Below are 107,775 nucleotides of genomic sequence, written 5' to 3'. Positions count from 1 at the left end.
CATGTCGGCCATCTCCACCGCCTGCTCGTGGTGGGGCTTCATCATCTGCGCGAACGTCACGTCCTGATCGTTGAAGTCCGCCGCCGCCGCGGCGGTAGAAGACGGGGACGCGGACGCGGAGGAGCTGCTGTGGTCCATTCCCTCCATGCCGCCCGTCCCGGAGGAGCTGTTCGAGCAGGCGGAGAGGGTGATCGCGGTCGCCAGAGCGAGGGTCGAGGCGAGAAAAGTGCGCTTCGTGGTCATGAGTCGTCGTGTCCATTCACTAGGTTGCAGAGATCGCCGGAATCGCGCCCTTCGGGCGCGGTGATGAGGTCGCAGCGGAGGCTGCGACGACGGGGCGAATCAGGTGCGACTGATCGACAAGACCGTCAACGACGGCAGATACACGTGGAACTTCGCGCGCGGCACCAGGCGCAGCAGGCGCGGACCGGCGTCGAGCACCCGAGCGAACATCGCCGGAACCCGGGCCAGGAGGATCAGGGACGCGAGGAAGAAGACGAGGACGCAGGTCGCGGCCATCAGAGCGCACCCCATCGCGCAACTGTCATCACACGGCACCATCGGTACGACCGCGCCGTGATCGGTGCCGGCCGCGAGTGCCGTTCCGCCGGTCGAGGCGGCCACCGTGTCGGCGTGCCCCGACTCCGCATGCGTGTGTCCCGCGGACAGGGAGGCGTCGGAGTGGCTGCCCATCATGGAGTGCATCGCGGACACTCCCAGCAGCAGCGCCGCCACCGTCAGGACCACGACAACCGCGCGCGTCAGCGGCGTGGACAGCCTGGAAGCGACGCTGTCGCTCATGATCCACACCCCCGAAACCGCACATCACACCTTCACGGGCATCCGAAAGGGACACCCGGGCATACCCCCCTAGAGTATTCAGAAAGCAGCCGGAGCTGCTGAGAACCCCCTCCGCACCCGCCCGCCGCACGCCGGCGGCGGTCGAGCTGCACCGGGCACCAGGGGGAGGAGGGCACCGTGACCGAGCAGACCACCGAGCACGACGGAACCGCCGGCACCCACGGCTGCATCTCCGACAAGGACCAGTACCTCCGCCGCCTGCGCCGCATCGAAGGACAGGCCCGCGGCCTCCAGAACAAGGTCGAGGACGAGCTCACCCCCTGAGCCGGCGTCTGGAATGAGCGGCCGACCGACGACTGAACGGACATCGCGCATCAATCCTCCAGGCGCACTCCGCGTCCGTGATGCTTCATCAAAGGGTTGCAGGGTCCCGGCAGTCGTGCCTTATGGGGATCTTTCAGCGGAACGATCAGGCGTTCGGTGCGGGTGCGAGTGTTGCGCTTCCGGAGACGACCATCCAGCGCCCGGCGATTCGCTGCCATGCGCGGACGTAGTGAAGCCGAGCCTCGATCCGCTTGCCGTGGTCGATCACAACGACGTCCACGACGGACCTGGTCCGGGCGCCGCCGGCGACGGCCAGCGTGCTGCGACTGATTTCAGCAATCGACTCGAACTTCGTCGTGCCCGACGAATGTGCTCCGAGATCGTCGTCCCGGCTGATGATCGAGCCTTCGGGTGTCGTGAAGATCAACTCGGGTGCGAGCAGTCGACCAAGCGCATCGACGTCGCTTGCGCGCATCGCGTCCAGCAATCGATCCTCGGCAGCATCGACGGTTTCGCGGGGGATGGACGGGGACGACATCCGTGAAGAGTATCTCTGCTCGTTGCGCGGCCTGCGTCCGTCTGGGGATCGTCCACCGAAACGGTGATCGTGCAGGGAGCCGCCGGGCGCCCGTGCCCCTCCGGCGTCGTCATCCGAGGAGGGCGTCCGCGGCGAGTTCAGCGAGCCGGTGGTCGCGTTCTGGCTCGTCGGCGGTGATGGTGATGACGGCGTCGCGTGCAGCGTCTACGACGACGTACTGTCCGCGCGCACCGTCGAGTCGCCAGCAGTCACGCGGTCCGTCCCAGCCCGCTGAGCCGTAGCGCGTGAATGGAGCGGGGCCGCCCGTGTCGATCCACGAACTGTGCATGCGGTCGATCCGTTGTGCACTGATCAACTGTCGGCCGTTCCACATCCCGCGGTCGCGGAGGAGCCGGCCGACGCGGGCCAACTCCTCCGTTCGTAGTTCGAGGCCGCTGCCGGCGATGATCCATCCGTGCGGGCAGCGGTGCCACTCGGGATCGTCGATGCCCAGCGGTGTGAACAGCCTGGGGATCAGCCAGTCCCGGACGTCGCCGACGATCGCGCCCAGCATCCGCATCGCGACGTACGTGCTGGCGTCGGAGTACTGGAAGACGAGGCCGGGCCCGCGGGAAGGCGTGCTGAGCACGGCGTGTGCGAGGTCGGCTTCCGGCCAGGGGTCGCCCTCGAACCACGGGAAGTCGATACCGCTGGTCATCGACAGCAGGTGCTCGATCGTCACTCCGTCGACGTCCGCGCCGAGGGAGGCGGCTGGTAGCAGCTGTCCGACCCGCGAGTCAGGGGTCAGCAGTCCCTCATCGAAGGCGAGTCCAGCGGCCAGGACCGACACGCCCTTGGAGACCGAGTAGATGTTCGTGCGGTCGTCGTTGCGCCAGCGGTGTTGTTTCTGCTGATCACCGACCCGTACGACGACGCCCAGGGCGCGGAGCCCCTCTGCGTCGACTCCGCCCACGAAGCGGCTCAGTGCGAGGTCGACGTCGATCATTTCGCCATTCTTTCGTGGCGGTGCTTTGACGGGGCTTCGTGTCGGGATGCTCCTCCAGTCAGTGGTGACGGTCAGCGGGTGGTGCGGACGCGGTCGAGGTCCGCGCGGACGGGCGCGGGCTCTGTCGGACCCGGTGGTGGTAGCCGAGAAGCTGGCCATCGCTGCGGACGCACGCGGACGCGGCCGCACCGCAGAGGACGCTGCTCGTCTCGTCGGGTGGAGCCGGGCAACGCTCTATCGCCATCAGGCGGAAGCCGCTCGACGGTCAATCGCTGCCGAGCAGTCCGCGCGCAAGTAGGGCTTGCCTGCCCATGCAGGGCTGGTCCAAGGCGGGTGATGGCGACTGCGGGCCACTGCAACTACCGTGGTGCACACGAGTCGCTACCAGGAGTTCCGGCGATTCTCTTTCCCCCGAAATGGTCACTGGACCGAACGGGAAGATGCAGTGGGAAGGCGCGCCTGCCGCCGATGATGAGGGCTGGAGACGCCGATGGGAAAGCTGTTCTACGACGGATCGACCGAAATCGACTTCGAGGATCGCGTGCTCGCGCACCTGCAGATCGTGATCACGGCGAAGCTGCGCCGCAACGAATCGTTCCTGCTCAGCTGGCGCGACGACCACAGCATGGGCGACGGCCGCAGCGCCATCTGGCTCCACCCCTCCCACGCCCTGCGCTACAAGTACTTCGGCGGGCGGATGCCCCGTATCAACCCGGCGTGGATCGGCGCGCTGACCGATCTCGCGAACTCCGCTGGCGGCCTCTACGTCACGGCCGAGCCCACGGACTCCGTCCGCCCGGCCTCCCACGGTGAGCATCTGTGAAGCGCATCGACCTGATCTACAACGGTGTCGCGCACACCGTGAGCAATCGCACTGTCGAGGAGTTTCGTGCGGAGGTCGACGCGGCTCTTGCTGCTTCGACCCCGCAGTGGCTCACCGTCAACTACGGGGAGGGTCGGGCGAACACGGCTCAGATCCTCATCACCCCGTACACGGCGCTCACGATCATCACCAACGACTACGACGCCCAGAACCACGACGAGGACGAGACCGTCTGACTCGCGTATCCCTGCGGCTCCGGTCGCTATCGACCACGGTTCAATCGCCGGAGTAACTCGTGACCGTGGGCTCGATGTCGGGCCAGGAGAAGTCAACGTCCCGATCGTCGATGATCCGGGGATCGGTGTCCGACGGCGCGACGGCCGGTGCGCGCAGAGCATCCAGACGCTGCCGAAGATCCTCACTCGTCGTGGCCAGCGAGGAATCCGCTGCGCTTCGCACGGCAAGGGGAACTCCTGCGCCGAGTGTCACGAGCACGTGGGCCTGCTCCGCCGGCGAGGCGTGATCCAGGAGCGTGACGGTGTCGACCCGCCCCTGCCGGGCGAGAGCGCTGGAGTAGTCCATGACGGCAGTGGCGGTCGCGTCCTCGATGAGGGCGGCGATACCGGCGTAGAAAAAGGTGTTCATCAGATCCTCTAGTCCGAGCACGAGAAGTGTTCCGACACCAGGGACCGGGATGCGGGGTAATAGACGCTACGTCGAGCCCGGCGGTGGAGCGAGGGGGTTGCGCTCCTTCGGTCACTGACGCGACCGAGCGGGCGCGACGGCTGACGAGGGGCCAGCCGGTATCGGCCGGGCCGGATAGAGGGTCAGAGGCTGGTCGTGGGGGTGACGATGCGGTGGGCGACGTCGTGCAGACGAGCGCTGTTCGCGTGGGCGTGAGCGCGGATGAGGGTGAAGGCGCGGTCGATGCTGATGCTGTTGCGCTCGGCGATGACGCCCTTGGCCTGCTCGATGAGCGCGCGCGAGTCGAGGGCGTGCCGCAGCTGGGCGGCGAGGTCGTTCTGCTGCTGAAGGTTCTCGCTGTGCACGAGCGCGAGGGCCGCGACGTCGGTGAACGCCTGCAGGAGGGCGATCTCTCCGTCGCTGAGGGACCCGCTGCTCTCGGAGAAGACATTCAGGGCGCCGAGCGTGCGGCTGCCCAGGCGCAGGGGAGTGGCATGCGCGGAGCGGAAGCCTTGTTCCAGGGCGACGCGGGTGAATGCCGGCCACTGCTCCGTGTCCGCGAGGTCCGGGAGATCGACGGGCTCGCCGGTGCGGAAGGACTCCAGGCACGGTCCCTCCCGAACGCCGAGCTGCTCCTCCTCGACGTCGGCCGCCCGCTCGCTCGTGGACGCGAGCACGTGCAGCGTCCCGTTCTCGTCGGCGAGGACGATGCCCGCGTCCCCGGCGGACGTGAACAGCGTCGCGGCCTGGACGAGGACGTCCATCGTGTCGATGACGTCGTGGTCGGGCTCGAGCGATCGCGCGAGAGCGACGAACACCTCAGCGAGACGCACCTCGCGGTCAGAACCGGCCATGCCAGGAACCTACGGTCCCCGGACCTCCCCGCGACGAAGAGGTCTTGGGTGGTTCCTCGAACACGAGCACGCCCCTAGGCTCCGCCCGTTGTGTGTGGACGGCACGGCACGCAGGGGCCGTCGCCGTGGCCGGGATTCTGGCGGCGCAACCGGTGGAGGGTGTCGCGCAGGCGCGATTTGACTGTGCCGAGGGGGAGCTGCAGTTCTTCCGCGATTTGGGTGTGGCTGTATCCGCGGACGTAGGCGAGGAAGAGGACGTCGTGATGGATGCGGGGGAGTTGCCGGATCGCCTCCGCGACCGGGGCATAGGAGAGGCGGATCTCGCTGTTCTCCGCCGGCTGGTCGTACGGCGACTCCTGGCTTCGCAGGGCGTACTCGTGATCACGTACGCGATCGGACTGCACCGAACGGATGCGATCGATCGCGCGCCGTTTCGCCATCTGCCGCAGCAGGTGGTGCGGAGCTCGAGCAGGGTCGAGGCGCCGCGCCTGACGCCACACCTCGAGGTAGACCTCCTGAGTCACCTCCTGTGCGAGAGAGCGATCGCGCAGGACAGAAACGACGACCGTGAGTACATCTCTGATGGTGAGGTCGTAGAACCGCGCAAAAGCGCGATGATCGCCGTCCGCGACGCGCGAGATGAGAGCGCAGAGCTCAGCGGCGTCGTCGTCGGTCACCGCTGACCCGACCGGCGAGTGAGCATTCGGTCATCGTGACAGAGCGACCTGCTCCGCTCTCCTCATGGCGAGTATGCGCGACACCCCCACTCAGGGGACGAATCAGGTCAGCACCCATGCTGAATGCCGGCCCGAGTAGCGATCGGCGGGCGGGCGGTGGTTCCTGTCAGTCGCGGACGAGGACAACGAGCGCGCCGCCAACGAAGGCGAGAGGACGCGCCCAGGGGGCAGCTGCCCCGCCTCACGCCGCCGTTCTTCGGGTCCGGCGTCCTCGGTGTCGCTGTTCGCTGCGCTCGTCAGCCGAAGGGATCTTGCTGCGCCGACTCGAGGTCCGTGGCATCCGCGAAGTCAAGAAAATCGAGCGGCGGAATGTCGGTCATTTCCTCGCTCCAGGACGGACGTGCCGGCTGCATGCGACGCCTTACGAGTTCGACGAGGTTCTTGGCGCAGTCATCGGGACGGAGTGCCTAGACGTGAGTGACGGCTTGAGGCGCCCGCCTAGACGTAGTCCAGCCCGTACAAGTCTTCGTACTCGTTCTCAGCGAAACCATCACGTGAAGTCGCGGGCAGCAGTGGGGCGTCGTCGTGCTGCTCGAGGACCACCGTGCTCGCTGGCGTGACCAGCACTTCGACCTGAGCGTCCAGAACCGTGCGCAGGGAGAGGAAGGCGGGTGCGGCGCGAACGGCGTCGAGAACAGCCTGTTTCGTCTGCTCCATCGTCGCCTCCGCAGCGAGGAGATAGGTCTTGTCCGCCATCGTGACTTGCAGCATGGTTCCCCGTTCATGCCGGGGCGTCGCAACGTGAGCCGGCACTACCACGTTACGGAGCGGGGTGTCGGCGGGCGACCTCGCTGACCCGTCGGCATCCGTCGAGTACGGCATGTGGAAAACTGCAGGCGTGGGACAGCTGATCGACGGACCCGGGACCGTCTACGAGATGGACGACCGCACACTCGCGCACGTGAAACTCGCCTTGACCGCGAAACTCCGTCGGCAGGAGAGCTTCCTGCTTTCCTGGCCGATCGGCGTCGAGCAGGGCTCCGGACGTGCCTCGCTGTGGATCGCGCCGTCGATTCCTCTGCAGTTCCGCTTCTCCGGCAGCCGGCCCCCCGTCATCAACAAGGCGTGGGTCGTCGCCATGCTCGAGACCTCCCACAACGATCGCGGGCTGGTCATTCTCACCGAGGCCGAACTCGACCGCGCGACCTCAAGCACCGGCGACTCCTCCGCCTAACGTCCTCGTCCATTCCGATCACTCGCAGGTCATCGGTCACTGTGAACGTCGCAGAAGCATGAGTCATCTGCTGCATCCAACGATCGTTGCAGGCCGCTAACACGCGCGGAGAATGACATTCAAGGCAGAATGAGTCCGAGGTGCCAAAGCGACGAGGCTACGTCCCAGTCAGGCAGTGTTTGGGATTCAACCTGCTCGATTGACGACAGGCCGCCAGCGGAAAGCCAGCGACCTGTCCCCGCCAGCGGGGTTCGGGCTGGCCCTACTGACCCTAGCCCTTTGCAGGTGTCCGGCAGGGGGGAGTGGTTATCGCAAAGGAACGCGGCAGTTTCAAAAGGTTGCCGAGTGGACGCCGAGAGGCGCGCCGGCGATCTGCGCGATCCTGGCGAGGGCGGTCGCCTCGTCCGTGAAGGCGCGGTAGTTGAGGACGAGGACTGAGAGGCCGCCGAGGGTCGCCGCGACGGCGAGGCCGCGGTCGACGTTCATCGGCGCGGGCGGGGTGGGCAGTCCGAACATCCGGAAGAGGGAGTCGCCGATGGGGAGCAGGAGCGCGTCGAGGGTCTGATCGTGGATGGTCGTGACCGCGGCGATGACGAGCGCCATGAACCCGGGACGCTCGAGCCCGATCGCGGCCAGCTCCTCGACGGCTCGGCGGTCCCTCTCGGGCCCTTCCTCCACAGAGTCGACGGCGGCGAGGGCCCGTTCACCCAGCGCGACGCACTGGCTGATAGCGCGGCTGATCAGGCGCTCCTTGGACTCGAAGCGGGCGAACATCGCGGCCTTCGAGTAGCCGGTCGCGGCCGCGAGGGTTTGCATCGAGGTGCCTTTGATCCCCTGGCTGGCGAGCAGGCCGGCGGCGACGTCGAGGATCTCGACGTCGATCTCGTTTTTCGTCATCCGGATGCGGCCCACCTCCCCACTTTACAGCTTTGACCGATTCGATCTACAGTTGACCGAATCGGTCACCTCGCTCCTTTGACGTGCTCGACGACTTGGAGGAACGACGACAGATGGCCGAAGCGACGAGAGCAGCACCGGATCACGGTCGAGGAGGGCTCGCGAAAGCGCTCTGGTCGGTGGTTCTTGTTCTCGCGCTCCTGCTGGGTGTGGCGGCTGCTGTGGTCGGCCTCGCGACGCTGGTCCCGGGGGTCGGGCTGCTGAGCATGACAGCGGCGCTGCTGGCGCCGACGATCGCCCCGGTGCTGGCGATGCTGGGCGTCATCGCCCTCGTCGTCGGGGTCCTCGCCTTCCGCCGAGGCCTTCGGCGCACCGGCGCCGCGGCGGCGGTTCTCGGTGGGATCGGCGCCGCAACCCACATCACCGCTGTCGTGGTCATGGTCGCCGCCGTCGCCTCCGCCGGAGGCACAGTGAACGTCGCGACGGCGACGTTCGGGCTCTCGGCGATGGGCGCAGCGACCCCCGACCGGACCGAGGCGTACACGACGTCGAGCTCGGGGGAGGACCTGGCCCTGTCCCTCTACGAACCCTCCGCCGATACCGGCGCGGCTCCGACGATCATGTTCGTGCACGGCGGCGGCTGGATCTCCGGGGAGCCCGACACGCTGAGCTCCGAGCTGCGCACCCTCGCCGATCACGGCTACCTCGTCGTGTCCGTCGAGTACGAACTCGCCACGGCGGAGAACGCGACGTGGCAGTCCGCGCCCTCGGAGGTCGCCTGCGCCGCTACGTGGATCCAGTCGAACGCGGCTGCTCTCGGCGCGGACCTCGACCGCCTTGCGTTCTGGGGCGAGAGCGCCGGCGGCAACCTCGTCATCAACGTCGCCAGCGCCGCAGCGCAGGGCACCGCGGTGTCCTCGTGCGGCGGCACCGTCCCGGTGCCGGCCGTGATCGTCGCCGACTTCCCCGCGGTGGACGTGACCAGCGTCTACGAGAACACCTTCGACGTCGCCGGGATCAGCACCCGCGACTTCGCGACCAGCTACACCGGCGGCACGCCCGAGGAGTTCCCGGAGCGGTACGCCGCGGTGAACGCCGCCACCTACCTCTCAGCCGCCGTCCCGCAGACCCTCGTGATGACCCCGATGCGCGATGACCTGATCGATCCGGCCGATCAGTTCGCCTGGGCGGACTCCGCCCGCGCCCTCGGAGTGGACGTGACGACCGTGCCGATCCCGCTCGCGAACCACGCCTACCCGCAGTTCGCGAAGAACTCCCTCGGCAGCCAGGGACACCTCAGCATCGCCGAGGCCTACCTCACCGACCGACTCCGCTAACCCCTCCCCGACACCCCCGATCAAAGGAGATCCCATGCCAGCAAAGCCGGCTCGCCGCGAGCCGTCCCTGAAATTCGTCGCGGTCGTCTGCGGCCTCGCCTCCTACCTCGACGCCGCCGGACTCGTGTCCACCGGCCTCGCGCTCGCGATCTTCCAGACCGAGCTCGGTATCACGGCCGACCAGTTCGGCATCCTCATCGCCGCGCTGACCCTGTTCGTCGGACTCGGTTCCGCGATCGGCGGCAGGCTCGGTGACCGATTCGGGCGCCGCCGCGTCTTCACCGTCACGATGGTCCTGATCATCGTCGGCGCCACGATGCTGACCTTCGGCGCATCTTTCCCGCTGCTCATCGCCGGGAACATCATCATGGGCACCGGGATCGGAGCGGACCTGCCCGTCTCGCTCGCGACCATCTCCGAAGCCGCTACCGAGCGCAACCGCGGCGGCGCGGTCGTCTTCTCGCACGTGCTCTGGACCGCGGGGATCCTCGTCACCCTCGCGATTTCCACGGCCGTCGGCAACCTCGGTCTCATCGCCGGGCAGATCCTCTTCGGCCAGATCGCCGTCATCGCCGTCATCGTGCTGGTCCTGCGCCTGCTGATCCCCGAGTCCACCCTCTGGCTGCAGACCCGCGGCATCAGCACGATCACCGCCGACCGCACCCGCGTCCGCGACCTCTTCCGCGGCTCCTACCTCGTCCCGTTCCTGGTCCTCGCCGTCTCCTACTCACTGCTCGCGATCGGCGCCGGCACCCTGGGCGGCTTCGGCGCCTTCATCGCCGTCAACCTCGCCGGCGTCGACGTCGCCCTGTTCTCGGCCGTGCTCCTGGGAATCTCTGTCCTCGCGATCGGCGCGACGCTCTGGTTCATGCGCGTCGTCGACACCCGCTGGCGAATGACCTACTTCGCCGTCGGCGCCGTGATGATGACCGCCGGCTACGCCCTCGTCGCGATCCTCGGCTTCAGCCTGCCCACCCTCATCGCCGGGACCCTGCTGAGCAACATCGGCATGTGCTTCGCCTTCGAGACGCTCCTGAAAGTCTGGATGCAGGAGTCCTTCCCCACCCAGCTGCGCAGCACCGCACAGGGCACGATCATGGCCATCGCCCGACTGATCCCCGTCCTCGTGCAGGTCGTGACCCCCTCCCTGCTCCTCGCGAACGGACAGCTCTTCTACGCCGGCCTCGCCGTGATCACCGCGCTCTCCGTCACCCTGCTCTGGTTCACCTTCCGCCACCGCAGCCGCAGCCGCAGCGAATTCTCCGTCGAGGAGCAGCTCCTGCACGCCGGCACCCGCGATGAGGCGGCCACCCGATGACCGCCGACCGCCAGACCGCGACCACCACCCACGGCACCCCCGAACCCGCCTTCCGGACCGAGGAGCGCAGCATCCCCGGCCCGCACGGTGACATCCCCGTGCGCCTGTACCTCCCCACGACGCCCCTCCCCGAGCCGATCGGACTCGTGTGGTGCCACGGCGGAGCGTTCGTCTACGGGGGCCTCGACACTGCCGAGAGCGACACCACAGCCGCCCGGCTCGCCGAAGCCGGCATCGCCGTCGTCGCCGTCGACTACCGCCTCGCCCCCGTCCCGCAATGGGCGCTCGACCTCGGCGCCGAGCCTGGGCGAGGTGAGTCGTACTTCCCCGTGGCCAGTCACGAAGTCGACACCGTCCTCGCCTGGGCCGACGACGCGCTGCGCCCCCTCAGCCCTCAGGGCTGGGCGCTGGGCGGCGCCAGCGCCGGCGGCGCACTCACCGCCGGAGCAGCCGTCCGCCTGCGCGACCAGGGCGCCACCGCACCCTCACGCCTCGTCCTCGTCTGCCCCCTCCTGCACCATTCCCTCCCCGAAGCCTCTCCCGAGCTCGCCACCCGACTCGAGCAGATGCCACCGACCGCGGGGATACCGCTCACCCCTGACGTGGTCGACCTCATCACCCTCAACTACGTCGGCAACGCGCCCGACGTCCTCCACGACCCCTACGCCTTCCCCGGCGGACACGACCTCACCGGACTCCCGCCGACGCTGATCATCGACTGCGACATCGACACCGTCCGCGCCTCCGGAGAAGCCTTCGCCACCGAACTCGCCTCGGCCGGCGTCGATGTGGAATCGGTCGTGGAGCCGGGGACCATTCACGGGCACCTCGACGATCCGTCACTGCCGAGCGCGCGACGCACAGCTGACCGGATCATCGCCTGGCTGAGTCGGTGAGCTCTGCGGTCGTCATCGGCCGGCGTAGGACCGTTCCGTAGAGGGACGGCTGATCGGAACGCTTCTCAGCCGGTGGTGTCGATGTCCTTGTTGCGGGGGAGGTCGAGCATTGGGTAGCGGGCGACGGTTGCGCGGATCTGCTTCTGTCGCGTGCCTGGGTCGCCCCACACGATGTCGAGCTGAGTTCCGAGGGTGGTGTGGCGGACGTCGAGGAGGGCGAGGGAGATCATCGAGTGGTAGCTGCTGCTGAAGATGCGGCCGCTGCTGGTCCCGACGAGCTCGCCGTCGAGGAGCACGTCGTCGGTGTGGACGACGCTGTTGTCTCCGGTCCAGATCGGGTTCGCTGCGAGGTCCATGAAGGGATGCTCGTGGCCCGACCGGAACTGGGAGGCGAAGACGTCGGTGACGTCGTCCGGGTTCCAGATGAGGGTGACGGGTGTGCGCTGCGCTGATGTGTTCTCGAGGGCGGCCCGGCCGGTGAAGTCGTGGTCGTAGGTGATGAGGTGACCCCAGCCGAGCTCGAGGGGAGTCGCGTACCGCTTGGACGGGTCGGTGCCGGCGCTGCCGGGAAGTGAGGAGAAGGCGGTGTTCGCGGTGACGCCCATCCAGTCGAGGAAGTCGGGGTCATCGGTCCAGGCCGGGAGGAAGTGGAGGAACGACTGGGCGAATCCGTTCTCGGTGTGGTTCATCCCGTAGGCGCGCAGCCCGAGCTTCACGATCCCGAGCGGGCGGCCGGCGTCGTGGAGCGCCTGGTAGACGGCTGGGGCATCCGAGGCGTCGCCGTGCACCTCGTAGGCGAGAGTGCCGGCGACGCCCAGCCGGTAGATCCGAACCTGCAGGAGGACGCCGGTTTCGGGGTGGGGGATGGTCGCGGGTCGGTGCCAGATGAAGGGCAGGTCGGAGAAGTCCTCGCCGGTCGCGGCTTCGATGACGTCGAGGGAGCGGGGTCCGCCGACTTGGTGGAGGAACACCTGTCCGGTGAGGTCGGTGCCGGTGACGTCGTAGCGGCCGGAGGCAATGAGGTAGTCGAGGTAGGGCGTGAGGAAGTAGCTGATGTACTCCTGCTCGCCCACTCGCAGAACGGTGCCGTCGGCCATGATCCGGCCGGCGGTGTTGCAGAGCACGGCCTGCTTGGACGCGCCGATCGAGAAGCGGGTGAAGTCGTTGATGCACGCGTCCCGGAGCAGGCGGAGAGCGTCAGGTCCGGTGAGGCGGTGGGGCATCGGCGGGTTCAGGCCTGCATGGAGGTAGGCGGTGCGCTTCCAGGACTCCTCCTCGGTGCGGAAGTCGCTGAACTCGTACGGGGTGAAGCTGCCCAGCGAGCTGCTGTAGAGAGCGACGGTCGGGTCGAAGGGGAGGTAGGGGCTGTGTTGCGGGGGGCCGGCGTTGGTCATCGGATGCTCCGGTGGTCCTCTCGAGAGGTGACCTGCGGGGTGTTCGTGCTGCTCGCCTGCGGAGTTGCTCGCGGAGCGAGACGTCCGGTTCGCCGAAGCGCCAGCTCCAGCGGGATGGTCACGAGCGGGGGAACAGCGGCGATCAGGGCGATGGCGGTAAGCCGCCAGGTCCATCGCAGGGTGATCGCGGTGATGATGGCGACGGCCGCGTAGACGAGGAACATGCCGCCGTGCAGGGCGCCGAAGATGCTGACTCCGACGTCGGTGGTCTTGGTGACGTACTTCAGGAGCATGCCCACGAGCAGGCCCGCCCAGGTGAACGCCTCCAGGATCGCGGCGATGATGAAGATGCGGCTGATCCAGGGGAGGCGAGCGGGGTCACTCATCGAAGGCATCCCGTCCGGTGTCGGAGTCGGCGAAGCGCGCGGCGAGCAGGTCCGCGAGGCGGCCGCGAACGACGGGGTCCAGAGGCCGGTCCGCCAGGGATTCGTACGCCCACAACCCGTCTGCGGCCAGGCGCGTGATGAAGCGCTCGAGCGTCCGCTCGTCGGCGTCCGCTGCGGGTGGCGCGGGAGTCCACCGCTCGAGAACCGCGTTCCAAGGGGCGGCGTGCTCGGCCGTCGTCGCGCCCTCGAGCATCATCAGCAGCTCCGCACGGGTCGAGCTCTGCGTCGCCGCACGGGCGTAACCCTGCAGCTTCTGCGTCTCGGTGGCCTCGTCGGCGCCGACGTCGATCGCGGCAGCCATGCTCGCCTCCCACTCGTCGGCGAGGCGCTGGTGCACGGCGAGGATCAGCGCCTCGCGGGAGGGGAAATGGTAGACGAGGCCGCCCTTGGTCAGGCCGGCTTCCGCGGCGACCGTGTCATAGGTGACGCTGCCGACACCGTCGCGCTGAACGACGCGCGCAGCGGCATCCAGGATCTGCGTGCGCTTGCTCTCTCTCATGCTGTTCCGCTCTCTCCGTGACGTGTCGGTCACACCCACACCTCAAACTATACCTTTTGTACGGTAAGGTTGTGAACGAAGCGCGCGCTTCCAGGAACCGAGGTGGGACATTGAATTCACGCAAGCGCTGGGCTGTTCTCGCCACCGTGGCGGCAGGGCTGCTGTTGATCAGCCTCGACAACTCGATCCTCTACACCGCGCTCCCGACGCTGGTGGACGAGCTCGGCGCGACCAGCTCCGAGAGTCTGTGGATCATCAACGCGTACCCGGTCGTCATGGCCGGTCTCCTGCTGGGGGCGGGGACGCTAGGGGATCGTGTCGGGCACCGTCGCATGTTCCTCATCGGTCTGGTCGTCTTCGGCGCCGCTTCGCTCGCCGCCGCGTTCTCTCCGACTCCGGAGTTCCTGATCGCCTCACGCGCCGTTCTCGCCGTCGGTGCGGCGGCGATGATGCCGGCGACGCTGGCCCTCATCCGGTTGACCTTCGAGGACGAGCGAGAGCGGAACATCGGCATCGGGGTGTGGGGCAGCATGGCCGTCGTGGGAAGTTCCCTCGGGCCGATTCTCAGTGGTCTGCTGCTCTCGCAGTTCTCCTGGGGGTCCGTGTTCCTGGTCAACGTGCCCGTCGTCATCGCAGCGTTCATCGCGACGGTCCTCCTCGCTCCGCACAACGACGCGGATCCGACGAAGAAGTGGGATCTGCTCTCCTCGGTGCTGGCGCTGGTCGCTCTGGTCGCTCTGGTCATCACCATCAAGGAGACCGCGAAAGTCGACAGCTCCGTGTGGGTGATCGTGGTCGCCCTGACCATCGCGATCGTCGGCGCGGTGCTGTTCGTGCGACGCCAGGCCGTCCTCCCGTATCCGCTCCTGGTGTTCAGCATCTTCCGCAACCCGGCGTTCCTCGCGGGCACGCTCGCCGCAGGGTTCGCGATGTTCACGGTCGCCGGCGTCCAGCTCGTCACCACGCAGCGATTCCAGCTCGTAGAGGGATTCACTCCACTCGAGGCGGGACTGATGGTCGCGGCGATCGCGGCAGGTTCCCTGCCGACCTCGATCCTCGGCGGCGCGTTCGTCCACCGCACCGGCCTGCTGCCCCTGGTCAGCGGTGGCCTCGGAACTGCGCTGCTCGGCGTCACTGTCGCGGTCGTCTCGTTCGATTCCGCGGTGCCGATCTTCGTCGCTGGACTCGTCCTGACGGGTCTGGGCCTGGGGGCGACGATGTCGGTCGCGTCTGCGGCGATCATCGGCAACGTGCCCGCGAGTCGCGCGGGAATGGCGTCCTCCATCGAGGAGGTCTCCTACGAGTTCGGCAACCTCACCGCCGTCGCCCTCCTGGGGAGCCTGGCGACCGCCGTCTTCACGACCACTCTGCAGCTGCCGAACGGGGCCGATGGGGCGGCCCGGGACAGCATCGACAGCGCTCTGACCGTCGCCGAGCAGAACCCCGCGATCAGGGACGCCCTCGTGCAGGCAGCGGGACAGGCGTACGACGGCGGCTACACCGCCGTCATGATCGTCGTCGCCGTGGTCCTCGCCCTCGGCGCCGTCACCACCGGGGTCCTGCTGCGCCGTCACGGCCCAGGGTCCGACGTCGTCACCGATCACCAGCAGGAGCCGACCCGCACCGGGAGCAGCTCCGAAACTCTGACCCCGTGACGAGCGTCCGGACGGCGACAGCCAGTCGAGAAAGACGGTGACGGAAATGGGTCTGCTCTCTCTCGGCGCGCTGCTGTTCTCGCTGGCAGGGCAGGTGGTGCTCGATCGGAAGTACTCCTTGACCTTCTGGCGCGACCCGACGAAAGCGACCTGGGTCATGGCCCTGGGAATAGCGTTCTTCCTCGTCTGGGATGTCGTCGGGATCGGACTCGGCATCTTCTTCCGCGGCACCACGACAGTGATGACCGGTGTCCTCCTCGCCCCCGAGCTCCCCCTGGAGGAACCCTTCTTCCTGGCACTGATGTGCTACGTCACCCTGAACGTCCTCGGCTGGATCTCGCGACGCGAACAAGCCGCCTCATGACGTATCTCGCGCTCAACACCGTGTTCTCCCTCCCCATCGTCGCCGCGCTCCTGCTCGCCTGCATCCACCGTCGACGAGCGCTCCCCTCCAGGCGAGCGCTCGCCATCGCCCTCGTCGTGCTCATCATGGACACCGCGGTGTTCGACAACGTGCTCATCGCCGCAGGAATCGTCGTCTACAACCCCGATCTGATCCTCGGGCTCCGACTCTGGCTGGCCCCCATCGAGGACTTCGCCTACTCCGTCGGAGCATGCCTGCTCCTGCCAGCGCTCTGGGCACTGATCCCGAGCCGCCGCGATCGGAACGACCACCCGACAGCCGCGCCACCTCCACTGGAGACAGGCAGGCGCGCGCCTTCCAACCTGACCACTTCACGAACGCTACGAAGGAGATCATCTTGACCACCTCGACAGTCCTCGTCACCGGAGTGACCGGCAAGACCGGCCGCCGCCTGGTGCCCCTGCTGCGCGCAGCAGGCCACACCGTCCGCGAAGGATCCAGACGCGCCGCGACCCCGTTCGACTGGGACGACACCGCGACCTGGCCGGCCGCACTCGCAGACATCGACGCGGTCTACGTCGTCCTCCCGGACCTGGGAAGCGCCTCCACCGTCGATCAGGTCCGCTCCTTCGCGCGAGCAGCCTCCGCGGCGGGCGTGAGAACCGCGGTCATGGTGTCCTTCCCCGAGACCGGCGGAATGGACACGGACGTCGTCGCGACCACGGAACAGCAGTTCACCGACGCGGGCCTCGCATTGACGGTCCTGCGTCTTCGCTGGTTCAACCAGAACTTCAGCGAGGACTTCCTCACCGACTCCGTTCGTCAGGGAGTCCTGCGACTACCGGCCGGATCCGGGAGGGAGGCGTTCGTCGACGCAGACGACATAGCCGAGGTCGCCCTGGCCGCACTCACCGAGACGACGCGGATCGGACGCTCCTACGACCTCACCGGTCCTCGAAGCCTGTCCTTCCACGACATCGCCGACGAGCTCTCCCGCGCGACAGGACGAAGCATCCGCTACGAACCCATCAGCACCGACACCTACATCGAAGAGCAGCAGGCGACGGGTGTGCCCGAGGAATTCGCGCAGATGCTCGCAGCTCTCTACAACCAGATCGGCACCGGAGCGCTCGATCACACGTCCGAGGACATCGATTCAGTGCTCGGCCGCCCCGCCCGCGACTTCCGCGACTACGCCGACGCCACCGCAACCACGGGAGTGTGGACCGAATAGACCAGTGTCGTTTCTTGATGGCGGTTCTTAGAGGTCGATCTTCTCGTTGCCCGCCTGCAGCGTCTCGCCGGTCACCTTGGACTTCACGAACGAGACGAGCGCGGACACCTTGCCGCCCGGGGTGTCCCAGTACTCGGCACTCTCCGCGGTGAACTTGACGAGGCCCACGTTCGGATCCGTCGGTCCGTCGGGGAACCATGCTTCCACTCGCGAATTCCAGAGGTCCTCGAGTTTCGCGTGGTCATCGACCACGGTCGCGGTACCCGCCAAGGACACCCAGGAGTCGTTCGAGCTGAAGGTCACCCCGACCCTGTTCATCGCTCGCAGATGCTCGACCGCTGAGGAGTCGAGGCCGATGATGAACCAGAGATCCCCATCGAACTCACTCTCCTGCACGGTCATGGGATGACCGACGATGTTCTGACCCGGGTCGATCGTCGACAGCATCGCGAACTGGAAGTCCTTCAACAGCTTCGCAAGAGTGTCAATTTCTTCGGTGCGACTCACCACAGTGTTCCTCTCATCTCGTCCCACATGCATCGAACTCATCAATGACCTCGACGGGACGAAAGCGACCCTACTCGCGAGGGCTCGCGGCTATTCACGGCGGACGACTCGGGAAAATGATGCACTTTCTCAGCAACGTGGTGCCCACTTCAAGAGCGGATGGCCGTCCGAGATCAATCGAGGTTCCTTTCGCCGTTCCGATGGTGAGTGGCAGCAATCGGGCACGCCTGGTGTGCGCTTCCTAAAGGCGCGGGTGCGCCGAGCGCTGCTACCGGCGGCGGTGCCGGGCGACCGCGTCGGTGTTCCCGCATCGCGCGGAGCAGTAGCGCTGCCGGCCCGCTCGGGACTCATCGATGAAGACCTGCTCGCAGTGCTCCCGCGCGCAGACGCCCATCCGCCGTCCGGCTGCCCAGGAGAGGAAGAAAGCCAGGCCGCCCGTCGTCACCGACCGCACTCGCGTCACCACGTCGCTGTCGTCGGGCACGAGGTGCAGGTGTGGCGGCATGCCGTCGTGGGTCGCGACGACGAGCGACCCCGCCACCGTCGCGAGCAGCTCGTTCACCTCGTCGCAGCGCTCCTGCACGTCGGGCGTGGTGAAGACGGCGCGCAGTCGCTGTGCCCACCCGCGCAGCTCCTCGCCCTCGAAGGACGTCAGTGCGGGCTCACGGACGCCGTGCTCGCGGAGCAGCGGCTCGATCGCGTCGTCAGAGCGGGCGTTCACGAGCGAGGCGGCCAGACGGGGGCCGACCTGGTGCCGGTGGTCGAAGGACATGCCGCGACTGTAATGGTTGAACGCCTCCGATGGCTTACGCGAGCATCGCATCATGCATGAGCACACCTGGATCCCTCTCTCCTCTCACGTCGTCAGCGACGGGTGGCTGACCTATCTGCTCTGCTCCTGCGGATCCCGCGCGATGGAACTCGCCCCGCACGCCCCTTCTCAGGTCGTCATTGCAACCAGAGGGCGCCCGTAACGACACCTAGATCCACGGGCGAGATCGCGCCCCCACTCAGGAGCTATGCGATTGACGCCGCAAACAGATTTCAGCGCGATGCCCTGCAACCCACCCGTCCCGTAAAGGGATCGTTCTGTGGGTCATTCTCGATGGAGGGGAACCTTCCTGGCGGTCCCGGACACTTCAGGTATGAGCATCCCCGCAAGCGACGCCGATGAGTGGCGCGCGGCCCGATCGGGAGACGGCGAAGCGTTCGCGCGCGTCTTCGACCGGCACCAGTCCCGGGTCTTCCGTCACAGCCTCGCGCTCGTGCCGAGCATCGATGACGCGCAGGACGTGGTGGGGATCACGTTCCTCGAGGCGTGGCGGAAGCGCGCGAGTGTGCGCTTCGTGAAGGGGTCGCTGCTGCCGTGGCTGCTGGTGACCGCGACGCACTCCTCGCGTAACGTCTCCCGGTCGGCTCGCCGGTACCGAGCCCTCCTCGAGCGGGTTCCCCGATCGGAAGGGCTCGCCAGCCCGGAGGAGCTGCTCGACGAGGGCCCCGCGGTGGCTGCGCTTCGGAACCTCGCGCCGCACCATCGCGACGTGATCACCCTTTGCGTGATTGAGGGCTTGAGCGAGACCGAGGCCGGGGAGGCGCTCGGCGTGCCTCAGGGGACTATCAAGTCGCGGCTGCACCGCGCGAAGAAGGCTCTCGCCGCTCGCCTGCGAGCACCCTCCCTCCCGACGAACACGACCAGCGCGATCAGCCCGACAGGAACGAGTGGACGACGATGACATCCCCCGGACAGGACCAGACCACGGCTCTCCGCAGCCTCCTCGTCGAGACGGTCGAGCAGAGCACCGCACCCAGGCCGGCTCGGGCGCGAGGCGCGCTGATCACCGGGCTCGTCGCCGTTCCTCTCGCCGCCGCCCTGGTTCTCGGGGTCGTCGTTCTCGATCCGGGGGCGGGCAGTGCGGAGGCATCCGAGGCGCTGCGGAGCGCGGCCGATGCGACCATCACCGTCGAGGATCCGATCGTCGGTGCCGGTCAGTACCTCAAGATCACGACGGAGGCCGCTTACCTCGCCTACGAGGTCGACGCCGATGGCGACTACACCGCCTACCTCTCCCCGAGCATCACCGAGGTGTTCATTCCCGCCGACGCCGGCACCGACTGGGTGCAGCGGGTCACTGCCGAGCCGGCCACCGCGTTCTACGGCGAGGCGTCGCGAGCGGCCGCCGAGCGCGATTGGGCTTCGACCGTGCAGAGTGGAGTGGTGCAGATCACGAAGGATCCCGAGGGAGACTTCGTGCACGCCGCCGAGCTCGGCGGCGAGGTCGCCGAGGAGTCGCTGCCGACCGATCCCGGGGAGGCGCTGGCTGCGCTGCGCCGCCTCCCGTGGGGCGATGGGACCGATGCGGGTGCACTGTCGGGCGCGGCGGAGCTTCTCCGGTCCGGCACGTTGACCGGTGCCGAGCGCTCTACGCTCTACCGTGCTCTGGCGATGATCCCGGGGATTCGCATCGCGGACGGGAGCGCCGTCCTCGACGGACGGACTGGCATCGCTTTCAGCCTCGACGCCGACGCGGACGTCCCCGAGATCGTCATCGACCCTGCGACAGGACTCTTCATTGGGGAGCGGACCCTCACCTCTTCCGATCAGGGCGCGATCCCGGCGGGGACCGAGCAGCAGTACACCGCCGTCACGACCCTCGTCGTCGACAGAGCACTCTGAGTCGCACGGCATCCGGATCCGCGCGTCGGCACGCGTCCCATATGGAGATCGCTGAACGGACGCGCATGCCCTGGGATCTGCTCTCAGAGCGCTCGGCTCTCTACGAGCGCTCTCGAGGGCTGTGGGGTGCTGGGGGGACCGGATCGGGTCTCCCACTTCCGCGGTGCGTCGTCGTTCTATGAACGTGTGGGGTCGCGAGGACGCCCATCGTTCGCAACGGCATCACGGGTGCCGAGAGCAAGGAGGAGACCCATGCGTGGAGTGGTCATGCACACCGCCGGCGATGTCCGAGTGGAGGAGCGGGAGGACCCGACGATCGTCCACCCGACCGATGCCATCGTGAAGCTCACCGCCACGTGCATCTGCGGGTCGGACCTGTGGCCCTACCGCGGTGTGGAACCGGCGGATCATCAGGCGATGGGTCACGAGTACGTCGGCATCGTCGAGGAGGTCGGTGCGGACGTGAAGACCGTGAAGCCGGGCGACTTCGTCGTCGGCTCGTTCGTCATCTCCGACAACACGTGCGAGATCTGCCAGGCAGGCTTCCAGTCCAAGTGCGTTCACGCCGAGTTCGTGGCGGCGACCATCGGCACGCAGGCCGAGAAAGCTCGGATCCCCTACGCCGACGGGACCCTCGTCGCCACCCCGGGCCAGCCGGACGCGGACCTCATCCCGTCGCTGCTGGCCGCTTCCGACGTCCTCGGAACCGGCTGGTACGCCGCGGTCGCGGCCGAGGCCGGACCCGGTAAGACGGTGGCCGTCGTCGGCGACGGAGCAGTGGGACTGATGGCGATCCTCGCCGCGAAGCAGCTCGGTGCAGAGCGCATCATCGCCATGTCGCGGCACAAGGACCGGCAGGAGCTCGCCCGGTTCTACGGAGCGACCGACATCGTCGAGGAGCGCGGCGACGAGGGAGTGGCACGGATCAAGGAGCTCACCGGCGGCCTCGGAGCCCACTCGGTCGTGGAAGCGGTCGGCACGCAGGAGTCCTTCATGCAGGCCGTCGGCGCCACTCGCGGAGGCGGCCACCTCGGCTTCGTCGGCGTGAACTACGGCGTGCAGCTCCCCGGCATCGACCTCTTCATGGCCGGCATCCACACCCAGGGCGGGCCGGCTCCTGTCCGCCGGTTCCTGCCGGACCTGATTCAGCTGATCTGGGATCGCGCGATCGACCCGGGCAAGGTCTTCGACCTCACCCTTCCGCTCGAGCAGGCGTCTGAGGGCTACAAGGCCATGGACGAGCGCCGCGCGACGAAGGTCCTCCTCACCCTCTAGCCGCCACCGTCCCGAGGCGCCGAGGTGCCCCCCTGCAGACCTCGGCGCCTCGGCGTCCTAGCTTGGAGCGATCATGAATCGGAAGAGCGACATCCGGGAGTTCCTCATCTCCCGCCGCGGCAACCTCACGCCGGCCGACGCCGGGATCCCGGTCCTCGGCGGTGAACGCCGCGTTCCTGGTCTGCGCCGCGAGGAAGTCGCGATGCTCGCGGGAATCAGCCCGGACTACTACACCCGGCTCGAGCGCGGCGGGCTGGAAGGCGCCTCGGACAGCATCCTGAACGCGATTGCGCGTGCCCTGCACCTCGACGACGTCGAACGAGAGCACCTGTTCGATCTCGCTCGGACAGCCCCACTCACCCTCGCGGCTCAGCACGGCGACGCCTCCTCGCCCCCCGCGGTTCGCGAGTCGGTCCAGCGCGTCCTCGACAACATGGCAGTGCCTGCCGTCGTCATCGACGCCGCCCAGTCGCTCATCGCGTCCAACCTCGCCGGCCGCGCCCTCTTCGCCCCGCACTTCGAAGCGGAGCACCCCAACCTGGCGCGCTTCATCTTCCTCGACTCCCGAGCACGAGACTTCTACGAGGACTGGTCCCTCGCCTGCAGCCTCACTGCCGCGATGCTCCGGTTCGAAGCAGGTCGAGATCCCCTGAACGCCGAACTGACAGCACTCATCGGAGAGCTAGCCACGCGAAGCCCGCAGTTCCGGATCGATTGGGCCGACCGCGACGTCCACGAGCACCGCACCGGACGGAAGATCTACCGGCATCCCGCTGTCGGTCACCTCGACCTCACCTACGACGTGTTCGAGATGCCTGGCGAGAACGGGCTGTCGATCACCACCTACACCGCAGACGACGGCTCCGACACCGCGGACAGACTCACCCTCCTCAGCAGCTGGGCGGCAACAGGCGCACTCGAATGAAACCCACCTCCGGCGAGAGCAGTCGCACTCCTGCTGACCCCTGTCCTCCGCCTCGGTACAGGTGCGGAGCAACCGCTCTTCACCTTCTCTTGGTGTCCACCGTGCGGTCGGTTTCCGCCGGTGTGGTGAAGAGGGAGCCGAGGAGCTGGAGTGCGTCGTGGTCGGGGGTGCCGGGCTCCGCGGTGAGGACGGTGAGCTGGATCCCGGGGTGTCCGACGAGGTCGAGGCCGTCGAAGTGGAGCGTCATCGTGCCGACGGCGGAGTGGTGGTAGCGCTTGGTGCCGGAGTCGTGCTGCCAGACGTCGTGCCGGGCCCAGAGGTGCCGGAAGTGGTCGCTGCGGGTGGAGAGCTCGCCGACGAGGTCGTGCAGCTCCTTGCTGTGCGGGTCGCGGCCGGCCTCGGTGCGCAGCTGGGCGACGTTCATCCGTGCGGCGCCGTCCCAGTCGGGGTAGAAGAGTCGGGAGGCGGGCTCGAGGAAGATGAAGCGGGCGAAGTTCGGCGGCTGCGTCGTCGCGGTGGTGATCAGGTCCGACATCAGGGCGCGGCCGAGGCGGTTCCCGGCGAGCAGATCGGTGCGGCCGTTCCCGATGAGGGCGGCGGCGGTACCGACGGAGTCGAGCATCCACTGGACGCTGGGCGAGGGGGTCCACGCGGGCGTCGGTCTCGCCCGGCTCCGGGTCGTCGGTGCGTCTCCGGCGCCGCGGGCGAGTCTGCCGAGGTGCTCGCGCTCGGCTGCGTCCATCCGCAGCGCGCGGGCGAGTCCGTCGAGGACCGCGTCGGAGGCGCCGCCGATCGCTCCCCGCTCGAGGCGCGCGTAGTACTCGACGCTGACGCCGGCCAGTGCGGCGGCCTCGCCTCGGCGCAGGCCCGGCACCCGCCGGTCCGTCCCGCGCGGGAGGCCGACTTGCTCGGGCTCGACGCGGGCGCGGCGCGACACCAGGAACTCGCGGATCTCGGATCGATCGACCATGCGGCAACAGTAGGTCGCCCCTCGGCCGCAGTGGGGCGCCCTGAGAGGGCGCGTCAGCGACGGGACTCCCGGGGGCCGGCACCGAGCGGTTCGCTGGGTCGTACCGCGGAGGCAGCACAGGTCGACCACCGCGGTCATCGGCTCGATTCGACCACGGAGGCACGGATGAGACCCGCCCTGAGCACGACCGACGACCGCCAGACCGACGGCGCCCCGATCCGCCGCACGACGGGCGCGCCGTCGCGTCGCCGCCCGGGAGTCCTCCTCGGTGCTCTCGCCCAGGCGGGGCTCGTCGCGCTGCTCGCTCCGGCTCTCGCCTTCGCCGTTCCGGTCCCGCTCACCACTGCCGAGGGGACCGCGATCACCGTCGAGGTCGACGACTCGCCCGCCGCGCGCTCGATCTCGGCCGGGCTCACCGCCTCTCTGGTGTTCGAGGACCGGATGGGCGCCGCGCTCGTCGCCGAGGACGTCGCCGCGGCGGGGGCCCTCGCCTCAGCGGAGCCGGTTGCCGACTACCGGGCGGGAGACGTCGTCTGGTCGCCGGACCGCCGCGAGCTCGTCGTCTTCACGCACGAGGGCGCGGGGGTGGGCGACGCCGCGCTCGTCCGGGTCGGCACGGTCCGGTCCGGACTCGCCGATCTGCTGGACTGCGTTCGCGACTGCGACGTCACGGTGTCAGCGGTCGAGTCCGAGTCCCGATAGGGGATCGTTCACCGGTACAAAGTGGCGAAGCGGTTCTCGGGTCAGCGATCGAGCTCGATAGTCGCGAGCTGGAACACGGCGCAGCGCGGGGCGGCCGCTGCGAAGTCGTCGGGGCCGGCGTTCTCGCCGGCTTCGAAGATGCGCGCGGCGACTTTGCGTCCCTGGCTGTGCTGGTGCCAGTAGGCGCGGAGGACGGGGCCGCGCTGCTCCTCGGGGAGCTCGGTGAAGGTCACGCTCTCGCGTCGTCGGCCGCGCTGGATCTCGCCCTCGCCTGCCGCGCGGACGTTCTTCACCCACTCCATCCGCTGCCCGGCGACGACGTAGCGGGCGCCCTCGAGGGTGACGATCGAGACGGGCGTGGAGCGGGGTTGCCCGCTGATGCGTCCGCGGACGGTGAGGATCCTCGGCGGTCCGGCCGGGACGCCGAGTCGGTTGAGGAGTTTCACCGCCGCGTTGCCGTACTTCAGCAGGGGCGGGAGGTCCGGTCGGTCGTTCATTCGGTGTCCTTCGGGCGGGAGTCGGTGTCGTGGGCCTGGACCGCGGTGCCGATCGCGTGGAGCACGCGCCGGGCGGTGTCGACGTCGGCCGGATCGAGTCCCGCGGCGGCGTTCCCCGCCCAGGGCGCGGCGCGGGCGGCGGCGGCGGCGAGCACGGCGTCACCCTCCGGCGTCAGGGTGACGAGCTGCGCCCGCCGGTGGTGCGGGTTGGGCTGGAAGGCGACGAAGCCGTCGCGTTCGAGGTCGTTCACGATCCGCTGGACGTTCTGCCGGGAGAGGTCCAGGTCGCGGGCGAGCCACGCGACCGGCCGCGGCGCACCCGCGGCGAGGGCCCCGAGGATCTGCCAACGCGCCGAGGTCAACCCGAGATCCGCAACGAGGCGGTCCCCGGACGCGGACAGCACGTTGCTGAGGTGGAAGACGCTGAGCACCAGATCCTGGAAGGGCGGGTCGTGCTCGGCGAGCTGCGGAGGGTGCATGCGACGAATATACGTCACCATGCTGTCAAAATGTCACACTAGTGACGGCAGGGGAGGCGACGCGCCCGTCCCGTACGGGGGTCGTTCACCGCGTCAGGTCGACGAGCGGGGTTCACCGCGTAGGGGTGTGGATCTCGGCGCTTCGTGGCGGTGTTTTCACGGGGCTTCGTGTCGTGATGCTTCTCCCGTCGGTGGTGATGGTCAGCGGGTGGCGCGGACGCGGTCGAGGTCCGCGCGGACGGGCGCGGGTTCCTGCTCGAGCGGCAGGTTCGCTTGGTCGAGCACTCCATCGACGGATCTGGCGGGGTCCGTGTCGAGGGCGGCGAACAGGGGGCTGAGGTCGTCCTGCTCGGGGCCGCGCTCGTCGAAGAGCTCGAAGGTGCGGCCCTCAGCGGCGGGATCGGTGAGGGTGGCGACGAGGACGCGGGCGAGTTGGTCGCGCGCGATCGCACCGTCGGCGGGGGAGCCGCTGCGGCGGGTGTCGCCCTGCAGCATCAGGATCCTGCGCTCGTTCGCGTCGTTGTAGTCGAACCAGCCGGGCCGGACGATCGTGTATCGGTTGCCGCTGGCGCGGACGAGGCGTTCTCCGCGGCGCTTCCACTCTGAGCTGGGGTGGCGAACGGTGACGCCGATGGTCGTCATCAGCGCGATGCGCACCGGGCGCCCGTTCAACGCCTGGAGGACATTGCGGACGGCGCCGTAGTTCACGGCCTCGGCGTGTGCGTTGTCGCCGTGGGTGAAGATCACCGCGTTGATCCCCTCGACCGCGTCGGTGAGGGTCGCCGCGTCGGTGAGGTCCCCGACGACGGTCTCCGCACGGGGATGCACGCCCCTGGCGCGGGACGGGGTGCGCACGAGCGCGCGGGTGCGGTGCCCGGCGGTGAGGGAGGCTGTGACGACGTGGCGGCCGACGCTGCCGGTGGCGCCGACGAGGAGGACGGTGAGGGTGGAGTCGGTCATGAGGGTGCCTTTCAGGCCAGGCCGGAGGCGGTGAGCCACTGGTCGACGTCGGTTCCGACGTCGGGGGCGCCTTCGGCGACGTCTTCACCGCGGACGGCGAGTCCGTCGCCGAGCTGCGCACCGGTGTCGAGGCCTCGGTAGAAGGAGTCGGTGGAGCCCAGGCCGCTGACGGCGTAGGTGACGAAGGGGAGCAGCGTCTTCCCCGTGAAGTCGACGCCCTCGGCGAAGGTCGCGAGGATCATCGGCGGCTGCACGTTCCAGATCGGGCTGCCCAGCAGCACCGTGTCGTAGCCGGCGAGGTCGGGGAGGGGGTTCGCGATCGCGGGGCGTGCGTTCGTGTCCTGCTCCTGCACGTTGCGCGCCACGGTGGGGTCGTAGCGGTCCGAGTACGGGTCGGCGGCGTCGATGCGGTAGACGTCGCAGTCGACGCGGTCGCTGATCAGGCCGGCGAGGACCTCGGTGTTGCCGACGTCGAGGGTGCGGCGGCCGCCGTTCCAGTAGTTCTCGCCCGGGCGGGAGAAGTAGGCGATCAGGATCCGGCTGCTGGGGGTGGGAGACACGGAGGTTCCTGTCGAGCTCGAAGGCGCCGGCGCGGCGGCGTCAGGCGTGGACGGGGAGGGAAGAGGTGCCGGGGTGGTGCAAGCGGCCAGCAGCCCGGCCGCGGCGGCGCTGATCGCGCCGGCCGCGGCGCTGCGCAGGAGCTGCCTGCGGGTGGGCTGGTGGACGGGCATGCCTACGCTTCGGCGCGGCCGGTGAGCCAGCGGACCATGTCGGGGTCGACGTGGGAGAAGAACAGCGACTCGCCCGCCTCGAGCTCGGCGATCTTCCCCATCTGCTCCTCGGTGAGCTCGAAGTCGAGGACGTCGAGGTTCTGCTGCATGCGCTCGGGCTTGACGGACTTGGACACGACCACGACGCCGCGCTGCACGAGCCAGCGGAGCACGACCTGAGCGACGGACTTGCCGTGCGCATCACCGATCTCGGTCAGGACGGGGTTCGTGAACAGGTCGTTCTTGCCCTCGGCGAACGGCGCCCACGCCTCGAGCTGCACACCCTCGGCGTGCAGCAGCTCCTGGTAGTCGACCTGCTGGTGGAAGGGGTTCGTCTCCATCTGGTTCACCGCGGGCACGACGTCGGCGAACGCGATGAGGTCCACGAGGCGGTCGGAGGCGAAGTTGGAGACGCCGATCGCGCGGAGCCGGCCGTCCTTGTGGGCCTGCTCGAGCGCACGCCACTCGCCGTAGTAGTCACCGAAGGGCTGGTGGATCAGGTACAGGTCGAGGTAGTCCAGGCCGAGCTTCTGCAGGGACGTGGTGATCGCCTCGCGGGCGCCCTCCTCGCCGCGGCGCTGGATCCACAGCTTCGAGGTGATGAACAGCTCCTCGCGCGGCACGCCGCTGGCGGCGATGCCGCGGCCGACAGCCTCCTCGTTGGCGTAGGAGGCGGCGGTGTCGATGAGGCGGTACCCGGCCGTGATCGCGTCCATGACGGCCTGCTCGGTGTCCTCGGCGGGGATCTGGAACACGCCGAAGCCGAGCTGCGGCATCTCAGCGCCGGTGTTCAGGGTGACGGTGGGGATGGTGCTCACGAGCATTCCTTCCAAGAAGCGGACCGGCTGCGGTTCCGCCGGTGATCCCATCCAACAGCGGCCCCTTCTGATGGAACAGGCAGCGGCGATCGGTGTACTGGCAGTGTCTGTTTCACCCGTCCGGGTCCGGCCTACGCTGACCCACATGGACACCGGAACCGAAGCGAGCGACTTCCTCCGCACCCGTCGCGACCGCATCACCCCCGAAGCGGCCGGCCTCACCGCCTCCGCGACGGGTCGGCGCGTGAAGGGCCTGCGCCGCGAGGAGGTCGCGACCCTCGCCGGGGTCAGCGCGGAGTACTACAACCGGATGGAGCGCGGGAAGCTCGCCGGCGTCTCCGAGTCCGTCCTCTTCGCCGTCGCACGGGCGTTGCAGCTCGATGACTCCGAAGAGCAGCACCTGTTCGACCTCGCCCGGGCCGCGAACGCCGAGCACGCCCTGACCCGACCCGCACCCAAGCGCACCCCCGCGAAGTTTCGTGCCAGCAACCGTGTGCAGCGCATCCTCGACGGGATGAGCGGACTGCCCGCGTACGCCCGGAACGGCCGCACCGACATCATCGCGATGAACCAGCTCGGCGCAGCCCTCATGCCGGGCCTGGTCCCGAACGGGGACGAGCCGGCGAACCTCGCCCGGTACCTCTTCCTCGACCCGTCCTCGCAGGAGTTCTACGGCGACTGGGAGCGCGTCGCCCGCGACATGGTGTCCGCGTTCCGCATCGAAGCCGGCCGCACCCCCTTCGACCGGTCCCTCACCGACCTCATCGGTGAGCTGAGCACCCGCAGCGGCCCGTTCCGCACCTGGTGGGCCTCCCACAACGTGCGCCTGCACACCAGCGCCACGAAGACCCTGCACAACCCCACTGTCGGTGAGGTCGAGGTCACCGGCGAAGCGCTCACCCTCGCCAGCGAACCGGACATCACGATCATCACCTACGTCACCGAACCCGCCTCCGTGTCGGAAGAACGTCTCCGCGTCCTGGCCAGTTGGACCGCCAGCCCCATCCCGACCACGGCCCCCACCACGACCCAGTGACAGCGGCGGGCTCACCCCGCCCGCGTCACTGCACCCGCTCGACACCCCAGCCGCCCCGGCTGTCGTCGTCGCGCCCATCGAGAGGATTCACGCCATGAAGTACACCCGCCTCGGCAATTCCGGCCTGAAGATCAGCAGCATCGCGCTCGGCTGCATGAGCTTCGGCGACCCGGCCAGCGGCCACCTCCAGTGGTCACTCCCCAAGGACGATGCGCTGCCGTTCTTCCGGCAGGCGCTCGAGCTCGGCATCACGTTCTGGGACACCGCGAACGTGTACTCCTACGGCGACTCCGAGCGCATCGTCGGTGAAGCGCTGCGCCAGTTCACCCACCGTGACGAGATCGTCCTCGCGACCAAGGCCCACTTCGGCGACACCGCTGGCAGTGGTCCGGGGCTGCGCGTGGCCGGCCTGTCGCGGAAGGCGATCATGCAGCAGATCGACGCGTCGCTGACCCGCCTCGGCACCGACTACGTCGACCTGTACCAGATCCACCGCTTCGATCCGGAGACCCCGATCGAGGAGACGATGGAAGCCCTGCACGACGTCGTCAAGGCCGGGAAGGCCCGCTACATCGGCGCGTCCGCGATGTGGACGTGGCAGTTCGCCAACATGCAGCACGCCGCGGACCTGCACGGCTGGACCCGTTTCGTGTCCATGCAGGACCAGTACTCGCTCCTCTACCGCGAGGAAGAGCGCGAGATGTTCGGCCTGCTCGCTGACCAGGGCGTCGGCAGCATCCCCTACAGCCCCCTCGCGAAGGGCCGCGTCGCCCGCCCCGCCGGAGAGCAGACCCAGCGCTCCTCCGACGACCCCGTGGGCAACAGCTTCTTCGCCGACACCGAACGCGACCGCCCCGTCATCGACGCCGTGCAGAAGATCGCGGAGGCGCGGAACGTGTCCATGGCGCAGATCGCGATGGCGTGGGTGCTCAACAACCCCGTCGTCAGCGCACCGATCATCGGCGCGACCAAGCCCCACCACCTCGACGACGCGGCCGCCGCTGTCGACATCGACCTCACCCCGGACGAGGTCACCGCGCTCGAAGAGCACTACCAGGTGCGCCCCGCCGGCGGCTTCTGAGCACCAGCTCCCACCATCACCACGAAGCGGCCCGACCTGCGCGAAAATGCGCGGCCGGGCCGCCTCGTCCGCGTGATCCGCCTGTCCGGTTGCGAGGTCCCACGCATGTCCCGATAGCCGATCGCTGACCGGTACACGCAGACGCGACACCGAGCGCCGCGAAAATCCGCGGGGCTGAGTGTTGTGGATTGCAGAGCTCCGAGGCGGCGTCCTGACAGCGCTCCGTGTCGCAGTTCGGCGACAGTGGCCCTGCTCTGTTCGCCCACCCCTCGGCAACGAACGAAGGGGGCTGCGGCGCCGCGCCACGTTGACGTGCCAGGGCGCCGCATCCACTCGGTTCTACTGCGGGCAGACGGAGGCGCCGTTCGTCGTCGTGCACCCCATCTCGTCAAATGTCCCATTCTGGGTTCCGCCGGCGGGGGCGTCGGGAACCACGGTGGTCGTTACCGCGGACCACCCGGTAATCGTGTCGGCGGGGATCCCGTCTTCAGCAGTGAGCTGCGTTGTCCGCTCACCGATGAACAGACCCGTGTCGGGGTCGATGATGATGTCCTGGCGGAAGTTGGCGTTGGTCTCGACTCGGCCGATCGCGGTGCCCGTGCGGCCATCGAGGGTGGCCTGGTCTTCGATGAACTCGACACCGGGGATGAGTGCTGCCGCCTGGTAGAGGGATGCCCGCACGTCGGCGGGGAGTACGCCTGAGCGCAGCCGGTCGGCGATGAAGACCAGAGCTTCTCCATCCGGGGACGGGCCGGCCCTCGACCAACTGCTGAGAGCCTCACCGCTTTAATCACCTTGTTAAACCTTAGTCGTCGCTGCCAGTCCAGGTTCCCTCGACGACTTGAATCAGTCGGTAGCGCTCGTCGGCTGTCATGTTCTCTTCAAACTCAATGACAAGCCGATCGGAACGATAAAAATCAGCAGTGCTGTAGATGACAGCTTGTCGCGCGAGATCGAGGGAACTGTAGCGGTACAACGACGCACCAGACCCTTCGATGCCTTCCTCGCAACCCCTCCTGTCGCCGCACGCGTCGTTGTTTGAATTATCAACGCCCGTGAAGCCCGGTACGTTCTCGCGGACGATGTCCTGAAGCGCTATGCCGGACCGTGAATCGTCGGTAAGCATGCCGGCTACGACGGCGATCCCGCCGGTGAGAAGACATCCGACGATGAAGCCGGCGAGGAGGAACGAGAAAGGTTTGCGCCGCAATCTACCTGTAGTAGGACTCACCAGTTGCACCTGTGAGCGAGCACGTTGGGCCAGTTTCCGTTGGCAGGGCGAGAGGCCTCAAGGTCCCAGTGGAAACCTGCGCCGATGATGGCACGTCCATATGCGGCGTGGCACTGGTACTGCTGATACAGGCTCGTGCTGCTCCTCACCGCGGACCATTGAGAGGCGAACTCCTCCCATCCTGCGCCCGCCATGATGGCGTGTCCCTGAGCAGAGAGTCCCATCGTGACTCCCCATGGCGTGAGGCGACCGGAGTAGACGTTCCGGCCGTTGAAGGTTCCCTGTCGATTGACGGTCATGGGGTCGAAGAGGCGGACTCCAAGCCAGGGGTCGGCGGAGACCGGGTAGCTGAAGTTTCCGGAAGCGTGATCGACGATCTGGACGATTTTCGTATCTTGGACGACGTAGCGAGTGGGTACGGAGACGCCGTCAGCGTCGTAGGCCCAAGCGGGTGCTACGCCGAGCACCAATGCACCATTCGAATCTGTTGCGAGAAGCGCTCCGTCGTCGGTCGGAGTCAAGACGACGCCGAGAGGCAATTCAACGTCCACCGCGTACTCCGTCGGCGCATTTGAACTTTCGATCACTGTTACGATCTGCAGCGACCCGTCGGCGTGCTTCAGCGGAACTGTCGACGAGCCATTTCCATTGTCAATTACTTCGATTCCTTCACTCGACACGCTCACTTCCGTCGCGTTTTGAGCTGCGAGCAACTCGACGGCGAGCGGCTTTTTTCCGGCTCCCGACACGAACACATCTGCCACATCTCGAATGGCTGCGCGCTCGCTTGAAGAATTTCCAGCTTCGACCAAGTCCGTTGCGGAACCGGTAGTCACTCCTTGCAGGAGTGGAATCTCCGTGGGGACCGATTCAAGTACCTTGACGACATCGTCTGCATCCGAGTCGGCAGCGTGCGCGGCCGTCGCATTCACAACAGAAACCGCCAACAGGGCTCTCGTCACGGCGGCAAGAGTGCGAAGTTTTATATTAGACACGGCAGCATGGCCTTTCGTTATCAAGGTGGCTTGTTGAACTGTCGCGCTTCGGAGTAAAAGAGGGCTAACGTGCCTAGGACTCCTCAGCCCTCCGATGCTCGCACTCAGAACTTACTGAAAATCCTCACAGGATTGTGTCGACTCTTCTGGGGACAAAACGGGGTACATCTGACTAGGTGCAGAGCGCTCGGTCGCACGTTGGGCAGACCTCGGCAGCGTCCGACGGGTCTGTCGCCAGGCAGACGGCACTCATCCCGCGCGCCTCGACCGATGTGCAGCGTGCTCGGGCGCGACGTGTCGCGCTCCTCGCCGCGGTGTATCGGTCGACCGGATCTACATCGGCGCCGGTCTTATCGGGTCGCACCGTGAGCAGCCCGCGCTACGCGCGTCCCTTGCCTCGTGCGACACCGGCTCCACCCGGTTCATGACGAAGTGCGCATAGTGGCGTCATGGTCGAGTTGCAGGACTCGCAGGAGGCGATGCAGTTGTACGGTGCCGGCCGAAGTTTTACCGGTCAGGATGCGTCAGACGGTGCGCGGTCGGAGCCGTGCGAACACGGCGACCTTCTGTGCGCTCCAGCCCTGCGCCTGCATAGCTGTGGTCAGTACCGCGCTGAGCGCGGTGTCAAAGTGCTGGGGCGCCAACCCAATGAAGTCCACCCGGCCAGGGTAACCAGCACCGCGCCACCCTAGGCGGAAGGCGTTTCGCTGACACGCAAGTAGGCATAGACGGTCTCTCGGCTGATGCCGTATTCCTTCGCCAGCGTCGTCTTCGGCATGCCGGCGCTGGCACGCTCGCGCAACTCAGCGATCTGGGTCGGGGAGAGGGACCGGGCGCGGCCGCAGTAGGCGCCGCGCTGCTTGGCCAGGGCGATGCCTTCGCGTTGACGTTCTCGAATGAGTTCGCGTTCGAACTCCGCGAACGCGCCCATCATGTTCAGCAGCAGGTTCGCCATCGCGCTGTCCTCACCGGTGAAGGTGAGCTGCTCCTTGACGAACTCGACGCGGACCCGCTTGTCGGTCAGTCTGCGAACGAGCCGGCGAAGATCCTCGAGGTTTCTTGCGAGCCGATCCATCGAGTGCACGAGCACCGTGTCTCCGTCGCGGACGAACCCGATCATCTCTTCGAGCTGCGGACGGTTCACGTCCTTGCCGGAGGCCTTGTCCTCGAACACCCGATCCAGCGTCACGCCGTCGAGCTGGCGCACCGTGCTCTGATCCAACGTGCTCACCCGCACGTACCCGACCCTCTGACCCGACATGCCGCCTCCGACCGCTACTTGTCCAGTTGAAGTCTGAGAGCCGCAGGGGCAAGTGTCAGACAAGGCCCGACACGGCCCTATTCGGACGCGCTTCGGTCATGGTGCCTGACGTCCGGTTGGGGTGCACTCCAGACGGGCATGCGCGGTCGCCATGATGCGATCGCAGAACACCGCCACAAAGCGATCAACTCCACAGTCCCGTAAGACCCGCCCGATGAACTGCCCGGTGACGGGGCGGCTATCGGGACACTGGGAGGGTGGATCAGGAGACGATGCTGCGCACCCGAGCCGAGGCGCTCGACGACCTCGAGCAGCAACCGCGTTCCGAGGCCGACGTCGCGGGGGAGCGGGTCGTGCGGACGGAGAACGGCTTTCGGCTGCAGGAGACGGAGACCTTCACGGTCGAGGTGTGGAAGATGCTGTTCAACTGGCGCCTCGTGGTGATGCCACCGCATCAGCAGGTCGAGACGACTCACGGGTACTGCTACTTCGGCACTGGCCTAGTGAGCTTGGCTCGCGCGGTCGCCGCCGGCCTGCAGTGGACGGATCCGATGATCTCTGCCCCAGAGGGATTCGACAAGCAGGCGTTCTAACGCCTGTCTCTTTCTGACCGCGGTGAGCTTGCCGCGTTCGAGAGAGCCAGCACCCGTCGGTCTCAGCAGTGCGGGCGATGAGTCGTCAGTAGGGCGTGGCCGACCCGTCAGCGCCGAGGCGGCAGAGGGTAGTGCTGACCGGGGCCGCGTCGCCGCCGTCGTAGAGGCCGCGGGCGAGCTCGCGCAGGCCCGCCACCGCATCGGCGTCCTGTAGGCCGCAGACGTGCATCGACACGCGTTGACCGATCGCGATCACCGGGTCGCCGGCGACGAATTCGTCGAACAGGGCGTGCAGGAACCCCGCGCGCAGGATCAGGGACGCCGCGAGGTCCTCGCTGCCGGGCGGTGTCTCGAGGAGGAATCGCCCGTCGCCGCCGGACACGATGGGGTCGATGCGCGCCAGCCAGGCGAGCGCCTCCGTGGCGAGGGACTGCGCGGTGTGCCCGAGGCGCGACGCCGTCGACGCCGTCACGTACTCCCACGCCCCGTCCCGGTCGAGGACGTGGGCGATGGTCAGCCCTGACGCGTGCGGCGCCAGGACCGGAGCGTCGGCAGGCGCGGATCGGGTGAGCAGCGCCGCGACGGAGCGGTCGTCCAGCACCAGCGGGAGGATCCGCACGGCGTCGGCACCTACTCGCGCTCGCTTCGCGGCCGGATCGGCGACCACCGCCACCGCATCCACATCGCCGCTCTCGGGGCGGCGCCGGGAGAACAGTCCCATCGTTGCAATCTCCTCTCGTACATCTCGGGCGAGAAGGAGCGCCGGGTTGCACTCCGGCACTCGCCGTTCCGCGAGCCTAGGCGCGGGGCGTGCCCGCCGTGCGGAGGATGACGAGCGCCGGGACGATGTCGGCGCGCAGGTCCCAGGGGATGACGGCGGTGACGTAGCGGTCGTCGAGGCGGGTGCCGAAGGCGAACACGTGCGGCGCGATCTCGACGCGGGTGCCGCGGTGGATCTCTCCGTCGACGGAGAGGGGGACCCCGCGGTGAACCTTGTACTCCGCGAGCGGTGCGCCGCGGACGGTGCGCAGGCGGGTGGAGAGGTGCTGGCCCGGGAAGAGGGTGCGCAGCGAGTCCGTGAGGTCCGCCTCGAGCCGGCCCTCCACGGGGTGCGCACGCTCTGCGGGGAAGGGGAGCGACGTCCGGACCGCGTCGAACAGGGTCGGGTAGCGCATGCGGCGGATCTGATCCCGCAGCCAGTCGGGCAGCGCCGACGTCTCGGCGCGCGCGATCGCCGTGCGCTGCTGCGGGGTGAGATCGACGAAGTTGCGCGGGTCCTCCGGCCGTGAGGGGTGCTGATAGTAGGTGTACGACACGCTCACGGCGACCACCCGGCCGCTGGCCAGGTCGGAGGACGCGGTGAACGGCTCGAGGTGGTGCTGCGGAGCGAAGGTGTAGACCGCTCCGGTGAGGCCGGCCGCGACCTCGTGGAGGGTCGGCGGTGCCCCCACGTTCCGCCCCGCCGCCCCATCCATCCCGTCGCCGCTACTGATGACTGTCGAGGATCTGCCGAGCGAGCGCCGTGATCGGCGTGGACGTTGCCCGCGACCGGTTCCGGAGCAGCTCGAACGCTTCCTCGACCGTGATGTCCAGCTCGTAGGCGAGAGCACCCTTGGCCTGCTCGACGGCGACGCGGCTGCTCAGTGCGTGCTGCAACTGCATCTGCGGGAGGGCCCCCTGCTCCAGTGCACGCTGCTGCAGATCGCGGGGACCCGGCTGCTGACGTCGGACTCGTCTCAGCCTCCGCCCGCGCTCGCGCCTCAGCGCCGAACGGCCTGCACGTAACCGAGCACGTCCCGGCCGAGCGCCGACGTGTGCGGCCAGGAGTCCGAGATGCGGCGGGCGAGAGGGGCGAGCAGCGCGGCCTCGGCCTCGTGGTCGTCCCTGACATGCGCCTCCAGCGCCGCCGTCAGCGTGCGGCGCGCGTCGGCCCGAGCGCCCGGGGCAAGGTCGTCGTCTGCGGCGTCGGCGGTCCGCTGGATCAGCCGCTCGAGAGTCGTCGTCATCGCCGTCGTCGCATCCCTCGGAGGCTCAGCAGCCGAAGCCGTCCGCCACCGCGCCGAGCGCCGCCGCCGTGCCGAGCGCGATCAGCGACTGGTCGGTCGCGACGGCGACCCGCGGGAAGCCGAGGCTGCGAAGCTGCCGCGCGCGCTCCGGGTCGCCCGCGTAGGCACCGGCGCCCTTGCCTGCGCGTCGGGCGGCCGCGGCGATCCTGGGCAGCGGGTCCTCGGGTCCGTCCGCGGCGAGCAGGTCGGGCAGCTCCCGGCCGAGTCCGATCGCGAGGTCGAACGGGCCGACGAAGACGCCGGCGACCACCGGCACCGCGAGGATCTCCTCGACCGCGTCGAGGCCGGCCTGCGTCTCGATCATCAGCCACAGGGCCGGCCGCGCCTCGGCGGCCGACGGCGGCGCGGCGCCCCAGAGGTCGGTCATCGGTCCCCAGCTGCGTCGGCCGAGCGGCGGGTAGTGCGCGGCGCGGACCGCCGCGGCCGCGTCCTCGACCGACTCGATCATCGGGACGACGACGATGTCGGCTCCGGCGTCGAGCGCCCGCCCGATCAGCGGGTCCGAGAGCCCGGCGACCCGGACGGCGACGGGCGGCCGCTCGCTCACCGTCGCCAGCGCGCGCATGGTCGCGAGCACCGCGGCGTCGTCGAAGGCGCCGTGCTGCGCGTCCAGGCAGAGCCAGGCGGGTCCGCCGCGCGCGATCTGCGCCACCGTCAGCGGCTCGCCGAGCCGGCACCACACCCCGTCGGCACGACCGTCTCCGAGTACCCGCTCCGCATCCACGGGTCCGATCCTCGCGCATCGGGGGCGGGCGCGAGCGAGGAGCCTCCGGTGCCGATGTCGGTGGGGTCGACCTACACTCGGACGTATTCGAACACATGTTCGATCCGGTGAGGAGGGCTGAGGATGAGCGTGACCGTGGTGGACCGCATCGCGACCCCGGCCCGGGACGCCGTGGCCGTCTCCCTCCTCGTCCCCGCCGACGCGGTGGCGGCGGGCTTCCCGTCGCCCGCGCAGGACTACTTCGACGGCTCGCTCGACCTCAACGATCACCTCATCCGGGACAAGACCTCGACGTTCATCGTCCGCGTCTCGGGCGAGAGCATGACCGGCGCCGGCATCAGCGACGGCGACGAGCTCGTGGTCGACCGCTCGCTGACGCCGACACACGGGAGCGTTGTCATCGCGATCCTCGACGGCGAGCTGACCGTCAAGCGGCTCGAGCTGAGCCCCGGGGGAGTGGTGCTGCGAGCCGAGAACCCGGACTACCCGCCGATCCTCGTCGCCGAGCTGAGCGACCTCCAGATCTGGGGCGTCGTCACCGTCTGCCTGCACCGGCTGCACCGTGCGCTCTGAGCGGCGGATCGGCCTGGTCGACGTGAACAGCTTCTACGTGAGCTGCGAGCGGCTGTTCGACCCGAAGCTGCAGGGGCGGCCGGTCGTCGTCCTCTCGAACAACGACGGCTGCGTGGTCGCCCGCTCGGACGAGGTGAAGAAGCTCGGCATCGAGAACGGCACGCCCTGGTTCACGGTCGAGCCGCTCATCCGCTCGGGACGCCTCCCGGAGGTGATCGCCCGCTCCAGCAACTACGAGCTGTACGGCGAGCTGTCCGCGCGGGTGATGGAGCTGCTGGGCCGCTACTCGGCCTGGCAGGAGGTGTACTCGATCGACGAGAGCTTCCTCGGCGTCGACGGCGACGTGGCGGAACGGGCGAGGATCGGCCGGGCGATGCGGGCCGCCGTCGCGAAGAACGTCGGCCTGCCCGTGTGCGTCGGCTTCGGGCCGAGCAAGACCCTCGCGAAGTTCGTCAACAAGGGCGGCGCGAAGAAGCACCCGCGTCTGGGCGGGGTCTGCGACACCGACTGGTACACCCCCGAGCAGCTCGACGCGCTGATGGCGTCGCAGCACGTCACCGAGCTGTGGGGAGTCGCGGGCCGTACCGGCAAACGCCTCGCGGAGCTGTCCATCCACACGATCCGCGACCTGCGCGACGCCGACCCGGCGCTGATCCGGAAGAAGTTCTCCGTGGTGCTGCAGCGCTCCGTCTACGAGCTGCGCGGGGTCGACTGCATCCCGCTCGAGGCGGCGCGGACGGTGCGTGATCAGCTGATCTTCTCCCGCTCGTTCGCCACTCCGGTGACGACGATCGCGGACATGGAGCAGGTGCTCTCCGTCTACGCGCAGCGCACCGCACATCGGCTGCGCGCGCAGGGGTCGGTGGCGAAGACGATGAGCGTCTTCGCGTCGACGTCGCCGTTCGCGGACGCGCCGTACGAGTCCGCGGGCGGACTGGCCGGCTTCCCCGTGCCGACGGACGACCCGGTGGCGATCGTCAAGGCGGCGATCGGGACGCTGCGGCCGCGGCTGCGCGAGGGGGCGAGGTATGTCCGGGCGGGCGTGATCCTCACGAACCTGTCGCCGCGGGACTCGCACGCCCTCCTCGAGGTGTTCGACACCGCGTTCGACAGCAAGGGCCTCGGCGCGACCATCGACGCCGTCACCAAGCGCCACGGCCGCTCCGCCGTCGGCCTCGGACTCGCCGGGATCCGCAAGGGGCCGGTCTGGACGATGAAGCGCGGCGCGCTGTCGCTGCGCGCCACGACCCACTGGGGGGAGCTGGCGACGGCGCACGCGCGGTGATCCGCTTCGTCCCGCTCGACCGGGTGTCCACGACGGTGCGCGGGCAGGTGAGCGACGGTGGGCGACGGGATCGCGCTGATCGTCGTCGCGTGCGGCGCCGGCTTGCCGTCGCCGCTGCATGCCAGAATAGTTCCTCGATGGGAGGTTATCTGCAATGGCTGAATTGACGACATCCGAGCTCGCCGCGCGCCTCGAGATCTCGCGGCGCCACGCCACGGACCTCGTGGCTTCCGGGGCCATCGGTGGCCGTCGACTCTCGACGGGCGTGTGGCTGGCCCACAGTGACTCAGTCGTTCGCTACGAGGCCCGTGCCCGCCGCGGCAAGGGCCGGAAGATGGATCCGGCGACCGCCTGGGGGCTGCTGTGGGAGTTGAGCGGTCTCAGGGCGACGTGGCTCCAGCCCAGCACTCGCTCCCGCGTGGGAGCGCGCATTCGAGAGATGGCTCCCGACGAGATCGCGCGCGCGGTCGCCGATCGGACGCGCGCCTACTCCTTCACGGCGGCCAACCCGGCCAAGGCGGCCGCCGGCCTGATCGCGACCGGCCGCGCCGTCGGCAGCGTTCTTGACGTCGGCCTCATGGATGATGCTCGGCAGGTGTCCGGGTACACGCGACAGGGGAGCGTCGAGGACTACGCCCGGAAGAGCTTCCTGGTCGCGTCGCCTTCCGGGGGCGACACGATCTACGCCAACACTCTCCCCTTCGACTACGACGGTGATGTGATGCCCGTGGCGGTCATCGCCGCGGATCTCGCAGTCGGCACGGACACCCGTGAGCGCAGTGGCGGGTTGCGGGCACTGGCGGAATTGAGGCGGGAATGGCAGGCGCGGCACTGACGGTCCACACGGCGGACGACGACCTCCTCCCCGCCTGGCAGACCGTCGTCGAGGTCGCCGGCACCGGTATCGCTGGGAACCTCACGCTCGTCGGAGGGCTCATGGTCGCGGTGCACGCACGCCGTGCCGACGTCGTCATGCGTCGCCCCACCGATGACATGGACGCGCTCGTCGACTACTGGACACACCGGTCGAGCCTCGTCGACGCCCGTACCGCGCTCCGCGGGATCGGCTTCGAGCTCGCGGACGGAGACCACTACGCCTATCGGTTCAAGCACGTCGATGGTCGCACGGTGGACATCATGGTCGCGGACCACCTGCCCTCCCGCATGCGACCACGCTTGGCATTGCGCCCCGCCTTCGCGGCACCAGCCGGGCAGCAGGCGATCGACCGTCGGGACATCTGCACGCTGACCTTCACCAGCGGAGCGCGCGTCGAACTCGGTGTCCCGGACGAGCTCGGTGCGCTCGTCGCCAAAGGCGCTGCGTACCTGGTCGACAACCGCGACCGCGGCCGGCACCTCGACGACGCAGCGGTCCTCCTCGCCTGCGTCTCCGACGCCTCGGAGCTCGACTACGAAGGAATGAGTCAAAACGATCGTCGTCGCCTCCGCGCCCTCCTCGAGCCGGTCGGAAGCGACGCTCACCCGAGCTGGGTCGCTCTCGACGACAGCGCTCGCGCTCGCGGTTTCATGAACGCACATCTCATCGGCGGGGCGCTGCTCTGAGATGCTCGACCGGCCGAGTGATGCTCACCGTACTCGGCGAGTTCGAGCGCGTGCTCATCGTCGAACACGCGGAGTTTCAGTCCCCGACGTGGGGGTGGTGGAACTGCTTGGTGCCGCCCTCGCCCGCGGCGACGAACTCGGTGCCGCTGAGTGCTTATCGAGTACGCCCGCGGAAGGTCAGAAGGTGAAGTCCTCCTGGTGCAGGTTTCTGCGAGGGAGCCCGGCTTGCCGGAGTGCCGTCTTCGCGGCTCGAGTGAGGGCGGGGCCGGCGCAGATGAAAACGTCGCGGTGGCGCAGGTCCGGCGCGAGTCGGGTCAGGTTCTCCGCGGTCATCGCGTTCGCCGGGTCCCGGGAGGAGCCGAGGAGGTAGACGAGGTGCGCGCGCCGGGTCGCGGCGATGAAGTCGAGTTCCTCCCGGAACAGGACGTCGTCGAGGGTCGGCGCCCGGTAGAGGAGCGTGATCGGCCCGCCGGTGAAGGGCAGCGTCTCGAAGAGTGTGCGCATCGGAGTGATCCCCACCCCTCCGGCGATGAGCAGCAGTCCGTGGCGCGTGCGTCGCCGCTGCGTCATGGCGCCGTAGGGGCCCTCGGCGAGGATCCGGGTTCCCGGTCGGAGGGACTGGATGATCCGGGTGCCGTCGCCGACGGCCTTGACCGTCAGACGCAGGGAGTCATGGGCCGGGGGAGCCGAGAGCGAGAAGGGGTGCGCGGTGCGCCAGGTTCTCGCGGTGAGGAAGCGCCAGCGGAAGAACTGGCCGGGCTCGGCGTCGAGGTCGAGGAGGTCGTCGCCCGCGACGATCAGGTTGACGGTGCCCGGGCCGGCCCGCTCCACGCAGACGACGCGCAGGCGATGTCGGGAGGCCTGGAGGAGCGGGGCGATGACCCGGTAACGGATCAGGAGCGCGAAACTCATCGTGTAGAAGACGCTCCAGAGGATCTGCACAACGGGCCTGCCGGCCAGGTCGGGGCCGGCGAGCTCGTGGGAGAAGGCGAGCGCGATCGCGAGATAGGTCAGCAGGTGCAAGGTGTGCCAGGTCTCGTAGCGGAGCTTCTTCCGCGCCGCTCGAGCGGAGAGCACACCGACGAGGAGGAGGAGTCCGGTGGCGACGGTCGCGGCCGCCAGTCCGCGCATGGCGAGCACCTGAGTCGTCGCGGCGAGGACGCCGATGCCCTGGGCGCCGGCCCAGCCGAGTGTCGCGGCGACGGCGTGGACGAGCATGAGGATGAGCGTGGTCCTGCCGAGCAAGGCGTGCCACCGGACCATCCGGTCGGCACCGACGCCGCGTTCCAGCGCCGGAACCCGGGCCATGAGCACGAGCATCAGCGTGATCGCGTAGCCGGCGAGCAGCCCGCTGAGGTGAGCGAGGAGCGGCAGGTTCAGCATCAGCGGCTGCGGCGTGTTCACGACAGCCAGCAGGGACACCGCAGTCGCGCCGATCACGAACAGTGCGAGGAGAGCGGACGCCGAGAGCGCCTGTCCGCGTGGTGCCCGCGCCCGGCGCAGGTCAGCGGCCCGGGGTGCCTGACCGATCGTCACGGCCACCTCCTCGCTGATCACGGCCGGCACGGCCCTGGCCGTCGACGCCGTCGTCGTCCACGGGCGCACCCGCGTCCTCGCCTGCGGGAGGAGCGGCTGCGGCACCGGCGGGCGGTACGACCGCCGCGCCGATCTGAGGCGTCACCGGACTGACCGCTGGAGCACCGAGCCCGATGCTCACCCCGACGATAAGCGCGCTGCCGAAGACGCTCGCGGAGACCAGGGCGGAGAGACGCCGCCACCGCCGAGACCTTCTCGGACTGGGTGGTGGAGGAAGAATTCCGGAGTGGAGACGCGTGTCGAAGGCTTTCTCCAGAAGTGGTGGCGTCATGAGCGGGAACCGTTCTTGTGCTGGTGGGGAGACCCCCAGGCTTCCTGTCGTCGATGTGGTGTCGCTCGCCGATCGCTATCGGAATGCCATGACCCTCCCGCTGCACTCTCGTGGAGAGGATCGCTGTCCGATCCGTGTCGACCGAGGTGGCAGCGCCATCGGGATCCCGTCGTGTCCAACGACTCGTGGTGCTCCTGTGAAGGCGAGTCATGGCCTCTTCATCGGACGCGCATAGCGTCGTCGCCGATCCTGATCTCCCGGCGGGGACCCCGCGAAGGGTGACACGCAGGGAAGGTCGATGCGATGAGCACGGTGCTGCGAACAGTTCGACCGGCGCCCACAGCGGCGGATGGCCCGGGGGTGGACGTCTCTTCGGGTGAGCGCCGCCGCCGGGCCCTCCGGAGACGGAGGCGCTCGGCCGATGCGCTGGTGACCGCGTGCGTCGTCTCGGTTGCTGTCGCGATCGCGCTGTTCCTCGCCTCCGGTGGTCCGGAGGCCGTGACCGACCTCCCGACGGCGCTGTCGGCGGCGGGGATCGTCGCCGGGCTGGTGGGGACCGATCTGCTCCTGCTGATGCTGGTGCTCGCCGCGCGCATCCCGTGGATCGATCGCACCTTCGGTCAGGACGTCGCGACGGCGCTGCACCGGCGGCTCGGCAAGCCCGCCCTCCTGCTGATCCTCGGTCACGGCCTGCTCCTCACGGTCGGCTACGCCATGACAGACGGGCTCGACCTCGTGCAGGAGAGCCTCGCCCTCTACTCCGGCAGCGACATGCTGCTCGCCCTGCTCGCGACCGCGCTGCTGCTGCTCGTCGTGGTCACCTCGCTGGTCGCGGTCCGCCGCCGGTTCGCCTACGAGGCGTGGCACGCGATCCACCTCCTCAGCTACGCGGCCGTGCTCGTCGCGGTGCCGCATCAGCTCTCCGCCGGTCAGGTCCTCGCCGAGGGGTCCGCGCAGCGCGCCTACTGGATCGCCCTCTACGTCGCGGCGTTCGGCTCCGTCGCGTGGTTCCGGTTCGCCGTGCCCGTCGTGCGCACCCTCCGCCACCGCATCCGGGTCGAGGCGGTCGAGACGATCGCACCCGGGGTGTTCTCGCTGCACCTGACCGGGCGACGGATGCGCTCCCTCGGCGCCGTCGGCGGTCAGTACGCGATCTGGCGGTTCTGGAGCGCCGGCACCTGGTGGCACGCCCACCCCGTCTCCTTCTCCGCGGTCCCCACCGACCGCACCGCCAGGATCACCGTCCGCGTGCTGGGCGCCGGCACCGAACGCCTCGTTCGACTGCGGCCGGGCACGGCCGTGTCGATCGAGGGCCCCTACGGGATCTTCACCGACACGGCGCGCACCGCTCCACTCCTCGCCGTCGTCGCCGCGGGCATCGGCATCACCCCCGCGCGCGCACTCCTCGAGCACACTGCCCTGCAGCCGGGCGAGGCCACCGTCCTCCTGCGCGGGGCGGACCACGCGCAGGACCGCCTCTGGGACGAGACGGGCGAGCTCGTGCGCCGCGGAGGCGGCACGCTCTACTGGATGCAGGGGCATCGCCCGTCCGGCAGCGACACCTGGCTGTCCGCCGAGGCTCTCTCGCGAGGCGTCACGCTGACCTCGGTGTTCCCGCGGCTGCTCGACTCCGACCTCTACGTCTGCGGACCGGACGCCTGGAGCGAGCTCGTCCTCCGCGACGCCCGCAGCGCAGGCCTCCCCGAGCACCGGATCCACGTCGAGAGCTTCAGCTGGTGAGAACACGCGCAGCCCTCGCGAGCATCGTCGCGTCCACGGCGGTCCTCGTCATCGGCTGGGACCTCGGCACCGCGGGGACCAGCCCCGCTGCACTGACGCCGGAGGCCGCAGCGCCGGCGGTCTCGACTCCGACTCCGACAGCGACGGCCTCGAGCGGCTCGAGCGGCTCGGGCACGTTCGACGTCCCGACACCGAGCTCCACTCCGTCGTCGACCCCGGCGCCCGCCGACACCGGCGGGACGGACAGCACCGGCGGCACCGACAGCGCCGGCGGAACGGACGGCACCTACACGGGAACCGCCGTCGCGACCCGCTACGGCGACGTGCAGGTCGCGATCGCCGTCGCCGGCGGCGCGATCACCGACGTCACCGCGCTGCAGCTGACGGACGAGGAGAACCGCTCCGTCTCGATCTCGAACCGTGCCGCACCGATCCTGCGCAGCGAGGTCCTCGCCGCCCAGAGCGCCGACGTCGCCTCGGTCAGCGGCGCGACCTACACCAGCGACGCCTACCTCGACTCGCTGCAGTCCGCGATCGACCAGGCCGGCCTGTGATCTCGACCTTCCCCACGATGGGAACGGTCGCGAGCCTCCGGGCCGAGGCCGACGCGCCGCTGGCGGCGATCCGGGCGGTCTTCCGGTCCGCGGACGAGCGGTTCAGCCTGTACCGGCCGGAGTCGGAGGCGAGCAGGATCGCCGACGGCCGCCTCCGCCTCGCCGACGCGAGCGCGGAGATGCGCGACGCCTACGCCGAGGCCCTCGAGTGGCGGACCGCCACCGACGGCGCCTTCACCCCGCACCGCCCGGACGGCGTGCTCGACCTCGCCGGCACGGTCAAGGCCCGCGCGATCGCGGCGGCGGGCAGGCTGCTGGAGCGCGGCGGCGACGCGCCGTGGCTCCTGACCGTCGGGGGCGACGTCCTCGGATCCCGCGCCGTCGACGTCGACGCCCACGCCGATCCGGTCCGGATCGGGATCGTCGACCCCGACGACCGCCGATCGCTCCTGTGCGCCGTCCCGCTCACCGGCGACCGGCGCGCCGTCGCGACGTCGGGCACCGCGGAGCGCGGAGAGCACGTCTGGCGGCGCCCGCACGACGCGGACGGGGTGCGCTTCCGCCAGGTCACCGTCCTCGCGCGCGACATCCTCACCGCCGACGTCCTCGCCACCGCGGTCCTCGCCGGCGGCGAGCCGACCCTCGACCGCGTCCTCTCCCGCTGGGACGTGGACGTCCTCGCCTGCGGCACCGGGGGAGACCTGCTGGTCTCCGACCGGCTCCGCGCGGCGATCACCGCCCGCCCGACGATGCAGGCGAGCGTCATAGACGGGTCATAGGAAGCGCAAAGGACGCGGCGGCTGAATGGGGGACACCTCGCTCGCCGACCTCGGGTCGGCCCGTCTTCAGGAGTTCTCGTGCTCGCATTCGCCACCGTCGCCATCGACCTCGTCGCCATCGCTCTGCTGACGTTCGGGATCTACTTCCCCCGCCATCGCCGGCGGGACCTCGTCGCCGCGTTCCTCGGCGTGAACGTCGGCGTCCTCGCCGTCTCGCTGGTCCTGGCCTCCAGCACGGTCGGAGCCGGTCTCGGGCTGGGTCTCTTCGGGGTCCTCTCGATCATCCGTCTGCGCTCGGACGAGATCGAGCAGCACGAGGTCGCCTACTACTTCTCCGCTCTGGCCATCGGCCTCATCAGCGGCCTGGGCACCGCGCCGTCCGCGCTGACGGTCGGCCTGATCGCGCTGATCATCGCGGTCCTGTTCATCGCCGACCACCCGCGGCTGTTCCCGCGCATCCGTCAGCAGACGATCACTCTGGACAGCGCCTTCACCGACGAGGGCGCCCTGACCGAGCACCTGGCCGCGTTGCTGGGCGGCCGCATCCGGTCAGTGCAGGTCCGCCAGCTCGATCTCGTCAACGACACCACGCAGGTCGACGTCCGCTTCGACGTCGCGGAGCGCCGCTCCCGCGGCGGGCAACACGACGAGCTCGCCCCGGCTACCTCCGCCGTCGGCGTCCCGGTCTCGCGATGACCGCCGTGACGACGTCGCGCCTGCAGTCGTTCGAAGCGATCAGCCTCCCCGAGCTCGTAGAGCAGGCGTCTCTGCAGACCCGCATCGACCGCAAGTACCTGATCCCCGCGGGCAGCTTGGACTCCGTACTCGCCCGACTGGACGACAGCACGCGGGTTCTCGAGATCGGCGGGCGCCGCGACTGCGACTACGGGTCGATCTACTTCGACACTCCGCAGCTGGACAGCTACCACCTCGCCGTGCGCGGCCGCCGGCGGCGCTTCAAGATCCGCACCCGCACCTATCTCGACTCCGCGACGAGCTACCTCGAGGTGAAGACGCGCGGATCCCGCAGCAGCACCGTCAAGGAGCGGATCGACCACCCGGCCGGTCGGCGCGACGAGCTCACCGCGGAGGGTCTCGCCTACATCGACGAGACCCTCGCCGCGACCGGCATCGCCCTGGACTCCCGGACACTCGCCCCGGTGCTGTCCACCGAGTACGCCCGGACGACGCTCTTCCTTCCCGGATCCGCCACCCGCGCCACGATCGACACCCGCCTCGTCTGGCGGCTGCGCAGCGCACCCGCCCGAGTGCTGGATCGACCGGCCGTGGTCGTCGTCGAGACCAAGTCGGCCTCCCGCCCGTCCGAGGTCGACCGGGCGCTCTGGGCCGAAGGCCACCGCCCCGTCTCGCTCTCGAAGTACGGGACCGGGATGGCCGCGTTCCGCTCCGAGCTCCCCGCCAACAAGTGGACGCGCACCCTCGACCGTCATTTCGACCGGGCCCCCGCCCGAGTCGTCTCTCCCCGATAGGACCACCATGCACAACCGCTCCCGCCCGCTGTCCGTCCTCGCCGTCCTGGGTCTCACCGGCGCTCTCCTCACCGGCTGCAGCGCCGCCGCGGTCGCCGGCTCCGCCTTCGGCACCACCACCGACTCGAGCTCCACCGCCCCCACCGGCACGAGCACCGACGACACGGAGGCGGGCACCACCGTCCAGGCCGTCGGCACCTCCCTCGACTCCACCGCCACGCAGATCCTCGCGGCGAACACCGCCGTGCACGCCACCGACCAGGCCGCGGACGCCGCCTCTACGAGCATCACCCTCTCCGGCGACAGCGCCGCGGCAGACGGGGACGCCGTGCGCGTCGACGGTTCGACCGTCACCATCACCGACGCCGGCACCTACGTCCTCAGCGGCACCCTCACCGACGGCCAGGTCGTGGTGGACACCACCGCCGAAGGAACCGTGCGACTCGTGCTCGACGGCGTCGACATCACGAGCTCCACCGGCTCCGCCATCACGATCACCGCTGCCTCCGACGTCGTCGTCGAACTCGCCACCGGATCGACGAACACCCTCGGCGACACCGCCTCCTACGCCGAGGACGCCGAGTCGAACGCCGCGCTCTACAGCGCCGCCGACCTCACCATCACGGGCGACGGATCCCTCGATGTGCACGGCAACGGCAACGACGGCATCACCGGCAAGGACGGCCTCGTCATCCTCTCCGGCACCATCACCGTCGATGCGGTCGACGACGGCATCCGCGGCAAGGACTACCTCGTCGTCCGGTGCGGCACCCTCGCCGTCACCGCCGGCGGCGACGGACTCACCTCCGACAACGAGGAGGACGCCACCGCGGGCTTCGTCTCGATCACCGGCGGCGACATCACCGTCGACGCGCAGGGCGACGCCGTCGTCGCCGTCACGGACATCGTCGTCACCGGGGGCACCCTCGACCTGACCGCGGGAGGCAGCAGCGGCGCGCAGCTCGCGACCGACGCCTCCGCCAAGGGTCTCAAGGCCGGGATCATCGTCGACCTCGAGGGCGGCGACGTGACCATCGACTCCGCCGACGACGCCGTGCACTCCGACACCTGGGTGCACACCACCGCCGGAACCCTGACGCTCGCCACCGGCGACGACGGCGTCCACGCCGATTCGGCCCTGCTCCTCGATGGAGCCGACATCGCCGTGACCGACTCGGTCGAGGGGATCGAGAGCGCCGACATCCGGATCACCGACGGCGACGTCTCCGTGGTCTCCAGCGACGACGGCCTGAACGCCTCCGGCGGAACCGGCACGGACTCCGACGGGGCCGCGACCGGCACGACGGGCGGCCCCGGCGGAGGCATGGGCGGCGAGGGCGACGACGGCTCCGTGATCACCCTCAGCGGCGGCACGGTCACCATCGATGCCGAGGGCGACGGCTTCGACTCGAACGGCAGTGCGACGATCAGCGGCGGCAGCCTCGTCGTGAACGGCCCCGAGCAGAGCGGCAACGGCGCACTCGACGTCAACGGCACCCTCGTCGTCACCGGCGGAGAGGTGCTCGCCACCGGAAGCGCCGGGATGATGGTCTCGCCCGACGCGTCCTCGACCCAGGGCTGGATCTTCTCCGCCCTCAGCAGCACCCTCCCCGCGGGCACCGATGTGACGATCACCGACGCGGACGGCACCACCGTCACGACGTTCACGACGTCGAAGACGATCGCGGGCGTCGTCTACGCCGGCCCGGAGATCACCTCCGGCGAGAGCTACACCCTCACCGCCGACGGCACGACCCTCGCCACCGTCACCGCGGGCACGGCCGCCGCCGGAGGTGGCGGCATGCGCGGCGGCCGCTGACCCTCGAGAATCGACACCACTGAAGGGCCGGCCGGACTTTCTTCGCGACGGGTGTCGATCCGGGATCGCGCCGTTCGACCTCGGGGTGAGAAGGTCGCACGACGCTCCTTCCATCACTGAGAGACGGGAATCCCCTGATGCCGAAGTACATGCTGATCTGGCGCGCGACCGACGAGTCGCTGGCCGCGATGATGAACACCGATTTCAGCCAGATGCTGGAGTCGATGGGCCGCTTCAACGACGAGCTGATCCGGGCCGGCGTGCTGCTGGCGGCGGAGGGGCTGGACGACCCGAGCCAGGGGGTCGTCGTCGACTTCAGCGGCGAGACCCCGGTCGTGACGGACGGGCCCTACGGGGAGACGAAGGAGCTGTTCAACGGCTACTACGTCCTCGACGTCGCCTCGATCCAGGAGGCGGTCGAGTGGGCCAAGCGCGCGCCGATGACCGGCGGCGGCAAGGCCGAGATCCGCCGGATCCCCTCGATCGACGAGTTCCCGCAGGACAACGAGTACGTGCAGCGGGAGCGCGCCTGGCGTGAGCAGACCGGCCAGCTCTGAGGCGAGGGCCGCCGTCGAGACGGTCTGGCGGATGGAGTCCGCCCGCATCGTCGGCGCCCTCGCCCGCTACACCGGCGACGTGGATCTCGCCGAGGACCTCGCCCAGGAGGCGGTCGCGGAAGCGCTCGTCTCCTGGGCGGTCGGCGGCGTGCCGGTGGAGCCCGTCGGCTGGCTGCTGACCACGGGCCGGCGCCGCGCGATCGACGCGTTCCGCCGGCGCGGGGCGCGTGATGAGCGGTACGCGCTGCTCGCCCGTGATCTCGACGAGGCGGGACCTGGTTCGGATGCGCTCTTCGACCCCGACGCCATCGAGGACGACGTGCTCGCGCTGATGTTCACGGCCTGCCATCCGCTGCTGGCGAAGGAGGCCCGGATCGCGCTGACGCTGCGGCTGGTCGGCGGGCTCACCACGACCGAGATCGCGCAGGCGTTCCTCGTTCCGGTGGCGACGATCCAGGCCCGGATCACGAGGGCGAAGAAGACCCTCTCCGCCGCCCGGATCCCGTTCGCCGTCCCCGACGCGGAGGAGCGCCCCGCCCGCCTGGGCTCGGTGCTGCAGGTGGTCTACCTGATCTTCACGGAGGGCTCGTCCGCCACCGCCGGGGACGACTGGATGCGCACCGACCTCGCCGACGAGGCCAGGCGCCTCGCGCGGGGACTGGTCGCCCTCGCACCCGAGCCCGAGGTGCTCGCGCTCCTCGCCCTGCTCGAGCTCACCGCCGCCCGGTTCCCCGCCCGGCTCGGGGCGGACGGGCGCGCGATCCTGCTCGAGGACCAGGACCGGCGGCTCTGGGATCGGAGCGCGATCCGGCGCGGGCGCGCCGCTCTCGCGCAGGCCGTCTCGCCGCGCGGTCTCGGTGCCTTCGGTCTCCAGGCGTCGATCGCGGAGTGCCACGCCGTCGCCCCGTCGGTCGTGGAGACCGACTGGCGGCGGATCGTACTGCTCTACGAAGCGCTCGGGCGGCTGACGCCCTCGCCGATCATCGAGCTCAACCGGGCGGTCGCCGTCGCGATGGCGACCGGACCCCAGGACGCGCTCGCCCTCGTCGAGGACCTCGACGCGCGCGGGGAGCTCGCCGGCAGCCACCTCCTCCCCGCGGTCCGCGGAGAGCTGCTCGCCCGGCTCGGCCGCACCGCCGACGCGCGCGCCGAGTGGACGCGGGCGCTCGCGCTGTGCACGAACGCGGCGGAGCGCACTGTCCTCGAGGAGAAGATCGCCCGCTGAGTCACCGCCCGGGTCGCTCCCCGCCTTCGAGGCGCCGGCCGTCAGGCCGCCGAGCCGGCGAGCTCCGCGCGGACGATCGCCGCACCGGCGGTCAGCGCGCTCAGCTTCCCGAGCGCGACCCCGCGCGGCAGGGGAGCCAGGCCGCAGTTCGAGCTCGGCAGGAGGTCCGCCGCGTCGACGAAGCGGAGGGCCTTGCGGAGGGTGTCGGCGACCTCCTCCGGGGTCTCGACGGTCTCGCTCGCCACGTCGATCGCGCCGAGCATGACCTTCTTGCCGCGGAGGAGCTCGATGAGCTCCATCGGGACGCGGGAGTGGTGGCACTCCAGCGACACGATGTCGATCGTGGAGCGCTGCAGCAGCGGGAACGAGGTCTCGTACTGGCGCCACTCCGGTCCGAGGGTCTGCTTCCAGTCGGTGTTCGCCTTGATCCCGTAGCCGTAGCAGATGTGCACGGCCGTCTGGGCGCGCAGCCCCTCCGCCGCCCGCTCCAGGACGGCGACCCCCCAGTTCCGGACGTCGTCGTGGAAGACGTTGAAGGCCGGCTCGTCGAACTGGACGATGTCGACGCCGGCGGCCTCGAGCTCCCGCGCCTCCTGGTTGAGGATCGCCGCGAACTCCCACGCCAGCTCCTCCCGGCTCCCGTAGTAGCGGTCGGCGAGGGTGTCGATCATGGTCATCGGCCCGGGGAGGGCCCACTTGATCGGCTGGGACGTGTGCCGGCGGAGGAACGTCGCGTCGTCGACGAACACGGGCCGCTCGCGGCTCACGGCGCCGACGACGGTCGGCACGTTCGCGTCGTAGCGGTCCCGGATTCGCACCGTCTCGCGGTTCACGTGGTCCACTCCGGCGAGGTGCTCGATGAAGGTCGTGACGAAGTGCTGCCGGGTCTGCTCGCCGTCGCTGATGATGTCGATGCCGCGCCGGTGCTGCTCGTGGGCGGCGATGCGCAGGGCGTCCTGCTTGCCCTCGGCCAGCTCGTCACCCTCGAGCTTCCAGGGGGACCACAGGGTCTCCGGCTCGGCGAGCCAGGAGGGCTTGGGCAGGCTGCCGGCGATGGAGGTGGGCAGGAGAGTGTTCACGGGTGGCGATCCTTCTCTGATCAGCGGGCGGGGGTCCGGTGCTTCGACACCCAGGCGTCGAGAAGCTCTCGGTGCGGCTCGATGAAGTGCTCCGCCGTGTAGGCGCCCTGCTCGACGGCGAGCCGATCGCGTTCGGCACGGTCGTAGTCGATCTGCGTCCGCGAGTAGTCCTGCTGCTGGAGGCTCGGCCGGAAGACGTCCGCCGCGGCGGAGTTCGTGTTGTAGATCTCCGGGCGGTAGATCTTCTGGAACGTCTCCATCGTGCTGATCGTGCCGGCCAGCTGGAGGTTCGAGTGGTCGTTGAGCAGGTCGCCGCGGAAGTAGTAGGCGAGCGGCGCGACGGAGCCGGGCGCCAGGAAGTACCGGACCTGCAGCCCCATCCGGCCGAAGTACTCGTCGGTCAACGACCGCTCGTCCTGCCGGTACTCGACGCCGAGGACCGGGTGGTGGTTCGAGGTCCGGTGGTAGGTCCTGCTCGTCGACACGCTGATGCAGATGACGGGCGGCGCCGAGAAGCGCTCCCGATACGCGTCGGAGTCGAGGAAGCTCTGGAACAGGGCGCCGTGCAGATCGCCGAAGTCGTCCGGAACGGTGAACTCCGCCGCCCCCTTGTTCGCCGCCGGCAGCCGCACGCTGAAGTCGAAGTCGCGGACGTAGGAGGAGAAGTTGTTGCCGACGATCCCGCGGTGGCGCACGCCGGTCAGCTTGTCGCAGATCGTGACGTCGAGGACCTCGAGGAGAGGGAAGTCGCGGACCGCCTCCTCGGCGGGGAACCGCACCTCGACGGAGACGATCTCGAGCTCGACGGCGTAGCGGTCCCGGCCGGGGTTGTCCCAGTGGGCGAGGTCGTTGAACCGGCGGTCGATCATCGTCAGGGCGTTGCGGAGGTTCTGCCGGCGGTGCTCGCCCCGGGCGAGGTTGGCGAAGTTCGTGGTGGCCCGCGAGCCTGCCGACGGCGTGTAGTGCTCGTCGAAGCAGGTCGTGGTGATCCTGAAGGTGACGTCGTTCGCCATGAGCGCTCAATCCGGTGATCAGCAGGCCGCACCGGCCCTGGTGGAAGCGTGCGGACCCAGAGTGCCCGTCACCGGGAGGCATCGAAGAATCCGGCGCGACTATGCCGAGGTATAGTCCCGACCTATGGCACGTCGAACGGGCGGGATCTCGCTCCAGCAGCTGCACTACTTCGTCGAGGTCGCCTCCGAGGGCTCGATCTCCGCCGCCGCCGATCTGCTCTACGTCGCCCAGCCGACCATGTCCGCGGCGATGAAGGACCTCGAGACCCGGGTGGGCCGCGCCCTCCTCGTCCGCGTCGCGCGCGGGGTCACGCTCACCACCGAGGGGACCGAGTTCCTCGGCTACGCCCGGCAGGTCATCGAGCAGGTGGCGCTCCTCGAGCAGCGCTACCTGGGGCGGCCTCCGTCGCGCCGCCTGCTCGGGGTGTCCACGCAGCACTACTCGTTCGCCGTGGACGCCTTCGTGCGCATGGTCCGGGGCACGGAGGGGGAGAAGTACGAGTTCTCGCTGCGCGAGACCCGCACCCGCGACATCATCGAGGACGTCCGCACGCTCCGCAGTGAGCTGGGGATCCTCTACCGGAACGACTTCAACCGGGACGTCATCGACAAGATCCTCCGGGACGCGGGACTCGCCTTCCATCCCCTCTTCCTCGCCCTGCCGCACATCTTCGTCTCGCGGAGGAACCCGCTGGCCTCGCGCGAGCGGGTCACCCTCGCCGATCTCGCCGATCTGCCGCGGCTCACCTTCGACCAGGGGGCGGACAACTCCTTCTACTTCGCCGAGGAGATCCTCTCCACGCTGTCGAGCGACCGGGAGATCCGGGTGTCCGACCGGGCGACGATCTTCAACCTCATGATCGGCCTCGACGGGTACACCATCTCGACCGGGATCATCAGCGACGACCTCGACCCGGCCATCGTCGCCGTCCCGCTCGACGTCGACGAGCGCATCGAGATCGGCTGGATCGGGCACTCCGCCATCCCCCTCACCGAGCAGGCCCGGCGCTACCTGACCGAGGTGCGGGCCGTCGTGACCGAGGGCGGCCTCGACCTGCTCGGGTGAGCGGGTCGGGGCGGTGACCCCGCCCCGCCCATGCTGGTCGAGTAGCCCCGCAGGGGCATATCGAGACCCGACGTCATCAGCAGGGCGGGTCTGCAGACTCGCGTTCTGACGGTGGTGGATCTCGATACGCCCGCCGCGCGGGCTACTCGATCAGCATCGTTCTCCCATACGGACCAGGTGATCTCTCCCAGGAGCGGCGAAGCCGCTTCGCGTCTCGGTGGTGAGGGAGAGGACGCGGCGGCGCCGCGTCATGGTGGTCACGAACGCGGGGCACTCGGAATCTCGCGCTCCTCCGACCCGGTGACCGCCGGCTGATCGAGGGACCGGAGGTCGAGGCCTCGGTCTCGGTCCGCGGCCGACCGTCGCTCCTTCTTGACCTCGAACACCGCGCTCCTCACCCTCCCTGAGTAAGGCCGGTGATCAGGTTGATGGCGACGGCGACGACGAAGGTGCCGAAGAAGTAGGACAGAAGAGCGTGGGCCAGGGCGATGCGACGTGACGGGGTGGAGGACTGGGTGATGCTGCTCGCGCTGTAGGCCATGCCGATCGAGAAGGCGGTGTAGGCGAAGTCGCTGTAGGACGGGTCCTCGTCCTGGTCGAAGTCGAAGCGGTGGCGGTCGTCGAGGTAGTACATGCGCGCGTATTTGAAGGCGTAGACGGTGTTGATGAGCGCCCAGGCCGCGACGACCCCGACGACCGCGAGGATCGCGGCCGCGGATCCGACGGGGTCCTTCTGCTGACTGCGGAGGAGCGCGATGACCACGAGGACGAGGCTGAGGAAGGTGGCGGCGATGATGAGCGAGTCGACCAGCTTCCGGGACCGGTCCTCGTGGCGGGCGAGCTCGCGGGTGCGCTCGGGGTCGGCCGGCCACGCCGTCGACCAGGCCCAGACGAGGAACACCGCCGCGGCGATCGCCCAGCCGAGCAGAGGCGACAGATCGGGGACACCGAGGAGCGCGGTGATCGCCGCGGCGGCTGCCCCGACGAGTGCGGCGACACCGGCCTTGACGGACAGGTGGGACATGACGGTTCCTTTCTGAACGGTGGTTCGTCGTCCGGTCGCGCATCGCAGTGATGCCTTGCGCGAAGCTCACCCCCGCCGGGCTCGCGAGAGGGGGACGTAGAGGCCGGCGCGCTCGGCGCGGACGGCCGCGAGCGTGCGCGACGTGGCGTCCAGCTTGACCAGGATGTGCTCGAGGTGAGCGGCGACCGTGCGGGGAGCGACTCTCAGCGCCCGGGCGATCTCGAGATTGGAGCACCCCTCGATCACGTGGCCCAGCACCTCCAGCTCCCGCGGTGTCAGGCCCCGCAGGCGCGTCGCGGGGGAGAGCACGACGACTCCGCGGGTCACTGCGGTGAGTTCTCTCTCGCAGGCCAGCACGGTCACCCGCACGTAGCCGTCCGGCGACTGCCGGCGTCCGCGGGGCCAGAGGAACGAGGCGTAGTTCCGCCCCTCGGCGAGGGCGTCCCTCGCGGCGTCGATCAGAGCCGAATCGGCGGCGAGCAGCTCGTCCGCGGAGAGGCCCGGAAGGGAGGCGACGCCGTGGTCGGGGAGGAGGACCACGCCTGCTCCGGCTCCGCCGACGACCGAGGCCGACGCGGCGAGCGAGCGGACGGGGTCGATGCCCGAGGTGAGCGTCGGCAGGAGTCGAGCGAGGCGTCGGCGGACCGCCTGCGACGGCGATGCCGCGCTCCGGAACAGCACCGTCATGAAGCCCACGTGCCGGCCCCCGTCCTCGAACAGGGCGACGGACAGGGTCTCGTGGAATCCCGCGGGGAGCAGGCACTCCGCCCAGGTCTGCAGGTCCCTCGGCGAGTAGGGCACGTCCGACAGGCTGAGGGGAGGCCGCTCGCGATCGGCGCCGGTCCTCTCGATGTCGAGCGCCATCTGCGGGCCGCTGAGGTAGCGGACGCAGGACTCGTCGAGGTCGGTGCTCGCGACCGAGCGGTACCCCGTGCCGTTCGGCTCGGCCAGCGCCAGCCACGCGCCGTCGAAGGGGATGTGCTGGTGCAGCTCGTCCAGCATCGCCTGCGCCCGCTCGCCGACCGGGCCGGGGCGCGCGGCCGTCTCGGCGAGCTGGAGCGCAGCAGTGCGTGACACGGGACTCGACCACCTCAGGACCGGGGGCAGGGGAAGCGAAGGGATTGTCCGAAGACCGTTGCTACTGGGGTACCACCGGGAGCCCCTTCACGGGGACCCCCTCGACGGAAGACCGCATCGGCAGTCCTGCCGATGGTGCCTTCCGTTCCGCAGGGCGTGAGATCGAGGTGTCGCCGGGTCGACCGACCTGCGGCGGCTTCCACGGAACGTCACGCACGGGAGGGAAACGAGCATGAGAGCAGTGGTGTACGAGGGGCCGCGCAGAGTCGCGGTGAGAGACGTCCCGGATGCGCGCATCGAGCGCTCCACCGACGTGCTGGTGCGCATCACGACCACGAACATCTGCGGGTCCGACCTGCACATGTACGAGGGGCGCACCAGCTTCGAGACCGGGCGGTGGTTCGGTCACGAGAACATGGGCGAGGTGATCGAGGTCGGCGACGGCGTCGACAAGGTCGCGGTGGGGGATCACGTCGTCCTGCCGTTCAACGTGGCGTGCGGGCACTGCAAGAACTGCGAGCGCGGGCTGACCAACTACTGCCTCACCGCTCAGCCCGTCCCCGAGTGGGCCGGTGCAGCGTACGGCTTCGCCGACATGGGACCGTGGGCCGGAGGCCAGGCCGAGCTGCTGCGGGTGCCGTGGGGCGACTTCAACTGCCTCCGGCTGGGAGAGGACGCGGAGGAGAAGGCCGCCGACTACGTGATGCTCGCCGACATCTTCCCGACCGGCTATCACGCGACGGAGATGGCGGGGGTGAAGCCGGGGGACCAGACCGTGATCTACGGTGCCGGCCCCGTCGGCCTGATGGCCGCGCTGTCGGCCACCATCAAGGGCGCGAGCAAGGTCATGGTCGTGGATCGGCACCCGGATCGTCTCCGACTGGCGGAGTCCCTCGGCGCGATCGCGATCGACGACTCGAAGGTCGACCCCGTGCAGGCCGTGCTCGAGCACACGATGGGGCTCGGCGCCGACAACGGCTGCGAGTGCGTCGGCTATCAGGCGCACGACCCCGGCGGCGACGAGCAGCCGAACCTCACGCTGAACCGCCTGGTCCAGTCGGTGCGCGTCACCGGGCGGATCGGCACCGTCGGCGTCTTCGTGCCGCAGGATCCCGGCGGCCCCGACGAGCTCGCGAAGGAGGGGCGGATCGCCTTCGACATCGGCTTGCACTGGTTCAAGGGCCAGACCATGGGAACCGGGCAGGCGCCCGTCAAGAAGTACAACCGCCGGCTCCGCGACCTGATCGCCGCGGGAAAGGCGACGCCGTCGTTCCTCGTCAGTCACGAGCTGCCGCTCGAGCAGGCACCGGACGCCTACGAGCACTTCGACAACCGCGACGACGGCTGGACCAAGGTCGTCCTCAAGCCCGGAAAGGCGGCGTGATCATGGCCGGCAGAGCGGCTGCGGCAGTCGGAGTCGGCCTCGCAGGCGTCGCGGCCGGCCTCGTCGCCCGTTCCCTCGTGAAGAAGGAACGGGAGTCCGACGGGGACGGGGCCCACCCGGAGGGGTGGAAGGCGGTCACCGTCCTGGGTGAGGCCCGGGACTTCGAGAGCGGCGGGTATCCCGAGCCGCTGGCGCGTCTGGCGGAGTCGCTCGAGATCCGGATCGATCCGGCCCCCGGGGACAAGGGCTTCGAGGTGCACGCCCGGGTCCGCGAGGGTGCGGGCGTCGGCGACGATCCGGGGAAGGCGCTGCGCGAGGCTCTGCGCGACGCCAAGCAGATCTTCGAGACGGGCGAGGTCCTGCGGGCGACCCCGAGACCGCACGGAGAACGACCGCGCACCCTGCTCGGTGGCGCGGTCGACAAGGCAGAGGACGAGGCGAAGGGCGAGGGTGTGCTGTGAAGGCTCTGTGCTGGACCGGAGTGAACGAGCTCTCGGTCGAGACCGTCGAGGATCCCGGGATCCTCAATGCTCAGGACGCGATCGTCAAGGTGACCCTGAGCACGAGCTGCGGCTCGGATCTCCACCTCCTCGGCGGGTACGTCCCGACCATGCGAGCGGGCGACGTGCTCGGGCACGAGTTCATCGGCGAGATCGTCGAGGTCGGATCGGCCGTCACGAAGCACCGGGTCGGCGACCGTGTGGTGGTCTGCTCGTTCATCAGCTGCGGGAAGTGCTGGTACTGCCGCAACGAGCTCTACTCCCTGTGCGACAACGGCAACCCGAACGCGGGGATCCCCGAGATGCTCTGGGGCCAGGCGCCCGGCGGCTGCTACGGCTACTCCCACGCGCTGGGCGGGTGGGCCGGCAGTCACGCCGAGTACATCCGCGTGCCGTACGCCGACCAGGGCGCCTTCGCCGTTCCCGAGGGGATCAGCGACCAGAGGGCGCTCTTCGCCTCCGACGCCGCTCCGACCGGGTGGATGGGAGCGGACCTCGGCGGCGTCCGGCCCGGAGACACCGTCGCGGTCTGGGGCGCCGGCGGTGTCGGGCAGATGGCGGCGCGCGCGTCGCTGCTGCTCGGCGCCGAGCGCGTCATCGTGATCGACCGCTTCCAGGAGCGGCTGGCCCAGGTCGAGCAGGTCATCGGCGCGGAGACCATGAACTACGAGACCAGCGAGGTGACGGCCGAGCTCCGCGATCTGACGGGCGGACGCGGCCCCGACGTGTGCATCGAGGCGGTCGGCATGGAGGCGCACCGCGACGGTCCCGACTTCGCCTACGACCAGCTGAAGCAGCAGCTGCGGTTGCAGACGGACAGGCCCACTGCCGTGCGTGAGGCGATCTTCGCCGCGCGCAAGGGCGGCAGCGTCTTCGTGCTGGGCGTCTTCGGCGGCTTCGTCGACAAGTTCCCCCTGGGGGCGGTGATGAACAAGGGCCTCACGCTCCGGTCCGCTCAGCAGCACGGGCACCGGTACATCCCGATGCTCCTCGAGAGGATGGCGCGGGACGAGATCGTCACCGAGCACCTCGCCACGCACGTGATGCCGCTCGAGGACGGCCCCGCCGGCTACGCCATGTTCAAGGAGAAGACCGACGGCTGCGTGCGGGCGGTCTTCCGGCCCTGAGCGTCGAGGTGCTCCGGCGGTTCCGAGGGAGGACGGTGAGGGAGGCGGGTGGTCGGCGAGGACCGCCCGCCTCCCTCGTCCGCCGAGGTTCAGCGCACCGTGGTGGCCGCGGTGTCGGCGTTGTTGCGGATCGACGGATCGGGGGTCCTGACCGAGAACGTCGTCGCGAGCGCGGTGCCCTTCCCGGTGGCGGTCGCCGTGACCGTGATCTTCTCGGTGACGCTCTGCCCGTTCGTGAGCTTCGAGCGCTGGAAGACGACGAGGTTCCCGACGCGGGTGTACGTGCCGGTGGCGGACACGAACTGCGTGTTCGGCGGGAGGACGACCTTCGAGAAGACGCTGCTCGAGGTGGACGGCCCGGCGTTCGTCGTGGTGAGGGTGTAGACGGCGGTCCTTCCCTTGACCGCGGACGTCGGCCCGGAGAGGTCGACGCGCAGATCGGCGCGCGCGGTCACCTTCTGCGGCGACACGGTCAGCGTGCTGGTCGCCGTCGCACTCCCGGCGGCGTTGGTCGCCTGGAGGGTGAACACGAAGGTGCCCGCCGTGGTGGGCGTGCCGGAGAGGCGGCCGGTCGGCTCGAGGGCGAGTCCGGGCGGGAGCGTCCCGGACTTCAGTGACACCGCCGGGGCGGGGGAGCCGGTGACCGTGTAGGTGTAGTCGTACGCCGAGCCGACCATGCCGGCCGCGACCGTCCCCGAGATGCTCGGCGCGACGGCCGTCGGCGCGATCGTGAGGGAGTCGGCGAGCTGCGCGGAGCCCGCGCTGCTCGAGACCTGGACGGTGAACGAGGACGTCCCCGCCGCGGTCGGGGTGCCGGTGACGCGACCGCTCGAGCTGAGGGACAGGCCGGGCGGAAGGCTGCCGGACAGCAGGGTGGCGGTCGGCGCCGGCGTGCCGGTGATCGTGTAGCCGAAGTCGTAGGCGGTTCCGACCGTGCCGGCGGGGGCGTCTCCCGAGAGCGAGGGAACCACCGCGGTCGCGGCGACGCGGATCGTGTGCTGGGCGCCGCTGGTGCTGCCGAAGCTCGTCCTCGCCGCCACGGTGAAGGTGGAGTCGCCCGGCTCGGTCGGCGCGCCGGACAGCTCGCCCGCCTGATCGAGGGTCAGGCCGGGCGGGAGGCTGCCGGAGGCGAGGGAGAAGGTGGCGGAGGCGGAGTCCGCCGCGAACGTGTACGAGTAGGGCGCCCCGACCTCCGTGGTCGCCGGGGGAGCGTCCGCCGTGAGGGCCGGTCGGGCGCCGAGCGCCATGCTGTGGTAGCCGCCGGCGACGAGCGCGGTGGGGCGGGCACCGACGACGCCGATGGGCTGATCGAGCTGCCCGTCCTCGTTGCTGCCCCAGCCGACGACGCTCCCGTCCTTCCGGAGGGCGAGGCTGTGTCGCGCGCCGCCGGACACCGCGACGACGTCCGTCAGGTTCGCCGGGACATCGGTCTGCCCGTACTCGTCCGACCCCCACGCGACGACGGTCCCGTCGCTCGTCACCGCGAGGCTGTGGTACCAGCCGGCCGAGATGCCGACCACGCCACTGAGGCCGGCCGGCATGCCCGTGACCTGCGGTCCGGTGCCCCAGGCGACCACCGTGCCGTCGTCCTTCAGCGCGAGGCTGTGATCGAAGCCGGTCGCGATGGCCGTGACGCCGGTCAGGCCCGCCGGGACGGCGTTGCTCGTCGTCGCATCCTGCCCCCAGCCCACGACGGTGCCGCTCTTCTGCAGCGCGAGGCTGAACTGCTCGCCGCCGGCGACGGCGACGACATCGGTCAGGCCCGCGGGAGGGACGATCTCTCCCGATCCCTGGCCGCCCCACGTGATGACGGTCCCGTCGTTCTGCACGGCGAGGCTGTGGATCCATCCCGCGCCGACCGCGATGACCGGCTTCAGGTCGCCGGGGACCGCGGTCTGGCCCGACCGGTCGTTCCCCCAGGAGACGACCGTCCCGTCGTCCCGCAGGCCGACGCTGTGGAAGCCGCCCCCCGAGACGGCGACGAGGCCGCCCACGTCGGCGGGGACGTTCTTCTGGCCGTAGTAGTTCCAGCCCCAGATCGCGATCCCGCCCGCGGGCGCCGTCGGCGGTGTCTCCGCGGCGGCGGCGGGTCCGACGCCGGTGAGGAGCAGTGCGACCGTCGTGGTCACGGTGGTGAGCACGGCTGCCAGTCGCCGGGGAGTGCGGGACGGAGGGATGTCGGCGGTGGTCGGGAGGGAGGCGGAGCGCATGGGCGGCTTTCGGGTCGGGTGGGGCCGACCGTCATCGGTCGCTCTCGAACCGTGACAGCTGCCCGATCCGGGCCGCAACGTCCTCTAGCGGTCATGTCCGGAAGAGGGCGTCGGAGGAGGCCCGGGGCGGGGCGGGCCTGCTGAACAGATTGACGACGTTGCCGTCCGGGTCGCGGACGAGGGCGGAGCGGTTGCCCCAGGGCATGGTGGTCGGTGCGAGCACCACGTCCTCGCTCCCGGGTCCGAGCTCGCCGAAGGCGCGGTCGACGTCGGCCACCTCGAACTCGAGCAGGACGGAGTGGTTCGACGCAGGGGTGACGGCGCCGTGGAGCATCCCGACCGTCGCGGCGTGCGCGATGGCGAGGGTCGCGCCCGCTCCGGTGAACTGCGCGAAGACCGGCGCCGGGCGCTCGGCTGGTCGGCCGATGACCTTCTCGTAGAAGGCCACCAGGCCTTCGAGGTCGTCGGTGACGATGCGGAGGGAGGTGAACGACATGGGGCTCCTTCAGGGGTGAGGGTGAGTTCGTCCCACCAGGCTCGCCGGTCGTCGCGACACCGTCCTGTCGGTGTTTCCGGAGATCGTCGGCGTCGCCGGGAGATCCGCACGCCGGATCAGCCGTCGACGACGGACCGCAGCCGTCCGTACTGGAGCGCGAGGTCCTCGGCTCGGAGGGTCCGCTGCGGGGTCCGCTCCTCGGTCATCTCGACCGACAGCATGCGGTCGCCGCGGAACGCGCGGACCCCCTCGCGCAGCCGGCACCAGGCGATCAGGTACCAGTGCTCCTCCTTCCCGATCGAGCCCAGCGGTTCGACGTCGCGCACGGACTCCGCACCGCTGCTGTCCCGGTAGCGGAGCCGGACGACCCGCTCCGCTCGAAGGGCTGTCGCGAACTCCGCCGGAACGACCGCTTCCTCCTCGCTCTCGAGGAAGTGCACCCGCGAGGCAACCGCGCCGACACGGGCGGCCTCCCCGTCCGGCAGGACCGCGAGCGTCTTCCGGGCGGCGGTCCGGGCTGCGTGACGGAAGGGACTGCGCTCCAGCGCGCTGAGGCCGATCAGCACGGCGAGGGCCTCGTCGAGTGTGAATCCCGCGGGGCCGAGGGTCGCGGACGCGTCGATGACGTAGCCGCCCGTCCGGCCCGGCTCCGCCCAGATCGGCAGTCCGGACTGCTGCAGTGCGGACAGGTCCCGCTCGATGGTCCGCACGGACACCTCGAACCGCTCGGCGAGGCGGCGTGCGCTCCGCGGCCGGGGCGAGACCGCTCGCAGCTCCTCGACGAGCCCGTAGAGACGATCGGTGCGGTTCACCTGACCATCATCCGCCCCGCCCCGCCGGTGTCGCACAGCGGAGTGGAGAGGGTCCGGGATGAGGAGTCGACGCTCTCGACCGGGGAAGCCGGGCGCGGCGGCGCTCGGCTTCTCCGGAGGCCGGCGCTACGCCTCGGGCGGCTGGTCCCCGCGACGGGCGGCGTCGCGCTTCTCGCGGCGCAGCTGCGCACCGCCGCCCGCGATCAGGGCGAGCGCGAGCGCGATGCTGCCCAGGCGCAGCGGCCAGGGCAGGTCCGGGAGCAGGATCATCGGCAGGGCGGCGACGAACGTCGCTCCCACGAAGTACCAGACCGCGACCGGCGCGGCGGGATTCTCGTTCGAAGTCATCCCTTCACGGTAGCCGCGGGGCTCGGCGCGAGCCTCCCCCTGAGGTCGCAGTCCCCGCGGAGGACGGGCGCGCGCTGCGGGACGCGGCCCGACCCGGCGGACGGGCGGCGCGCGAACCGCTCAGCGCCCCGCCCGCTCGCCGCTCACGGTCGTCCCTCCAGGAGGCGGGTCGTCCACCGGGCCAGCGCGGTGACGGCGGCGCGGGACAGCTCGGCGCCGGGCATCATGCTGGTGAAGCCGTGGAACGCTCCGGGCCAGACGTGGAGTTCCGCCTGGACTCCGGCTTCCCAGAGGCGGCTCGCGTAGGCGACCGTCTCGTCCCGGAACACCTCCGCGCTGCCGCAGTCGAGGTAGGCCTGGGGGAGTCCGGACAGATCGCCGGCTCGTGCAGGCGCGGCGTAGACGGAGACGTCCTCGCCGCCGCGCCGGGCGCCGAGGTAGGCGTCCCAGCCGAACCGGGTCATGGCTCGGTCGGCGACGCCGATCCCGTCGATCTGCCTCGTCGAGACGGTCGAATCGCTGTCGTCGAGCATCGGGGAGATCAGGATCTGGGCCAGGATCGACGGTCCCCGGCGGTCGCGCGCGAGCAGGGCGGTGCCCGCGGCGAGTCCGCCACCGGCGCTCTGGCCGACCAGGACGATGCGGTCGGGGTCGACGCCCAGTGCGTCGGCGTGCTCGGCGGTCCAGACGAGACCGGCGTAGCAGTCCTCCACGGGGTAGGGATCGGGGTGCTCGGGGGCGAGGCGGTAGTCGACGGTGACGAGGACGACGTCGTGGGTGAGCAGCCAGTCGTCGTAGGAGTCGAGGTTCCCGAGGTAGTGGCCGAACATCATGCCGCCGCCGTGAATGGTGAAGAAGCAGGGGGCGGTGCCGGAGCGACCGGCGCGCTGGAGGATGCCGAGGTCGATCGGATCACCGTCGTGCCCGGGGACGGTGACGGTGCGCCGTTCGAGGCCGCGCGCGCGCAGGGCGTCGTCGAGCTCCTGCTCCGTCGTCTCCGGCTCGCGCAGGCGCGGGAGCATCGCCGTGGTCAGGGTGAAGGGGCCGCGCTCCTGCAGCCGGTCGAGGAAGGTCGCGAGCTCGGGGTCGAAGGGCGGGGGCGAGACGGTGTCAGACATCGGTGGTCTCCTGGGTCGAGGTGGTGCGGGAACGGAGGGCGCCGACGGCGACGAGCACCGCGGCGGCGAGAGCGAGGGTCAGGGCGGCGACGGTGATCGCGTCCTCGAAGCGGAGGAGGTCGGGCGGCGCGCTGACGGATCGCGAAGCCGGTCCCCGCGAGGACGGCGGCCGCCGGTCGCGGCCGAGGAGGCGCCGGTCACCCGCTGCCGGCCCGCGGTCGACGCGTGCAGGTCGCGGCCGAGGGTGGGCAGGGCGACGGTGAGGATCGAGCTGTCGAGCATCCCGAGCAGGGACGCCGCCGACAGGCCGGTGAGGGCGATCCGCTCCTCGCGCAGGCGGCGTGGGGCCGTGCCTCGCGGGGCGGATCGGGGGCGTCGGGCACCATGGGCGCACTCCTTCACGGGGAAGAAGTGGCGGATCACTCGATGCCGCGTGTGCGCACAGACCGCGGACGAGCGCGGACTGCTTTTTACCTCAGATGAGGAGAGAGTACACCCGGGCGGAGGCCCGGCGATCGGGATCCGGCGTCGAGCAGGGCGGCGCCCGCGTCGAGTGAGCGGTCAGGCCCCGGGGTCGGAGGAGCCGTTCAGCTGCGCGGCGATCGGCACGGTGCCGGCGACGACGACGTCGCCGGTGTGTGCGGTGGTGACGGTCTCGATCAGCACGATCTCGACCTCCTCCTCGGCCACGGGATTGTGCCGCACGCCCCGCGGGACGAGGCTGCCGACGGGTCGAGAGCCCGCCTCAGAGCGCCTTGAGTCAGAGCGCCTCGAGCACCTCGACCGCCCGCTGGACCCCGTGCTCGGTCCGCAGGAGACGGCCCACCTCGGCCGCCCGCTCCCGCCGCGACAGGGCGTCGCTCATCGCGGGCACGAGGGTGGCGGCCGAGAGGCGGCGCAGCGGGACCGGGGCGGCGGCGAGGCCCCGCCGGTGCAGCTGGGCGGCCCAGAACGGCTGGTCGGCGGTGACGGGCACGACGACGGTGGGCACGCCGGCCCGGGCGACGGCGTGCGAGGTGCCGGCCCCGCCGTGGTGCACGGCGAGCGCGGCGCCCGGCAGGACCGCGTCGAACGGCGCCGACCGCACCGCCAGCACGTCGGGGCCGCGGCACTCCTCCGGCAGCGCGAGTCCGCCCCATCCGGTGACGAGCAGCACCCGCAGGCCGTGGGCGCGGGCGGCCGTGACGATCGCGTCGCCGCGAGCCGAGGCGTCTCCGGTCGCCATCGAGCCGAACGACGCGACGAGGAAGGGTCCGCCGGCCAGGAACTCGGCGACCGCGGGGTCGGGAGACGCGGCCGACTCCGCGAACCACGCCCCCGTCTGGTGCACCCGCTCCGGCCAGTCGTCGGGGCGCGGCAGCAGCTCAGGGCTCACCGCCATGAGCGTCGCGCGCGACGGCGACCGCCGGTCCGGACGACGCCCGCCCGGCAGCTCGGCGGCGGCGCGGGCCACGTCGGCCTCGAAGAGCCGAGCGGCGCTGCGCGGCACGGCGTAGGTGTGCCGGTTGTAGGCGCCGAGGTCGCGGGTGGCGGTGGGCCCTCCGGCGGCGGGGAACCGCTCGCTCGGCGTGGCCACCGGCGCGAACTCCACCAGCACGCGGGGCACGCCGAGCGCGTCCGCCGCCATCGGCGCGCTGAGGATCAGCGGGTGGTGGACCACCACGTCGGGCTCGAAGGCGATCGTCTCCCGCACCGCGGTGGCGAGCATCCGCCGCATCGCGGGCCGCACCTCCCGGCGCAGGTGGTTCGCGAGCGCCCACGGGGTGCGGCCGGCGGGGGAGAGCACCCGCCGAGCGTTCAGGCCGAGGGCCACGGTGTCCACGCCCTCGGGGGCGTCCGCGTCGTCGGGCAGGGCCAGCAGGACCTCGTGACCGCGGGCGACGGCCTGCCGGGCGAGGGTCGCGAAGGGCTCCACATCGCCCCGGGTGCCGGCGGTGGCGAGCATCATACGCATCCCCCCAGTGTGGCCCGCAAGTCATCACCCCGCGTCGAGGGGCCCGGTAGCCTCGGGCGGGTGACTGATCGCAGTGAGCGGACGGCGAGCACCGCACCGCTCGCGATCGGCGCGGTCGTGCGCCGCCTCGTGCACATCTCGCGTCCGGTGCTCTGGATCAACACCATCGGCTCCGGCCTCGTCGCCGTGTGGCTCACCGGCGCGCTGTTCGACCTGCGCGCCCTGCCGATCATCCTGTGGCTCACCCTGCCGTTCAATCTGCTGATCTACGGCGTCAACGACGTCTACGACCAGGACACGGACGCGTCCAACCCCCGCAAGGGCTCGATCGAGGGCGCCAGGATCCGGCAGTCCGAGGTGCGGCTGATCGCCTGGGCCGTGGCGGCGACCAACGTCCCGTTCCTGGTCTACTTCCTCCTCGCGCTGCCGCCGCTCGCGAACGCCGCGATCCTGCTCTACGCCGGCGTCTTCGTCTTCTACTCCGCACCGCCGCTGCGCTTCAAGGCGCGGCCCTTCCTCGACTCGCTGAGCAACGCGGCCTACGCGCTGCCGCTGGTCATCGTGCCCGCCGCCTTCGAGGTGTCGCCGGTCTGGCCGGCCGCCCTCGGGCTGATGGCCTGGAGCGTGGCCAAGCACGCCTTCGACGCGGTGCAGGACATCGTGGAGGACCGCGACGCGGGCATCACCACCACCGCGGTGCGGCTCGGGGCGCGCGGGACGGCCCTGTGGAGCGGAGCCTGGTGGATCGTCTCCACGGTGCTGTTCGCCCTGGTGAGCGTGCCGGTCGCCGCGGTCAACCTCCTGATCGCCGGCGTCCTCGTCGTCCGCCTGCTGCGCGACCCGACGCCGGAGACCGGTCACCGGCTGTACCGCCTGTCGGTCGCCTTCCCGTACATCGCGGGCTCCTTCGCCGGGGTCCTGCTGCTGGTCTCGATCGTGCTGGGAGGCTCCGCATGAGCCGCATCGTCGTCGTCGGCGGCGGGATCGGCGGGCTCACCGCGGCCGCGCTGCTCGCGCACACCGGCCACCGGGTCACCCTCCTCGAGGCCTCCGCCGAGCTCGGTGGCAAGAGCCGCCGCCTGCAGCTGGGCGAGGACCGCATCGACACCGGGCCGTCCCTGGTGACGTTCCCGGCGGTGTGGGACGAGCTGCTGCGGCGCCTCGGCGACGGCGAGCGCGTCCGGAACGCCGGCCGGCTCGACCTGGTGCGGATGCCTGAGGTGGGCCGCTACTACTACGACGGCGAGGAGACCTCGCTGCCGGTCGCGCCGGACCACCCCTGGTACCCGGCCTGGCGGCGCTTCTCGGAGCTGCACGCGCCCCTCGCCGACGACGTGACCGAGCTGCTGCTCGCCGATCCGCTCGACCGGGCCGCCCTCCCGGCGCTGCGCCGGCTGCTGGCCGTCTACGGCTCGCGCCTCACCACGCGCGCCTACCTCGACGGCCTGCCCTGGCTGCCGGAGGGGCTGCGCGAGATCATCGCGATCCACACCCTGAACGCGGGTGTCTCGCCTGCGCGCACCCCCGCCCTCTACGCGAGCATGCCAGCGATCATGGCCGAAACCGGGGTCTGGGTGCCCCGCGGCGGCGTCTACGAGATCGTGCTGGCGCTGGGCCGGCTGGCCGAGGCGGCCGGCGTCGAGGTGCGCACCGGCGAGGCGGTCGTCCGCATCGAGCGCGGGTCGGTCACCACGGACGCCGGGCGTTATGCGGCCGACCTCGTCGTCAGCGCTCTGGACGCCGACCGGCTCGAGGCGCTGACGGGTCCGTCGCGGTTCCCGGCGCTGCCCCGCCTGCGCCCCCGCACCCTCTCCTGCTCGGCGATCGCGCTGTACGGCGTGCTGCGGGAGGAGCTGCCGGCGAGCATCGCGACGCACAGCGTGGTGCTGCCGACGCGGCCCGCCGCGCTCCACCGCAGCCTCGAGGCGGGCGACGAGCCGGCGGACACCATGGTGTTCGTCAACCAGTACCGCGCGGGCGAGGTGTACCCGAATCCGCACAGCACCCTCGGCGTGCTGCTGACCGCGCCCGCCGACGGCGGCCGGTACACCGCCGAGCACCCCTTCGTGCGGCGCGAGGTCGAGCGCGTCTCGCGGGCGATGGGGCTCGACGGGCTCCTCACCGACCTCCTCGACGAGCAGACGGTGCTCGATCCGCAGTACTACGGCGAGGGCGGCGAACCGCACGGCGCGCTCTACGGCGCGGCGCGGCCCTCCTGGCAGAGCGGGCCCTTCCACCGGCCCGCGTACCACGACCGCCTGCGGCCCTGGCTGTGGCGGGTCGGAGCGTCGGTGCACCCCGGCGGCGGGATCCCCGCGGTGGTGGGCGGCGCGATGATCGCGGTCACCCGGCTGCTGAAGTTGAACCCGGCCTAGCCGGCGACGCGGTGCGCCGCACCGCAGCAGGCGGAGGCGGAGCCCTCTGCATGCTGGTCGAGTAGCGCCGGAGGCGCGTATCGAGACCTGCTGTCGCCTGATGTGTCGGTGATGGTGGATCTCGATACGCCCGCTGCGCGGGCTACTCGATCAGCATGGGTGCGCTGCAGGCGGCATGCAGTTCCACGCCTCGCATGCTGCGGTGCAAGATGCATGCGGCTCCGCGCCTTCCATGCTGGTCGAGTAGCGCCGCAGGCGCGTATCGAGACCCGCCGGCAGCCGCGCGCCGGCGGCGGCGCGTCAGGCGGGCGTGAGCCGGAGGGGCGGGCGGGGCTGGATCGGCGTCGTCCCCGGTGCCGTCGGGGAGATCCACTGCACGACAGGGCTGGTCGCGGTCGAGCCCGGGCCGAACGTGAAGGCGAAGTCGGCCGCGCCGGCGACGGTCGGACCGGTGAGGTAGGCGAACGCGGCGCTGTCCTCGTCGACGACGCTCCAGCCCGCGGGCAGGGCGATCGTCGACGCGTCGAAGAACTCGGCGGGGATCAGCAGGAGCCCGGGGTAGCCGATGGCGTAGCAGTCGGCGGGCACCAGCAGCCGGAGTGTCGACGTCCCGCCGACGACGGCGGGGTTCGTCAGCCACTCGAGCACGGGGAAGCCCCGCGGCCCGATCTCGATGGTCGACGAGACGGAGCCGGTGACCTCGCTCTCGGTCCAGGTGGCCGTGGTCGTCCAGTTGCCGGACAGCTCGCCCCACTCGACGTTGAAGCCCTTCGTCCCCGCGCTCACGCCGTCGGGGGCGAGGATCGTGATCGTCCGGCCGTTGTCGTTGATCACCGTCCACCCCGTCGGCGCGACGACCGACCTCGCCGGGGAGAAGGCGTACTGCTCGAGGACCGTCAGGGTGAGAGTGCCGGTCCCGCGGACCACCGGCGTCCCTCGCGGGGGCGACTCCAGGGTGAGGAACAGGAGGGACGACTCCGTCTGGACGCCCCTCGGGCCGTCCCAGGACAGGCGGGCCGTGAGCCCGGCGGTGCTGGCCGCCGCCATCGGCGCGGCGGTCGCGACCGCGACGACCGGGGTCGACCAGGCCGCCCCGAGCACGGTGCGCCTCGCGACGTCGGAGGGGCGGGGGTCGCGGACGCCGTGGGTGCTCATCGGGGCGAGTGTCGCAGTGGGGGAGTGCCCGCGGCAAGATCCTCTAGCGGACATGTCCGCTTGCGGACAGAAGTGCCGGGCGAGCGACCCGTGCCGCGGACCCGCCGCTCGTCCTGCGGTGCGAGGCGCTCGCACTGCCGCGCGCGCCGGGTCGGCTCCGCACTGCGGCGCCCGTCGGTCACGCCGGAGTGCGCGCAGCCGACGGGAACCCGCGCAGAGGCGGCGCCGCCAGGACGGTGAGCCCCCTCCTCACGGCCTCCGATTCGGATCCGGAACCCCGTGTGTCTGCAACCTAGACCTCGCGAGTCGCTCTGGGAAGCGCTCGGCGGAGCCCGGAGGAAGATGTCGCACCGATATCGACGAAGCGTGAGGATTCCGGCCCGTTCGGGCGTAGCCTCCGTTCCGACCCCATCCGGACCCCTTTCGCGTGGCCACGGCATCCATTCCGGATGCACCCGACGTCAGGATCCCCATGGGACGACTCGTCTACGACTCGCGGCTCGACGTGGACTTCGAGGACCGCCTCCTCGGTCACCTCCAGGTCGTCATCGGCACCAAGCTCGGCCGGGGCGAGAGCTTCTACCTCTCCTGGAAGGACCTGCCGGCCGTGGGAAGCGGCCGCACCTCGATCTGGCTGCATCCCGCGAGCGCGCTCCGGTTCCGGTACGCCAGTGCCGATCGCGTCGTCCTCAACCAGGCCTGGGTGCGGCGCTGGATCGCGGACTCCTACGCCCCGGGCGGGCTGCGCCTCACCGACGAGCCGGAGCCCGAGGGGGACCGTCCGCCGAGGACCGGGACTCCTGCGCCGTCCCCGCGGGCACCGCGGCTCTGACGTCGTCCCGGGGACCCTCAGTCGCGCGCCCCGAGGGCGGACTCGGGTGTGCTGCCGTCCCAGGCCGCGAGCAGGCGGAGCCTGTCCCCGCTGTCGCCGTGATCGTCGGGGTAGTAGATCACCAGGACGAGCCCGTCCACCGGCAGCTTCTCGCGGTGCAGATCGAGGAGGCCGACCCGGGGGTGGTCGATCGTCGCGGTGCCGCCCCGGAGCAGGCGGACGTCGTGCCGGGCCCAGAGGGTGCGGAAGCGGGCGCTGGCGAGGGACAGCTCGCCGACGAGCTCGACCGCGCGGGGGTCGCTCGCGTCCTGGCCGAGGGTCTGCCGGGCCACGCCGACGAACGACTCGACCGCCGTCTCCCAGTCGCGGTGGAAGAGGCGCTCCTCGGGATCGAGCAGCAGCGACCGCAGGCGGTTGTGGCCGGGGGCGAGCCGCGGCGAGAGCGACACGGCCGCCCGGTTCGAGGCGAGGACGTCGAAGTAGCGGCCCTCGACGAACGCGGGGACGTCGAGCGCGGCGAGGAGGTGGTGCAGCCGCGCGGGGACCTGCTCCGCCGGCCGCGCGCGCCGCCGCACGCGGGGCTTCGGCGCGGCGAGGTCGTGCAGCCAGGCGGTCTCGACGTCGTCCAGCTGCAGGACGCGGGCGAGGGCCTCGAGCACTTGCGCGGAGGGGTTGTCGTCGCGGCCGCGCTCGAGCCGGACGTAGTAGTCGGCGCTGATGCCGGCGAGGAGGGCGACCTCCTCGCGGCGGAGGCCGGCACCCGCCGCCGCGTCCCCGACGGCAGGCCCACCCGCTCGGGAGCGACGAGCGCGCGCCGGGCCTGCAGGTACTCGCCGAGCGCGTTCGCCGGTGCGTCGACATCCATGGGGCCGACGATACCCACCCGGTCGCGCGCGGAGAGAGGCCCTGCCACTCCCCGGATCCGCCGGGACCTGGCTGCCCGCGTCGGCGGCGGCGACCATCGGGCCGAGCCGTTCACCGCGGACTCGTTCCCCCAGGAGGAGACACCATGGACATCACCGACCGCACCGTCCTCGTCATCGGCGGCACCTCGGGCATCGGCCTCGGTCTCGCCCGTCGCTTCGCCGCCGCCGGCAGCACCGTCGTCGTCGGTGGTCGCGACACCGACCGGGTCGAGGACCTCGAGACCGTCCGGATCGACGTCACCGATGCCGACTCCGTGAGCCGGGCCAGGGACGAGGTGCTGGCGGCGCATCCCGGCCTCGACACGGTCGTCACCATGTCCGGGGTCCTGCTCCAGGAGGACCTCCGCGACCCCGCCCACTTCGCCACCGCGGAGCGGACCGTCGCCGTCAATCTGCTCGGCACGATCCGCGCCGTCGACGCCTTCATCCCGCACCTCCTCGGCCGGGGCGGCGGCGACATCGTCACGGTGTCCTCGGGGATCGCCTTCCTGCCGTTCCCGCTGATGCCCAGTTACGGCGCGTCGAAGGCGGGCGTCCACGCGTACACCGAGTCTCTGCGGGCGCAGCTCGCCGGCACGGGCGTCCGGGTGACCGAGCTCGTCCCGCCGGCCGTCGCGACCGCGGGCCAGGAGGCCGTCAACCCGGCCGCCCTGCCCCTCGACGCCTACCTCGACGAGGTCCTCGAGCTGCTGAAGCAGGAGCCGACTCCGGACGAGATCGTCGTCCGGGCCGCGCAGCGACTGCGCTGGGCCGAGCGGGACGGCACCTACGCCGAGCTCCTCGCCGCGCGCTCCCGGTCGCTCGACACCCTGCCGGGACGCTGAGCCCGCGCCGGGAGACCGGGAGGAGTCGAGGTGGAGATCCCGAGGAGGCGCGAGCGGCGCGGCAGTCCTATCGTGAAGGAGGAGGTCGTCATGGTTCGTTCGGCTAGCAGGAAGTCCCGTCCGTTCACGCCCCGTCTGCTCGTGCTCTCCGTCGCGGTGTTCGGCGGGCTCGCCGGCGTGACGGGCTGCTCGGGGGCGGCTCAGGAGACGCCGGCGTCGACGGCGCCCTCGGCGTCCACGTCGACGGCCGCGTCCAGCGCGACCGCCGCACCGGCGAGCCCTTCCGCGTCGGCACCGTCGTCCGCACCGCCCGCGTCGTCGGCCGGCTGCACCCCGAACGACACCCCCGTCCCGGCCGGCGTCGCGACGGCGGAGATCGGCGACGTGGACGGCGACGGCCGGGCGGACCAGGCGTTCTACGACGAGGACGGCGGCTTCGCCTACGGCATCCGCACCGCCTCGGGCGCGACCTTCCTGCAGCAGGACACGCTGGCGGGCCCGGCGACCCACCGCGGCTGGACGGTCGCGGTGAGCCCGACCCTCGCGGCGACCGTCCTCAGCGACGGCAGGACCGCCGCGCTCTTCGCCTTCACCGACTGCGCGTTCGTGACGCCGCTCGGCGTCGACGGGCAGCCCTACCGATTCGTGCTCGCCGGGTTCGGCGACGCCGGCACGGGCGTCACCTGCGGCACGGCCGACGCCGACGGCCACCACTCGATCTCCGGCGTCCTCGCCGCGCGGGACGCCGACGGACACTACAGCATCACCTCGACGCAGGTGGAGCTCTCGGCCGACGGGCGCACCGCGACCAACGGCGCTGTAACGAGCGGCGGCGACGACCTCGCGCAGGACGACCCCGCGGTCGTCGCCGCGATGACGGCGACCTGCGACGACGTGGCGAGCGTTCAGACCAGCGGGGAGTGACCGCCCGGAGCGCCGTGCCTCCGGGCGGCGTCGAGGACCGGGTCGAGGCACGCGCTCCCGACCCCCGTCTAGGCTCCGAGCGTGTCGCGAACCCTCTCCGCCCTCGTCCTCGCCGGTGCCGGCCGATACATAGATCCTTGGCATCCCTTCGCGGAGACGACCGAGTGCGTCGGCAGCATCCTGCGCGAGTCGGGCTTCGCGCTCACCGTCGCGCCGGACGTGGACGACGCGCTGCGGCGGTTCGAGGACGCTCCGGATCTCGTCGTCGTCAACGTCGGGCTGCCCCGGGACGGGTCACCGTCGCCCGCCGCCACCGCGCGGGCCGGCCTCCGACACCTGCTCGCCTCAGGTGCCCCCGTGCTCGCGCTGCACGCCTCCTCGACGAGCTTCGTCGACGCGCCGGAGTGGGAGCAGGCGATCGGCGGCCGGTGGGAGCGGGGGACGTCCTTCCACCCCGAGCACGGCGAGGCCCGCGTCCGCCTCCTCGGGCACCCGCTCACCGCGGGGATCGGCGACTTCGTCCTGCAGGACGAGCGCTACACGTCCCTCCGCACCGCCGCCGACAACGAGGTCGTCGCGGTCCACGAGCACGACGGCGTCGAGCACCCTCTGATCTGGCTGCGCGAGGCCGGCGACGACCACGGCCGCGTCGCCTACGACGCCCTCGGCCACGACGCCCGCTCCTTCGAGTCGCCCGAGCACCGCGAGATCCTCCGCCGCCTGATCGCCTGGACGACGCGACAGGACGAGGTCTGAGCGCACCACGGGAGCGGCGCACGGTCGGCGCGCATCCGCGAGGACACGCACGTCGCGGGACTCCGACGTCGGAGCATCAGTGGGCGTCGTCGTTGCCCATCTCGTGCACGATCCGGCCCTGGCAGCCGGCCTGCGTCCAGTCGTAGGGGCCGGTCGAGGTGAGGTTCGTGCCGTAGAGGGCGGCCATGGCCTCGCTGTCCTCCGCGAGGGGCTCGGAGCCCCGGTCCTCGGGCGAGCGCTCCCACCACAGCTTGAAGGTGTAGTCGAAGCCCTCCTCGCGCATGCAGCCGGCGATGCGCAGCTGCATGTCGACCCAGCTGACCGCATCGCCGAGCTCGTCGCCGACGAGGCTCGCCGGGTAGGTGATGTCGTCCGGTGCGTCGGAGACGTCGTAGAGGCGGACGCCCCACTGGTCGTACCGGTGCCCGTCAGGGGCGGCGGTCGGCGTCGCCTCCTCGAACGGTGTGCCCGGCTCGTGGGCGGCGGGGGTGACCGAGGGGAGCGGCGACGAGGCGACGTCCTCCTCGACGACGGGCGGGTCGGCCGCCCGCGCGGCGGCGAAGCGGTCGTCGTAGTCGTGGACGGCCGACGCCGTGGTGGCGGCGAGGACGGCGCCGAGGCCTGCCGTGAGGAGCAGTCCTCCCGCGGCGAGGGCGATCGTGGCGCGCAGCCGGGTGGTGCCTCGAGGGCGGGGATCCGTCATGTCGTGACCTGGCTTCCGGTGGGGCGTCGGGCGATGGACCAGCAGAGGGCGGCGGCGAGCAGGACGAGTCCTTGCGCGTTCCCCAGCAGCAGGAGAAGGAGGTCGAGGGAGGGCGCCGAGGACACGAGCACGGGGACCGTGGCGCTGACGTACCAGAGCGCGTCGACCGCGACCGTCGGGAGGACCGAGACGGCGACCGCTCCCAGCACGGCGCCGGCACGGCGTGTCCGGTGGTGCAGGAGCAGCAGCAGAGCCAGCGCGGCGACGGCGGTCGCCGCGAACACCGGTGCCGTCGTCGCGGACGGCACCGGACTCGCCGTGACCAGGCGGGTGCTCGCCCACCCGCCGACGACGATGGAGGCCAGGACGAGCACGAACACGACAGCCCAGAGGGCGGTGGAGAGCGACCCCACTCGCGCGTCGAAGAGCATCTCCGCGCTTCCCTCGTGGAGTCGGGCGCGGCGCCACAGCAGATCCGCCCCGGCGCCCCGGTCCGTGCGCGAGGCGATCTGCCGAGCCGTGCGGCGGGGAGCCTGCTCCCTCTCCTCGGCCCACCGGGTGTGCTCGAAGAGGTCGGACGCGATCTCCTCCGCCCGCTCGGTCGCGAAGTGCGGATCCAGCCCGCGGGTGTAGATGCGGCACCAGCGCAGCGCGGCGACCGTGGAGCGGCGCACCGCCGCCGACGACCGGGCGCTCACGCCGTTCCACCGAGGATTAACGGGGCACGACCGGCAGAGCCCGAGCGGGCAGCGGCGGCCGCGTGGGCGACGGCGCGTCCCTCGCCGGTCACCTCGTAGCGGCGGCGCGGAGGGCGGCCCTGCGCGTTCGCTTCCGCCTTGTCCTCCCAGGACGACGAGACGAGACCGCGCTCCTGCATCCTCCCCAGCGCCTTGTAGAGCGTGCCGTGCGCGGTGAGCGGCCGGCGGTCTCCACTGGCGAGCGATGCGGCGAGAGCGAAGCCGTGCGTCGGCTCGCCCGCATCGATGAGCGCGTCCAGGAGGTCGAGCTCGAGGGGGAGGACCGCTCCCTGCTTCCGTCTGGGCATGACCGAAGAATAGGAAGATAGGGGAGGGAGGTCAAGAGCGGCGCGGGGTCGCGGTCGCCCCGACCGGCGCGCTCCTGCTGGGGTGACTCCGTGCGGAGCGTCCGTCAGCGCCGGCGTTCCGGCCAGGCCTGCCATGCCCGGCTCCAGGGCGCGGACAGCTGCTGCCCGTCGTGACTGGTCACCTCATGCACGCCCTCCTCGTTGGTGAAGCCGCTCGACATGCCCAGCTCACCACCGCCTCCGATGCGGTAGGCGACGGTGATGCCGTCGTCGTGAGCGGTGATGCTCTCCTCGTAGCGTCCGGCGACGACGTCGAGGACGGTTCGCTCGAGGTCGTCCGCGAGGGCGGTCCAGTCGTCGTCGCAGGCGTCGCAGCCGCAGACGGGGTAGTTGAACCGCTGCAGTGCTCCGGCGTGGAGGAGGACACCGGGGAAGACGGTCCAGACGATCGTGAGCGGGGCGGCGTCGACCGACCGAGGGGTCACGCGGACGGCGCGGGCGGCCCAGGAGATCTCGGCTTCGTCTCGCGCGGCGAGGGCCGGGTCGTCCTCGACCGTGACGTCGTAGCTGCGAGCGAGGTACTCGAGCAGGGCGTCCGCGATCGTGTGGACGGGTCGGAACCGCTCGGTGTCGCGGGTGACGGAGTAGCTCTCGTCCGGAGGTGGTCCACCTCTCCAGCGATCGCCGTAGGGGATGGGCCGACCGTCCTCGTCGGTGAAGACGCGGTCCTCGACAGCGGGTCGGGTGTAGTCCGTCATGAGGGAGAGAGTACGGCGGAGCGCCGACCGGATCTCTCGTGCTCTGCCGCAGTGGCTCCCGGCCCGGACCTGCGCTCCGACGGTGCGCTGAGTCGCGCTGCGCGGCCTGCGGCGAGCCCGATCGTCCGAGCTCAGCGTCATCTGCGATCGACGCTGGCCTCTCCCGGCATCGTGAGCCGGAGGATCAGGGTGAGGACGAGGCCGAGGATGCCGCTGAGGAGCAGCGCGGCGACGACGACAGCGGAAGCGCCGAACGACCCCTGAGCATCGTTGCTCGTGTCCACCGGTACGAACCAGTAGACGACGGCTCCGACGATGAACAGCACGCTGACGACGAGGGCGCCGATGCAGGTGTCTCGCCGCACCTTCTCCTGGGACCCGTCTCCTGACAGGTTGACGAGCCAGAGGACTCCGATCACGGCGGGAGCGCCGGCGAGGAGCGCAAGGAACACGGGTTCTCCTAGTTGGTGACGGGTCGCGACAGTATCCGCAGCCGGGGCAGGAAGAGCGACGCGGCGGTACGGCGACCATCACGCTTCTCCGTGGAGGGCGACCGCCTGGCTGGCGGTCATCGGGGAGTCGCGCAGGGAAGACGACGGAGCTACTGAGTGAGGAGCTCAGCACACCACCCAGTTTCGAATGACCTGGAACGCCACGCTCGCCAGCGTGAAGGCCAGGAATGCGGCGGGCGGTACGGCCAGCGGAAGGGGTTCGCCCTTGCGTCGGACGAACATCAGGCGCGCAGCGAGGATCAGCGCGAGGGCAGGGGTCGCGTAGGCGGCGATGTAGACGACGAACTGGCCCAACCATTCAGCGACGGAGAAGTCATGCCACCGCTCCCAGAACGCGAGACTCACGAAGGCAACGAGGACGAACAGCAGCGCGGTCAAGACGCCGACTGCGAGAAGTGTTCCAGCGAGGACCCCTGAGCTGTCGACCGCCCGGCGCATCCAGGAGGTGAGGCTCACAGCAGCTGCGATGACGAGTACGGAAGCGCCGTACCAGTACGCCTCGACCGGCACCCATCCAAGGTTGTAGCACTCCGCGAGTACTCGGCCGAGTGGTGTCCAGGCGGCTACGAGCTGGAAAAGAAGCGCAGCGACCACCAGCAAGACCAGCAGGATCTGGCCGAGCACGCTCAGCGCACGCGTGAGGACGGAAAGCTGTCCAGACGGTTCCTCCTGATCGTGCTGCATCTGTGTCCCCCCTGTCGCGCGGTAGCCGGACCGACAAAGCCCACCACCGCTAGTATGCATCGCACGCTAACATGCAAAGCATGACAGTTGACTTGGGGGCCCAGATCAGGAAGGGCGTTGTGGAGTACTGCGCCCTCGGGCTCCTGTCGCGGGAGCCGATGTACGGCTGGCGCCTGTCGGAGGAGCTGGTGTCACTGGGCATGATCGCGAGCATCGGCACGCTCTACCCGGTGCTCGGGCGGTTGAAGGATCGCGGTCTGATCACCTCCTACGCAGGGGAGAGCGGTTCGGGCCCGGTCCGGAAGTACTACAAGCTCACCCCCTCCGGACAGGCCGAGCTGGGCGAGTTCCGCCGCCAGTGGGAGCCGTTCACCCGTTCCGTCCAAGCGATCGTGGCAGGAGACGACACATGACCCCGACCAGCGCACCCCGCGAGGTCCAGACCTACTTGAAGCGGCTCGACCGGGCGCTACGGCCCGTCCCTCGCGACGTCGCCTCCGCGATCCGAGACGTTATCGATGAGGAGCTCGCCGGCCTCGAGCCGACAGAAGCCCTCGAGCGCGTGCGGTCCTTCGACGAACCGGAATCCATCGCGGCCGCCGCCCTGGGCGAGAGCCGCACTCACCCGAAGCCAGCCGGCCGTGCGAGAGTGATCTGGATCGTCGCCGCTGGAGTCGTCGTCGTCCTCGCGGTCGCTCTGGTTTCGACGTGGGCACTCGCACCTGGCCCCACCCCCGAGGCGACCGCTTCCTCTGTCGTCGCCTAGCCGATGCCCGATCTTGGTCCCTCTCCCGCCCCTGCACCTCTCGCGCCCGACGAGCAGGAGCAGCTGCGCATCCAGGAGCAGGACCGCCAATGGGAAGGAGTCCTGGCCGGCTTCCCCGACGCGACGAGACCCGCCGACCCGTTCCAGGAATACCGCGACCCGAACGACTCGACAGCACTCCTGGGCTGCCTCACCGCGGCCGGCCTGCCGGTCGACCTCGGCTCGAACGCCGCCGGCGGCGGACCCGTCAGCATCATGACGTCCGCCTCGACGGAAGCCGAATCGGTCGCCGCGTTCACCTGCTGGTCGAGCTATCCCACGACCCCCGTGGTGCCCATGACGTCCGAGCAGATCGACTACCTCTACAGCTACCTCACCGAGTACCTCGTGCCCTGCTACGAAGCGAACGGCATCGAGAACCCCGAGGCCCCCAGCCGAACCGACTTCATCGACCAGTGGCCGAACCAGGGCTGGTTCCCCAGCACGAGCGCAGCGATGCTGACCGACGACGAACAGGAAGCGATAGACGAAGCATGCGTGCGACCCGTCTGATCGACCGAACTACCGGTGTCCCGTGCGGGGATGGTCCACTGCGTCAGGTCCGTCGTTCGATTGCGGATCCGGGCCGGCGTTTGACGATGATGTGACATCAGTGGTGTCGGCGGACACTTCCTACTGTGACGGACTCTGAGACCCCCGAGGCGGACCTCTGGGAGCGCGCGCGGCGCGACGACGGCGACGCCTTCGCGGTCCGGTTCGACCGTCACCGTGCTCTTCCGGCCAGTCGCCGTACCTGGCCAGCCTAAGAAGCGGTTGTGGCTGAGGAAGCCATGGCTTCATGTACTCGGACGAAGATGGCAGGTGATGTCACCAGTCGTCCCCTAGCCTATGAGAAGCGTCTTTTTCGGTTTTCGGCGACTTCTCGGATTGCGTAGGAGTATCGCCCCCTCCTTCACCTGATGCAAAGAAAAGAACCAGCAGAATGAGGGTTGAAACTACTGCGCCAGCGATCAGAAAGCATCCATCCAGACGAGCGAAGGACATGTCGCTTGTAAGGATGTCCCTATCTGTGGCTGGTTCCGCGAATTTGGATGTTGCCGTTCCAAACATGACCAGAATTCCTGTGCCGCTTGCCAGTGCCCACGCGAGGCGAGAAGGAAGATTTCCACCGTCCTTCCTGCGAACCACCGCTAGCCAGAGTACCCAGATGAAAAATGGCACAAGGATGGCCATGAAGAAAGAAGTTGTCATGCTAATTACCCGCCGCCTCAGCTACTGAACCATCCGAGCAGCCGATTCCAGAGGAGCTTCTCTCCGCTCAGGCTGCGTCCCCCGCGGGTTTCGCACGTCTCCCTCGGGTTCCACATGTAGATGGAGCACATGACTCACACGATGGCTCCAGGAGGGGCAAAGACGATGGCATCACTCCATCCGGCCGGGGGAACTCTCCAACGTTCATCGGGACATCATGCACTGCGCTCCACCAGATTGACCAAGAGTCGAGACGTCACGCGCGGCATCGGAGGCGCGGCAGCCGATGCCGGAGCCCCCGCCGTCGAACCGACGCAACCGACGAGCGTGAGCACCGGATCGGCGAGCAGCAGGGCGAGGGTCGATCGGGAGGTCCGAGTCGTCATCATCCGGCGAATCTACCCTCGACTATTTACTCCCAGTGCGAAACGACCGGCGGCGGGACTTCTCGCTCGTGGTTGAGCACTCGAAAAATGATCGCGAGGACGATGCAGACGCCGGCGCCGATCAGTCCAGCAGTGGCCCCGACTGTCATCCACATCGGCTGGACCGCCGAACCGTCCGCGCAGAGCGGATTCCACAGGAAGCTCTCGGGGCTGGAGTAGCTTCCACGGACCTCGCACGTCTCTCCGGGATCCCACATGTAGAGCGAGGACATCAACCCGAGAGCGGCGGCGAAAACGGTGAAGAGCACGGCGAGTATGAGGGGGATCGCGTGATCCGGCCGAGGCGACTGTCCAACGCTCACCGGAACATCATGCACCGCTTCGCGAGGCTTGGTGAGGGACTATGGAGCATGGTGTCTCTGCGACTCGCTTCCAGGATGGTCCTCACTTCCGTGGTGTTGACAAGTGCACTGTTTGTCTCAGCGTGCGAGGGGTCGTTCCCTGACGCGCCGGCATCTGCCGGTGAGGACTACCCGAGCGGTGGCGTTCCTACCAGTGCCATGTGGCCGTCGGACTGGCTCGAAGGATTCAGCGGGGAAGAGGATTCCCCTCGCGGACCGATCGTAGGGCTGCGTCTCGAGTACGTCAGGGATCAGTGGGTCTGGCGGGTCAGGAGTGTCGCTCCCGGCCGTGAGGGTCCCGCCGACAGAGGCCGGGAAGCGCTCTACGACGCCAGCACCCTCGCTTTCAAGCAAGAGCGTAATGTCGCGCTGTCAGACGGTGAGGTGGTAGTCGTCAGTGTCGGCGCGACCGAAGCGGCGCGGCTCTCGGGCGAGACCTATCCCAGCCCACGCCTCATCGCGCTGGACCTCGGCGTGGTGGACGGGCGACCCGTATGGAACATCACGACGTGCGACACCGAGACCGGCGCGCAGTCGACAGCAACAGAGGCGGCAGATTCCTGATCTGGCCCGAGGTGGAGCGGAACACGATGAATGTGAGTGCTACTTCTCCCGCTCGCGACGCCAGTCAATCAAGACCGCTAGCGACACGATCGCCAGCGCGATGCCGAACGCGATACTCCAGCGCTCCTGTGTGACGATGCCAACAAAGACGAACACTGCGCCGAACACCACCCCGAGGACTGCTCCGCTCACCATCCCGGCTTCGACGTCTACAAATCCGAGCCGAAGCAGACGAGCTACCCTCCGCCAAATCGAGGGTTTGGACGACTCGCTCATGTGGTGACAGTAGGACACGTTGCCGCAGCTTCGCTCACGGACCCGGCGAGCGGTGGTCGCTGAGTCCGTCGAGCTACCGACTGGAATCGTGCGTGCTGTAAGAAGATCGTTCGCCGGTGCGGCTCGGTGCGGCCGCGTCGACATCCGCTCGCTGTCAGTCGTCGAGCTTCCACACGGATCGTGCGAAGTTCGCCAGGCCGTGTGCTCTGTGAAAGGAGGACGGAAACGCGCACGCAAAGCGTTCAATCGTGGGAATCAAGGAGAGAGACGTCAGCTCGCCGTCGAGCTGCGCTCGGACGTGGAGGATCGCGGACTTCCCGAGATGGGCTTCCACGAAGTCGGGCTCGACCGAGTGAATGTCGTTCGAGCTGATCTGCCTGACGGGGCGAGGTTCCGCGCCGGCCGACCAGACGGTGAGGCCGTCCTCGGCGATCGAGACGGTCACCAGGTCACCCAGCGGTCCATCGATCGCGGGATCGACAGCAGGCGCCGCGGACAGCTCTCGGAGGACGTCGTACTGATTCGATGCAACGAATACGACCGCCTCCGGCAGGCGACGCCTCACCACTCGGGTAGTCCGCAGTCGCGGCAACGCGATGTAGGCGGCGACCCCGATCGCTCCCACGATGCCGAACAGCACCGCGGAAACGAGGTAGGTCACACGTCCCGTGGGTGTGTCGTAGTAGCTGAACAGAGCCAAGCCGACCACGAACAGCGCTATCAGAACGACGACGATCACGACACGAATCGGACGGATCATCTCTGGCCTCTGTTCAGGTCGATGGAGAGTAGACGAGTTTCCCGCTGCGTCTGCCCTGCGACGGAAACCCGTCCTACCTGCGCCACTCTAGAGCCGCGCCCAAGCGGCGACGTCCTGACGATCAGGGACCACCTCGCGGTCGTGACAACGCGCACCCAACGGATTCGAGCCCATCCCGTATTGGGGATCACCACCGGGTCGTTTCGCGTCGCCATTCGCTGCCCATGAGTCGTTCAGCGGCGACACGATTGTGCGCCGCTGGGGTCGCCGGGTTGCGTTGGTAACGGCTCCGTCAGGTGATCTTCTCAGCCTCGCTGAGCACCTGGTCGACGTCGGCTCGGAGCTGCTGCAGCTCGCTCTGGTGAGCGTCGATGAAGTCGAGTTGAATCTTCGTCTCCATGCCTGCGAGCGTTTCGATGCTGCCGAGCTGGTCCTTGCAGGTGACATCAATGACCGCGATCGCGATCTGGTCCGGACCGGTCACCGAGTAGTCGATGGCGGGGAGCAGTGCCTCATTAGAGTCGGAGTCGGTCAGTCCTTCCTTCTCGATGCATTCGGCCCAGAGAGCTCGCTGCTTCTGGAACTCTCCGCTGCCTACCACTTCGGCGCGAGCCTCGAGGGAGCCTTGGTCTGCGATGGTCGGTTCGGGTGTGGAGTTGATGACCATGGTCGGCAGGGTGTCGGCGGTGCGGATGCACGTCATGACCTTGTTCGACCAGTCTGTTCCGAGTGCTTCCTGCTCGGCGTCCAGAGCAGCCCGGGCGGGACTGTAAGGCGACTCGTATCCATTGATCCGGGCTTCTTCCATGGCCCACAGGCCGTAGGGACGATCGGGAGAGGGAGAGGTCTCGAGTTCGGTCACCCAGTCGAAATCCGCCTGCGGGTAGGGCAGGCCCTGCTCAGCCATACACGCGCCGACGAGGATGTCGTTCGCGTGCTGGACCAAGGCTGCCTCGGCCTGGGTCATGACGTAGGCCTCGAGCGGAAAGTTGATCTGACCGGTCTCGCGGTCGAGGTCCGCGGGGGCGATCTCGGACGGATCGGCTGCGCTCGCGGCGCAGCCGGAGAGCAGGAGGACGGCCGCCGCGCCGGCGGCAAGGCCGGTGAGCAGCCGGCGAGCAGGAGACGACGAGAGTGAGGATCGCATGGGTTGCCGTTCTGTCGTGGTGGGAGAGGGTGCGTGCGGGGTCAGCATTGGAACTGTCCGTTCCCGAAGACGGTGCAGCCCTCGAGAGCGCCGTTCGGCGTTCCGCCGGCCGGCGCCTGGTCGACGACGCTGGTCTCGACCGATGTCGTGGAGAGAGGACCGGCGGGGAGGTCGCCTCTCGGTTCGAGGAGCACTCTTCGTTCCCCGATCAGCTGTCCGGTGTCGGGGTCGATGAGGATCTCCTGCCGGGTGCCGGTGGCGGACTCCACTCGTCCGATCGCAACACCGGTCGCGCCCTCGAAGGTCACCTGTTCGTCGGTGATGGTCACTCCCGGGATCTTGGCTGCCGCTTCGAACAGTGCCGCGCGCAGCTCCGCGGGGATGGTCCCGCGGCGCAGGGCGTCCGCGATGAACACGAGTGCTTCGCCCTCGCGGGAGGGGCCGGTGCTCCCGATCAGCGTGTAGATGCGCTCCAGGAGCTTGCCCGGGTCGCGGGGGAGCGAGGTGAACTCGGTCATCTGCGAGAGCTGATCGCCGCCGTAGAAGCGTCCGCCCGCAGCGCGCAGAAGCTCACCCACGTCACGACCCTCCGCCGCACGACGCGCGAAATCCGCCGCCGCTGCCTCTTCGCTTGCGGGCGAGAACGTCTCGTACAGCTCCGGCACCGGTCGGTCCCACACCCACTCGTCGGAGGTGTCGGCCGGGATGTAGAGCCGGTCGCGGTGGAGCACGAGGTAGCTCGCGGCGGTATCGCTGCTCACCAGGCTGACCTCCGAGGTCGTCACCATCAGGTACTGCCCCGGAGCGAGAACCGGGTCCGTTGTCTCGATCGCGCGAGCGGCCGCCTCCTGGAGGACGGCCGCAGCCGCCGGCGTGGCACCTCCGGAGCCCGCCCCGAGGACGTTCACGCCCACAAGGACCGTGGCGACGGCGCCGGCGCCGACCGCGGCGAGCATCAGCCGGCGCGGAAGGACGGCGCGTCGCTTCGGGAGCGGGGGAGCATCGGTCTCCTGGCGGATCCGCTCGAAGAGTGCCGCACGTCCACGAGCGAGGACAGCCTCGTCGGGATCGTCCACGACCTCACTGAGACTGCGCAGCAGCGTCAGGCTGTCCATGCTCCACCTCCACTCGGCGGGTAGTCCCCGCGTCCAGAACGCGTCGCAGCTTCGTGCGCGCGCGATTCAACCGAGACCGGACCGTCCCGATCGGGACGTCCAGAGCGTCGGCGATGCCCTGATAGTCGAGGTCGCCCCACGCATGCAGCAGCAGCACGTCCCTCTCCCCAGCCGGAAGGCGCCGCAGCGCCCGCCCGAGCCGACGCACCGCAGCGGACGCATCCAGCCGTGCAGCGACAGCATCTAGCGGGTCGAGCTCGAGGACCTGCGCGACGTGCTCCGCGAACATGCCCTTCCACGCCCTCGCCTCCAGACGCGCGCGCTTGCGCAGCAGAACCGTCGCGATCCCGAGCAGCCACGCACGGACATCACCCCGCTCGGCATCGAACTGCGCCCGACCCTCGAACGCGACGAGGAACGTCTCTGATGAGACGTCCTCCGCCGCGGCGACACCCACCCGAAGAGCTGCGTACCGGTAGACGAGCCGGGCATGCCGGTCGTAGAGAACAGCGAAAGCGGCCGGTTCCCCCAGGGACCGGCCGACGACCTCACCATCCGTCTCGACGCTCACAACAGGTCTTGCACGATCAGCGCCAGAAAGTTCCCACGAATATCCGCACCCCGGAATCATCTCCGCCAGAGCGCGTATCGGCTCTCACCGGCGCCCCGACAGTCGGTTCACGAGCGGGACTCGGGCTCGCCGTGTGATGAGCGAACGACAACCCCGGCGCGTGTTCAGCGAACGCGATCACCTTCGGTGGTGAGGGCCGTCATCACGCTGATGCGATCGACACGATGGAACGCTGATAGGTCCACCAGCTCCATCCTTTCAGCACGAAGTCGTAGCCGACACCGGGGGCCAACGCCTGCGCCTGCTCCGTCACCCATTGATCGGACGCCCCGTTCCCGCCCGAGAGGAAGAGCGTTCCGCAGTCGGTCGTCTCGACCTCGAACTTCGGGGTGTAGCGGGCGTGGATGTCGACGACCTCCGTCACTGTGCAGCGCGCTGACGAGATCGTCTTCTCCCAGACGACGCTCCAGGCGGTGATCGGCGCTGCTACCACCAGGACCACGAGCGCTGCGACCGCCACAGCCTTTCGTCGCATCGAACGGACCAACCTCTCAACACCCTCCAGGGCTCGGTTCTCACAGTGCGCGGTGGGCTGGGCCGACTGATCACGCAGCCGTGATGAAGACGATCTCGCCGACCGCATTCGTCCACCTCATGTCGTCGCCCAAGCGTGTGACAGTGACGGGTTCGCCGAGAAGTTCGTCGAAGAGATGTCCGGCGGCGCCGGCGGGAGCAACGCACCCGCGAAGCAGGGTCATGGTGTGAGTGACGGTCAGGACGCCGTTCTCGAAGGCGAACGAATCCGTCTGCACGTTGCAGCCGTCGTCGAACGCGAACTCGCCGGCTCCGGCGCCGTCCATGGTGATCGTGAGGTCGAGCCGATCCGCCGGTGCCTGGACATCGTCGGTCGTGATGCTGGTCAAGGAAGTGCTTTCGTACTGACCTGATTCCAACTCTGCGACCAGCGTCGGCGTCGGCGTCGGCGTCGCGACCGGCACCGGTTGCTCGCTGCCGGAGGTGCACCCGACCAGTGCGCCGGCGATCGTCGCGGCGAGCAGGAGCAGTGAGATGGTGCGAGGCATGTGGACTCCCGGCGGATGGAGCGACGCGCTCCGTTCGGCTGAGCAAAGCACGCTCGCGCCGGTGCCGCTACGCGCAGAGCAGCTCTAGGGCGACCAGACGCCTCCAGAGAACGATGTCGAGGGTTCCGCGCCGAGTCGTCAGCCGCCATGCCGATCGAGCCACTCCTCGCGTGAGGACACGCCCCCGTGTTCTACTCTCGGCTCGTGATCGCAGAGAGCCCATCGGGTAGGCATCGGCGCGCGGGGGCGCCGCCGCGCCGATGGTCGTTCCCTCTTTCGAAGAAGGAGGGAATCGCGCTTGCAACGGCCTTCGCGATGATCGCAGGGGTGTGCTGGGCGTGGGCGGATCGATGGAATGCGACGGAATCGACAGCAACGTGCACTGTGGTCGAGGTGCAGCGATCTTTTCTGGCTCCGGACCGGAGATCAGGTCGATGGCTTGTGGGCACAGAGGAGTGCGGGCGTCTGACGGCGGCATACGTCTGGGGTGGTTCGGGCATCGCGCCATCTGCCGTGCAGCCGGGATCCCGCTATGACTTCACTCTCCGAGGTTGGGAGCTGCTTCTCTACCATCGCCAGATCATGGGCGCCGAGAGAGCGGAAGAGCTTCCGCTGCCGTGACCGCGGTGCCACCGGTGTCACCCGTTGAAACGAGCCAGAACGAGCGCATCGGCCGTCCCGCCTGAGTATCGATCAACGGCTCACCGGCGCCCGCGGTGGTCGTTGACGTCGGTTCAGTCGAACACGCCCGCTCAGCGAACGCGACGCCGCCGGCGGGGCGACCGGGCCTCCCTCAGGGGATGAGCCCGGACCTATCGCCGAGTCGTCTGCAATCGCTCGCTGAAGTCTGAGACGAAACCGTGGTCTGAGGGCATTCACTACTGAGGGGGGTGATGTCGGTGGTCGGTGCGGCTGAGGTGATGCTGGTGGATCGGCTTCGCGGCGGCGACCCTTCGGCGCTGGATGCTCTCTTCCGGATGCACGGCCGCGCGGTCCACCGGGCCGCGGGGAGCTTCCTCGTGGACGCCGGCCAGGCGGAGGACGTCGTGCAGGAGACCTTCTTCCTGCTCTGGAAGCGCCGCTCGAGCGTGCGCATCGCGGGGGAGTCGGTGCTGCCCTGGCTGCTGGTCACGGCGCGCAACCTCAGCTCCTCGACCAACCGCCGCGAGCAGCGCCGACGCCACCTGCCCCTCTCCGACGACACCGCCACTCGCGGCGTCGACGCGGACACGAGCGACCGGCTGCTCGACGTGCGGCGTCTGGTCGAGCAGATGAGCGCGACGGACCGCGCGATCTGGACGGCGTGCATCGAGGACGACCTCAGCTACAGCGCCGCCGCCGCCTCCCTCGGCCTGTCCCACGGGACGGTCCGCAACCGCCTCTCGCGGGTGCGGGCATCGCTGACGAGAACCCTGACGGAACGGACCGAGGACCATGGACAGTCGTGACCTGAGCGATGAGCAGCTCGAGCGCATCAGCGCACGCCTCGCGCACCGCATCCGCCGCCGCCGACGCGTTGGCCAGGCCGCGGCGGTGACGCTCGCCGGTATCGCGGGCGCGATCCTCAGCGCGGCAGCCCTCACGGCGGTGACGACGGAGCGCGGCACTCCGGTCGCTGCGCCCGTCACCTGCTGGGAGCAGGACGGGCGGGGCGTCGCCCTGTCGGGCGAGATCCGGACGCCGGCAGAAGAGTCCACCGAGTCACTCGCTGCGGCATGCGCTGCCCTCACGGGGTCGGGTACCGACGGCATCACAGACGCGACGGACGCTGCACTGTTCTCCCTCGCAGGAACCCAGGTCTGCCAGGAGGGCGGGCGAATCCGGATCTTCACGGGACTGACTACCGCGGTCGACTGCACCGACCTGCCCATGAACCAGAACGGAGTCGACCAGTGATCACCAGACGCGCGAGAACCCTCCCCTTCAGCGTCCTCTGCCTCTCCGCGGCGCTCGTCCTCAGCGGCTGCGCGGCGAGCGCCACCGGCCCCGGCTCACCGCCGACGTCGCCGGTCGCGGGAGATCTGCTCAGCGCCGAGGAAGCGACCGAGTCCGTCTACGAGACCACCGCGGTCATCGCTGCTCAGGGATCAGGCGACTGGCTGCTCGATCACCCGGTCGGTCTCCGCATCATCGACATCGACGGCCGGTCCAAGCTCAGCGTGGACGGGCCCTGCAACACCCTCACCTATGACCTCCGGTACGCAGGTCTGCAGACGTCCGTCCGGGTCGTCACCGGGGGCCCCGCCACGACCTCCGTCGGCTGCCTCGATGCCGCCGGAGAACGAGAGCAGTGGCTGATGGACGTCCTGGGCGCCGGGGACGTCAGCCTCACGCAGACCACCACGACGATGCGCATCCGCTCCGGCCCCGTCACCATCGACGCCACTGCGAAGACGACGCCCACCTCGACGGAGATACAGGCAGCACCGGCGTCGCCGCGGGACCCCCGGCCGTCTTCACTCCCGACGGAAGCCCCGCCGTGCCCCTCGACTGCTGACGCCGCGTACGGGCCGATGATCGACGTCCAGCAGCTGACGAACCCGGCGCTCGACCTGGCCGACGGCGCGGGAAGTCGCCTCTCGACGCTCAGCGCGGAGGAGAAGAAGCAGTACCCGATCTACGCGGTGCGGGCGACGTCTGCGGAGCTGTCCTCCTGCGCCCCGGGACTCGGCGGCGACACTCGAATCTCCCCGGAGGCGCGGATGTGGGCTCTGAGCGTGCACGCCCCTGTCGTGAACGACGCGCCCTACGGGTTTGTGGCCAAGAAGTGGGACGTCTACACCGTCGTCTACGACGGCGAGACCGGAGAGGTGATCGTCTCCTCGACGGGTGTCGACCTCCAGGCGCTCGGGATGCGCGGTGACGTGATCACCGCACGGTAGACGATCTCGGAGATGATCGGCGATGGTGCACCGGCCGCCTCCTGGGCTGGAAAGACCATCCCGCGACCGTCTCGAGAGGCGGCATCGATCTCGAGATCCTGGCGGCGCCGGGCGCACTGATCACCGCAGGCTGGATCCGCAGTCGACCGCCTCGGAGGAGGGGGATCACTCGGGCGGATCGTGGGAGAAGTCGAGCGATCCGGCGAGGATCCGTGCGGCGACGTCGCGCACTCCGACGCCTTCCGCGAAGGCGTAGGCGCGGATGATGGCGAGGGCGTCCGCCGGGGTCGACCGGGTCTGGCCGATCACCATCCCGGTCGCCTGGTGCACGTCCCGGCGCGAGAGCGCGGGATCACGGGCGAGTCTCCCGTTCTCCGGCAGGGTGATCGCCTGATCGACCACGGCCCTGGCGAGCGCTCCTGAGAGTCGGCCCGCGAGCCGCAGCTGCTCGGCGTCGAGCCGCATCGAGGTGCTGCTGTACAGACTGACGGCGCCGATGCTCGAGGTGCCGATGACCAGGGGAACGGCGAGGACCGTCCTCGTTCCTGCCGCCTCCGCGGAGAGTGAGAAGACGGGCCAGGCGGCGAAGTGCCGCTCGTCTCCGACCTGCAACTCGACAGGGCGATAGGCGCGGTACGCGCTCCAGGCGGGCCCTTCGCCGAGGTCGATCTGCGTCTCGTCGAGGGTCGCCGCTCGACGGCTGGTCGCCGCGAGTGTCTGCATGTCGAAGGGAGCGCCGAGCACGGACGTGGCAGCGTCCTCGCCGGGCAGCAGGTCGGTGAAGGACGCGAGGAGCCGGTCGATCTCCTCGCCGAAGGCGCCGCTTCCCGGCTGACCGGTGCTCACGGGAGGAAGCCGGGTACGCGCGTGCACGCGCCTGTGCCGGGCTTCGTCCCGATCACGAGCTGCGGGGGAGTGACGAGCCCGTCGTCGAAGCGGGCACCGCTTCCGGAGTCGCCGTGCAGCCTGCCCATGGGGGTCCCGCCGTCGCGTGCGCCCGGGAAGGGTGCGGTTCGCCACGCGAGGTCTCGGATGGGCTCTGAGACCATCCCCGTTCCGCACTGCTCGCTCCGATCCGAGACGATCGGTCGCGCGGCCGCCCGGACGGAGACGCGCAGGGCGGTTTCTGCCGTGTCACCGGGATGTTCGCGAAACACCTCTCCGGGGTCGTCCGAGGCGTACTGTGACGGATGCCGGCCGCGTCGCGGAGGTGCACGAACTCTCCCGCCGATCGGTGACACCGCTCGGTCGAGAGGGCTCCTCCTACCGATCCGAGCCGCCATGACCCCGCGGGACGAGAATCAGCACGACTCCGTCCGTGCCCTCCAGGACCTGATCTCCGCCTTCTCCGGACCGCACTGGGTGCACCCCGCCTACGTCGAGCACGTCCTCGCGCACGCCGCGGACCTGCTCGACGCCGCGCTGATCCTCGGCGGGCCCGAGCGGAAGCGCACGCCGACGCTGATGTGGCCGCGCTCGGCCGTGTTCGAGATCCCGAACCCACTACCGGTGCCACCTGCCGCCCTCTGAGCGGCAGGCGTCTCCGGCCCTCGCTCGAGACGTCCCGGCCGAACCGGTGCGCTGAGCGGGGCTCGGAGCAGGCCACGGGCACCAGCGCCGCCGGTCGCGAGTGTGGTGGAGTGGAGCGAACCGCCCGTCACCACCCCCGAGGAGCCACCATGCACGTCGTCGTCATCGGCGGGAGCGGCCACATCGGCTCCTTCCTCGTCCCCCGGCTCGTCCGCGCCGGGCACGAGGTCACGAACATCACCCGCGGCACCAGCACCCCCTACACCGCCGGCCCGGAGTGGGAGCAGGTGCGGAACGTCGTCGCCGATCGGCAGCAGGAGGACGAGGACGGCGTCTTCGCGACCCGAGTTCGCGATCTGGCTCCGGACGTGGTGATCGATCTGGTCTGCTTCACCGTCGACTCGGCGCAGGCCCTCGTCGAGGGGCTCCGCGGGCACGTCGGCCACCTGATCAGCTGCGGATCGGTCTGGCGCTACGGGCCCACCCTGAAGCTCCCGATCCGGGAGGGCGAGGGGACGCCCGCGATCGACGAGTACGGCCGCCAGAAGGAGGCGATCGCCCTCCTCCTGAAGGCCGAGACCGCGGCGGGCGGCCTGCGCACCAGCACGCTGCACCCCGGCCACATCAGCGGACCGGGCTGGGCGCCGATCGGGCCGCTGGGCAACCTCGACCCCGTCGTCTGGGAGACCCTGGCCACCGGTGGAACGTTGCGCATGCCGGGCTCGGGCGCGGAGTCCCTGCACCATGTGCACGCCGACGACGTCGCCCAGGCGTTCGAGCTCGCGGTGGCCCGGCCCGAGGCGGCCGCGGGGGAGGACTTCCACATCGTGGCCCCCTCGGCGCTGACGGTCCGCGGGTTCGCGCAGATCGCCGCGGGCTGGTTCGGGCAGGAGGCCGTGCTGGAGAGCATCGGCTGGGAGGAGTTCCGCCGCAGCGCGGGCGACGACCTCGCCGACGCGAGCTGGGGCCACCTGCACCGCAGCCAGTACTTCTCCATCGAGAAGGCGGCGACGCTCCTCGGCTATGCGCCGCGGTACGAGCCGGAGGCCGCCGTCCTCGAGGCCCTCGAGAGCCTCGTCGAGCGCGGCGAGCTGACCCTCCCGGTCGCGCTCCCGACGCGAGCCCACTAGGCCGCAGCATCCCGCGCGGCCGGGCTTCGCGCGGGTCTCGATACGCCCCTGCGGGGCTGCTCGACCAGCATGGGTCGACCAGCATGCGTGCGCCCTTCCCTGCTGATCGAGTAGCCCGCGGAGCCGGCGTATCGAGATCCACCGCGTGTTCGAGAGCCCTCGCTGCAGTCCGGCGGGCGCCCGCATCACTCGGTGAGGCGGCGGTCCTCAGCGAGGAGGAGCGCCAGCTCGTCGCGGCTGAAGGACTCGACGGGTGCGTGCGCGGCCATGGCGAGGTAGCCGCCGTCCGCCGCTTCGTAGCTGCCCGCGCCTCCGCCGAGGAGGGCGGGACGCTCGCCCTCGTGCAGGAAGAGCAGGTAGGAGCTCCCGGGGGTGAGCAGGGGCTCCTGCACGGTCGTGTAGCGGACACCGTCCAGGACGCCGCCGGTCTGCGTGATGGTGAGGCGGTCACCCGCCTCGCCCTTGTGGACGGCGGTCACCTCGAGCTCGACCTCCGTGACGGCGATGGCGGCCTCGAGGCTGGCGGCGCGCTGCTCCTCCTCCGACGCCTCGCTCAGCGGATTCAGGAGCGGATCGGTGCCCTCGTAGGTCGGGTACAGGACGGCATCGCGGGTCGAGACGGCGGTGCCCTCGATGATGCGATCCGCCTGCCCGACGAGCTGCGGCAGGTCGTAGGCGGGGTAGTCGACGGCCATCTGCGACGTCCGCTCGACGATCGGCTCCGCGGGAGTTCCTGCACAGCCGGAGAGCAGAGCGGACGAGAGAACGGCCGCCGCGACCACCGAGATCCGGACCGCTGTCGTGGGCTGCATGCGGATCACCCTCTCATGGGAGACCGCTCAGGCCACTGACGGGGCTGCCCGCGCTCTCCGATCCACTGGAGGATGCCGAACGTGACGATCGAGACCAGGGCGACCAGGAGGAGGAATGGAAGGACGCCCAGAAACAGCAACGAGCGGAAGCCGGGTGAACCCTCGAACCCGTCCACGCGCCGGTCCTCCGTTCTGCTCGTGGCCTCAGTAGAGGATCCAGCTGGCGGATTCACCCTCGGTCGTTCACTCCCAGTGCGAGACGACCGGCGGCGGGGCTTCCCGCTCGTGGTTGAGCACTCGGAAAGCGATCGCCAGGATGACGCAGACTCCGGCACCGAGCAGCGCAGCAGCGCCTGCCACCGTCATCCACATCGGCTGGACCGCCGAACCGTCCGCGCACAGTGGATTCCACAGGAAGCTCTCGGGGCTGGAGTAGCTGCCGCGGACCCGACACGCCTCTTCCGGATCCCACAGGAAGATCGAGGACACCACCCCGAGAGCGGCGGCGAAGACGGTGAAGAGCACGGCGAGAACGAGGGGGATCGCGTGATCCGGGCGAGGCGACTGTCTAACGCTCATGGGGACGGAACCTCTCGGACTCGACGTCTCTCACCATTCGTCGCCCAGTCTGCGGAGTCCGTCGTCCTCCGGCAGGGCCTGGCGGGAGTATTCGTGCTCGACCTCGGGCGACGCACTCTCCTGTGCGTCATATCGAGCATCACGGACGGCCGCGATGATGAGACACAGCAGGGCGACGGACAGCGCCGCGGCAGTCGTCAACGTCATCCACATCGGCTGAACCACTGAACCGTCCGAGCACAGCGGATTCCAGAGGAACCTCTCTCCGGTCAATCTGCTTCCGCCGCGGGTTCTGCACGTCTCGCTCGGGTCCCACATGGAGAGGGAGGCCAAGAATCCCACGACGGCTCCAAGAGCGGCGAGAACGAAGGCGAAGACGATGAGCGTCACTCCATTCGGCCGCGGGGCCTCTCCGACGTACATCGGGCCATCATGCACTGCGCTCTTCACCGGCGCACGGGATCTCGTCCGAAGGGAAGCGGAACAGGTCTTCGACCGGCATCCCGAAAGGAGCGAAGCCTGTCGCGGGTCAGCAGTGAGCGCAACGGCTCCTAGGCTGAGCCGGTGGCTACCCCGGCATCGATCCGCTCGCTCGTGGGCGCTGCGCGCATCGCCGTCGGTGCAGCCGCGGTCGCGGTGATCCTCCACACCTACGCGCTGAGTATCGCGGCCGGCGAGCCGAATCCGTTCGACTACTTCGGCTACTTCACGAACCAGACCAGCCTCCTCGCGAGCGCGGTGCTGATCGTCGCCGGTTCGGTCGCGCTCGCCCGCCGTTCGACTCCGGTGTGGCTGAGCCACGTCCGCGGCGCGGCGACGGCCTACCTGATCGTCGTCGCCGTGATCTACAACACAATCGTTCCCGGTACCGGGACGGCACCGCCCTGGGTCAGTGCCGTCCTGCACGTGGTGCTCCCCGCGCTGGTCCTCCTCGACTGGATCGTCGTCGCCGACCGCGGACCGCTCCCGTGGCGCCGGCTGTGGGTGGTCCTGCCCTACCCGATCGTCTGGGTCGTCGTCGTGCTCGTCCGCGGGGCGACCGACGGGTGGGTGCCGTACGGCTTCCTGCTCCCCGAGAACGGAGTGCCGTCGCTCGTCCTGCACGTCGCCGGGCTGACCTGCGCGGTGCTCCTCGCAGGCGCGCTCGTCTGGGCACTGAGCCGGCGGCGCGGAGCGGCCTCCCACCTGCCCGCACCGTCCACCGAGCGGTGAGCCCTCAGGATCGGCACACGGGTCGACCCGGAATCGGCCTGCGCGTGCCTTCTCCCTCCGGCCCGGCCTCGGCCGCGACGTTCTCACGTGGAGGACCATGAGCCGGCGGACCACCAGGACGGCCGCCTCCGACGCCGTCGCGTCGATCCTCGCGCTCGTCGGAGTCGTCGGCGCCGTCTCCAGCGTCGTCCTCGCAGGACTCGGCGCTGTGACGAACTGGCTGATCCTCCTCGGCTGCGCGGGCGACTACCGCAGCACGTTCCTCGAGGTGAACGACCCGCCCCTCGACTGCCTCGCCGGCCCGGCCTGGCCGCTCGTCCGGTGGTTCGCGCTCGTCGGAGTCGGCGCGCTCCTGACCTTCTGCACGCTCGTCATCGGCGCCTACCGTCCCCGTGTCGCTGTTCCGGTCGGCGTCCTGCTCGCGGCGGTCACTGCGGTGAGTGCCGTGCTGACTCTGCCGGCCGTCGGCTCGTAGAGCGTCCCTGTGCGGACAGGTGAGCGACCCTTCGGCAGCCGGTCACCCGCCCCGCGCGGTGCAGTGTCCAGCGGGGGAGTGCTGAGCGGTAGGACTGGGTAGAGGAGGGATTCGTAGGCTGTTCTCATGATTCCTCGTCGACGACTCCGCCCACTGACGGTGCTGCTGTGCGCTGCCTCGGCCATGACGCTCACGGCGTGCTCCGGCTCCGACGGCGCGGTGCAGCGGAGCGAGGGCGTCACCGCGATGGTCGCCTCCGAGGCCCCGGACCTGGTGATGCAGGCGTCGATCGCCGGAACTCTCACGATGACCGAGGAGGGCTGCCTGGCCGTGCAGGACGACGGGACGGCCCTCCCGCTGGTGTTCCCGGTCGGCTCGCGCCTCAGCGGCGACGGGCGGACGATCGACGTCCCTGGTCGGGGAGCGCTGACGACGGGCGACGTCGTGGAGGGCGGCGGCGGCTACCTCACGCTCGAGGACACTCCGGACGAGTGCACGCCGGACGGCGACCCCGTCGAGTCGGTGATCTGGCAGAGCCTGCCCGACTGAGAACCGGCCGAGGGCTCCGCCGGCAGCAGTCCCACCCGCGGACCGCGGCGGGGTGACGGTCGAAGCCACATCTGCGGGAGAACGACGTGCGGTGCGGCCGAGAAGAATTCGGACGTTCCCTGGCGATCGCCTTCAGTGTTCTCGATGACGTGATCGGCCGGAAGCTCGTCAGGAGGACCGCGTCTCCGCTAGGTTCCCCGAGTGACGACAGAAAGCTCTCCTTCCGCTCAGAACCCTTCACCCAGCGGCCGGACGACGATGACCGAGAGCCAGCAGCGCTCGAATCGAGTGGTGACGATCGTCGGATTCGTCCTCGCATTCATCGGCTTCCTCAATGTGGCGGGACTGATCCTCAGTCTCATCGCGCTCATCCGATCTCGGCGAGCGGGTCAGAGGAACGGCCTGGCCCTCGCTGGTGTGATCATCGCGGCAGTCGGGGTGGCCTTCATCGCGGTGCTTCTCGCCGTCCTGGTGCCGATCCTCGTGGACGCGGCACAGACGTGCTCGCGCTTGGGCGAGGGAGTCCACGTCGTGGGCGGCTCCACCTACACCTGCACGGGGACGTCGTTCTCCGTCTCCTCGCGGCCGTGAGAGGGCGCGCCCTGCACCCGTGGAGGAACCGTGAGCCGGTCGATTCCACTGCGTGTCTCCTGCGTCTCCACTCGTCCGCGAGGATCGCGTAGACCGCTGAGTCGATCCAGGTCTCGCCGCGTCTAGCGCTCTTCAGAAAGAGGGCCTCGCGCCGCAGTCCCAGCCGCTCCATCGCGTGCACGGAGCGGCGGTTGTCGGCCGCGGCGCGTCCGATGATGCGGTGCAGGCCGAGCGACCCGAACCCGACGTCGAGGAGAGCGCCGCCCGCTTCGAGCGAGTAGCCCAGGTCGGACGTGGCCGGGTGGAGGAACATGCCGATCTCGCCCTGCTGCCCGTCCGCCGATCGGACGAGGACGGCGTCACCGACGAGCGCCGCCGTCGCCCGGACCTCGACGCCGTAGAAGCGGCGGTGACCCGGCTCGCGCAGCTCCCACTCGGCGTCCCGATCCTCGAACCAGGAGGTGTACTGCCCCTCCGCGAGCGCACCGTGACCGAGGAACCGGGACGCGCGGGCGTCACCGCGCTACGCCATCACGGCCGCCTCGTCCTCCCGGGTGAGCCGACGGAGCCGGAGTCGTCGTGTGAGCAGATCGACCGTGCCGTCCATCCGCCCAGGCTAGGGGCCGGTGAGGTCGGGCCCGCGGAACACCGATCCGTTCGCGGAGGTGCGACGCGACATCGCCGCCTCGGGCTCGGACCCGCTCGTAGGATCTCTCCGTGGCATCGGCCGAATTCACGAAGCGCAGCGCCGAGGCGATCGTGCTGTACCCCGCCGTCGACTACCGGGCCGAGGTCGCCATCCGAGCGATCGCACCCGGCTATACCCGCCTCAGCCGCAGCCAGCACCCGCTGATCTTCGGGACCGCAGAGGGCCTGGAGTTCTGGGACGACCGCCGCCAGGCGGAGCCCGGTGCCGTGCTGCCGTGGAGCCGCGTGGTCGCGATGAACGGTCCGAGCCCCACGTCGAGGCTCGGCGGTCTGCGGATCCGAGTTCGACACGGAGAGCGAGCGCTCACCGTGGAGATCCCGCTGCGTCCGGGTGGCGTCGGTGATCAGCACCTTCCGGCGGTCACGGTCTCGGTGCTGGCGAACCGACTCCGCCTCCTGGCATCGGCCGTCGGGATGGCGGAGGACGTGGCGGAGGTCAGGCCCACCACCGTCCGGCTGCTCCCCGGAACCGACTCGACGGCCTACGCGGTCCGGGCGGGCTGGGTGTCTCTCGCCGGGACGGCGTGCGCGGTCCTGTTCCTCCTGCTGGTGTCGCTCCTGCCGCCCGAGGCCCTCCGAACACCCTCCGTCGGCGTGCCGGTCTACGGGCTGCTGGCCGCTTTCATCGTCAGCGTCGTCGCGGCCCTCGTTCTCGGTCGATACGGCACCGTCCGCCTCGAGGAGGAGACCTCCGCCGGCTACCGCATCACGGGCTCACCCTGGCCGGTCGGCATTCCGCTGGTCGACCGCCGGACGGGCGACGTCGTCCCCGCGCCGGAGGGCACGGCACCTCCGGGCACCGTCTGATCTCGACTCGCCGCCCCGGGGAGATCGCGCGCGGGTTCCGGGATGACCGAGTCCGTCACCGGCGACGCAGCTCGTCGTCTCCAGGGCGGGTGAGGAGTGAGCGGGACGCGGAAGGCCCGACTCGAGACCTCGGCATCACCTCGAAGAGGTGCATTGCACAGCGTGCTGAAGAGCTCTCTGAGCGGACGATTCACAGACGTGAAAGCTGGTCGGCTCGATCGAGACTCCGCGGTCGGGATCGATCCGTCGCGCTCAGGAACACGAAGCTCGTGCCGACGACGGCTACCGCCGCGGGCGTCAGGATGATGAGGGCGACTGAGACGAGTACTCCGGCGATGGTCCACGGTGGATCCATGGGGGAGAGGCCCCAGACGCCGATGACCTGTACTGCAGCGCCCGCGCCGACGAACCCGAGCGCTCGGCGTTCGAGGATCCCGGCGCGGACGGCGGCCGCGGTGGCGATGATCGGTGCGGATGACGCCACGGAGCTGAGCAGGATCAGGTGGACCGGATACCCCCGGTACTGGAACGCTGTGAACGGTCCGGACCACCAGAAGAGACAGAGCGTGCCCGCGGAGGCCAGCCCGCAGAGTGCGATCGCAGCAGCCGACAGCGGCCGGCCACGGAGCAGGGCGACGCCGGCCGCGGACAGCCAGGCGAGTGCGACGAGCGTAGTGGCGATCAGCACCGGACCGGTCGAGAGTCGCGAATCGAAGTTCACGACTCCGGTGATCAGGACGAAGAGCGCCCGCTTGCCGTATTCGAGGGCGACGGCCGTCAATGACCAGGCGGCGAGCAGGAAGAGGGCCCCGATGAGGGTGGTGCCCAGCCTTCGTCGCCGGATCGTGGCCACGAAGGTCTCGATCATCCCGGCTCTCGCAAGACCCGCCCGGTCGGAGCGGGTAGGGCCCGATACTCCCATCGCGTCGTCGCGGTCGAGGTACGCGCTCACCGCACTCTCGCCGTTCCTCTCGCGCCAGGCGGCGGGGTACCAGCGCAGGGCTCGGCGGTAGTCCGCAGCGGAGGAGCTCACGCCGTGGCGCTCCGTCCGAGTCGGCGCACAGCACTCGAGGCGGCCCTTTCCATCTGCGCGAGACGTTCCGCGTCGGCCGCGAGGCGTGCTTCGCCGGCATCGGTCAGGCGGAAGTACCGGCGCCTTCGGCCGTCGACCTCCTCATCGCCGTCGGCGGCGATGAGCCCCTGCCGCTCGAGGCGGTCGAGTGCCGAGTAGAGGGTCGGGATCTTCAGGACCATCGCGCCGTCGGACAATTCCCGCGCCGCAGCGATGATCCCGTACCCGTGGGTTCTGCCGCGCGCGAGGACCGTCATGATCCACAACCGCGGCTCTCGGATCTCCTCCATCCCCGCACCATACTCCGGCTCGCAGGGTATGGCGAGGCGCTGCGAACACGGATCGACCTGCCCGCAGGAGGAGCGGCACTCGGTGGCCCGCTGTGGAGCTCGCCGGCCGCGGGGCTCTCGGCTCAGTGGCTTCAGCCGGGGCTCCCTCACGCGCCTGCGCGCGACCCTCTGCGGCCTGTCGGCGTTGCTCTGCCCGGCGGACGCCGGCTCCGGCGGCAGCGTCGTCCCGATCAGGGCTCGACACCGTCGTGGCGCCGCGGAACGAGGGCGGCCGCTTCCCGGGTGGATCGTGCTCAGGCGCAGCGGGCGAGGTACTGCTTCACATCGGCGCGCGTGAGGGTCTTCAGGGCGTCCAGGTCGTGGGAGCGCAGGTACGCGCGGGCGGCCGCGGTGGCCTTCGCAACGGTCAGCGTCGAGCGGTCGAGGCAGGGAGCGGAGTCGAGCGGGTTCGTGCGCGCCGTGCGGAGGTCCGCGTCGATGCCGGTGACGGCCTGGTCGAGGCTGGTGATGACGATGCGCGCGGCGCCGTCCTGGGTCGGGCTGTTGGGCCACCACTCCTTCGGGTCGCCGGTGCGGTCGTCGAAGGAGACGGTGTAGAAGTCGATGTCGAGGCCGCGGATCGTGTAGTCGCCGTTCGCGTCCGTGCGGGTCTCGACGTAGCTGCCGTACGGCGGCCGGTCGAAGGCGGTGACGGGGACGGAGACGCCGTCGTCGGTGTCGACGTGGCCGCTGATCGTGGCTCCCAGCGGAAGCACGTACTCGGGCAGGGCGAGAGTCCTGCCGGCGCTCACGGAGAAGACGGTGCCCGAGGCGTTCGGTCGGTCCGAGCCGAGGTTGCGCTGGACGTGGAGGCCGTCCTCGACGAGCGCGCTGACCGTGTAGGTCTCGTCGGGTACGACGGCGGCCTCGAAGGCGCCGGCGGCGTCCGTCGTCGCGACGACGAGCGGCTTCACCTCGCTGGTGCTGGTCGGGCGCAGAAGCACCTCCGTGCCGGCGGCCGCGGGCGTGTCGGGCGTCCCCTCGAGCAGGACCCGCCCGGTGATCGTGCCCGTGGGCCCCTGATCGGCGGCGGACGCGGGAGTGGCGAGTGCGGAGGCGGCGACCAGGACGGCGGCGGCGAGTGCGAGCGTGCGCCGGACGGCGGCGCGCGAGAGCGAAGACATGTGATCCCCTCAGCGGGGGCGGCGTGCCCCCATCGCTGCCGACACTAGAGGGCGGGGGAGACGCAGCGCGAGCACGCCCTGAGCCGGACTCTGTCGTCGGGGACCCCGCCTCGGTCCGTAGGCTCTGCTCGTGAGTACACGCGGTCCACTGCTTCGTGACGCGTTCCCGTGGGAGCTGTTCCCCTGGTTCTCCCTCGTGCTGCTGCTCGCTGTCGTCGCGTTCCCGCTGATCCGACTCCGCGATCCCGACCGCCGCCGCGACGCGCAGCTCGTCCTCACTGCCCGCCGGGGCGCGCGAACCGTCTCCGTGATCCTGGGCGTGATCGGAGCCTGCGCACTGACCGCCGTCGGCGTGCTGGTCATGGCGGCGGGGATCCCCGAGGGGTGGGGATTCCTCCTCCTCGCGCTCGGCGCTCTCGTTGCGCCCGCCGTCACGGTCCACCTCGTCGGCGGACGTCGTTCGTAGACCGTTGAGCCGTCGCCCGCTCCGGTCCCGTCTAGGCTCGCCGGTACCGCTCGCCACCGGGGAGGATCGATCGTGACGCGCAGCTCTCGCACAGTGCCGCTTCTGGCGGGCCTCGCGGCTGCTGCACTGCTCGCAGGCTGCGCGCCGACGCTCGTCGGCCCCGGGGACGCGACCACGGAGGTCGCCGAGACGACCGCGCGCGAGAGTGCCGCCGCGCTGGCGGATCGGATCGGCACCGACCGGCCCGACGACATCGACGAGATCGCGAGGGAGGCCGCCGCCGAGGGCGCCGACCTCGTCGGGATCGAGTCCTTCGACGCGCCCGAGCTCGGCGATGCGTTCGGCGCCCTCACCACGCGCATGGTCGGCGTAGACGGACAGTCTTACTGCTTCCGGATCGAGTTCGACTTCTACGGCCGGCACAGCGTCGACGGCGTCACCGTCTTCGGCACCACGACCGGGGTGCAGGACGTCGAGTGCGACGCGTCGACGCCGAGCGTCACTGCGCCGCCCGACACGCGCGAGGTCGTTGTGCCGGCCGCGAACGCGGAGGAGGCCGCGGTCGAGGTGCTGACCGCGCTGCCCGAGGACCCGGGCACGATCGAGGACATCGCCGCCGCGATCAGCGAGCGTCTGGCGACTCCGACGGGACCTCGGGAGGTGGCCGCGCAGCCGACGGTCGCGCTGCGGGGCACGGACGTCGGAGTGGCGATGAGGCACGCCGAGGACTGCGTCCTCGTCAAGCGCGAGGCGGGCGCCGTCACCCGCGTCGTCGTGGCCCCGGTGCTGCTCCAGCCGGGCGAGCTCGGCTGCACCGCCGACACGGCTCTGAGCCCGGCCGAGTCGCTGCGCCCCCCGCACTGACCCGACGTCGAGACGTCGAGCGCGACGCGACAGGAGGCGGCGTCAGCGCAACACGCGTCGTCCTGCCCGCCGGTTCTCGATCGCGAGGATCACGGCGGCGAGGAGCGCGCCGAGGACGGCGCCGATGGTGTTCATGAACCAGTCGTTCGTGTCGCAGGAGCGGCCGATCGCCGGGACGCTCGCCTGGACCAGCTCGATCAGGGCGGACAGGCCGGAGACGGCGGCGGCGACGAGCACGGGGCGGCCGACCGCGACCGCGAGCAGCAGGGCCCCGGGGAGCAGGAGGGCGATGTTCGCGAGGGTGTCGATGCCGTCGAACGGCACCGAGAACTGCACGGTGCAGAAGATCAGCGGCGTGCCGTCCGGCGGGTACATCGTCAGCGCGATGCCCGCGAGGAAGGCCACCGCGGCGAGGACGAGGAGGGTCCTCCTCGCGCCGCGCCGGTGCAGCAGCCAGGCGAGCGCCGTGACCAGCGCGACCGCGATCCAGAAGCCGATCGGCACGAGCGCGGCGTGCTCGACGAGGAAGGTGCTGATCATGGCGCTCTGCTCTCGGGTGGCGGGGTGGCGTGATCGGAATCAGCGGGCGGAGGGACGGACGCGCGATCACCGACGGCGTCGACGCACGGGGGAGACGTCCGCGCAGCCCGAATCGAGCCCTCGGCGGAGGTCGGCCCCGGAGGCAGGCCTCGGAGGCAGGCCCCGGAGGTCGGCCCCGGAGGTCGACCCCGGCGGTCAGCGCCGAGGACGGCGCCGGAGGTCAGCTGCGGAGAGGAGAGCCCACGACGTCGAAGCGGTGGCCGCCGAAGGCGCCGCTGAGCAGCGGGCGCGCCCGCTCGATCGCGGCCTGGACCTGCGGGAGGGCCAGCGAGGCCCGGTGCGCCTCGGCGCTCTCCCACAGTTCGACGACGAAGACGGTGTCCGGCTGCTCGTCGTCGACGCCGACCTCGTAGGCCAGGCAGCCGGCGTCGACGAGGGCGTCGTTGTGCTCGATGAGGAGGGCGACGAGCTCGTCGCGTCTGCCGGGTGCGGCTCCCAGGGTGCCGACGTTCGCGAAGGTCATGCCGCGAGGCTACCGGTGCCGGCGCCTCCGCTCCTCGCCTCGATCCTCCGCGCCGGTGCTCGGCGGCCGACTCCGGCGGCCCCGCGCTACGAGGGAGGTTCTGACAGAACCCTTCACGGCGACATCAGCCCCTCCTACCGTTGCGAGCATGGATCACCGAGCAGAGGTACGCGAGTTCCTGACATCACGTCGGGGGCGCCTCACCCCGGAGCAGGCCGGGGTCGAGCCGGGCGGCGGCCGCCGCCGGGTGGCAGGCCTCCGTCGCGACGAGGCTGCACGGCTGGCGGGCGTGAGCGTCGACTACTACACCCGCCTGGAGCGCGGGAACCTGGCCGGCGTGTCCGACTCCGTCCTCGATGCGATCGCCAGGGCGCTGCACCTGGACCGTGCCGAGCACGATCACCTCTGCGATCTGGCGCGGACCGCGAACGAGGCCGGAGTCCGCACGAGGCGGTCCCGCACCGTCGCGACCGTGCGGCCGGAGGTGCAGTACCTGCTCGACGCGATCACGGGCGCGCCCGCCTTCGTGTCGAACACACGGATGGATCTCGTCGCCGCCAACGCGCTCGGCTTCGCCCTCTACTCGGAGATGTACCGCAACACCGCGCGGCCGGCGAACCACTCCCGGTTCATCTTCTTCGACCCCCGCGCGCACACCTTCTACCCCGACTGGGAGCGCGCGGCCGACGTGAACGTCGCGATCCTCCGCCGCGACGCCGGCCGCAACCCCCACGACGCGCAACTCGCCGCTCTCATCGGCGAGCTGTCGATGCGCAGCGACGACTTCCGGACCCGGTGGGCCGAGCACAACGTCCGGCGTCACTACAGCGGTCTCAAGCAGTTCGAGCATCCGGTCGTCGGGCTCTTGGAGCTCACCTTCCAGGTGAGCGAGCTGCAGGACGACCCTGGTCACTCGATGACGGTCTACCCCGCCGTTCCCGGAAGCGCCTCCGACGAGAAGCTCCGGATGCTCGCGACCTGGGCCGCCACCGAGGACATCGCGCGCCTCACCGCCGGCTCCGTGAGCTGACTCCTCTTCCTTTCTCCTCTCCCCGCCTCACGGTGGGTACGGCCTCATCCGCCGGCACGAACCCTCGAAGGACCTCATGACCTCCACTGCGCCCGTACGCCTCCCCGACGGGAGCGAGCGCGTCGAACCGCGGACGATGCCCTGGTTCGCGCTCGCTCTGCTCGCCACGATGGGCTTCCTCCTCGTCGCCGCCGAGACGATGCCGGCGGGCCTGCTGCCGATCATCGCTGAGGGAATGGACACCAGCGAAGGAGTCGTCGGACAGTTCATCAGCGTCTGGGCGCTCGGCACCGTCATCGTCACCATCCCCGCGATCAGCCTCACTCGTGGATTCCGCCGCAAGCCGCTGCTCCTCGGGAGCATCGCCTGCCTGATCGTCGCGAACACCGTCACTGCGCTCTCCAGCGACGTCGCGGTCTCCCTCGTCTCACGATTCGTCGCCGGAGCGTTCACCGGGATCATCTGGGGGATGCTCGCCGCGTACGGCCGCCGGATCAGCCCGCCTCGCAGAGCGGGACTGGCGCTGTCCATCGTGTCGGTCGGCGCCCCGGTCGGCTTCGCGCTCGGCACGCCACTCGGAGCGTGGCTCGGCACGGCCCTCGACTGGCGCTGGTCGTTCGGCGGTCTGAGCATTCTCGCGCTGCTCGCGTTCGTCCTGATCGCCCTCTTCGTCCCGGACACCCCAGGCCGGCCGCGAGCCGCAGCCGGGAGCCTCCCGCTGGCGCGCGTCTTCGCCATGCCAGGAGTGGCGATCGTCTGCCTGACGATCCTCGTCTGGATGCTCGCGCACAACACCATCTACACCTACATCGCGCCGTTCCTGCGCGAGGGCGGATCAGGACTCCGACCCGACCTCGTTCTCCTCGTCTACGGCGTCTCCTCGATCCTCGGCGTCGCGATCACCGCCGCGACCATCGACCGCTTCCCGCGGGCGCTGCTGCACTCGAGCCTCGCGGTGTTCGTGCTCGCCGGTCTGATCCTGCTCGTGGGCCGCGGCGCACCCGCCGCTGTCCTGCTGGCCGGCGTGCTGTGGGGCATCGGCTTCGGCGGCGCCTCCGCGCAGCTGCAGTCGGCACTCAGCCGCTCCGGGCGCGAGAACTCCGACATCGCGAATTCTTTCCTCCCCGTCGCGTTCAACCTCGCGATCTTCGCGGCGGGCATCATCGGCGCTCTTCTTCTGGAGAACCTTCCCGCACTGGTCCTGGCGGCCCTCATGGCGGTCCTCGGCGCTGTCGCCCTCATCATCACCTTCTACGGCCGCCGGACCGCGTTCACCGTCGACCACCTCGACGCGCGCTGATGCGACACCCGGCGATCCAGCAGAGCAGGAGCTTCACATGACGACGAACTCGCGCCAGGCCACGCCCTACGAGCGCGTCACCGACTGACCCCCCTCCCGAAAGGAACACCATGAAAGCCACTGTCATGTACGGCGCCGGCGACGTCCGCGTCGAAGAGGTCCCGGACCCCGTCATCCAGCAGCCGACCGAGGCCCTGATCCGAGTGACCTACGCCTGTGTCTGCGGCTCTGACCTCCACCCCTACCACGACCTCGGCGGCACTCCCGAGGGTCGCCGAATGGGCCACGAGGCCATCGGAGTGGTGGAGCAGATCGGCGACGACGTCACGACCCTCTCCGTCGGCGACACCGTCATCGTGCCCTTCGCGTGGTCGGACGGGACCTGTCCCTTCTGCCAGGACGGCATCACCACCTCCTGCGTCCACGGCGGGTTCTTCGACGGAGCCCCCTCCGCGACCCAGGCGGAGAAGCTCATCGTCCCGCAGGCCGACGGCACCGCCGTCGTCATCCCGGCGGGCACCGACGAGTCGCTCATGCCGAGTCTGCTGACGCTGTCCGACGTCTACCTCACCGGCTATCACGCCGCCCTGCGCGGCGACGTCGGGCCCGGCAAGACCGTCACGGTCATCGGTGACGGCGCCGTCGGCCTGTCCGCGGTTCTCGCGGCGAAGCAGCTCGGCGCCGAGAGGATCATCCTGATGGGCCGGCACACGGCCCGCACCGATCTCGGTCGCGAGTTCGGTGCCACCCACGTCGTCGCTGAGCGCGGCGACGAGGGAGTGGCGAAGGTGATGGAGATCACCGACGGTGAGGGGTCGCACGTCGTCCTCGAGGCCGTCGGCCACATGCCGGCCTACGAGCAGGCCTACCGGGTCGTCCGCCCCGGCGGCACCATCAGCCGCGTCGGCGTCCCGCAGTACGAGGACGCAGCCGTCGGCTTCCTGTCGCTCTTCGGCAAGAACGCCACGCTCACCGGCGGCCCCGCCACCGTCCGCGCGTACATCGAGCAGGTCCTCCCGCAGGTCCTGGACGGAACCATCGAGCCCGGACGCGTGTTCGACCGGGAGATGCCGCTCGCCGAGATCGCGGAGGCCTATCGCCTGATGGACTCCCGCGAAGCCCTCAAGGTGCTGATCCGCCCGTAAGCCCGCGCCATCGAATGCCCTGCCGTCCTCGGCAGGGCATTCGTCGTTCCCCGACTGCTCAGCACGAGCGTGACACCGGTCCGCACGTCACGCGGTCGGCACGAGTGGTCCGGCCTCTGTGATCGCGAGGGCGTGCTCGGTGTGCGCCGCACGGCTCCCGTCCGCCGACCGCGCCGCCCAGCCGTCAGGGTCCCTCCGGACTCGTGATGTCGTTCTCGGAAGCGTCCCGGGCACGTGCATCCGTCGGCTCAAGACCGAACTCCGCGGCGAGAGCGTCGAGTTCGGTCGTGAAGTCCTCGCGCAGTCGGGCCTTCTCCGCCGCCGGCAGCCACGACGCGTCGACCCCTGTCAGTGCCATCGCGCGCAGTTGGGCGGGCGTCGCCCCGATCGGACCGGCGGCGATGCGGTACTCGTCGACGAGGGTGGTCGGGAACATGCCCGGGTCGTCCGAGCAGGGGGTGACCCGCAGACCGGCGTCGAGCATTGCGCGGATGGAGGCGCGGCGCCACGGGCGCCAGGAGCGGCGGGAGGTGGTCGACGCGACGGTGAAGACGACGCCGTCCTCGCGCATCCGCTCGACGACCGCCGAATCTTCGAGCACGAAGTAGCCGTGGTCGATGCGGTCGCAGCCCAGCAGGTCGAGGCAGGTGATCGTGTTCGCGGCGGTGGGGGCGTGCTCGGAGGAGTGCGCGGTGCGGCCCAGTCCCGCCCGGCCGGCGAGCGCGTACGCCTCGGCGAAGCGCTCGGGCGGGCCGGCGGTCTCGAGGTTGTCGAGGCCGATGCCGGCGACGTACTCGTGCGGGGAGTCGACGACCTGCTGCACGAGGGCGAGGGCTTCCTCCCCGCTGCGGCTGCGGTCGATGCCGGCGATCATCCGCCCGGTCATGCCGAAGTCGCGCTCGGCGGCGCGGATGCCGTCGGCGTAGGCCTCGATGCTGCCGCGGTACCCGAGCCCCGCGAGGTGCTCGGGCACGCCGTCGAAGAAGAGCTCGAGATGGCGCGTGCCGCTGCGGTGGTGCGCGTCCTCGAAGGCCTCGTAGACGATCCGGGTGAGGTCCTCCGCCGAGCGGAGCACCTGCACGACCCACTCCGAGACCTGGAAGAGGGAGTAGGAGACGTCGGGCTCGCCCGCCGAGCGGTCCTGCGGCACCGGGACGACGGTGTCGCGGTAGAGCGCCGGGTCGGGCGGGAGGGAGTTGATGTCCGAGAAGATCCGCTCCGGGTCTGCTGGCAGCGCGAGGCCCTCCCGGCGGGCGAGCTCGGCGAACGTGCTCGCGCGCACGGTGCCGATCAGGTGGCAGTGCAGGTCGACCTTGGGGATCCGACGGATCCACTCGTCGGGGACGGAGGCGGTCGTGGGGGCGGTCTCGGTGCTCATGGCGATCTCTCCGGGTGCTGCGGGTGGTGCGGGGAGGGAGGGTGTCCGGGCGCGACGCGGTGGCCGCGCCCGGACGCACTGCCTACTGGGCGGTGACCTCGCGGGCGAAGCGGTCGACCCAGTCCGAGCGGGTGGGGACGAGCTCGGTGGGGTCGAGGGTCTCGTAGCCGGCGGCGGTGGGGTCGGCAGCGATGTCCCCGACGACGGCGGTGATCGACTCCGGGACCTGAGCGGCGAGGTTCACCGGCAGGTCGCCCACGATCTCGGCGGAGGAGGTCTGCGCTTCGACGGAGAGCAGGTAGTCGATGAACTGCTCCGCGGCGTCGGTGTTCGCGGCTCCAGCGGGGATCATCGCGCGGTTGGTCGCCATGTAGCGGCCGGTGGCGGGCGGAGTCCAGCCGATCGGCTCGCCCGAGGCGACGAGGTCGGTGGCGAAGCCGCTGAGGGCGTCGGCGGCGGTGATCTCACCCTGGGTCAGCAGGTTCGTGACCTCGGTGGAGGAGCTGTAGAACTGCAGCACGCCGGGCGCCCAGCCGGAGAGGGTGTCGAGCGCCGTGTCGATGTCGTAGGGCCCGTCGCCGTAGGTGGCCGCGACTCCGCTGATCATCAGCTGGCCCGCGGTGACCGAGATGTCGGGCAGCGCGACGCGGCCGGCGTTCGCGGCGTCGCCGTAGAGCTCCCAGTCGGCGGCCTGCTCGGACGAGAAGGCGTCGGTGGAGTAGAGCGTGCCGTTGAGCTGGTAGCTGTAGGCCGGACCGAGGTAGACGTCCTCCTTCGCGAAGTCGGCGATGTCGGCGATCGCGGGAACGGCGTCCACGTCGACCTGCTCGAAGAGGTCGTCCTCCTGGCCGAGCGCGGCGTAGTAGTCGCTGATGAGCATCACGTCGACGCCGGGGTCGTCGCCGCCCGCGAGCTGCAGCTGCGACAGCCGGTCGGAGTTGGAGCCGGTCTCGACCTCGACCTCGATGCCGGTCGCCTCGGTGAAGGGGTCGATGACCGCCTCCTGGAACTGCTCGACCCCGAAGGGGAAGGTGCTGACGACGAGGGTGTCGGAGGCGCCCTCCGCGCTGCCGGAGTCGGAGCCGCCGGAGCAGCCGGCGAGAGCGAGTGCGCCGATGACGGCGCCGGCGGTGAGGCTGATGGCGCGCCGGGGAGTGATGCGGGACATGGCGGTTCCTTTCGAGGGGAGCTGTGGAGGGGAGCTGCGGGGGAGCGGAGGCTTCGGAGAAGGGGCGGGGGCGGGAGGACCCGCGCTCAGTCGCGGGCGATGGCGACGATCTGCGACGCCGCGGCCGAGACGATCACGGGGTCACCGGGCGCGACGCGTGCGGCGGAGTCGGCGCGCACGTCCGACACGAGCCGCACCCGGTCGCCGGCGGGGTCCGTCGCCTCGACCGTCACGAGCACGTCGACCCCTCGGTACGCGACATCGACGACGACCGCGGGCAGCGACAAGGCGGACGAGCCGGTGGCCTCGCCGCTCGTCACCGCGAGGTGCTCCGGCCGCACGGTCGCGAGCGATCCGTCGGCGAGGCCGAGGAAGTTCTCGTAGCCGAGGAAGTCGGCGACGAAGCGGTTGGCCGGAGCGCCGAAGACTGCGGCCGGACCGCCCTGCTGCATGATGCGCCCGGCGCGCATGAGCACCATCTCGTCGCTCATCTCGAGCGCCTCGTCCTGGTCGTGGGTGACCAGAACGACGGTCAGGCCCGTCTCGGACTGGATGCGGCGGATC

At 70.0% G+C, this 107,775-nt stretch carries 129 protein-coding genes and 3 pseudogenes (2 of these 132 cut by a window edge); 61 read left to right on the top strand and 71 right to left on the bottom strand.

Going from position 1 to position 107,775, the window contains the following annotated elements:
* Positions 1–243 carry the 5' portion of a DUF305 domain-containing protein gene (locus tag EDF22_RS08880; RefSeq protein WP_123704104.1) on the bottom strand. The gene continues 378 nt to the left of window position 1, outside the view, so only the first 243 of its 621 coding nucleotides appear in the window; the start codon lies at positions 241–243; its stop codon lies off the left edge, out of view.
* A gap of 99 nt (positions 244–342) precedes the next feature.
* Positions 343–801 (bottom strand): hypothetical protein, encoded by a 459-nt coding sequence (locus EDF22_RS08875; RefSeq protein ID WP_148059167.1) that lies wholly within the window; start codon positions 799–801, stop codon positions 343–345.
* 177 nt (positions 802–978) lie between these two features.
* Here EDF22_RS08875 and EDF22_RS08870 point away from each other — a divergent pair, with 177 nt between their 5' ends.
* Positions 979–1,125, top strand: coding sequence for a metal-sensing transcriptional repressor (locus EDF22_RS08870; protein WP_123704100.1), 147 nt, complete (start codon positions 979–981; stop codon positions 1,123–1,125).
* Between the two features lie 145 nt (positions 1,126–1,270).
* Here EDF22_RS08870 and EDF22_RS08865 read toward each other — a convergent pair whose 3' ends face one another.
* The gene (locus EDF22_RS08865; protein ID WP_123704098.1) at positions 1,271–1,663 is read right to left on the bottom strand and encodes a nuclear transport factor 2 family protein; all 393 of its coding nucleotides are present in this window, start codon (positions 1,661–1,663) and stop codon (positions 1,271–1,273) included.
* A 109-nt stretch (positions 1,664–1,772) separates the two neighbouring features.
* Positions 1,773–2,648: a serine hydrolase gene (locus tag EDF22_RS08860; protein WP_123704096.1), complete on the bottom strand. Its 876-nt coding sequence runs from the start codon at positions 2,646–2,648 to the stop codon at positions 1,773–1,775.
* Positions 2,649–2,763: 115 nt separating this feature from the next.
* On the opposite strand from EDF22_RS08860, the pseudogene EDF22_RS21275 reads away from it, so the two are divergent.
* From EDF22_RS21275 to EDF22_RS08845, 3 genes and pseudogenes are all read left to right on the top strand, one after another.
* Positions 2,764–2,946 (top strand): annotated as a pseudogene (locus EDF22_RS21275) (recombinase family protein); the annotation flags it as partial.
* Positions 2,947–3,138: 192 nt separating this feature from the next.
* Positions 3,139–3,471: an ATP-dependent DNA ligase gene (locus EDF22_RS08850; RefSeq protein ID WP_123704094.1), complete on the top strand. Its 333-nt coding sequence runs from the start codon at positions 3,139–3,141 to the stop codon at positions 3,469–3,471.
* On the top strand, positions 3,468–3,707 hold the full coding sequence (locus tag EDF22_RS08845; protein ID WP_123704092.1) for a hypothetical protein: 240 nt from the start codon (positions 3,468–3,470) through the stop codon (positions 3,705–3,707). Before EDF22_RS08850 ends, EDF22_RS08845 begins: the two co-directional genes overlap by 4 nt.
* A 40-nt stretch (positions 3,708–3,747) precedes the next feature.
* Here EDF22_RS08845 and EDF22_RS08840 read toward each other — a convergent pair whose 3' ends face one another.
* From EDF22_RS08840 to EDF22_RS08825, 4 genes are all read right to left on the bottom strand, one after another.
* On the bottom strand, positions 3,748–4,116 hold the full coding sequence (locus EDF22_RS08840) for a hypothetical protein (protein ID WP_133962452.1): 369 nt from the start codon (positions 4,114–4,116) through the stop codon (positions 3,748–3,750).
* 182 nt (positions 4,117–4,298) lie between these two features.
* Entirely contained in the window at positions 4,299–5,009 is a 711-nt protein-coding gene (locus EDF22_RS08835; protein ID WP_123704088.1) for a GAF and ANTAR domain-containing protein, read from the bottom strand.
* Between the two features lie 74 nt (positions 5,010–5,083).
* Positions 5,084–5,686, bottom strand: a complete 603-nt coding sequence (locus EDF22_RS08830; RefSeq protein ID WP_123704086.1) for a sigma-70 family RNA polymerase sigma factor — start codon at positions 5,684–5,686, stop codon at positions 5,084–5,086.
* A gap of 498 nt (positions 5,687–6,184) precedes the next feature.
* Positions 6,185–6,457 (bottom strand): hypothetical protein, encoded by a 273-nt coding sequence (locus tag EDF22_RS08825; protein WP_123704084.1) that lies wholly within the window; start codon positions 6,455–6,457, stop codon positions 6,185–6,187.
* Between the two features lie 127 nt (positions 6,458–6,584).
* Here EDF22_RS08825 and EDF22_RS08820 point away from each other — a divergent pair, with 127 nt between their 5' ends.
* Positions 6,585–6,920 (top strand): hypothetical protein, encoded by a 336-nt coding sequence (locus tag EDF22_RS08820; protein ID WP_123704082.1) that lies wholly within the window; start codon positions 6,585–6,587, stop codon positions 6,918–6,920.
* A gap of 330 nt (positions 6,921–7,250) precedes the next feature.
* On the opposite strand, the gene EDF22_RS08815 is transcribed toward EDF22_RS08820, so the two are convergent.
* Positions 7,251–7,817 (bottom strand): TetR/AcrR family transcriptional regulator, encoded by a 567-nt coding sequence (locus EDF22_RS08815; RefSeq protein ID WP_148059166.1) that lies wholly within the window; start codon positions 7,815–7,817, stop codon positions 7,251–7,253.
* Positions 7,818–7,996: 179 nt separating this feature from the next.
* Here EDF22_RS08815 and EDF22_RS08810 point away from each other — a divergent pair, with 179 nt between their 5' ends.
* From EDF22_RS08810 to EDF22_RS08800, 3 genes are read left to right on the top strand one after another with little or no spacing between them, the layout of a single operon-like run.
* On the top strand, positions 7,997–9,154 hold the full coding sequence (locus EDF22_RS08810; protein ID WP_148059165.1) for an alpha/beta hydrolase: 1,158 nt from the start codon (positions 7,997–7,999) through the stop codon (positions 9,152–9,154).
* A gap of 34 nt (positions 9,155–9,188) precedes the next feature.
* Complete coding sequence (locus tag EDF22_RS08805; RefSeq protein WP_123704076.1) at positions 9,189–10,472, top strand: MFS transporter; 1,284 nt, start codon at positions 9,189–9,191, stop codon at positions 10,470–10,472.
* A complete protein-coding gene (locus tag EDF22_RS08800) occupies positions 10,469–11,368 on the top strand; it encodes an alpha/beta hydrolase (protein WP_123704074.1) in 900 nt (299 codons plus the stop codon). Before EDF22_RS08805 ends, EDF22_RS08800 begins: the two co-directional genes overlap by 4 nt.
* Positions 11,369–11,433: 65 nt before the next feature.
* On the opposite strand, the gene EDF22_RS08795 is transcribed toward EDF22_RS08800, so the two are convergent.
* From EDF22_RS08795 to EDF22_RS08785, 3 genes are read right to left on the bottom strand one after another with little or no spacing between them, the layout of a single operon-like run.
* Positions 11,434–12,762 (bottom strand): aminomethyltransferase family protein, encoded by a 1,329-nt coding sequence (locus tag EDF22_RS08795; protein ID WP_123704072.1) that lies wholly within the window; start codon positions 12,760–12,762, stop codon positions 11,434–11,436.
* On the bottom strand, positions 12,759–13,148 hold the full coding sequence (locus EDF22_RS08790; protein WP_185038831.1) for a DUF3817 domain-containing protein: 390 nt from the start codon (positions 13,146–13,148) through the stop codon (positions 12,759–12,761). Before EDF22_RS08790 ends, EDF22_RS08795 begins: the two co-directional genes overlap by 4 nt.
* Positions 13,141–13,740 (bottom strand): TetR/AcrR family transcriptional regulator, encoded by a 600-nt coding sequence (locus EDF22_RS08785; protein ID WP_260303360.1) that lies wholly within the window; start codon positions 13,738–13,740, stop codon positions 13,141–13,143. The genes EDF22_RS08790 and EDF22_RS08785 overlap by 8 nt, the downstream gene beginning before the upstream one ends.
* Before the next feature lie 77 nt (positions 13,741–13,817).
* Between EDF22_RS08785 and EDF22_RS08780 the strand changes: the two genes are divergently transcribed.
* Genes EDF22_RS08780 through EDF22_RS08765 form a run of 4 tightly spaced genes read left to right on the top strand, consistent with a single transcriptional unit; the run spans position 13,818 to position 16,960 of the window.
* On the top strand, positions 13,818–15,362 hold the full coding sequence (locus EDF22_RS08780) for an MFS transporter (protein WP_123704068.1): 1,545 nt from the start codon (positions 13,818–13,820) through the stop codon (positions 15,360–15,362).
* 46 nt (positions 15,363–15,408) lie between these two features.
* Positions 15,409–15,726, top strand: a complete 318-nt coding sequence (locus EDF22_RS08775; protein ID WP_123704836.1) for a lycopene cyclase domain-containing protein — start codon at positions 15,409–15,411, stop codon at positions 15,724–15,726.
* A complete protein-coding gene (locus EDF22_RS08770) occupies positions 15,723–16,127 on the top strand; it encodes a lycopene cyclase domain-containing protein (RefSeq protein ID WP_123704066.1) in 405 nt (134 codons plus the stop codon). Before EDF22_RS08775 ends, EDF22_RS08770 begins: the two co-directional genes overlap by 4 nt.
* Positions 16,124–16,960 carry an NmrA family NAD(P)-binding protein gene (locus EDF22_RS08765; RefSeq protein ID WP_123704064.1) on the top strand — a complete coding sequence of 279 codons (837 nt, stop codon included), beginning with the start codon at positions 16,124–16,126 and terminating at the stop codon, positions 16,958–16,960. Before EDF22_RS08770 ends, EDF22_RS08765 begins: the two co-directional genes overlap by 4 nt.
* 27 nt (positions 16,961–16,987) lie before the next feature.
* On the opposite strand, the gene EDF22_RS08760 is transcribed toward EDF22_RS08765, so the two are convergent.
* Positions 16,988–17,467: a pyridoxamine 5'-phosphate oxidase family protein gene (locus EDF22_RS08760; RefSeq protein ID WP_243839940.1), complete on the bottom strand. Its 480-nt coding sequence runs from the start codon at positions 17,465–17,467 to the stop codon at positions 16,988–16,990.
* A gap of 268 nt (positions 17,468–17,735) precedes the next feature.
* A complete protein-coding gene (locus EDF22_RS08755; RefSeq protein WP_123704060.1) occupies positions 17,736–18,239 on the bottom strand; it encodes a CGNR zinc finger domain-containing protein in 504 nt (167 codons plus the stop codon).
* Positions 18,240–18,612: 373 nt separating this feature from the next.
* Between EDF22_RS08755 and EDF22_RS08750 the strand changes: the two genes are divergently transcribed.
* The 4 genes from EDF22_RS08750 (at position 18,613) to EDF22_RS08735 (ending at position 22,341) form a co-directional block, all read left to right on the top strand.
* Positions 18,613–19,200 (top strand): RNA polymerase sigma factor, encoded by a 588-nt coding sequence (locus EDF22_RS08750; protein ID WP_123704058.1) that lies wholly within the window; start codon positions 18,613–18,615, stop codon positions 19,198–19,200.
* Positions 19,197–20,141: a hypothetical protein gene (locus EDF22_RS08745; RefSeq protein WP_123704056.1), complete on the top strand. Its 945-nt coding sequence runs from the start codon at positions 19,197–19,199 to the stop codon at positions 20,139–20,141. Before EDF22_RS08750 ends, EDF22_RS08745 begins: the two co-directional genes overlap by 4 nt.
* 252 nt (positions 20,142–20,393) lie before the next feature.
* Positions 20,394–21,416, top strand: coding sequence for a zinc-dependent alcohol dehydrogenase family protein (locus EDF22_RS08740; RefSeq protein WP_221180897.1), 1,023 nt, complete (start codon positions 20,394–20,396; stop codon positions 21,414–21,416).
* Between the two features lie 73 nt (positions 21,417–21,489).
* The gene (locus tag EDF22_RS08735) at positions 21,490–22,341 is read left to right on the top strand and encodes a helix-turn-helix transcriptional regulator (protein ID WP_123704054.1); all 852 of its coding nucleotides are present in this window, start codon (positions 21,490–21,492) and stop codon (positions 22,339–22,341) included.
* A gap of 79 nt (positions 22,342–22,420) precedes the next feature.
* Here EDF22_RS08735 and EDF22_RS08730 read toward each other — a convergent pair whose 3' ends face one another.
* Positions 22,421–23,311, bottom strand: a complete 891-nt coding sequence (locus EDF22_RS08730; protein WP_123704052.1) for a helix-turn-helix transcriptional regulator — start codon at positions 23,309–23,311, stop codon at positions 22,421–22,423.
* Positions 23,312–23,476: 165 nt separating this feature from the next.
* On the opposite strand from EDF22_RS08730, the gene EDF22_RS08725 reads away from it, so the two are divergent.
* On the top strand, positions 23,477–24,013 hold the full coding sequence (locus EDF22_RS08725; RefSeq protein WP_123704050.1) for a cyclophilin-like fold protein: 537 nt from the start codon (positions 23,477–23,479) through the stop codon (positions 24,011–24,013).
* A 41-nt stretch (positions 24,014–24,054) separates the two neighbouring features.
* Here the strand turns inward: EDF22_RS08725 and EDF22_RS08720 are convergent, their stop codons facing one another.
* The 5 genes from EDF22_RS08720 to EDF22_RS08700 form a co-directional block, all read right to left on the bottom strand.
* Positions 24,055–24,510 carry a nitroreductase family deazaflavin-dependent oxidoreductase gene (locus tag EDF22_RS08720; RefSeq protein ID WP_123704047.1) on the bottom strand — a complete coding sequence of 152 codons (456 nt, stop codon included), beginning with the start codon at positions 24,508–24,510 and terminating at the stop codon, positions 24,055–24,057.
* The gene (locus EDF22_RS08715) at positions 24,507–24,989 is read right to left on the bottom strand and encodes a MarR family winged helix-turn-helix transcriptional regulator (RefSeq protein WP_123704045.1); all 483 of its coding nucleotides are present in this window, start codon (positions 24,987–24,989) and stop codon (positions 24,507–24,509) included. The genes EDF22_RS08720 and EDF22_RS08715 overlap by 4 nt, the downstream gene beginning before the upstream one ends.
* A gap of 201 nt (positions 24,990–25,190) precedes the next feature.
* Positions 25,191–25,949, bottom strand: a complete 759-nt coding sequence (locus EDF22_RS08710; protein WP_123704043.1) for an SDR family oxidoreductase — start codon at positions 25,947–25,949, stop codon at positions 25,191–25,193.
* An 11-nt stretch (positions 25,950–25,960) separates the two neighbouring features.
* Positions 25,961–26,509, bottom strand: coding sequence for a flavodoxin (locus EDF22_RS08705; RefSeq protein ID WP_260303358.1), 549 nt, complete (start codon positions 26,507–26,509; stop codon positions 25,961–25,963).
* A gap of 173 nt (positions 26,510–26,682) precedes the next feature.
* A complete protein-coding gene (locus EDF22_RS08700) occupies positions 26,683–27,528 on the bottom strand; it encodes an aldo/keto reductase (protein ID WP_123704832.1) in 846 nt (281 codons plus the stop codon).
* 154 nt (positions 27,529–27,682) lie between these two features.
* On the opposite strand from EDF22_RS08700, the gene EDF22_RS08695 reads away from it, so the two are divergent.
* Together EDF22_RS08695 and EDF22_RS08690 are read left to right on the top strand one after the other, a co-directional pair.
* Complete coding sequence (locus EDF22_RS08695) at positions 27,683–28,573, top strand: helix-turn-helix domain-containing protein (RefSeq protein WP_123704039.1); 891 nt, start codon at positions 27,683–27,685, stop codon at positions 28,571–28,573.
* Positions 28,574–28,667: 94 nt separating this feature from the next.
* Positions 28,668–29,654 carry an aldo/keto reductase gene (locus EDF22_RS08690; RefSeq protein WP_123704037.1) on the top strand — a complete coding sequence of 329 codons (987 nt, stop codon included), beginning with the start codon at positions 28,668–28,670 and terminating at the stop codon, positions 29,652–29,654.
* A 339-nt stretch (positions 29,655–29,993) separates the two neighbouring features.
* Here the strand turns inward: EDF22_RS08690 and EDF22_RS08685 are convergent, their stop codons facing one another.
* The 4 genes from EDF22_RS08685 to EDF22_RS08670 form a co-directional block, all read right to left on the bottom strand.
* Positions 29,994–30,335, bottom strand: a complete 342-nt coding sequence (locus EDF22_RS08685; RefSeq protein ID WP_123704035.1) for a hypothetical protein — start codon at positions 30,333–30,335, stop codon at positions 29,994–29,996.
* A gap of 124 nt (positions 30,336–30,459) precedes the next feature.
* The gene (locus tag EDF22_RS08680) at positions 30,460–30,885 is read right to left on the bottom strand and encodes a hypothetical protein (protein ID WP_185038827.1); all 426 of its coding nucleotides are present in this window, start codon (positions 30,883–30,885) and stop codon (positions 30,460–30,462) included.
* Positions 30,882–31,847: a DUF2599 domain-containing protein gene (locus EDF22_RS20495; protein WP_148059163.1), complete on the bottom strand. Its 966-nt coding sequence runs from the start codon at positions 31,845–31,847 to the stop codon at positions 30,882–30,884. Before EDF22_RS20495 ends, EDF22_RS08680 begins: the two co-directional genes overlap by 4 nt.
* Positions 31,848–32,568: 721 nt before the next feature.
* Positions 32,569–33,141, bottom strand: a complete 573-nt coding sequence (locus tag EDF22_RS08670) for a recombinase family protein (protein ID WP_123704029.1) — start codon at positions 33,139–33,141, stop codon at positions 32,569–32,571.
* Between the two features lie 257 nt (positions 33,142–33,398).
* Here EDF22_RS08670 and EDF22_RS08665 point away from each other — a divergent pair, with 257 nt between their 5' ends.
* Positions 33,399–33,734 (top strand): hypothetical protein, encoded by a 336-nt coding sequence (locus EDF22_RS08665; RefSeq protein ID WP_148059162.1) that lies wholly within the window; start codon positions 33,399–33,401, stop codon positions 33,732–33,734.
* Positions 33,735–33,819: 85 nt separating this feature from the next.
* Here EDF22_RS08665 and EDF22_RS08660 read toward each other — a convergent pair whose 3' ends face one another.
* The 5 genes from EDF22_RS08660 to EDF22_RS08640 form a co-directional block, all read right to left on the bottom strand.
* Positions 33,820–34,455: a hypothetical protein gene (locus EDF22_RS08660; protein ID WP_123704026.1), complete on the bottom strand. Its 636-nt coding sequence runs from the start codon at positions 34,453–34,455 to the stop codon at positions 33,820–33,822.
* Between the two features lie 76 nt (positions 34,456–34,531).
* Positions 34,532–35,185: a hypothetical protein gene (locus tag EDF22_RS08655; protein ID WP_123704024.1), complete on the bottom strand. Its 654-nt coding sequence runs from the start codon at positions 35,183–35,185 to the stop codon at positions 34,532–34,534.
* Between the two features lie 34 nt (positions 35,186–35,219).
* Positions 35,220–35,396: an ANTAR domain-containing protein gene (locus EDF22_RS08650; RefSeq protein ID WP_123704022.1), complete on the bottom strand. Its 177-nt coding sequence runs from the start codon at positions 35,394–35,396 to the stop codon at positions 35,220–35,222.
* Between the two features lie 98 nt (positions 35,397–35,494).
* Positions 35,495–35,740, bottom strand: a complete 246-nt coding sequence (locus EDF22_RS08645; protein ID WP_123704020.1) for a hypothetical protein — start codon at positions 35,738–35,740, stop codon at positions 35,495–35,497.
* A 25-nt stretch (positions 35,741–35,765) separates the two neighbouring features.
* The gene (locus tag EDF22_RS08640) at positions 35,766–36,524 is read right to left on the bottom strand and encodes an HpcH/HpaI aldolase/citrate lyase family protein (protein WP_185038825.1); all 759 of its coding nucleotides are present in this window, start codon (positions 36,522–36,524) and stop codon (positions 35,766–35,768) included.
* Positions 36,525–36,647: 123 nt separating this feature from the next.
* Between EDF22_RS08640 and EDF22_RS08635 the strand changes: the two genes are divergently transcribed.
* The 4 genes from EDF22_RS08635 to EDF22_RS08620 all read left to right on the top strand — a co-directional run bounded on the left by EDF22_RS08635 (position 36,648) and on the right by EDF22_RS08620 (position 39,945).
* Complete coding sequence (locus EDF22_RS08635) at positions 36,648–37,097, top strand: LexA family transcriptional regulator (RefSeq protein WP_123446383.1); 450 nt, start codon at positions 36,648–36,650, stop codon at positions 37,095–37,097.
* Positions 37,087–38,382, top strand: a complete 1,296-nt coding sequence (locus EDF22_RS08630) for a Y-family DNA polymerase (protein ID WP_123704016.1) — start codon at positions 37,087–37,089, stop codon at positions 38,380–38,382. Before EDF22_RS08635 ends, EDF22_RS08630 begins: the two co-directional genes overlap by 11 nt.
* Positions 38,383–38,536: 154 nt before the next feature.
* On the top strand, positions 38,537–39,217 hold the full coding sequence (locus tag EDF22_RS08625; RefSeq protein ID WP_123704014.1) for a hypothetical protein: 681 nt from the start codon (positions 38,537–38,539) through the stop codon (positions 39,215–39,217).
* Positions 39,199–39,945: a hypothetical protein gene (locus EDF22_RS08620; RefSeq protein ID WP_123704012.1), complete on the top strand. Its 747-nt coding sequence runs from the start codon at positions 39,199–39,201 to the stop codon at positions 39,943–39,945. Before EDF22_RS08625 ends, EDF22_RS08620 begins: the two co-directional genes overlap by 19 nt.
* 177 nt (positions 39,946–40,122) lie before the next feature.
* Here the strand turns inward: EDF22_RS08620 and EDF22_RS08615 are convergent, their stop codons facing one another.
* Entirely contained in the window at positions 40,123–41,481 is a 1,359-nt protein-coding gene (locus EDF22_RS08615; RefSeq protein WP_221180896.1) for a ferric reductase-like transmembrane domain-containing protein, read from the bottom strand.
* 760 nt (positions 41,482–42,241) lie between these two features.
* Between EDF22_RS08615 and EDF22_RS21430 the strand changes: the two genes are divergently transcribed.
* The 8 genes from EDF22_RS21430 (at position 42,242) to EDF22_RS08575 (ending at position 49,976) form a co-directional block, all read left to right on the top strand.
* The gene (locus tag EDF22_RS21430) at positions 42,242–43,552 is read left to right on the top strand and encodes a ferric reductase-like transmembrane domain-containing protein (protein WP_311316353.1); all 1,311 of its coding nucleotides are present in this window, start codon (positions 42,242–42,244) and stop codon (positions 43,550–43,552) included.
* Entirely contained in the window at positions 43,549–44,106 is a 558-nt protein-coding gene (locus EDF22_RS08605) for an FMN-binding protein (RefSeq protein ID WP_123704008.1), read from the top strand. Before EDF22_RS21430 ends, EDF22_RS08605 begins: the two co-directional genes overlap by 4 nt.
* Entirely contained in the window at positions 44,103–44,885 is a 783-nt protein-coding gene (locus EDF22_RS08600; protein WP_260303357.1) for an FAD:protein FMN transferase, read from the top strand. The genes EDF22_RS08605 and EDF22_RS08600 overlap by 4 nt, the downstream gene beginning before the upstream one ends.
* 78 nt (positions 44,886–44,963) lie before the next feature.
* Positions 44,964–45,581: a DUF4956 domain-containing protein gene (locus EDF22_RS08595; protein ID WP_123704006.1), complete on the top strand. Its 618-nt coding sequence runs from the start codon at positions 44,964–44,966 to the stop codon at positions 45,579–45,581.
* On the top strand, positions 45,578–46,375 hold the full coding sequence (locus EDF22_RS08590; RefSeq protein ID WP_123704004.1) for a polyphosphate polymerase domain-containing protein: 798 nt from the start codon (positions 45,578–45,580) through the stop codon (positions 46,373–46,375). Before EDF22_RS08595 ends, EDF22_RS08590 begins: the two co-directional genes overlap by 4 nt.
* Before the next feature lie 7 nt (positions 46,376–46,382).
* Positions 46,383–48,194 carry a carbohydrate-binding domain-containing protein gene (locus EDF22_RS08585; protein ID WP_123704003.1) on the top strand — a complete coding sequence of 604 codons (1,812 nt, stop codon included), beginning with the start codon at positions 46,383–46,385 and terminating at the stop codon, positions 48,192–48,194.
* Positions 48,195–48,331: 137 nt separating this feature from the next.
* The gene (locus tag EDF22_RS08580; RefSeq protein WP_123704001.1) at positions 48,332–48,751 is read left to right on the top strand and encodes a YciI family protein; all 420 of its coding nucleotides are present in this window, start codon (positions 48,332–48,334) and stop codon (positions 48,749–48,751) included.
* A gap of 31 nt (positions 48,752–48,782) precedes the next feature.
* Entirely contained in the window at positions 48,783–49,976 is a 1,194-nt protein-coding gene (locus EDF22_RS08575; protein ID WP_123703999.1) for an RNA polymerase sigma factor, read from the top strand.
* Between the two features lie 41 nt (positions 49,977–50,017).
* Here EDF22_RS08575 and EDF22_RS08570 read toward each other — a convergent pair whose 3' ends face one another.
* Both EDF22_RS08570 and EDF22_RS08565 read right to left on the bottom strand, forming a co-directional pair.
* Positions 50,018–51,055 (bottom strand): methionine synthase, encoded by a 1,038-nt coding sequence (locus tag EDF22_RS08570; protein ID WP_123703997.1) that lies wholly within the window; start codon positions 51,053–51,055, stop codon positions 50,018–50,020.
* Between the two features lie 20 nt (positions 51,056–51,075).
* A complete protein-coding gene (locus EDF22_RS08565) occupies positions 51,076–52,068 on the bottom strand; it encodes a putative oxygenase MesX (protein WP_123703995.1) in 993 nt (330 codons plus the stop codon).
* 124 nt (positions 52,069–52,192) lie between these two features.
* Between EDF22_RS08565 and EDF22_RS08560 the strand changes: the two genes are divergently transcribed.
* Positions 52,193–53,134, top strand: coding sequence for a LysR family transcriptional regulator (locus tag EDF22_RS08560; protein ID WP_123703993.1), 942 nt, complete (start codon positions 52,193–52,195; stop codon positions 53,132–53,134).
* A 394-nt stretch (positions 53,135–53,528) separates the two neighbouring features.
* Here the strand turns inward: EDF22_RS08560 and EDF22_RS08555 are convergent, their stop codons facing one another.
* Positions 53,529–54,158, bottom strand: coding sequence for a DUF1345 domain-containing protein (locus EDF22_RS08555; RefSeq protein ID WP_123703991.1), 630 nt, complete (start codon positions 54,156–54,158; stop codon positions 53,529–53,531).
* A gap of 66 nt (positions 54,159–54,224) precedes the next feature.
* A complete protein-coding gene (locus tag EDF22_RS08550) occupies positions 54,225–55,235 on the bottom strand; it encodes a LuxR C-terminal-related transcriptional regulator (protein WP_123703989.1) in 1,011 nt (336 codons plus the stop codon).
* Positions 55,236–55,506: 271 nt separating this feature from the next.
* Between EDF22_RS08550 and EDF22_RS08545 the strand changes: the two genes are divergently transcribed.
* Genes EDF22_RS08545 through EDF22_RS08535 form a run of 3 tightly spaced genes read left to right on the top strand, consistent with a single transcriptional unit; the run spans position 55,507 to position 58,246 of the window.
* Complete coding sequence (locus EDF22_RS08545; RefSeq protein WP_260303355.1) at positions 55,507–56,619, top strand: glutathione-independent formaldehyde dehydrogenase; 1,113 nt, start codon at positions 55,507–55,509, stop codon at positions 56,617–56,619.
* A gap of 2 nt (positions 56,620–56,621) precedes the next feature.
* A complete protein-coding gene (locus EDF22_RS08540) occupies positions 56,622–57,080 on the top strand; it encodes a hypothetical protein (RefSeq protein WP_123703985.1) in 459 nt (152 codons plus the stop codon).
* Positions 57,077–58,246, top strand: a complete 1,170-nt coding sequence (locus EDF22_RS08535; RefSeq protein WP_123703983.1) for a zinc-dependent alcohol dehydrogenase — start codon at positions 57,077–57,079, stop codon at positions 58,244–58,246. The genes EDF22_RS08540 and EDF22_RS08535 overlap by 4 nt, the downstream gene beginning before the upstream one ends.
* 89 nt (positions 58,247–58,335) lie before the next feature.
* Here EDF22_RS08535 and EDF22_RS08530 read toward each other — a convergent pair whose 3' ends face one another.
* The 7 genes from EDF22_RS08530 to EDF22_RS08495 all read right to left on the bottom strand — a co-directional run bounded on the left by EDF22_RS08530 (position 58,336) and on the right by EDF22_RS08495 (position 65,184).
* Positions 58,336–60,387, bottom strand: a complete 2,052-nt coding sequence (locus tag EDF22_RS08530; protein WP_185038823.1) for a putative Ig domain-containing protein — start codon at positions 60,385–60,387, stop codon at positions 58,336–58,338.
* 160 nt (positions 60,388–60,547) lie between these two features.
* A complete protein-coding gene (locus EDF22_RS08525) occupies positions 60,548–60,952 on the bottom strand; it encodes a VOC family protein (protein ID WP_123703979.1) in 405 nt (134 codons plus the stop codon).
* A gap of 116 nt (positions 60,953–61,068) precedes the next feature.
* Entirely contained in the window at positions 61,069–61,764 is a 696-nt protein-coding gene (locus EDF22_RS08520; RefSeq protein WP_123703977.1) for a YafY family protein, read from the bottom strand.
* Positions 61,765–61,890: 126 nt separating this feature from the next.
* Entirely contained in the window at positions 61,891–62,112 is a 222-nt protein-coding gene (locus tag EDF22_RS08515) for a hypothetical protein (RefSeq protein ID WP_123703975.1), read from the bottom strand.
* 143 nt (positions 62,113–62,255) lie between these two features.
* A complete protein-coding gene (locus tag EDF22_RS08510; RefSeq protein ID WP_123703973.1) occupies positions 62,256–63,230 on the bottom strand; it encodes an alpha/beta hydrolase in 975 nt (324 codons plus the stop codon).
* 561 nt (positions 63,231–63,791) lie between these two features.
* On the bottom strand, positions 63,792–63,935 hold the full coding sequence (locus EDF22_RS08500) for a hypothetical protein (RefSeq protein ID WP_221180895.1): 144 nt from the start codon (positions 63,933–63,935) through the stop codon (positions 63,792–63,794).
* A gap of 55 nt (positions 63,936–63,990) precedes the next feature.
* A complete protein-coding gene (locus tag EDF22_RS08495) occupies positions 63,991–65,184 on the bottom strand; it encodes a glycosyltransferase (protein ID WP_123703970.1) in 1,194 nt (397 codons plus the stop codon).
* Between the two features lie 60 nt (positions 65,185–65,244).
* Between EDF22_RS08495 and EDF22_RS08490 the strand changes: the two genes are divergently transcribed.
* Both EDF22_RS08490 and EDF22_RS08485 read left to right on the top strand, forming a co-directional pair.
* Positions 65,245–66,141, top strand: coding sequence for a UbiA family prenyltransferase (locus tag EDF22_RS08490; protein WP_123703969.1), 897 nt, complete (start codon positions 65,245–65,247; stop codon positions 66,139–66,141).
* Positions 66,138–67,559, top strand: coding sequence for an NAD(P)/FAD-dependent oxidoreductase (locus EDF22_RS08485; RefSeq protein ID WP_123703968.1), 1,422 nt, complete (start codon positions 66,138–66,140; stop codon positions 67,557–67,559). The genes EDF22_RS08490 and EDF22_RS08485 overlap by 4 nt, the downstream gene beginning before the upstream one ends.
* A 300-nt stretch (positions 67,560–67,859) precedes the next feature.
* On the opposite strand, the gene EDF22_RS08480 is transcribed toward EDF22_RS08485, so the two are convergent.
* Positions 67,860–68,714 (bottom strand): hypothetical protein, encoded by an 855-nt coding sequence (locus tag EDF22_RS08480; RefSeq protein WP_123703967.1) that lies wholly within the window; start codon positions 68,712–68,714, stop codon positions 67,860–67,862.
* 472 nt (positions 68,715–69,186) lie between these two features.
* On the opposite strand from EDF22_RS08480, the gene EDF22_RS08475 reads away from it, so the two are divergent.
* Complete coding sequence (locus tag EDF22_RS08475) at positions 69,187–69,546, top strand: ATP-dependent DNA ligase (RefSeq protein WP_123703966.1); 360 nt, start codon at positions 69,187–69,189, stop codon at positions 69,544–69,546.
* A gap of 17 nt (positions 69,547–69,563) precedes the next feature.
* Here EDF22_RS08475 and EDF22_RS08470 read toward each other — a convergent pair whose 3' ends face one another.
* Together EDF22_RS08470 and EDF22_RS21260 are read right to left on the bottom strand one after the other, a co-directional pair.
* Entirely contained in the window at positions 69,564–70,205 is a 642-nt protein-coding gene (locus EDF22_RS08470; RefSeq protein WP_260303397.1) for a transcriptional regulator, read from the bottom strand.
* 3 nt (positions 70,206–70,208) lie between these two features.
* A pseudogene (locus EDF22_RS21260) lies at positions 70,209–70,508 on the bottom strand (hypothetical protein); the annotation flags it as partial.
* A 47-nt stretch (positions 70,509–70,555) separates the two neighbouring features.
* Between EDF22_RS21260 and EDF22_RS08465 the strand changes: the two are divergent.
* The 3 genes from EDF22_RS08465 (at position 70,556) to EDF22_RS08455 (ending at position 72,976) form a co-directional block, all read left to right on the top strand.
* Positions 70,556–71,296 (top strand): SDR family oxidoreductase, encoded by a 741-nt coding sequence (locus EDF22_RS08465; RefSeq protein WP_123703965.1) that lies wholly within the window; start codon positions 70,556–70,558, stop codon positions 71,294–71,296.
* Between the two features lie 90 nt (positions 71,297–71,386).
* Entirely contained in the window at positions 71,387–72,220 is an 834-nt protein-coding gene (locus EDF22_RS20485; RefSeq protein ID WP_148059161.1) for a hypothetical protein, read from the top strand.
* A gap of 81 nt (positions 72,221–72,301) precedes the next feature.
* Positions 72,302–72,976 (top strand): ThuA domain-containing protein, encoded by a 675-nt coding sequence (locus EDF22_RS08455; RefSeq protein WP_123703962.1) that lies wholly within the window; start codon positions 72,302–72,304, stop codon positions 72,974–72,976.
* Positions 72,977–73,052: 76 nt separating this feature from the next.
* Here the strand turns inward: EDF22_RS08455 and EDF22_RS08450 are convergent, their stop codons facing one another.
* The 6 genes from EDF22_RS08450 to EDF22_RS08425 form a co-directional block, all read right to left on the bottom strand.
* Positions 73,053–73,679: a hypothetical protein gene (locus EDF22_RS08450; RefSeq protein WP_123703960.1), complete on the bottom strand. Its 627-nt coding sequence runs from the start codon at positions 73,677–73,679 to the stop codon at positions 73,053–73,055.
* Complete coding sequence (locus tag EDF22_RS08445; protein ID WP_123703958.1) at positions 73,676–74,377, bottom strand: hypothetical protein; 702 nt, start codon at positions 74,375–74,377, stop codon at positions 73,676–73,678. The genes EDF22_RS08450 and EDF22_RS08445 overlap by 4 nt, the downstream gene beginning before the upstream one ends.
* Positions 74,374–74,724 carry a PadR family transcriptional regulator gene (locus EDF22_RS08440; RefSeq protein ID WP_123703956.1) on the bottom strand — a complete coding sequence of 117 codons (351 nt, stop codon included), beginning with the start codon at positions 74,722–74,724 and terminating at the stop codon, positions 74,374–74,376. The genes EDF22_RS08445 and EDF22_RS08440 overlap by 4 nt, the downstream gene beginning before the upstream one ends.
* Before the next feature lie 104 nt (positions 74,725–74,828).
* Positions 74,829–75,482 carry a DUF6226 family protein gene (locus EDF22_RS08435; RefSeq protein ID WP_123703954.1) on the bottom strand — a complete coding sequence of 218 codons (654 nt, stop codon included), beginning with the start codon at positions 75,480–75,482 and terminating at the stop codon, positions 74,829–74,831.
* A gap of 137 nt (positions 75,483–75,619) precedes the next feature.
* Positions 75,620–75,934, bottom strand: coding sequence for a hypothetical protein (locus EDF22_RS08430; RefSeq protein WP_123703952.1), 315 nt, complete (start codon positions 75,932–75,934; stop codon positions 75,620–75,622).
* 165 nt (positions 75,935–76,099) lie between these two features.
* A complete protein-coding gene (locus tag EDF22_RS08425) occupies positions 76,100–76,678 on the bottom strand; it encodes a hypothetical protein (protein WP_123703950.1) in 579 nt (192 codons plus the stop codon).
* Between the two features lie 80 nt (positions 76,679–76,758).
* On the opposite strand from EDF22_RS08425, the gene EDF22_RS08420 reads away from it, so the two are divergent.
* From EDF22_RS08420 to EDF22_RS08410, 3 genes are read left to right on the top strand one after another with little or no spacing between them, the layout of a single operon-like run.
* Positions 76,759–77,091: a PadR family transcriptional regulator gene (locus EDF22_RS08420; RefSeq protein WP_123704826.1), complete on the top strand. Its 333-nt coding sequence runs from the start codon at positions 76,759–76,761 to the stop codon at positions 77,089–77,091.
* Positions 77,088–77,444: a hypothetical protein gene (locus tag EDF22_RS08415; RefSeq protein ID WP_123703948.1), complete on the top strand. Its 357-nt coding sequence runs from the start codon at positions 77,088–77,090 to the stop codon at positions 77,442–77,444. Before EDF22_RS08420 ends, EDF22_RS08415 begins: the two co-directional genes overlap by 4 nt.
* Positions 77,445–77,447: 3 nt before the next feature.
* Entirely contained in the window at positions 77,448–77,996 is a 549-nt protein-coding gene (locus EDF22_RS08410; RefSeq protein ID WP_123703946.1) for a hypothetical protein, read from the top strand.
* Positions 77,997–78,311: 315 nt separating this feature from the next.
* Here EDF22_RS08410 and EDF22_RS20480 read toward each other — a convergent pair whose 3' ends face one another.
* Complete coding sequence (locus tag EDF22_RS20480) at positions 78,312–78,695, bottom strand: hypothetical protein (RefSeq protein WP_148059160.1); 384 nt, start codon at positions 78,693–78,695, stop codon at positions 78,312–78,314.
* 421 nt (positions 78,696–79,116) lie between these two features.
* Between EDF22_RS20480 and EDF22_RS20475 the strand changes: the two genes are divergently transcribed.
* Positions 79,117–80,046, top strand: coding sequence for a hypothetical protein (locus EDF22_RS20475; RefSeq protein WP_148059159.1), 930 nt, complete (start codon positions 79,117–79,119; stop codon positions 80,044–80,046).
* A 39-nt stretch (positions 80,047–80,085) separates the two neighbouring features.
* Here EDF22_RS20475 and EDF22_RS20470 read toward each other — a convergent pair whose 3' ends face one another.
* From EDF22_RS20470 to EDF22_RS08370, 7 genes are all read right to left on the bottom strand, one after another.
* Positions 80,086–80,322: a hypothetical protein gene (locus EDF22_RS20470; RefSeq protein WP_148059158.1), complete on the bottom strand. Its 237-nt coding sequence runs from the start codon at positions 80,320–80,322 to the stop codon at positions 80,086–80,088.
* Positions 80,323–80,476: 154 nt separating this feature from the next.
* Positions 80,477–81,061, bottom strand: a complete 585-nt coding sequence (locus tag EDF22_RS08395) for a hypothetical protein (RefSeq protein ID WP_123703940.1) — start codon at positions 81,059–81,061, stop codon at positions 80,477–80,479.
* A 313-nt stretch (positions 81,062–81,374) separates the two neighbouring features.
* A complete protein-coding gene (locus tag EDF22_RS08390) occupies positions 81,375–82,229 on the bottom strand; it encodes a hypothetical protein (RefSeq protein ID WP_123703938.1) in 855 nt (284 codons plus the stop codon).
* A gap of 41 nt (positions 82,230–82,270) precedes the next feature.
* Positions 82,271–83,344, bottom strand: coding sequence for a CU044_5270 family protein (locus EDF22_RS08385; protein WP_148059157.1), 1,074 nt, complete (start codon positions 83,342–83,344; stop codon positions 82,271–82,273).
* Positions 83,310–83,915, bottom strand: coding sequence for an RNA polymerase sigma factor (locus tag EDF22_RS08380; RefSeq protein ID WP_260303354.1), 606 nt, complete (start codon positions 83,913–83,915; stop codon positions 83,310–83,312). The genes EDF22_RS08385 and EDF22_RS08380 overlap by 35 nt, the downstream gene beginning before the upstream one ends.
* Before the next feature lie 202 nt (positions 83,916–84,117).
* Complete coding sequence (locus EDF22_RS08375) at positions 84,118–84,450, bottom strand: hypothetical protein (protein WP_148059156.1); 333 nt, start codon at positions 84,448–84,450, stop codon at positions 84,118–84,120.
* 70 nt (positions 84,451–84,520) lie between these two features.
* A complete protein-coding gene (locus EDF22_RS08370) occupies positions 84,521–84,997 on the bottom strand; it encodes an META domain-containing protein (protein WP_123703930.1) in 477 nt (158 codons plus the stop codon).
* A 926-nt stretch (positions 84,998–85,923) separates the two neighbouring features.
* Here EDF22_RS08370 and EDF22_RS08365 point away from each other — a divergent pair.
* The 3 genes from EDF22_RS08365 to EDF22_RS08355 are packed head-to-tail and all read left to right on the top strand — an operon-like array spanning position 85,924 to position 87,879.
* Positions 85,924–86,445 carry an RNA polymerase sigma factor gene (locus tag EDF22_RS08365; RefSeq protein ID WP_185038821.1) on the top strand — a complete coding sequence of 174 codons (522 nt, stop codon included), beginning with the start codon at positions 85,924–85,926 and terminating at the stop codon, positions 86,443–86,445.
* Positions 86,432–86,893 carry a hypothetical protein gene (locus EDF22_RS08360; protein ID WP_123703927.1) on the top strand — a complete coding sequence of 154 codons (462 nt, stop codon included), beginning with the start codon at positions 86,432–86,434 and terminating at the stop codon, positions 86,891–86,893. The genes EDF22_RS08365 and EDF22_RS08360 overlap by 14 nt, the downstream gene beginning before the upstream one ends.
* On the top strand, positions 86,890–87,879 hold the full coding sequence (locus EDF22_RS08355; RefSeq protein ID WP_123703925.1) for a hypothetical protein: 990 nt from the start codon (positions 86,890–86,892) through the stop codon (positions 87,877–87,879). The genes EDF22_RS08360 and EDF22_RS08355 overlap by 4 nt, the downstream gene beginning before the upstream one ends.
* A 165-nt stretch (positions 87,880–88,044) precedes the next feature.
* Here EDF22_RS08355 and EDF22_RS08350 read toward each other — a convergent pair whose 3' ends face one another.
* Complete coding sequence (locus tag EDF22_RS08350; RefSeq protein ID WP_185038819.1) at positions 88,045–88,725, bottom strand: GAF and ANTAR domain-containing protein; 681 nt, start codon at positions 88,723–88,725, stop codon at positions 88,045–88,047.
* 435 nt (positions 88,726–89,160) lie between these two features.
* Between EDF22_RS08350 and EDF22_RS08345 the strand changes: the two genes are divergently transcribed.
* A complete protein-coding gene (locus tag EDF22_RS08345) occupies positions 89,161–89,409 on the top strand; it encodes a hypothetical protein (RefSeq protein ID WP_123703921.1) in 249 nt (82 codons plus the stop codon).
* A 149-nt stretch (positions 89,410–89,558) separates the two neighbouring features.
* On the top strand, positions 89,559–90,539 hold the full coding sequence (locus EDF22_RS08340) for an NAD(P)-dependent oxidoreductase (protein ID WP_123703919.1): 981 nt from the start codon (positions 89,559–89,561) through the stop codon (positions 90,537–90,539).
* A 185-nt stretch (positions 90,540–90,724) separates the two neighbouring features.
* On the opposite strand, the gene EDF22_RS08335 is transcribed toward EDF22_RS08340, so the two are convergent.
* From EDF22_RS08335 to EDF22_RS08325, 3 genes are all read right to left on the bottom strand, one after another.
* Entirely contained in the window at positions 90,725–91,351 is a 627-nt protein-coding gene (locus EDF22_RS08335) for a hypothetical protein (RefSeq protein ID WP_148059154.1), read from the bottom strand.
* 243 nt (positions 91,352–91,594) lie between these two features.
* A complete protein-coding gene (locus EDF22_RS08330) occupies positions 91,595–91,876 on the bottom strand; it encodes a hypothetical protein (protein ID WP_148059153.1) in 282 nt (93 codons plus the stop codon).
* An 84-nt stretch (positions 91,877–91,960) separates the two neighbouring features.
* A complete protein-coding gene (locus tag EDF22_RS08325) occupies positions 91,961–92,353 on the bottom strand; it encodes a hypothetical protein (RefSeq protein WP_148059152.1) in 393 nt (130 codons plus the stop codon).
* Between the two features lie 141 nt (positions 92,354–92,494).
* Here EDF22_RS08325 and EDF22_RS08320 point away from each other — a divergent pair, with 141 nt between their 5' ends.
* The 4 genes from EDF22_RS08320 to EDF22_RS21255 all read left to right on the top strand — a co-directional run bounded on the left by EDF22_RS08320 (position 92,495) and on the right by EDF22_RS21255 (position 94,757).
* Positions 92,495–93,142, top strand: a complete 648-nt coding sequence (locus tag EDF22_RS08320) for a Pr6Pr family membrane protein (RefSeq protein ID WP_260303352.1) — start codon at positions 92,495–92,497, stop codon at positions 93,140–93,142.
* A gap of 97 nt (positions 93,143–93,239) precedes the next feature.
* A complete protein-coding gene (locus tag EDF22_RS08315; RefSeq protein ID WP_123703909.1) occupies positions 93,240–93,617 on the top strand; it encodes a hypothetical protein in 378 nt (125 codons plus the stop codon).
* A gap of 126 nt (positions 93,618–93,743) precedes the next feature.
* Positions 93,744–94,166 carry a hypothetical protein gene (locus EDF22_RS08310; protein WP_148059151.1) on the top strand — a complete coding sequence of 141 codons (423 nt, stop codon included), beginning with the start codon at positions 93,744–93,746 and terminating at the stop codon, positions 94,164–94,166.
* 291 nt (positions 94,167–94,457) lie between these two features.
* Positions 94,458–94,757 (top strand): hypothetical protein, encoded by a 300-nt coding sequence (locus tag EDF22_RS21255; protein ID WP_243600130.1) that lies wholly within the window; start codon positions 94,458–94,460, stop codon positions 94,755–94,757.
* A 163-nt stretch (positions 94,758–94,920) separates the two neighbouring features.
* Here EDF22_RS21255 and EDF22_RS21480 read toward each other — a convergent pair.
* A pseudogene (locus EDF22_RS21480) lies at positions 94,921–95,265 on the bottom strand (GNAT family N-acetyltransferase); the annotation flags it as partial.
* A gap of 209 nt (positions 95,266–95,474) precedes the next feature.
* Here EDF22_RS21480 and EDF22_RS08300 point away from each other — a divergent pair.
* Positions 95,475–96,272, top strand: coding sequence for a hypothetical protein (locus EDF22_RS08300; protein ID WP_123703903.1), 798 nt, complete (start codon positions 95,475–95,477; stop codon positions 96,270–96,272).
* A 190-nt stretch (positions 96,273–96,462) separates the two neighbouring features.
* Here EDF22_RS08300 and EDF22_RS08295 read toward each other — a convergent pair whose 3' ends face one another.
* From EDF22_RS08295 to EDF22_RS08285, 3 genes are all read right to left on the bottom strand, one after another.
* Entirely contained in the window at positions 96,463–97,305 is an 843-nt protein-coding gene (locus EDF22_RS08295; RefSeq protein ID WP_123703901.1) for a hypothetical protein, read from the bottom strand.
* Positions 97,302–97,634: a PadR family transcriptional regulator gene (locus EDF22_RS08290; RefSeq protein WP_123703899.1), complete on the bottom strand. Its 333-nt coding sequence runs from the start codon at positions 97,632–97,634 to the stop codon at positions 97,302–97,304. Before EDF22_RS08290 ends, EDF22_RS08295 begins: the two co-directional genes overlap by 4 nt.
* Before the next feature lie 293 nt (positions 97,635–97,927).
* Positions 97,928–98,797, bottom strand: a complete 870-nt coding sequence (locus EDF22_RS08285; RefSeq protein WP_123703897.1) for a carboxypeptidase-like regulatory domain-containing protein — start codon at positions 98,795–98,797, stop codon at positions 97,928–97,930.
* A gap of 130 nt (positions 98,798–98,927) precedes the next feature.
* Here EDF22_RS08285 and EDF22_RS08280 point away from each other — a divergent pair, with 130 nt between their 5' ends.
* Together EDF22_RS08280 and EDF22_RS08275 are read left to right on the top strand one after the other, a co-directional pair.
* Positions 98,928–99,263 (top strand): hypothetical protein, encoded by a 336-nt coding sequence (locus EDF22_RS08280; RefSeq protein WP_148059150.1) that lies wholly within the window; start codon positions 98,928–98,930, stop codon positions 99,261–99,263.
* 72 nt (positions 99,264–99,335) lie between these two features.
* Positions 99,336–100,127, top strand: coding sequence for a hypothetical protein (locus EDF22_RS08275; protein WP_148059149.1), 792 nt, complete (start codon positions 99,336–99,338; stop codon positions 100,125–100,127).
* A gap of 42 nt (positions 100,128–100,169) precedes the next feature.
* On the opposite strand, the gene EDF22_RS08270 is transcribed toward EDF22_RS08275, so the two are convergent.
* Positions 100,170–100,667, bottom strand: coding sequence for a VanZ family protein (locus tag EDF22_RS08270; RefSeq protein ID WP_123703891.1), 498 nt, complete (start codon positions 100,665–100,667; stop codon positions 100,170–100,172).
* Positions 100,668–100,887: 220 nt separating this feature from the next.
* Complete coding sequence (locus tag EDF22_RS08265; RefSeq protein WP_123703889.1) at positions 100,888–101,190, bottom strand: putative quinol monooxygenase; 303 nt, start codon at positions 101,188–101,190, stop codon at positions 100,888–100,890.
* Between EDF22_RS08265 and EDF22_RS08260 the strand changes: the two genes are divergently transcribed.
* The 3 genes from EDF22_RS08260 to EDF22_RS08250 all read left to right on the top strand — a co-directional run bounded on the left by EDF22_RS08260 (position 101,120) and on the right by EDF22_RS08250 (position 104,665).
* Positions 101,120–102,220: a helix-turn-helix transcriptional regulator gene (locus tag EDF22_RS08260; RefSeq protein WP_397460138.1), complete on the top strand. Its 1,101-nt coding sequence runs from the start codon at positions 101,120–101,122 to the stop codon at positions 102,218–102,220. The genes EDF22_RS08265 and EDF22_RS08260 overlap by 71 nt on opposite strands.
* A gap of 76 nt (positions 102,221–102,296) precedes the next feature.
* Complete coding sequence (locus EDF22_RS08255) at positions 102,297–103,520, top strand: MFS transporter (protein WP_260303351.1); 1,224 nt, start codon at positions 102,297–102,299, stop codon at positions 103,518–103,520.
* Positions 103,521–103,630: 110 nt separating this feature from the next.
* Positions 103,631–104,665: a zinc-binding dehydrogenase gene (locus EDF22_RS08250; RefSeq protein WP_185038817.1), complete on the top strand. Its 1,035-nt coding sequence runs from the start codon at positions 103,631–103,633 to the stop codon at positions 104,663–104,665.
* A gap of 184 nt (positions 104,666–104,849) precedes the next feature.
* On the opposite strand, the gene EDF22_RS08240 is transcribed toward EDF22_RS08250, so the two are convergent.
* The 3 genes from EDF22_RS08240 to EDF22_RS08230 form a co-directional block, all read right to left on the bottom strand.
* Positions 104,850–106,043, bottom strand: coding sequence for a hypothetical protein (locus EDF22_RS08240; RefSeq protein WP_260303350.1), 1,194 nt, complete (start codon positions 106,041–106,043; stop codon positions 104,850–104,852).
* Positions 106,044–106,125: 82 nt separating this feature from the next.
* Complete coding sequence (locus tag EDF22_RS08235; RefSeq protein ID WP_123703881.1) at positions 106,126–107,211, bottom strand: PotD/PotF family extracellular solute-binding protein; 1,086 nt, start codon at positions 107,209–107,211, stop codon at positions 106,126–106,128.
* A gap of 86 nt (positions 107,212–107,297) precedes the next feature.
* On the bottom strand, positions 107,298–107,775 hold the 3' portion of the coding sequence (locus tag EDF22_RS08230; RefSeq protein ID WP_123703879.1) for an ABC transporter ATP-binding protein. Its footprint extends 527 nt past the window's final position; only the last 478 of its 1,005 coding nucleotides appear in the window; its start codon lies off the right edge, out of view; the stop codon is at positions 107,298–107,300.

The sequence above is a fragment of the Rathayibacter sp. PhB127 genome (assembly GCF_003751665.1).
GTDB lineage: Bacteria > Actinomycetota > Actinomycetes > Actinomycetales > Microbacteriaceae > Rathayibacter > Rathayibacter festucae.
Note: the sequence above shows the minus strand (reverse complement) of the source record. Positions and strands in the feature narration are given on the sequence as shown.

Bases quoted from the DNA above. Each gene is read 5' to 3' on its own strand.
- EDF22_RS08875 (WP_148059167.1), bottom strand. From the start codon at position 801: ATGAGCGACAGCGTCGCTTCCAGGCTGTCCACGCCGCTGACGCGCGCG.
- EDF22_RS08865 (WP_123704098.1), bottom strand. From the start codon at position 1,663: ATGTCGTCCCCGTCCATCCCCCGCGAAACCGTCGATGCTGCCGAGGAT.
- EDF22_RS08860 (WP_123704096.1), bottom strand. From the start codon at position 2,648: ATGATCGACGTCGACCTCGCACTGAGCCGCTTCGTGGGCGGAGTCGAC.
- EDF22_RS08850 (WP_123704094.1), top strand. From the start codon at position 3,139: ATGGGAAAGCTGTTCTACGACGGATCGACCGAAATCGACTTCGAGGAT.
- EDF22_RS08840 (WP_133962452.1), bottom strand. From the start codon at position 4,116: ATGAACACCTTTTTCTACGCCGGTATCGCCGCCCTCATCGAGGACGCG.
- EDF22_RS08835 (WP_123704088.1), bottom strand. From the start codon at position 5,009: ATGGCCGGTTCTGACCGCGAGGTGCGTCTCGCTGAGGTGTTCGTCGCT.
- EDF22_RS08825 (WP_123704084.1), bottom strand. From the start codon at position 6,457: ATGCTGCAAGTCACGATGGCGGACAAGACCTATCTCCTCGCTGCGGAG.
- EDF22_RS08815 (WP_148059166.1), bottom strand. From the start codon at position 7,817: ATGACGAAAAACGAGATCGACGTCGAGATCCTCGACGTCGCCGCCGGC.
- EDF22_RS08805 (WP_123704076.1), top strand. From the start codon at position 9,189: ATGCCAGCAAAGCCGGCTCGCCGCGAGCCGTCCCTGAAATTCGTCGCG.
- EDF22_RS08800 (WP_123704074.1), top strand. From the start codon at position 10,469: ATGACCGCCGACCGCCAGACCGCGACCACCACCCACGGCACCCCCGAA.
- EDF22_RS08795 (WP_123704072.1), bottom strand. From the start codon at position 12,762: ATGACCAACGCCGGCCCCCCGCAACACAGCCCCTACCTCCCCTTCGAC.
- EDF22_RS08790 (WP_185038831.1), bottom strand. From the start codon at position 13,148: ATGAGTGACCCCGCTCGCCTCCCCTGGATCAGCCGCATCTTCATCATC.
- EDF22_RS08775 (WP_123704836.1), top strand. From the start codon at position 15,409: ATGGGTCTGCTCTCTCTCGGCGCGCTGCTGTTCTCGCTGGCAGGGCAG.
- EDF22_RS08770 (WP_123704066.1), top strand. From the start codon at position 15,723: ATGACGTATCTCGCGCTCAACACCGTGTTCTCCCTCCCCATCGTCGCC.
- EDF22_RS08755 (WP_123704060.1), bottom strand. From the start codon at position 18,239: ATGTCCTTCGACCACCGGCACCAGGTCGGCCCCCGTCTGGCCGCCTCG.
- EDF22_RS08750 (WP_123704058.1), top strand. From the start codon at position 18,613: ATGAGCATCCCCGCAAGCGACGCCGATGAGTGGCGCGCGGCCCGATCG.
- EDF22_RS08745 (WP_123704056.1), top strand. From the start codon at position 19,197: ATGACATCCCCCGGACAGGACCAGACCACGGCTCTCCGCAGCCTCCTC.
- EDF22_RS08740 (WP_221180897.1), top strand. From the start codon at position 20,394: ATGCGTGGAGTGGTCATGCACACCGCCGGCGATGTCCGAGTGGAGGAG.
- EDF22_RS08735 (WP_123704054.1), top strand. From the start codon at position 21,490: ATGAATCGGAAGAGCGACATCCGGGAGTTCCTCATCTCCCGCCGCGGC.
- EDF22_RS08730 (WP_123704052.1), bottom strand. From the start codon at position 23,311: ATGGTCGATCGATCCGAGATCCGCGAGTTCCTGGTGTCGCGCCGCGCC.
- EDF22_RS08725 (WP_123704050.1), top strand. From the start codon at position 23,477: ATGAGACCCGCCCTGAGCACGACCGACGACCGCCAGACCGACGGCGCC.
- EDF22_RS08720 (WP_123704047.1), bottom strand. From the start codon at position 24,510: ATGAACGACCGACCGGACCTCCCGCCCCTGCTGAAGTACGGCAACGCG.
- EDF22_RS08715 (WP_123704045.1), bottom strand. From the start codon at position 24,989: ATGCACCCTCCGCAGCTCGCCGAGCACGACCCGCCCTTCCAGGATCTG.
- EDF22_RS08710 (WP_123704043.1), bottom strand. From the start codon at position 25,949: ATGACCGACTCCACCCTCACCGTCCTCCTCGTCGGCGCCACCGGCAGC.
- EDF22_RS08695 (WP_123704039.1), top strand. From the start codon at position 27,683: ATGGACACCGGAACCGAAGCGAGCGACTTCCTCCGCACCCGTCGCGAC.
- EDF22_RS08690 (WP_123704037.1), top strand. From the start codon at position 28,668: ATGAAGTACACCCGCCTCGGCAATTCCGGCCTGAAGATCAGCAGCATC.
- EDF22_RS08670 (WP_123704029.1), bottom strand. From the start codon at position 33,141: ATGTCGGGTCAGAGGGTCGGGTACGTGCGGGTGAGCACGTTGGATCAG.
- EDF22_RS08660 (WP_123704026.1), bottom strand. From the start codon at position 34,455: ATGGGACTGTTCTCCCGGCGCCGCCCCGAGAGCGGCGATGTGGATGCG.
- EDF22_RS08650 (WP_123704022.1), bottom strand. From the start codon at position 35,396: ATGCAGTTGCAGCACGCACTGAGCAGCCGCGTCGCCGTCGAGCAGGCC.
- EDF22_RS08645 (WP_123704020.1), bottom strand. From the start codon at position 35,740: ATGACGACGACTCTCGAGCGGCTGATCCAGCGGACCGCCGACGCCGCA.
- EDF22_RS08635 (WP_123446383.1), top strand. From the start codon at position 36,648: ATGAGCGTGACCGTGGTGGACCGCATCGCGACCCCGGCCCGGGACGCC.
- EDF22_RS08625 (WP_123704014.1), top strand. From the start codon at position 38,537: ATGGCTGAATTGACGACATCCGAGCTCGCCGCGCGCCTCGAGATCTCG.
- EDF22_RS08620 (WP_123704012.1), top strand. From the start codon at position 39,199: ATGGCAGGCGCGGCACTGACGGTCCACACGGCGGACGACGACCTCCTC.
- EDF22_RS08590 (WP_123704004.1), top strand. From the start codon at position 45,578: ATGACCGCCGTGACGACGTCGCGCCTGCAGTCGTTCGAAGCGATCAGC.
- EDF22_RS08585 (WP_123704003.1), top strand. From the start codon at position 46,383: ATGCACAACCGCTCCCGCCCGCTGTCCGTCCTCGCCGTCCTGGGTCTC.
- EDF22_RS08580 (WP_123704001.1), top strand. From the start codon at position 48,332: ATGCCGAAGTACATGCTGATCTGGCGCGCGACCGACGAGTCGCTGGCC.
- EDF22_RS08575 (WP_123703999.1), top strand. From the start codon at position 48,783: ATGGAGTCCGCCCGCATCGTCGGCGCCCTCGCCCGCTACACCGGCGAC.
- EDF22_RS08565 (WP_123703995.1), bottom strand. From the start codon at position 52,068: ATGGCGAACGACGTCACCTTCAGGATCACCACGACCTGCTTCGACGAG.
- EDF22_RS08560 (WP_123703993.1), top strand. From the start codon at position 52,193: ATGGCACGTCGAACGGGCGGGATCTCGCTCCAGCAGCTGCACTACTTC.
- EDF22_RS08555 (WP_123703991.1), bottom strand. From the start codon at position 54,158: ATGTCCCACCTGTCCGTCAAGGCCGGTGTCGCCGCACTCGTCGGGGCA.
- EDF22_RS08540 (WP_123703985.1), top strand. From the start codon at position 56,622: ATGGCCGGCAGAGCGGCTGCGGCAGTCGGAGTCGGCCTCGCAGGCGTC.
- EDF22_RS08525 (WP_123703979.1), bottom strand. From the start codon at position 60,952: ATGTCGTTCACCTCCCTCCGCATCGTCACCGACGACCTCGAAGGCCTG.
- EDF22_RS08515 (WP_123703975.1), bottom strand. From the start codon at position 62,112: ATGACTTCGAACGAGAATCCCGCCGCGCCGGTCGCGGTCTGGTACTTC.
- EDF22_RS08510 (WP_123703973.1), bottom strand. From the start codon at position 63,230: ATGTCTGACACCGTCTCGCCCCCGCCCTTCGACCCCGAGCTCGCGACC.
- EDF22_RS08495 (WP_123703970.1), bottom strand. From the start codon at position 65,184: ATGCGTATGATGCTCGCCACCGCCGGCACCCGGGGCGATGTGGAGCCC.
- EDF22_RS08485 (WP_123703968.1), top strand. From the start codon at position 66,138: ATGAGCCGCATCGTCGTCGTCGGCGGCGGGATCGGCGGGCTCACCGCG.
- EDF22_RS08480 (WP_123703967.1), bottom strand. From the start codon at position 68,714: ATGAGCACCCACGGCGTCCGCGACCCCCGCCCCTCCGACGTCGCGAGG.
- EDF22_RS08475 (WP_123703966.1), top strand. From the start codon at position 69,187: ATGGGACGACTCGTCTACGACTCGCGGCTCGACGTGGACTTCGAGGAC.
- EDF22_RS08465 (WP_123703965.1), top strand. From the start codon at position 70,556: ATGGACATCACCGACCGCACCGTCCTCGTCATCGGCGGCACCTCGGGC.
- EDF22_RS20485 (WP_148059161.1), top strand. From the start codon at position 71,387: ATGGTTCGTTCGGCTAGCAGGAAGTCCCGTCCGTTCACGCCCCGTCTG.
- EDF22_RS08450 (WP_123703960.1), bottom strand. From the start codon at position 73,679: ATGACGGATCCCCGCCCTCGAGGCACCACCCGGCTGCGCGCCACGATC.
- EDF22_RS08440 (WP_123703956.1), bottom strand. From the start codon at position 74,724: ATGCCCAGACGGAAGCAGGGAGCGGTCCTCCCCCTCGAGCTCGACCTC.
- EDF22_RS08435 (WP_123703954.1), bottom strand. From the start codon at position 75,482: ATGACGGACTACACCCGACCCGCTGTCGAGGACCGCGTCTTCACCGAC.
- EDF22_RS08425 (WP_123703950.1), bottom strand. From the start codon at position 76,678: ATGCAGCACGATCAGGAGGAACCGTCTGGACAGCTTTCCGTCCTCACG.
- EDF22_RS08420 (WP_123704826.1), top strand. From the start codon at position 76,759: ATGACAGTTGACTTGGGGGCCCAGATCAGGAAGGGCGTTGTGGAGTAC.
- EDF22_RS08415 (WP_123703948.1), top strand. From the start codon at position 77,088: ATGACCCCGACCAGCGCACCCCGCGAGGTCCAGACCTACTTGAAGCGG.
- EDF22_RS08410 (WP_123703946.1), top strand. From the start codon at position 77,448: ATGCCCGATCTTGGTCCCTCTCCCGCCCCTGCACCTCTCGCGCCCGAC.
- EDF22_RS20480 (WP_148059160.1), bottom strand. From the start codon at position 78,695: ATGACAACTTCTTTCTTCATGGCCATCCTTGTGCCATTTTTCATCTGG.
- EDF22_RS20470 (WP_148059158.1), bottom strand. From the start codon at position 80,322: ATGAGCGAGTCGTCCAAACCCTCGATTTGGCGGAGGGTAGCTCGTCTG.
- EDF22_RS08390 (WP_123703938.1), bottom strand. From the start codon at position 82,229: ATGCGATCCTCACTCTCGTCGTCTCCTGCTCGCCGGCTGCTCACCGGC.
- EDF22_RS08385 (WP_148059157.1), bottom strand. From the start codon at position 83,344: ATGGACAGCCTGACGCTGCTGCGCAGTCTCAGTGAGGTCGTGGACGAT.
- EDF22_RS08375 (WP_148059156.1), bottom strand. From the start codon at position 84,450: ATGCGACGAAAGGCTGTGGCGGTCGCAGCGCTCGTGGTCCTGGTGGTA.
- EDF22_RS08370 (WP_123703930.1), bottom strand. From the start codon at position 84,997: ATGCCTCGCACCATCTCACTGCTCCTGCTCGCCGCGACGATCGCCGGC.
- EDF22_RS08360 (WP_123703927.1), top strand. From the start codon at position 86,432: ATGGACAGTCGTGACCTGAGCGATGAGCAGCTCGAGCGCATCAGCGCA.
- EDF22_RS08345 (WP_123703921.1), top strand. From the start codon at position 89,161: ATGACCCCGCGGGACGAGAATCAGCACGACTCCGTCCGTGCCCTCCAG.
- EDF22_RS08340 (WP_123703919.1), top strand. From the start codon at position 89,559: ATGCACGTCGTCGTCATCGGCGGGAGCGGCCACATCGGCTCCTTCCTC.
- EDF22_RS08335 (WP_148059154.1), bottom strand. From the start codon at position 91,351: ATGCAGCCCACGACAGCGGTCCGGATCTCGGTGGTCGCGGCGGCCGTT.
- EDF22_RS08325 (WP_148059152.1), bottom strand. From the start codon at position 92,353: ATGTACGTCGGAGAGGCCCCGCGGCCGAATGGAGTGACGCTCATCGTC.
- EDF22_RS08315 (WP_123703909.1), top strand. From the start codon at position 93,240: ATGAGCCGGCGGACCACCAGGACGGCCGCCTCCGACGCCGTCGCGTCG.
- EDF22_RS08310 (WP_148059151.1), top strand. From the start codon at position 93,744: ATGATTCCTCGTCGACGACTCCGCCCACTGACGGTGCTGCTGTGCGCT.
- EDF22_RS08290 (WP_123703899.1), bottom strand. From the start codon at position 97,634: ATGGAGGAGATCCGAGAGCCGCGGTTGTGGATCATGACGGTCCTCGCG.
- EDF22_RS08285 (WP_123703897.1), bottom strand. From the start codon at position 98,797: ATGTCTTCGCTCTCGCGCGCCGCCGTCCGGCGCACGCTCGCACTCGCC.
- EDF22_RS08270 (WP_123703891.1), bottom strand. From the start codon at position 100,667: ATGATCAGCACCTTCCTCGTCGAGCACGCCGCGCTCGTGCCGATCGGC.
- EDF22_RS08260 (WP_397460138.1), top strand. From the start codon at position 101,120: ATGAGGAGGGCGACGAGCTCGTCGCGTCTGCCGGGTGCGGCTCCCAGG.
- EDF22_RS08265 (WP_123703889.1), bottom strand. From the start codon at position 101,190: ATGACCTTCGCGAACGTCGGCACCCTGGGAGCCGCACCCGGCAGACGC.
- EDF22_RS08255 (WP_260303351.1), top strand. From the start codon at position 102,297: ATGACCTCCACTGCGCCCGTACGCCTCCCCGACGGGAGCGAGCGCGTC.
- EDF22_RS08250 (WP_185038817.1), top strand. From the start codon at position 103,631: ATGAAAGCCACTGTCATGTACGGCGCCGGCGACGTCCGCGTCGAAGAG.
- EDF22_RS08240 (WP_260303350.1), bottom strand. From the start codon at position 106,043: ATGAGCACCGAGACCGCCCCCACGACCGCCTCCGTCCCCGACGAGTGG.
- EDF22_RS08235 (WP_123703881.1), bottom strand. From the start codon at position 107,211: ATGTCCCGCATCACTCCCCGGCGCGCCATCAGCCTCACCGCCGGCGCC.